Source organism: Ensifer sp. R-19, assembly GCF_049905105.1.
Lineage (GTDB): Bacteria > Pseudomonadota > Alphaproteobacteria > Rhizobiales > Rhizobiaceae > Ensifer.
In genome coordinates this window covers 112,067-226,105 of the sequence record NZ_CP184569.1, presented here as the reverse complement: position 1 = coordinate 226,105, position 114,039 = coordinate 112,067, and the positions used below count along the sequence as shown (strand labels likewise).

At 62.9% G+C, this 114,039-nt stretch carries 100 protein-coding genes, 2 tRNA genes, 2 pseudogenes and 1 riboswitch (2 of these 105 only partly in view); of the genes and pseudogenes, 46 read left to right on the top strand and 58 right to left on the bottom strand.

The annotated features are described in order from the left end of the window. The 3 genes from ACN9MO_RS01060 to ACN9MO_RS01050 form a co-directional block, all read left to right on the top strand. On the top strand, nt 1–798 hold the 3' portion of the coding sequence (locus tag ACN9MO_RS01060; RefSeq protein ID WP_110877956.1) for an SDR family oxidoreductase. The gene continues 42 nt to the left of window position 1, outside the view; the window shows 798 of its 840 coding nt (coding positions 43–840); the start codon falls outside the window, past its left edge; its stop codon occupies nt 796–798. 97 nt (nt 799–895) lie between these two features. Next, on the top strand, nt 896–2,488 hold the full coding sequence (locus ACN9MO_RS01055; protein ID WP_093231877.1) for an LTA synthase family protein: 1,593 nt from the start codon (nt 896–898) through the stop codon (nt 2,486–2,488). Between the two features lie 28 nt (nt 2,489–2,516). Then, on the top strand, nt 2,517–3,827 hold the full coding sequence (locus tag ACN9MO_RS01050; RefSeq protein ID WP_113132113.1) for a capsule biosynthesis protein: 1,311 nt from the start codon (nt 2,517–2,519) through the stop codon (nt 3,825–3,827). Between the two features lie 36 nt (nt 3,828–3,863). On the opposite strand, the gene ACN9MO_RS01045 is transcribed toward ACN9MO_RS01050, so the two are convergent. After that, nucleotides 3,864–5,036 carry an MFS transporter gene (locus ACN9MO_RS01045; protein ID WP_113132112.1) on the bottom strand — a complete coding sequence of 391 codons (1,173 nt, stop codon included), beginning with the start codon at nt 5,034–5,036 and terminating at the stop codon, nt 3,864–3,866. Nucleotides 5,037–5,084: 48 nt separating this feature from the next. Here ACN9MO_RS01045 and ACN9MO_RS01040 point away from each other — a divergent pair, with 48 nt between their 5' ends. Beyond that, nucleotides 5,085–5,609: an Lrp/AsnC family transcriptional regulator gene (locus ACN9MO_RS01040; RefSeq protein ID WP_113132111.1), complete on the top strand. Its 525-nt coding sequence runs from the start codon at nt 5,085–5,087 to the stop codon at nt 5,607–5,609. A 32-nt stretch (nt 5,610–5,641) separates the two neighbouring features. Here the strand turns inward: ACN9MO_RS01040 and ACN9MO_RS01035 are convergent, their stop codons facing one another. From ACN9MO_RS01035 to ACN9MO_RS01000, 8 genes are all read right to left on the bottom strand, one after another. Next, the gene (locus ACN9MO_RS01035) at nt 5,642–6,652 is read right to left on the bottom strand and encodes a KpsF/GutQ family sugar-phosphate isomerase (protein WP_057248155.1); all 1,011 of its coding nucleotides are present in this window, start codon (nt 6,650–6,652) and stop codon (nt 5,642–5,644) included. Between the two features lie 145 nt (nt 6,653–6,797). Next, nucleotides 6,798–7,253, bottom strand: coding sequence for an RrF2 family transcriptional regulator (locus ACN9MO_RS01030; protein WP_057248154.1), 456 nt, complete (start codon nt 7,251–7,253; stop codon nt 6,798–6,800). Nucleotides 7,254–7,465: 212 nt separating this feature from the next. After that, nucleotides 7,466–7,678: a hypothetical protein gene (locus ACN9MO_RS01025; protein WP_057248153.1), complete on the bottom strand. Its 213-nt coding sequence runs from the start codon at nt 7,676–7,678 to the stop codon at nt 7,466–7,468. A 510-nt stretch (nt 7,679–8,188) separates the two neighbouring features. Next, the gene (gene secD / locus ACN9MO_RS01020; protein ID WP_057248152.1) at nt 8,189–10,726 is read right to left on the bottom strand and encodes a protein translocase subunit SecD; all 2,538 of its coding nucleotides are present in this window, start codon (nt 10,724–10,726) and stop codon (nt 8,189–8,191) included. A 112-nt stretch (nt 10,727–10,838) separates the two neighbouring features. Next, nucleotides 10,839–11,246 carry a hypothetical protein gene (locus tag ACN9MO_RS01015; protein ID WP_245299219.1) on the bottom strand — a complete coding sequence of 136 codons (408 nt, stop codon included), beginning with the start codon at nt 11,244–11,246 and terminating at the stop codon, nt 10,839–10,841. Nucleotides 11,247–11,429: 183 nt separating this feature from the next. After that, on the bottom strand, nt 11,430–13,037 hold the full coding sequence (locus ACN9MO_RS01010) for a 5-guanidino-2-oxopentanoate decarboxylase (RefSeq protein ID WP_058323574.1): 1,608 nt from the start codon (nt 13,035–13,037) through the stop codon (nt 11,430–11,432). Next, a complete protein-coding gene (locus tag ACN9MO_RS01005; RefSeq protein ID WP_113132110.1) occupies nt 13,034–14,224 on the bottom strand; it encodes a pyridoxal phosphate-dependent aminotransferase in 1,191 nt (396 codons plus the stop codon). Before ACN9MO_RS01005 ends, ACN9MO_RS01010 begins: the two co-directional genes overlap by 4 nt. A 17-nt stretch (nt 14,225–14,241) precedes the next feature. Then, a complete protein-coding gene (locus ACN9MO_RS01000; RefSeq protein ID WP_057248148.1) occupies nt 14,242–14,865 on the bottom strand; it encodes a TetR/AcrR family transcriptional regulator in 624 nt (207 codons plus the stop codon). Nucleotides 14,866–15,137: 272 nt separating this feature from the next. Here ACN9MO_RS01000 and ACN9MO_RS00995 point away from each other — a divergent pair, with 272 nt between their 5' ends. The 8 genes from ACN9MO_RS00995 to ACN9MO_RS00960 all read left to right on the top strand — a co-directional run bounded on the left by ACN9MO_RS00995 (nt 15,138) and on the right by ACN9MO_RS00960 (nt 23,062). Further along, nucleotides 15,138–15,911 carry an ABC transporter ATP-binding protein gene (locus ACN9MO_RS00995; RefSeq protein ID WP_057248147.1) on the top strand — a complete coding sequence of 258 codons (774 nt, stop codon included), beginning with the start codon at nt 15,138–15,140 and terminating at the stop codon, nt 15,909–15,911. A 36-nt stretch (nt 15,912–15,947) separates the two neighbouring features. Next, complete coding sequence (locus tag ACN9MO_RS00990) at nt 15,948–16,730, top strand: transporter substrate-binding domain-containing protein (RefSeq protein WP_057248146.1); 783 nt, start codon at nt 15,948–15,950, stop codon at nt 16,728–16,730. A gap of 101 nt (nt 16,731–16,831) precedes the next feature. Next, complete coding sequence (locus ACN9MO_RS00985) at nt 16,832–17,557, top strand: ABC transporter permease (protein ID WP_057248145.1); 726 nt, start codon at nt 16,832–16,834, stop codon at nt 17,555–17,557. Continuing rightward, nucleotides 17,554–18,378 (top strand): ABC transporter permease, encoded by an 825-nt coding sequence (locus ACN9MO_RS00980; protein ID WP_057248144.1) that lies wholly within the window; start codon nt 17,554–17,556, stop codon nt 18,376–18,378. The genes ACN9MO_RS00985 and ACN9MO_RS00980 overlap by 4 nt, the downstream gene beginning before the upstream one ends. Nucleotide 18,379: 1 nt before the next feature. Beyond that, nucleotides 18,380–19,549, top strand: coding sequence for a M20 aminoacylase family protein (locus ACN9MO_RS00975; RefSeq protein ID WP_113132109.1), 1,170 nt, complete (start codon nt 18,380–18,382; stop codon nt 19,547–19,549). A gap of 321 nt (nt 19,550–19,870) precedes the next feature. Next, the gene (locus ACN9MO_RS00970) at nt 19,871–21,292 is read left to right on the top strand and encodes a cytochrome ubiquinol oxidase subunit I (RefSeq protein ID WP_113132108.1); all 1,422 of its coding nucleotides are present in this window, start codon (nt 19,871–19,873) and stop codon (nt 21,290–21,292) included. Next, nucleotides 21,282–22,286, top strand: a complete 1,005-nt coding sequence (cydB, locus tag ACN9MO_RS00965) for a cytochrome d ubiquinol oxidase subunit II (RefSeq protein ID WP_058323579.1) — start codon at nt 21,282–21,284, stop codon at nt 22,284–22,286. The genes ACN9MO_RS00970 and cydB overlap by 11 nt, the downstream gene beginning before the upstream one ends. Nucleotides 22,287–22,753: 467 nt before the next feature. Continuing rightward, nucleotides 22,754–23,062, top strand: a complete 309-nt coding sequence (locus ACN9MO_RS00960) for a chorismate mutase family protein (RefSeq protein WP_057248140.1) — start codon at nt 22,754–22,756, stop codon at nt 23,060–23,062. 34 nt (nt 23,063–23,096) lie between these two features. Here ACN9MO_RS00960 and ACN9MO_RS00955 read toward each other — a convergent pair whose 3' ends face one another. Both ACN9MO_RS00955 and mscL read right to left on the bottom strand, forming a co-directional pair. Continuing rightward, entirely contained in the window at nt 23,097–24,263 is a 1,167-nt protein-coding gene (locus ACN9MO_RS00955) for a pyridoxal phosphate-dependent aminotransferase (protein ID WP_058323581.1), read from the bottom strand. A gap of 207 nt (nt 24,264–24,470) precedes the next feature. Next, complete coding sequence (mscL, locus tag ACN9MO_RS00950) at nt 24,471–24,899, bottom strand: large conductance mechanosensitive channel protein MscL (RefSeq protein WP_057248138.1); 429 nt, start codon at nt 24,897–24,899, stop codon at nt 24,471–24,473. Between the two features lie 262 nt (nt 24,900–25,161). Between mscL and ACN9MO_RS00945 the strand changes: the two genes are divergently transcribed. After that, entirely contained in the window at nt 25,162–28,665 is a 3,504-nt protein-coding gene (locus ACN9MO_RS00945) for a PAS domain-containing hybrid sensor histidine kinase/response regulator (protein WP_113132107.1), read from the top strand. A 67-nt stretch (nt 28,666–28,732) separates the two neighbouring features. Here the strand turns inward: ACN9MO_RS00945 and ACN9MO_RS00940 are convergent, their stop codons facing one another. Together ACN9MO_RS00940 and ACN9MO_RS00935 are read right to left on the bottom strand one after the other, a co-directional pair. Next, nucleotides 28,733–29,383: a response regulator gene (locus ACN9MO_RS00940; protein WP_058323583.1), complete on the bottom strand. Its 651-nt coding sequence runs from the start codon at nt 29,381–29,383 to the stop codon at nt 28,733–28,735. Between the two features lie 81 nt (nt 29,384–29,464). Next, nucleotides 29,465–29,884 (bottom strand): hypothetical protein, encoded by a 420-nt coding sequence (locus tag ACN9MO_RS00935; RefSeq protein ID WP_057248135.1) that lies wholly within the window; start codon nt 29,882–29,884, stop codon nt 29,465–29,467. A gap of 169 nt (nt 29,885–30,053) precedes the next feature. Here ACN9MO_RS00935 and ACN9MO_RS00930 point away from each other — a divergent pair, with 169 nt between their 5' ends. After that, complete coding sequence (locus tag ACN9MO_RS00930) at nt 30,054–30,401, top strand: DUF952 domain-containing protein (RefSeq protein ID WP_058323584.1); 348 nt, start codon at nt 30,054–30,056, stop codon at nt 30,399–30,401. Then, entirely contained in the window at nt 30,398–31,483 is a 1,086-nt protein-coding gene (locus ACN9MO_RS00925; protein ID WP_113132106.1) for a quinone-dependent dihydroorotate dehydrogenase, read from the top strand. The genes ACN9MO_RS00930 and ACN9MO_RS00925 overlap by 4 nt, the downstream gene beginning before the upstream one ends. Here the strand turns inward: ACN9MO_RS00925 and ACN9MO_RS00920 are convergent. From ACN9MO_RS00920 to ACN9MO_RS00910, 3 genes are all read right to left on the bottom strand, one after another. Continuing rightward, nucleotides 31,459–32,814, bottom strand: coding sequence for an MATE family efflux transporter (locus ACN9MO_RS00920; RefSeq protein WP_113132105.1), 1,356 nt, complete (start codon nt 32,812–32,814; stop codon nt 31,459–31,461). The two genes, ACN9MO_RS00925 and ACN9MO_RS00920, sit on opposite strands and share 25 nt — an antisense overlap. A gap of 214 nt (nt 32,815–33,028) precedes the next feature. Continuing rightward, complete coding sequence (locus ACN9MO_RS00915; protein ID WP_113132104.1) at nt 33,029–33,535, bottom strand: CAP domain-containing protein; 507 nt, start codon at nt 33,533–33,535, stop codon at nt 33,029–33,031. Next, complete coding sequence (locus tag ACN9MO_RS00910; RefSeq protein ID WP_113132103.1) at nt 33,535–33,801, bottom strand: DUF6460 domain-containing protein; 267 nt, start codon at nt 33,799–33,801, stop codon at nt 33,535–33,537. The genes ACN9MO_RS00915 and ACN9MO_RS00910 overlap by 1 nt, the downstream gene beginning before the upstream one ends. Nucleotides 33,802–33,963: 162 nt before the next feature. Between ACN9MO_RS00910 and ACN9MO_RS00905 the strand changes: the two genes are divergently transcribed. The 4 genes from ACN9MO_RS00905 (at nt 33,964) to pdeM (ending at nt 39,179) form a co-directional block, all read left to right on the top strand. After that, nucleotides 33,964–34,902 (top strand): methyltransferase, encoded by a 939-nt coding sequence (locus ACN9MO_RS00905; RefSeq protein WP_058329040.1) that lies wholly within the window; start codon nt 33,964–33,966, stop codon nt 34,900–34,902. Nucleotides 34,903–35,008: 106 nt separating this feature from the next. Further along, nucleotides 35,009–35,644, top strand: a complete 636-nt coding sequence (locus ACN9MO_RS00900; RefSeq protein ID WP_113132102.1) for a YitT family protein — start codon at nt 35,009–35,011, stop codon at nt 35,642–35,644. A gap of 175 nt (nt 35,645–35,819) precedes the next feature. Continuing rightward, on the top strand, nt 35,820–38,366 hold the full coding sequence (locus tag ACN9MO_RS00895) for a ligase-associated DNA damage response DEXH box helicase (protein WP_425986190.1): 2,547 nt from the start codon (nt 35,820–35,822) through the stop codon (nt 38,364–38,366). A gap of 87 nt (nt 38,367–38,453) precedes the next feature. Next, nucleotides 38,454–39,179, top strand: coding sequence for a ligase-associated DNA damage response endonuclease PdeM (pdeM, locus tag ACN9MO_RS00890; protein ID WP_162733563.1), 726 nt, complete (start codon nt 38,454–38,456; stop codon nt 39,177–39,179). 48 nt (nt 39,180–39,227) lie between these two features. Here pdeM and ACN9MO_RS00885 read toward each other — a convergent pair whose 3' ends face one another. The 4 genes from ACN9MO_RS00885 to ACN9MO_RS00870 all read right to left on the bottom strand — a co-directional run bounded on the left by ACN9MO_RS00885 (nt 39,228) and on the right by ACN9MO_RS00870 (nt 45,551). Beyond that, nucleotides 39,228–39,464, bottom strand: coding sequence for an Lrp/AsnC ligand binding domain-containing protein (locus ACN9MO_RS00885; protein ID WP_034797129.1), 237 nt, complete (start codon nt 39,462–39,464; stop codon nt 39,228–39,230). A 199-nt stretch (nt 39,465–39,663) separates the two neighbouring features. Continuing rightward, entirely contained in the window at nt 39,664–40,464 is an 801-nt protein-coding gene (locus ACN9MO_RS00880; protein ID WP_057248127.1) for a TIGR02186 family protein, read from the bottom strand. Continuing rightward, nucleotides 40,464–41,390, bottom strand: coding sequence for a sulfite exporter TauE/SafE family protein (locus tag ACN9MO_RS00875; RefSeq protein ID WP_057248126.1), 927 nt, complete (start codon nt 41,388–41,390; stop codon nt 40,464–40,466). The genes ACN9MO_RS00880 and ACN9MO_RS00875 overlap by 1 nt, the downstream gene beginning before the upstream one ends. A 339-nt stretch (nt 41,391–41,729) precedes the next feature. Then, nucleotides 41,730–45,551 carry a peptidoglycan-binding protein gene (locus ACN9MO_RS00870; protein WP_113132099.1) on the bottom strand — a complete coding sequence of 1,274 codons (3,822 nt, stop codon included), beginning with the start codon at nt 45,549–45,551 and terminating at the stop codon, nt 41,730–41,732. Nucleotides 45,552–46,024: 473 nt separating this feature from the next. Between ACN9MO_RS00870 and ACN9MO_RS00865 the strand changes: the two genes are divergently transcribed. The 6 genes from ACN9MO_RS00865 to ACN9MO_RS00840 all read left to right on the top strand — a co-directional run bounded on the left by ACN9MO_RS00865 (nt 46,025) and on the right by ACN9MO_RS00840 (nt 53,240). Beyond that, nucleotides 46,025–47,821, top strand: a complete 1,797-nt coding sequence (locus ACN9MO_RS00865; protein WP_093231860.1) for an acyl-CoA dehydrogenase C-terminal domain-containing protein — start codon at nt 46,025–46,027, stop codon at nt 47,819–47,821. Nucleotides 47,822–47,886: 65 nt separating this feature from the next. After that, nucleotides 47,887–49,095: an acetyl-CoA C-acetyltransferase gene (locus tag ACN9MO_RS00860; protein ID WP_057248123.1), complete on the top strand. Its 1,209-nt coding sequence runs from the start codon at nt 47,887–47,889 to the stop codon at nt 49,093–49,095. A gap of 2 nt (nt 49,096–49,097) precedes the next feature. Further along, a complete protein-coding gene (locus tag ACN9MO_RS00855; RefSeq protein WP_113132098.1) occupies nt 49,098–49,508 on the top strand; it encodes a YbaY family lipoprotein in 411 nt (136 codons plus the stop codon). 11 nt (nt 49,509–49,519) lie between these two features. Next, nucleotides 49,520–51,736 (top strand): FAD-dependent oxidoreductase, encoded by a 2,217-nt coding sequence (locus ACN9MO_RS00850; RefSeq protein ID WP_113132097.1) that lies wholly within the window; start codon nt 49,520–49,522, stop codon nt 51,734–51,736. A 168-nt stretch (nt 51,737–51,904) separates the two neighbouring features. Further along, the gene (locus ACN9MO_RS00845) at nt 51,905–52,333 is read left to right on the top strand and encodes a GNAT family N-acetyltransferase (protein WP_113132096.1); all 429 of its coding nucleotides are present in this window, start codon (nt 51,905–51,907) and stop codon (nt 52,331–52,333) included. A gap of 73 nt (nt 52,334–52,406) precedes the next feature. Next, a complete protein-coding gene (locus ACN9MO_RS00840) occupies nt 52,407–53,240 on the top strand; it encodes a methyltransferase domain-containing protein (protein WP_113132095.1) in 834 nt (277 codons plus the stop codon). 27 nt (nt 53,241–53,267) lie between these two features. Here ACN9MO_RS00840 and ACN9MO_RS00835 read toward each other — a convergent pair whose 3' ends face one another. Then, nucleotides 53,268–54,152, bottom strand: coding sequence for a DMT family transporter (locus tag ACN9MO_RS00835; protein WP_113132094.1), 885 nt, complete (start codon nt 54,150–54,152; stop codon nt 53,268–53,270). Nucleotides 54,153–54,371: 219 nt separating this feature from the next. On the opposite strand from ACN9MO_RS00835, the gene ACN9MO_RS00830 reads away from it, so the two are divergent. Further along, nucleotides 54,372–54,953, top strand: coding sequence for a threonine transporter RhtB (locus ACN9MO_RS00830; protein WP_113132093.1), 582 nt, complete (start codon nt 54,372–54,374; stop codon nt 54,951–54,953). 60 nt (nt 54,954–55,013) lie between these two features. Here ACN9MO_RS00830 and ACN9MO_RS00825 read toward each other — a convergent pair whose 3' ends face one another. Further along, nucleotides 55,014–55,487: an SRPBCC family protein gene (locus ACN9MO_RS00825; RefSeq protein ID WP_057248116.1), complete on the bottom strand. Its 474-nt coding sequence runs from the start codon at nt 55,485–55,487 to the stop codon at nt 55,014–55,016. A 135-nt stretch (nt 55,488–55,622) separates the two neighbouring features. Between ACN9MO_RS00825 and ACN9MO_RS00820 the strand changes: the two genes are divergently transcribed. Next, a complete protein-coding gene (locus ACN9MO_RS00820; protein WP_093231853.1) occupies nt 55,623–56,132 on the top strand; it encodes a winged helix-turn-helix transcriptional regulator in 510 nt (169 codons plus the stop codon). A 27-nt stretch (nt 56,133–56,159) separates the two neighbouring features. On the opposite strand, the gene ACN9MO_RS00815 is transcribed toward ACN9MO_RS00820, so the two are convergent. Then, a complete protein-coding gene (locus ACN9MO_RS00815) occupies nt 56,160–57,248 on the bottom strand; it encodes a calcium:proton antiporter (RefSeq protein WP_113132092.1) in 1,089 nt (362 codons plus the stop codon). 182 nt (nt 57,249–57,430) lie between these two features. Between ACN9MO_RS00815 and ACN9MO_RS00810 the strand changes: the two genes are divergently transcribed. The 3 genes from ACN9MO_RS00810 (at nt 57,431) to ACN9MO_RS00800 (ending at nt 59,497) form a co-directional block, all read left to right on the top strand. Continuing rightward, entirely contained in the window at nt 57,431–58,081 is a 651-nt protein-coding gene (locus ACN9MO_RS00810) for a S24 family peptidase (RefSeq protein ID WP_113132147.1), read from the top strand. Between the two features lie 13 nt (nt 58,082–58,094). Then, entirely contained in the window at nt 58,095–58,940 is an 846-nt protein-coding gene (locus ACN9MO_RS00805; protein WP_113132091.1) for a thermonuclease family protein, read from the top strand. 146 nt (nt 58,941–59,086) lie between these two features. After that, nucleotides 59,087–59,497: a tellurite resistance TerB family protein gene (locus ACN9MO_RS00800; RefSeq protein ID WP_057248111.1), complete on the top strand. Its 411-nt coding sequence runs from the start codon at nt 59,087–59,089 to the stop codon at nt 59,495–59,497. 143 nt (nt 59,498–59,640) lie between these two features. Here the strand turns inward: ACN9MO_RS00800 and ACN9MO_RS00795 are convergent, their stop codons facing one another. The 3 genes from ACN9MO_RS00795 to ACN9MO_RS00785 form a co-directional block, all read right to left on the bottom strand. Further along, nucleotides 59,641–60,474: a transporter substrate-binding domain-containing protein gene (locus ACN9MO_RS00795; RefSeq protein WP_113132090.1), complete on the bottom strand. Its 834-nt coding sequence runs from the start codon at nt 60,472–60,474 to the stop codon at nt 59,641–59,643. 141 nt (nt 60,475–60,615) lie between these two features. Next, nucleotides 60,616–60,690: transfer RNA gene (locus tag ACN9MO_RS00790), tRNA-Gly, on the bottom strand. An 81-nt stretch (nt 60,691–60,771) separates the two neighbouring features. After that, nucleotides 60,772–61,869 carry a 2'-deoxycytidine 5'-triphosphate deaminase gene (locus ACN9MO_RS00785; RefSeq protein ID WP_057248109.1) on the bottom strand — a complete coding sequence of 366 codons (1,098 nt, stop codon included), beginning with the start codon at nt 61,867–61,869 and terminating at the stop codon, nt 60,772–60,774. A gap of 74 nt (nt 61,870–61,943) precedes the next feature. Continuing rightward, nucleotides 61,944–62,022, top strand: a riboswitch (SAM riboswitch). 45 nt (nt 62,023–62,067) lie between these two features. Between ACN9MO_RS00785 and ACN9MO_RS00780 the strand changes: the two genes are divergently transcribed. Beyond that, entirely contained in the window at nt 62,068–63,252 is a 1,185-nt protein-coding gene (locus ACN9MO_RS00780) for an O-succinylhomoserine sulfhydrylase (RefSeq protein WP_113132089.1), read from the top strand. A gap of 236 nt (nt 63,253–63,488) precedes the next feature. Beyond that, nucleotides 63,489–63,881, top strand: a complete 393-nt coding sequence (gene apaG / locus ACN9MO_RS00775) for a Co2+/Mg2+ efflux protein ApaG (RefSeq protein ID WP_113132088.1) — start codon at nt 63,489–63,491, stop codon at nt 63,879–63,881. Nucleotides 63,882–63,900: 19 nt separating this feature from the next. Here the strand turns inward: apaG and ACN9MO_RS00770 are convergent, their stop codons facing one another. From ACN9MO_RS00770 to ACN9MO_RS00760, 3 genes are all read right to left on the bottom strand, one after another. After that, nucleotides 63,901–64,890: an Hsp33 family molecular chaperone gene (locus tag ACN9MO_RS00770; RefSeq protein WP_113132087.1), complete on the bottom strand. Its 990-nt coding sequence runs from the start codon at nt 64,888–64,890 to the stop codon at nt 63,901–63,903. 280 nt (nt 64,891–65,170) lie between these two features. After that, nucleotides 65,171–66,088 carry an ornithine carbamoyltransferase gene (argF, locus tag ACN9MO_RS00765; RefSeq protein WP_057248105.1) on the bottom strand — a complete coding sequence of 306 codons (918 nt, stop codon included), beginning with the start codon at nt 66,086–66,088 and terminating at the stop codon, nt 65,171–65,173. Between the two features lie 100 nt (nt 66,089–66,188). Continuing rightward, nucleotides 66,189–67,388, bottom strand: a complete 1,200-nt coding sequence (locus ACN9MO_RS00760) for an aspartate aminotransferase family protein (protein ID WP_058323605.1) — start codon at nt 67,386–67,388, stop codon at nt 66,189–66,191. Between the two features lie 421 nt (nt 67,389–67,809). On the opposite strand from ACN9MO_RS00760, the gene ACN9MO_RS00755 reads away from it, so the two are divergent. Next, the gene (locus tag ACN9MO_RS00755) at nt 67,810–68,331 is read left to right on the top strand and encodes a GcrA family cell cycle regulator (protein ID WP_113132086.1); all 522 of its coding nucleotides are present in this window, start codon (nt 67,810–67,812) and stop codon (nt 68,329–68,331) included. A gap of 68 nt (nt 68,332–68,399) precedes the next feature. On the opposite strand, the gene phoB is transcribed toward ACN9MO_RS00755, so the two are convergent. The 7 genes from phoB to phoR all read right to left on the bottom strand — a co-directional run bounded on the left by phoB (nt 68,400) and on the right by phoR (nt 76,334). Further along, a complete protein-coding gene (phoB, locus tag ACN9MO_RS00750) occupies nt 68,400–69,083 on the bottom strand; it encodes a phosphate regulon transcriptional regulator PhoB (RefSeq protein ID WP_057248102.1) in 684 nt (227 codons plus the stop codon). A 259-nt stretch (nt 69,084–69,342) separates the two neighbouring features. Further along, nucleotides 69,343–70,056: a phosphate signaling complex protein PhoU gene (gene phoU, locus ACN9MO_RS00745; protein ID WP_093231848.1), complete on the bottom strand. Its 714-nt coding sequence runs from the start codon at nt 70,054–70,056 to the stop codon at nt 69,343–69,345. 50 nt (nt 70,057–70,106) lie between these two features. Next, nucleotides 70,107–70,922 carry a phosphate ABC transporter ATP-binding protein PstB gene (gene pstB, locus ACN9MO_RS00740; RefSeq protein ID WP_113132085.1) on the bottom strand — a complete coding sequence of 272 codons (816 nt, stop codon included), beginning with the start codon at nt 70,920–70,922 and terminating at the stop codon, nt 70,107–70,109. 13 nt (nt 70,923–70,935) lie between these two features. After that, a complete protein-coding gene (pstA, locus tag ACN9MO_RS00735; protein ID WP_112994409.1) occupies nt 70,936–72,258 on the bottom strand; it encodes a phosphate ABC transporter permease PstA in 1,323 nt (440 codons plus the stop codon). Then, nucleotides 72,255–73,739: a phosphate ABC transporter permease subunit PstC gene (pstC, locus tag ACN9MO_RS00730; RefSeq protein ID WP_113132084.1), complete on the bottom strand. Its 1,485-nt coding sequence runs from the start codon at nt 73,737–73,739 to the stop codon at nt 72,255–72,257. The genes pstA and pstC overlap by 4 nt, the downstream gene beginning before the upstream one ends. Nucleotides 73,740–73,835: 96 nt before the next feature. Continuing rightward, entirely contained in the window at nt 73,836–74,870 is a 1,035-nt protein-coding gene (locus tag ACN9MO_RS00725; RefSeq protein WP_058323607.1) for a substrate-binding domain-containing protein, read from the bottom strand. Between the two features lie 195 nt (nt 74,871–75,065). Then, on the bottom strand, nt 75,066–76,334 hold the full coding sequence (gene phoR, locus ACN9MO_RS00720) for a phosphate regulon sensor histidine kinase PhoR (protein WP_093232296.1): 1,269 nt from the start codon (nt 76,332–76,334) through the stop codon (nt 75,066–75,068). A 232-nt stretch (nt 76,335–76,566) separates the two neighbouring features. Here phoR and ppk2 point away from each other — a divergent pair, with 232 nt between their 5' ends. After that, nucleotides 76,567–77,463, top strand: coding sequence for a polyphosphate kinase 2 (gene ppk2, locus ACN9MO_RS00715; RefSeq protein WP_058329129.1), 897 nt, complete (start codon nt 76,567–76,569; stop codon nt 77,461–77,463). A gap of 101 nt (nt 77,464–77,564) precedes the next feature. Here the strand turns inward: ppk2 and ACN9MO_RS00710 are convergent, their stop codons facing one another. Beyond that, the gene (locus ACN9MO_RS00710; protein ID WP_110877929.1) at nt 77,565–78,776 is read right to left on the bottom strand and encodes a biotin transporter BioY; all 1,212 of its coding nucleotides are present in this window, start codon (nt 78,774–78,776) and stop codon (nt 77,565–77,567) included. A 341-nt stretch (nt 78,777–79,117) separates the two neighbouring features. On the opposite strand from ACN9MO_RS00710, the gene ACN9MO_RS00705 reads away from it, so the two are divergent. Together ACN9MO_RS00705 and ACN9MO_RS00700 are read left to right on the top strand one after the other, a co-directional pair. Continuing rightward, complete coding sequence (locus ACN9MO_RS00705) at nt 79,118–80,128, top strand: NAD(P)H-dependent flavin oxidoreductase (protein ID WP_057248095.1); 1,011 nt, start codon at nt 79,118–79,120, stop codon at nt 80,126–80,128. A 76-nt stretch (nt 80,129–80,204) separates the two neighbouring features. Continuing rightward, nucleotides 80,205–80,280 (top strand) — tRNA-Thr (locus ACN9MO_RS00700). A 122-nt stretch (nt 80,281–80,402) separates the two neighbouring features. On the opposite strand, the gene ACN9MO_RS00695 is transcribed toward ACN9MO_RS00700, so the two are convergent. From ACN9MO_RS00695 to ACN9MO_RS00685, 3 genes are all read right to left on the bottom strand, one after another. Continuing rightward, the gene (locus ACN9MO_RS00695) at nt 80,403–81,074 is read right to left on the bottom strand and encodes a VOC family protein (RefSeq protein WP_113479949.1); all 672 of its coding nucleotides are present in this window, start codon (nt 81,072–81,074) and stop codon (nt 80,403–80,405) included. Nucleotides 81,075–81,271: 197 nt separating this feature from the next. Continuing rightward, the gene (locus ACN9MO_RS00690; protein ID WP_113132082.1) at nt 81,272–82,705 is read right to left on the bottom strand and encodes a DUF1254 domain-containing protein; all 1,434 of its coding nucleotides are present in this window, start codon (nt 82,703–82,705) and stop codon (nt 81,272–81,274) included. A gap of 164 nt (nt 82,706–82,869) precedes the next feature. Further along, nucleotides 82,870–83,331, bottom strand: a complete 462-nt coding sequence (locus tag ACN9MO_RS00685; protein ID WP_425987132.1) for a hypothetical protein — start codon at nt 83,329–83,331, stop codon at nt 82,870–82,872. A gap of 203 nt (nt 83,332–83,534) precedes the next feature. Between ACN9MO_RS00685 and ACN9MO_RS00680 the strand changes: the two genes are divergently transcribed. After that, nucleotides 83,535–84,545, top strand: coding sequence for an AraC family transcriptional regulator (locus ACN9MO_RS00680; protein WP_113132080.1), 1,011 nt, complete (start codon nt 83,535–83,537; stop codon nt 84,543–84,545). Between the two features lie 64 nt (nt 84,546–84,609). Here the strand turns inward: ACN9MO_RS00680 and ACN9MO_RS00675 are convergent. Continuing rightward, nucleotides 84,610–84,816: pseudogene (locus tag ACN9MO_RS00675) on the bottom strand (DUF2721 domain-containing protein); the annotation flags it as partial. 2 nt (nt 84,817–84,818) lie between these two features. Between ACN9MO_RS00675 and ACN9MO_RS00670 the strand changes: the two are divergent. Next, nucleotides 84,819–85,424: pseudogene (locus tag ACN9MO_RS00670) on the top strand (enoyl-CoA hydratase/isomerase family protein); the annotation flags it as partial. Between the two features lie 57 nt (nt 85,425–85,481). Then, on the top strand, nt 85,482–86,156 hold the full coding sequence (locus tag ACN9MO_RS00665; protein WP_057248091.1) for a type 1 glutamine amidotransferase domain-containing protein: 675 nt from the start codon (nt 85,482–85,484) through the stop codon (nt 86,154–86,156). 83 nt (nt 86,157–86,239) lie between these two features. On the opposite strand, the gene ACN9MO_RS00660 is transcribed toward ACN9MO_RS00665, so the two are convergent. Together ACN9MO_RS00660 and ACN9MO_RS00655 are read right to left on the bottom strand one after the other, a co-directional pair. Then, nucleotides 86,240–86,590, bottom strand: coding sequence for an EF-hand domain-containing protein (locus ACN9MO_RS00660; RefSeq protein WP_057248090.1), 351 nt, complete (start codon nt 86,588–86,590; stop codon nt 86,240–86,242). Nucleotides 86,591–86,607: 17 nt separating this feature from the next. After that, a complete protein-coding gene (locus ACN9MO_RS00655) occupies nt 86,608–86,859 on the bottom strand; it encodes a glycine zipper 2TM domain-containing protein (protein ID WP_057248089.1) in 252 nt (83 codons plus the stop codon). Between the two features lie 535 nt (nt 86,860–87,394). On the opposite strand from ACN9MO_RS00655, the gene ampC reads away from it, so the two are divergent. Both ampC and ACN9MO_RS00645 read left to right on the top strand, forming a co-directional pair. Continuing rightward, on the top strand, nt 87,395–88,558 hold the full coding sequence (gene ampC, locus ACN9MO_RS00650) for a class C beta-lactamase (protein ID WP_200964154.1): 1,164 nt from the start codon (nt 87,395–87,397) through the stop codon (nt 88,556–88,558). Between the two features lie 194 nt (nt 88,559–88,752). Continuing rightward, entirely contained in the window at nt 88,753–90,030 is a 1,278-nt protein-coding gene (locus ACN9MO_RS00645; RefSeq protein ID WP_082615711.1) for an alpha/beta hydrolase, read from the top strand. Between the two features lie 38 nt (nt 90,031–90,068). Here ACN9MO_RS00645 and ACN9MO_RS00640 read toward each other — a convergent pair whose 3' ends face one another. From ACN9MO_RS00640 to ACN9MO_RS00605, 8 genes are all read right to left on the bottom strand, one after another. Continuing rightward, nucleotides 90,069–90,761: a response regulator gene (locus ACN9MO_RS00640; RefSeq protein ID WP_057248087.1), complete on the bottom strand. Its 693-nt coding sequence runs from the start codon at nt 90,759–90,761 to the stop codon at nt 90,069–90,071. Continuing rightward, complete coding sequence (locus ACN9MO_RS00635; RefSeq protein WP_113132079.1) at nt 90,758–93,454, bottom strand: sensor histidine kinase; 2,697 nt, start codon at nt 93,452–93,454, stop codon at nt 90,758–90,760. The genes ACN9MO_RS00640 and ACN9MO_RS00635 overlap by 4 nt, the downstream gene beginning before the upstream one ends. A gap of 22 nt (nt 93,455–93,476) precedes the next feature. Next, nucleotides 93,477–94,046: a potassium-transporting ATPase subunit KdpC gene (gene kdpC, locus ACN9MO_RS00630; RefSeq protein WP_058329061.1), complete on the bottom strand. Its 570-nt coding sequence runs from the start codon at nt 94,044–94,046 to the stop codon at nt 93,477–93,479. Nucleotides 94,047–94,048: 2 nt separating this feature from the next. Then, on the bottom strand, nt 94,049–96,166 hold the full coding sequence (gene kdpB / locus ACN9MO_RS00625) for a potassium-transporting ATPase subunit B (protein ID WP_113132078.1): 2,118 nt from the start codon (nt 96,164–96,166) through the stop codon (nt 94,049–94,051). A 13-nt stretch (nt 96,167–96,179) separates the two neighbouring features. Next, nucleotides 96,180–97,889: a potassium-transporting ATPase subunit KdpA gene (gene kdpA / locus ACN9MO_RS00620; protein ID WP_113132077.1), complete on the bottom strand. Its 1,710-nt coding sequence runs from the start codon at nt 97,887–97,889 to the stop codon at nt 96,180–96,182. 21 nt (nt 97,890–97,910) lie between these two features. Further along, nucleotides 97,911–97,997 (bottom strand): K(+)-transporting ATPase subunit F, encoded by an 87-nt coding sequence (gene kdpF / locus ACN9MO_RS00615; protein ID WP_057248082.1) that lies wholly within the window; start codon nt 97,995–97,997, stop codon nt 97,911–97,913. Nucleotides 97,998–98,323: 326 nt separating this feature from the next. Beyond that, complete coding sequence (locus ACN9MO_RS00610; RefSeq protein WP_112994437.1) at nt 98,324–99,484, bottom strand: AI-2E family transporter; 1,161 nt, start codon at nt 99,482–99,484, stop codon at nt 98,324–98,326. Between the two features lie 187 nt (nt 99,485–99,671). Beyond that, nucleotides 99,672–100,895 (bottom strand): MFS transporter, encoded by a 1,224-nt coding sequence (locus ACN9MO_RS00605; RefSeq protein WP_425986155.1) that lies wholly within the window; start codon nt 100,893–100,895, stop codon nt 99,672–99,674. Nucleotides 100,896–101,233: 338 nt separating this feature from the next. On the opposite strand from ACN9MO_RS00605, the gene ACN9MO_RS00600 reads away from it, so the two are divergent. The 4 genes from ACN9MO_RS00600 (at nt 101,234) to ACN9MO_RS00585 (ending at nt 105,773) form a co-directional block, all read left to right on the top strand. Beyond that, the gene (locus ACN9MO_RS00600) at nt 101,234–102,934 is read left to right on the top strand and encodes a long-chain fatty acid--CoA ligase (protein WP_113132075.1); all 1,701 of its coding nucleotides are present in this window, start codon (nt 101,234–101,236) and stop codon (nt 102,932–102,934) included. A gap of 140 nt (nt 102,935–103,074) precedes the next feature. Continuing rightward, on the top strand, nt 103,075–104,700 hold the full coding sequence (gene pgi / locus ACN9MO_RS00595; protein WP_113132074.1) for a glucose-6-phosphate isomerase: 1,626 nt from the start codon (nt 103,075–103,077) through the stop codon (nt 104,698–104,700). 299 nt (nt 104,701–104,999) lie between these two features. Then, nucleotides 105,000–105,554, top strand: a complete 555-nt coding sequence (locus ACN9MO_RS00590; RefSeq protein ID WP_057248077.1) for a DUF2975 domain-containing protein — start codon at nt 105,000–105,002, stop codon at nt 105,552–105,554. Nucleotides 105,555–105,557: 3 nt separating this feature from the next. Next, on the top strand, nt 105,558–105,773 hold the full coding sequence (locus ACN9MO_RS00585) for a helix-turn-helix domain-containing protein (protein ID WP_057248076.1): 216 nt from the start codon (nt 105,558–105,560) through the stop codon (nt 105,771–105,773). A 15-nt stretch (nt 105,774–105,788) separates the two neighbouring features. On the opposite strand, the gene ACN9MO_RS00580 is transcribed toward ACN9MO_RS00585, so the two are convergent. From ACN9MO_RS00580 to ACN9MO_RS00550, 7 genes are all read right to left on the bottom strand, one after another. Then, on the bottom strand, nt 105,789–106,715 hold the full coding sequence (locus ACN9MO_RS00580) for a carbohydrate kinase family protein (RefSeq protein WP_113132073.1): 927 nt from the start codon (nt 106,713–106,715) through the stop codon (nt 105,789–105,791). An 89-nt stretch (nt 106,716–106,804) separates the two neighbouring features. Beyond that, the gene (locus ACN9MO_RS00575; RefSeq protein WP_113132072.1) at nt 106,805–107,497 is read right to left on the bottom strand and encodes an orotate phosphoribosyltransferase; all 693 of its coding nucleotides are present in this window, start codon (nt 107,495–107,497) and stop codon (nt 106,805–106,807) included. A gap of 125 nt (nt 107,498–107,622) precedes the next feature. Next, nucleotides 107,623–108,660 (bottom strand): dihydroorotase, encoded by a 1,038-nt coding sequence (gene pyrC, locus ACN9MO_RS00570; protein ID WP_113132071.1) that lies wholly within the window; start codon nt 108,658–108,660, stop codon nt 107,623–107,625. A 193-nt stretch (nt 108,661–108,853) separates the two neighbouring features. Then, on the bottom strand, nt 108,854–109,474 hold the full coding sequence (locus ACN9MO_RS00565; protein WP_057248072.1) for a nucleoside triphosphate hydrolase: 621 nt from the start codon (nt 109,472–109,474) through the stop codon (nt 108,854–108,856). Then, nucleotides 109,471–110,253 carry an ATP-binding cassette domain-containing protein gene (locus tag ACN9MO_RS00560; protein ID WP_057248071.1) on the bottom strand — a complete coding sequence of 261 codons (783 nt, stop codon included), beginning with the start codon at nt 110,251–110,253 and terminating at the stop codon, nt 109,471–109,473. The genes ACN9MO_RS00565 and ACN9MO_RS00560 overlap by 4 nt, the downstream gene beginning before the upstream one ends. Continuing rightward, nucleotides 110,253–111,338: an ABC transporter permease gene (locus ACN9MO_RS00555; RefSeq protein WP_113132070.1), complete on the bottom strand. Its 1,086-nt coding sequence runs from the start codon at nt 111,336–111,338 to the stop codon at nt 110,253–110,255. Before ACN9MO_RS00555 ends, ACN9MO_RS00560 begins: the two co-directional genes overlap by 1 nt. A 197-nt stretch (nt 111,339–111,535) precedes the next feature. Further along, nucleotides 111,536–112,561, bottom strand: a complete 1,026-nt coding sequence (locus tag ACN9MO_RS00550; RefSeq protein ID WP_113132146.1) for a sugar ABC transporter substrate-binding protein — start codon at nt 112,559–112,561, stop codon at nt 111,536–111,538. Between the two features lie 397 nt (nt 112,562–112,958). Between ACN9MO_RS00550 and ACN9MO_RS00545 the strand changes: the two genes are divergently transcribed. Then, on the top strand, nt 112,959–114,039 hold the 5' portion of the coding sequence (locus ACN9MO_RS00545) for an ROK family transcriptional regulator (protein WP_057248069.1). The gene runs 152 nt beyond the window's last position; only the first 1,081 of its 1,233 coding nucleotides appear in the window; it begins with the start codon at nt 112,959–112,961; its stop codon lies beyond the right edge, outside the window.

Here is a 114,039-nt window from a genome sequence, read left to right as displayed (position 1 = left end):
TTTGCGGTTGCGTCCATCTACGCGGCTCGTGGCGCCCGCGTCTCGCTCATCGCGCGCTCCCGGGACCTCTTGGAACGGGCGCAAGCAGACCTGGCCCGCTCAGGCGCTAGCGGCGCCGACAACATCAGGATCGAGGCTGCCGATGTTGCTGCGGAAAGCGATGTCGAGGCGGCGATCCTACGGTGCGAACAAGCCTTCGGTCCTTGCGACATCCTGGTGACATCGGCAGGTATCGTCGAGCCCGGCCGTTTCGAGGAACTCGACAGCGCTTCATTCCGACGCCAGATGGAAACCAACTTCTCCGGCACGGTGCACGCGGTCCGTGCTGTCTATGACGGCATGAAGCGGCGTGGCCATGGCCGGATCATGATGATCTCCTCCGGCGCCGGCCTCATCGGCATCTACGGCTATTCCGCCTATTGCGCGTCGAAGTTCGCGCTGCACGGCTTCGCCCAGGCGCTGCGCTCGGAAGCCTGCGCCCACGGCGTCAGCGTCTCCGTGTGTTTTCCGCCGGATACGGAGACACCCCAGTTTCAGCGCGAACTCGCAAGCCGTCCTCCGGAAGCGGCCAAAATTATGGGCACGGTCCGTCCCTGGCCTGCCGACGCCGTGGCGAAGACAATCGCCAAGGGCATCGACCGCGGGCGGTTCGAAATCTACTTCGGCACCACGCTCTTTCTCCTCGGCCGCTTCGCGCCGGCCATTCGTCCCTTGCTCAACTGGTGGTTCGACAGGGTGATTGCGCGCGGCGGCAACACCGCGACGCATAATAGTGGAGTGTCGGAGCGCCGGACCTGACGGCGCTTGTACGTCCAAGCGATAAGATCTAAGTGTCGGGCGGACGCTGTGCCGCATCAAGCGGCGTCGGCCGGCATGAAGACATGAAGGTTTCCGCTTGGCGTTGCTTCCCTTTCAGCTGCACGACTACCCAAGAACACTGACGCTCTGTTGTTACGTGCTCTCCTGTGCGGTGATCTTCTTTACCGATCGCTTTGCCCTGCCGAAGCGGGAGCGGCGCGCCCATCCCTCGCCCTTCGGGCGGACGCAGGATGTCGTCGATGCGGTTGCCCGCCTGCCGGTCATCGCGCTGGTCTTTGCAGGATTCTTCGCCGGCTCCTGGCGGCCGCTGTATGCCGCAGCCGGCACGATGAGCTTCTTCATCATCTTCACCGGCATTTCCCGCGCCAAGTTCAAGTTCATCCGCGAGCCGCTGATCTTTTCGGATATCGCGCTCGTCGTCGACGTCTTCAAGTACAAGACGATTTTCTATGCGAGTTCTTTAAACGTCGTCTTCTGGACCGTCGCCTTCCTCTATGTCTTCGGCGTGTCCGGCCTTTACATGTATTTCGAGCCGGCCATCCTGCCCGATCGCGGCAAGGCGTTCTGGATCCTGTTGATGCTCGGGATCGCCTACGGACCCTGGCTTCTGCTCTTCTACGGCCCGGTGAACCGCCCGACGGCGGCGCTGGTGCAAAGGCTGCTGAAAACACTCGACGTCAAGGTGAACACGGTGCGCTTCGGCACCTTCGGCTCGGTCGTGTTCCGCTTCATCGTCTGGCTCGGCGTGCGGCGTGAAAAGATCGTCGCGGAACTCTCCGAGATCGTCCGGGCCGCCGTGCATGATCTGATCGGCGACGACGGCTCGCCGCTGATCGTCGTCTGGCAATCGGAATCCTTCATCGACATGCGGCACTTCGGCGTCGATACGCTTGACATGCCGACCTTGGATCGGCTGCGGCGCGAGGCGGTGCAATGGGGTCGCCTCAGCAGCGTCTTCGAAGGCGGCTATACGCTGCGCACGGAATTCGCGGTCATCAGCGGCCTGGTGCCTGACGACATCCACGTCGACGCCAGCTACCCCTATCTCAGGGCCTCGCACTATGCCGACGTGGTCTGGCCGGGAAAGATGAAGCGCGCCGGCTGGAACACGCATTTCATCCATCCCTATGACCGCACCTTCTTTCTCCGGCACAAGGCGATGCCGCAACTCGGCTTTTCCAAGCTGACCATGCTCGACGGCTTCGACCATCGCCCCGAAAGAGACGGCCCCTACGTCTCCGACGAGAAGCTTGCGGCAAAAGTGATCGACGCATGCGAGAAGCTGCCGGAGGATGAAAACGGCTTCATCTTCGTTGCCTCCATGGCCAATCACGGCCCGTGGGAGCCGGGTCGCGTCGGTGATCTCACCAATCCCGTCGACATCTATCTGGCCATTCTCGAACAATCCGATGCGGCGCTGAACATGCTGAGCGAACGACTCGACAAGCTGGACCGCCCGGTCTGGCTCGTCTTCTACGGCGACCATGCGCCGCTGCTCAAATCCTTTGCCGATCCCTTCCCCGACCCGCGAACCGACTACCTGATCGTACCGCTTGCCAAGGCCAAGTCGTCTTCCCACAAGCCGGTGGAACCGAGTAATGTCGAAGCCTGGAACTTGATCGAGGCCCTGCTCAACCACGCCAACCTCAGAAAGGATACGCTGCGGTAGCAGCAGTGGACGGATGGAGAACGCTTCGATGACATCGACCGGGGCGGTCGATCGGCCAAGGCGACGGGTGTTCCTGTTCCTGCAAGGCCCTTCGTCGCCGATCTTCCGCAAGATCGCCGATCGGCTCGAAGCCATTGGCCACACCTGCCTGAGGATCAACCTCAATGTCGGCGACCAGATCATCTGGGGCCGCAAGGGTGCCTATAATTATCGCGGCACGGCAGCCGATTGGCCAGCCTATATCGAGGCCTTCATCGCGCGCCATGGCGTCACCGACATGCTGCTGCTCGGCGAGGAACGCGCCTACCACCAGGCAGCCACCACGGTCGCGCGGCGCAAGGGTGTCGCAGTCGCCATCGTCGAGATGGGGTATCTTCGGCCGGACTGGCTGACGCTCGAGCGCAACGGCATGTCCTCGAACTCACATTTCCCGTCCGATCCCGCGCAAATCCTTGCGGCGGCAGCGGGCGTCCCGGAACCGGACTGGCGCAAGCACTACAGCCAGACGTTCCTCGCCGATGCGAGCTATGACCTGCTCTACAATCTGCCGAACGTCTTTCTCTGGTTCCTCTTCCCACACTATCAGCGCCACGCGATCTTTCATCCGCTCGCCGAATATGCGGGCTGGGTCCGCCGGCTCCTGTCCGAAAAGCGGCGCAACTCGGAAGCCGAGGCGACCATTGCCAAACTGCTTTCGCAGGACGCGCCCTATTTCGTCTATCCGCTGCAGCTCGAAACTGATTTCCAGCTCAGGGCCCACTCGCCTTTCCATAGCCAGAGGCAAGCGATTGCCGAAGTGCTGGCTTCCTTCGCCGCCTTTGCGGCGCGCGACGCGCGCCTCGTCTTCAAGGTGCATCCGCTCGACAATGATCTGATCCCCTGGCGCAGAATCATCGACGAACGAGCGGCAGCGCTGGGGCTTCGCGGGCGCGTCTTCTATCTCGATGGCGGCAACCTCGATACGCTTGGAGAGGCAAGCGCAGGCATAGTCACGGTCAACTCGACGGCCGGTCTGCATGCATTGAAGCAGGGGCGACCGGTGAAGGTGCTTGGCACGGCCTTGTTCGACATCGCCGGACTGACCGACCAGCAGCCGCTCGACGATTTCTGGCGTGCGCCGCAGGCGCCAGATCCGGATCTGGCGAACGCAATGTTCCGCTTGCTCGCCGCCTCGATCCAGGTACGCGGAAATCTTTATTCGCGCGCCGGAAGCGATGCCGGCGCCGAGGCGATCGCCAAGCGGCTGAGTGAGAACAGCCTCAACCAGCCAGGCGCCTTCGTGGACCCGCCACCACGCCGCAAGCCGCAAAAGCGGCCGGGGATCGCCTCCTCCGCGTGACGACGACTGACGTAACAGCGGGTCTGTTAAGCCAGACTACCGCCGCGCCGTCGCGACGGCGAAGGCCGCCAGGAGCATCAGGCCTGCCGCTGCCAAAGGCAGCACAAAGAAGGCTGCCCGGGCATAGGCTGCACCGAACCCGATCGTGCCGACAAAGAGCGCGATATAGGTGACGCCGCTGTTCAGCCCCATGATCGCGCCGCGCTTGGCGGGGTCGAGGCCGGTGAGCCGCATGATCAGCACATTCAGCCCGAAATGGTTGGCAAGCCCCCAATGGAAGACGACGGCCAGCATGGCAGCGTAGGAGCCGCTCGCCACAGCCATGGCAACGTAGACGCCCGCGACCGCCAGGAAGATCAGCGGCAACAACCGGGCGGCGCCGAAACGATCGATCAGGCGGTCAAGAAAAGCGGCGGCGCCGAAACCGAATCCATAGGAAACGGCGATGAGACCGTTGGCGGTGACAGGCAGGCCGAGTGCGGCATGCAGGTGCTCGCCGATATAGGCATAGACGCCGTAGAAGGCGGCCATGAAGGCGGCGCAGGCGATCAAGAGCGGTGCGACGCCCGGAACACTCAATGCCGCCAGCGGTGATGTCGCTGTACCGGTGGCGCCTTCCTGCGCCGGCGCAAACTTGATCGCAGTGCAGGCGATCAACGTGGCGGCGGCGACAATGACATAGACCGTGCGCCAACCGGCAAAATCAGCGATCGCTGCCGATAGCGGCACGCCCGCCACCATGCTGAGCGTCCAGCCGGTCAGCACCAGGCCGATCGTCTCGCTCTCGCGTCCGGTCGGCGCAATGACCGAGGCCAGCGTATAGATCGAGGGAAGCGCAATGCCCGCGGCCAGACCGACGACGAGCTGGGCGGCAACCAGGAACGCAAGCGATGGCGCGAGCGCACTGCCGCCGAGCCCTGCAGCCAGAAGCAAGAGAGCCGCAGCCAACATGCGGCGCGGACCATGGCGATCGATGAAGCGGCCAAGGAAAACGGCGCTGACGGCCGTGCCCAGGCCAAAGACGGCAGAGGCCGTCATGACGGCGGGAACGTTGGCGCCAAGGCTTCGCGCCACCTCCGGCGCGATCGGCCCGAGGGCGAGGGAGTTGGAGCCGATGACGCCGATGCAGATGGTGAGCAGGTAGGCGAAGGGCGGGATACGTGCCCTGTCGACTGAACCGCTGGAAATGGATTGATTGATGTTCGTCATTGTCTCATGTTTGCAGAATGAAATTCAGCAGCAAGAGGAAACATCGGAATGGATCAAAATACAGATGACGTTCGGCGGAAGCGTCCACCGGAGCGCGACCTCGACGCGATGGACCGAAAACTATTAGGCGTGCTGGTCGAGGATGCGTCGACGAGCTATGTCGAACTCGGTGAACGGGTCGGGCTTTCGCCACCGGCGGCGCATGAGCGTGTGAAGCGGCTCAGGCGATCAGGGGCGATCCGCCGCGTGGCAGCGCTGATCGATCCCGAGGCCGTCGGCAAGACGTTGCTCGCCTTCGTCCATGTCGACACGACCGGCTGGGGAAAGACACAGGCGCTGCTTGCCATCGAGGAATGCCCCGAGGTGGAGGAGATCCACTCGGTCGCGGGCGATACCTGCATGCTGCTCAAAGTCCGCACGGAAAGCACCCATGCGCTGGAAGGCCTGCTGGCGCGGCTCTACGACACGCCCGGCGTCAAGGCGACGCGCAGCTATGTGGTGCTTTCAACCTATCTGGAACGGCCGGTGCAGCCGGGCACGACGGGCGACTGGCCCGCCGTGGTCAAGGGCTAGGCAGCTTTCGCGAGGTGTACTACCCCCAGCCCTCAGACGACGCCGGCGCGCAGCAGGTCGTGAATGTGCAGGATGCTGACCGGTGCTCCGCCATCGCCGACGACGAACAGCACCGTTACCTTGTGCTGCTGCATGAATTCCATGGCGCCACTCGCGAGCACGTCGCCACGGATCACCCGCGGATTGCGCGACATCACCGCCTCGACCGGTTGCTGGAGCAGATCGCCCGACATGTGGCGGCGCAGGTCGCCATCGGTGATCACACCGACAAGCTTGCCGGTGTCATCGACGATGCCGACGACGCCGAAACCCTTCGACGACATTTCGATGAGGGCCTCGCTCATCGGCCGCCCCGTCTGGAGCAGCGGCATCTGGGCGCCCTCATGCGCCAGCTCGCGGACCAGCCGCAACTGCGCACCGAGCTTGCCACCGGGGTGGAATGTCTTGAAATCTTCGGCCGAAAAGCCGCGCCGTTCCAGAAGCGCGATCGCCACCGCGTCGCCGACGGCGAGCTGCAGCATTGCGGATGTCGTCGGCGCGAGGCCGTGCGGGCAGGCTTCCTGCACCTTGGGCAGTACGATCGGCACTTCGGAATTCCGCGCCAGCACGCTGTCGCGGTTGGCACAGATCGAGACGATCGGCACGTTGAAGCGCTTGGCATAGGTGAGCATGTTGGCGAGCTCGGCCGTCTCCCCCGACCACGAGAGCAGGATCAGCACGTCCTGCGAGGTGACCATGCCAAGGTCGCCGTGGCTCGCTTCGGTCGGATGCACGAAATAGGCCGAGGTGCCGGTCGATGCCAGGGTCGCAGCGATCTTGCGGCCGATATGGCCGCTCTTGCCGACGCCGGAGACGACGACACGCCCCTGGCTCTCGCCGATCAACTCGACTGCATCGACGACACTGCGGGCAAAAGCTTCGTCGGAGCCAAGGTGGTCAGTCAGCGCCTTGATGCCGACCATTGCAGTCGTCAGCGTCCGGCCGATCGACTCCAAAGCCGCAACCGCGGTGCGCTCATGCGCAGATGCTTGTCTCAAACCCATGATGACCCCGATCTTACGAAGACTTAAGTGGCAGGCTGCAACGCTGCCCGCCAGACCATTGACGGCAGATATGCGCTTTTTCTTGGCAAACCAAGCCTTGGAAGCAGACTTCGGGGGAAAACTGGCGCGATCGGCGGCGTTTTCGTCAGCCGGCCCGCATTTCTTCGACAGTTTCGAGCGGCATCGACTTGTCGGCGGCGAACTCCTCAAGCGTCATCGAGTCGAGGATCGCAGCAACGGCGTCGCGCACCGTGGTCATCGATACCCGCACCTGACAGGTCTCGGGATCGTTGCAGTCCTCGCAGACCTCATAGGCCGTGCGGCTGGCACAGCGGATCGGCGCCAACGGCCCATCCAGCGTGCGGATCACATGGCCGATGCGAATTTCGGCAGCGGGCCGCGATAGCGAATAACCGCCGCCCGGGCCCTTCTTCGAGCGCAGCATGCCGGCGTTGCGCAGTTCGAGCAGGATCGTGTCCAGGAACTTCTTCGGGATATTGTTGCGCTGGGCGATTTCGGTGATGAAGGCGGTCTCCCCCGGCTCCAGCCGTGCAAGATCGACCAAAGCCTTCAGACCGTATTTTCCCTTCTTCGTCAGCATTCCGGCACGCTTTCCCTGCGGCTCCCGATACGGGAATCATCCGCGCAAATGCAAATACGTCTTGGCATAGCACAAGAAACGTACTGCCAACATATAATTATAGTGGGGAATTGGCCGAAGTCGCGGCCACGCTTGCAGCGGAAGCAACGACGATTTTCAGAAGTATCGGGCGGATGCGGGAGAAAAGCCGAAAACGACCTTTCTCACCCGCTTCATGCGGCTGCGCTGTGACCCCGCCGCTTCGCCGACACGGCCTGGTGGGCCAGCAGTTGGCGGATCGCGGCACGTGCTTCCTCGGCCGAGCCGAAGCGCTTCGCGTCCAGATCCCAGACGTGATACTTCACCGCCACGAACTTGAAGCGATCTTCATCCGGGACGACCACACCGACGGCTTCGCCGCCAAATTCGATAACTTGCTTGCTCATACAAATAACGCTCCTTCCACGCCGGAGGCGCGGAGACTTTCAATTTCGGCAAAAGATAAAGTTCGAGGGGTTCGACGGTCACATTCGGCAGAGATTGCGAATGTGACGTTTCTCTGTTGCGCGACAAAGGAGACGCGTGCCGAAGAAGGCGGCGGTCGAGACGTTTCCGAACATGTCACTCTCCTTTGGCTGGCCCGGCATCAGCATGCCGGTGCGTTTGATGAACAACCGTGAGGCGGACTCCCCGCGTCACGTATTGGCAAACTAGAATAATCTACCAATTCCGTCAATTAAAAAGATGAAGATGCGAAAAATAATTCTCACCCTTCAAATCTTAGGGGGACGCGGACGCAAAATCCGTTCTCCCGCCCCGGAACCGGAGACCCTCGCTATCTAGGTAGCGAAGAATCAGTCTGCAAGGCACGAGGGGGATAAAGACAGCACATTCGGACAAAAAAGGGGCGGCCCGCCAGGCCGCCCCTTCACGTTTTGTATCCCGGGACCGCCGGATCACGCCGCCGGCGTGCCCGCCTGAGGCGTGGTGCTCGAACGAGACGCTTCGCGATCTTTCCACCAACGGTTCAGGAAGAGCAGGATCGGTCCGCCGATATAGATCGACGACGTGGTCGCAACGATCACGCCGAAAATCATCGGCCAGGCGAAGCTCTTGACCGCGTCGCCACCCCAGATCGCCATCGGCACCAGCGACAGGGCCGTCGCCATCGAGGTGAAGATGCATCGCGCGATCACCTGGTTGATGCTCATGTCGATCAGGTCGGAGAACGGCATCGACTTATACTTGCGGAGGTTCTCGCGCATGCGGTCATAAACCACGACCTTGTCGTTGACCGAGTAGCCGATCATCGTCAGCAGCGCGGCGATGGCCGTCAGGTTGAAGTCGATGCCCGTGAGCGCGAAGAAGCCGATCGTCTTGGTGATGTCCAGCAATAGAACTGCGATCGCGCCGACGGCGAAGTGCCATTCGAAGCGGAACCAGATGTAGAGCAGGATCGCCACCATCGCGAGACCGACGGCGAGGAAGCCCGAACGGGCAAGTTCGGTGCTGACGGTCGGTCCGACGACCTCGGTACGCTCGAAGGTCGCATCGGAGATTGTCTGGACTACGGTGTCCTTGATGCGGTTCAGTGCCGCCGTCTGCTCCTGCTCGCCGCCCGGCTGACGCTGAACGCGGATCAGAACCGACTTGTCCTGGCCGAACTCCTGCAGCGCCACTTCGCCGATGTTGAGCGCTTCGAGGTTGTGGCGCAGCGTCGGAAGGTCGAGCGTGTTCTTCGAGGTGGTTTCGACCTGAATACCGCCGACGAAGTCGATGCCGTAGTTGAGGCCAGGTGTGAAGAACAGCACCACGGAGCTTATCGACAGGAACGCAGACATGCCGATGGCGACGAAGCGGCCCTTCATGAAGGAGAAGGACGGAAGCTTCGGAACCTTGCCGAAGAGCGACGGAATTTCGAGCTTCTTCATCTTCCGGCGAACGACGACCTCACGCATCATCAGGCGTACGACGGTGATCGACGTGAACATCGAGATGATGATGCCGAGCATCATGGTGACCGCGAAGCCCTTCACCGGGCCGGAGCCGAAGGCGAACAGCAGCACCGTGCCCGAAAGCGTCGTGACGTTGGAGTCGATGATGGTTGCGTAGGCCTTGTTGAAGCCGATATCGAGCGCCTTCATCGCGCCGGCGCCGCCTTCCGTCTCTTCGCGAATACGCGCGTTGATCAGGATGTTGGCGTCCACAGCCATGCCGATGCCGAGAATGATACCGGCGATGCCGGGCAAAGTCAGCGTCGAGCCGAGCATGGCCAACAGCGCGATCGTCAGGATCGTGTGCAGCACCAGGCCGACATTGGCGATCATGCCCCATGCGCCGTAGAGCACGACCATGAGGGTAACCACGAGGGCGAAGCCGGCAAGGCCGGTATAGATGCCCATGCGGATGGAATCCGAGCCGAGGTTCGGGCCGACCGAGCGTTCTTCGATGACAGTCAGCGGTGCAGGCAGCGCGCCCGAGCGCAGGAGCGCTGACAGAACGGTTGCTTCCTGCGCGGTGAAATTGCCGCTGATCTGGCCATTGCCACCGATGATCGGCTCGCGGATGACCGGTGCCGTCAGAACCTTGCCGTCAAGCACGATCGCAAAGGGCCGGCCGACAGCGGCCTGGGTAATTTCCGCGAACTGGCGGGCACCCAGGGAGTCGAAGGTGAAGGAAACGATCGGCTCGTTGGTGCGCTGATCGAAGCCGGCCTTGGCATCGGCCAGCCGCTCGCCCGAAATCGCAACGCGACTTTCGACCGCATATTTGTTGTTGTCGTGCGCACCCGGCAGGATGTCGACGCCACGTGGTGCCGGCTGATTGGGATCCACAGTCTGGTCGACCATGTGGAAGCTCATCTGGGCTGTGGAGCCGAGAAGCTGGCGCAGTGCCGTCGGATCCTCGAGGCCTGGAAGCTGGACGAGGATGCGGTCGGAGCCGACGCGCTGGATCAGCGGCTCGGCAACACCGACGGTATCGACGCGCTGACGAATGATTTCCAGGCTCTGCTCAACCGCCTTGGTGGTGCGGTCGGCGAGGCCGGCCTCGGTCATGGCGACCGTGATGGTGTCGCCATCCTCGGTGACCGCGATATCGGAAGCCGAGCCGCCAAAGCCGAGCGTGCCAACCGGGGCAGCCAACTCTTTAAGCTTCGGCAGAACCTTCTCGCGGTCGGCAGCGTCTTCGATCTTGACCGTCACGGTGTCGCCGGCGATGCGGGCCGACGAAGCCGGAACGCGTTCGGCGCGCAGCGCCCGACGCGTATCGTCGAGTAAGGTTTCGAGGCGGGCCTTGCGCAGGCCGGCGGCGTCGACTTCGAGGACGAGGTGCGAACCGCCCTTGAGGTCGAGGCCGAGCGTCACCGGCTTGACCGGCAGCCAGGCGGCGAATTGTTCACGCTGTGCTGGCGTCAGCACGTTGGGAAGCGCCGCGACGCATCCGAAGATGATCACGGCGACATAGACGAGAATCGCCCATTTCGATGTACGCATGTTGTGGTTCCAGAAGAGCCTGCACGGGCACGGGGCGCGTCGTCAGGACTTTGTTTCATCAATGGCGGCGTAGCGGTCCAAGCCGCAAACGAGCCAGAATATGCTTGATGGATCAGGCGCGCGGGGGTGCGCGAATATGGGGCCCATAGCTCGAAGCCCCGCCGATCTGCTCTGCGACACGGCGCAGGAACCGACCGTCCGACGATTGGGGAAATTCCAGCTCCGCGGATACCGGCAGCAGCGCCGGTAACCCATCGTCGGTCGCGGACTTCGCGTCCTTGCGCTCGGCCGTGAACCGAAGGTCTGAAAGCGGTGTCGCCCGCGAGATCTGCCGGGCTGCAGGGCGATCGGTCGAGCCGGTATCGGTGACATTACCGGCCTGGGCGCCAGAGGACGAGCGGGACGGAATGCTCTGCCCAACCGAGATGACCTGCATTGCGAAGGAGGCGCAGAACAGCCACAGCACGGCGAGAAGCCGGCCGGCCTGCATATTCTTGCTGCCACCACCCAAGCGGTCCATCGAGGACGCGGTCCCTTTCCTTGGCGCCTACAAGACGCGCGGCGCTGCAGCGCCAGCGAGACGAAACTCAGCCCGAATGCCCGACCTTAACGAAAGAACGTGGCCGGATTCGAGCATGGGCGCCCTTAACACCATTGCGGGCCGGAAAAGTCAAATCCGGCCCGTTGTGCGACTGAGGCGCGGTCAGGCCGAGAGACCCGCCGTCCGCCTCTCGTGGATCTCGATGAGCGACGGGCCTTTGCGCTCTGCGGCTGCGGCAAGCGCCTGCGCCAGATCGGCAACCGCGGTGAGCCGCTGCCCCTCGACCCCATAGGCCTTGGCCGCCATCAGGAAGTCCGGCGCCGAGGGCCTGACCCCTTCAGGGGTAACGCCGGCGTCGACCATGTAGGACTCGATCTCCTGGTAGCCGTCATTGTTCCAGACGAGGAAGATCACCTTCGCCTGCGCATCCACCGCGGACCCGATCTCGGCCAGCGAGAACTGGAAGCCGCCGTCGCCGACAAGGCACACGACCGGACGCGACGGATCGGCAACCGCAGCGCCCACGGCCGCCGGCGGAGCGTAGCCGAGCGAGCCGTAGCCGGTCGCGGAATTGAACCAGCTGCGCTGGCGCGGCGCATCGCAATAAAGATTGCCGGCATAGACGGCCTGGGTCGAGTCACCGACAACGGTGCAGTCCGGCAATGTCCTGTAGACCGTGTCGATGATGCCGATCTCGGCCTTCATCTTCGGCGTCAGTTCCTTCAGCGCTGCCCGTCTCGCGGTTTCGGCGCGCCCGACGCCATCCTTCGCGGTGTGGCCGGGCAGGAAGGCGAGGATGCCTGCCGTGGCCGCCTTGGCGCCGGAGAGAATGGAAAGGGCTGCATGCGGCCCGCGCGCGAGCTGTGCTGAGTCAATGTCGGTGCGGATGAGATTGCGCAAGGCCGGGAAACCGCCATCGGCATACATGTCGTAGTCCGTCTGGCCCATTTCGGTGCCGAGCGCCAGGACAAGGTCCGCTTCCTTGAGGAGCGACCGCACCGCCTTCAGGCTGGGGCTTGCGGGAACGCGCAAGGGGTTGCCGGCGAGCATGCCGCGGGCGTTGACCGTGGTGACGACAGGCGCGCCGATCTTCTCGGCAAGCGCCGTCACTTCGGCTTCCGCCGTCAACGCGCCGCCGCCGCAGATGATCACCGGCCGCGAGGCGTCGGCGCAGAGGATCGCTGCACGCTGCAGCGTCTCGCTGTCGGAGCGCGGGCGCGTCGCCGTCGCCGGGCGCACCGCCTGCGGCGCGATCTTCGCCGCCATCACGTCGGTCGGGATCTCGATGTGCACCGGCCCCGGCCGGCCGGAGACCAGCACCGAGAAGGCGCGGTCGACGACGAAAGGCAGGTCTTCCGGATTGAGCAGCGTGTGCGAATAGAGCGCCAGCGTCTTCATCATGCCGTGCTGGTCGGGCAGCTCATGCAAGAGCCCGCGACCGTGACCGAGCGAATCGCGGCGATTGACGCCCGAGATCACCAGCATCGGGATGGAATCCTGCCGGGCCTGCGCCATCGCCGTGATGGTGTTTGTGAGCCCCGGACCGGTGATGACGAGGGCGACGCCCGGCTTGCCGCTGACCCGGGCATATCCATCGGCCATGAAGCCCGCACCCTGTTCATGGCGCGGGGTCACGTGGCGGATCTTCGATGCCGCCAGCCCGCGATAAAGCTCGACCGTGTGCACCCCGGGAATGCCGAAAACCACCTCGACGCCATTGGCCTCGAGCAGATCGACCAGCACTTCTCCAACTGTCTTTTCGATCGTCATGCGCAGCGCTCCTTACGCAGGCTGGACCGCTCGGCGAGCGCAGCGATGCGACGGCAGGCCTCGTCGATGTCCCGATCAGGCACGGTCAGGCTGACGCGCAGATAGTTCTGCGCCTGATCGCCAAAGGATGATCCAGGCATGACGGCAACCCCCTCTTCTTCGAGCAGCGCCCAGGCAAACGCATCACCGTCAAGGCCGGTTCCGGAAACGTCGATCACAATGAACATGCCGGCTTCCGGCGCGAACACCTCGATGCCGGGTGCCGCGGCAAGACCGGCTACGATCTGTGCGGCACGGGACTTATAGGACTCGCGCATCCGCCGCGCGGTATCGATGTCATGGGTCAGGGCATAGGCGGTCATGTCGGCGATGAAAGGCTGGGTGCCGAAGAGCATCGTTTCCGAAACCGGCAGCAGCCGGTTGGCAAACTCGACCGGGCCGACCGCCCAGCCGCTGCGGAAGCCGGGCGCGGCGTGGGACTTGGAGATCGACGAGACGACGACCGTGCGTTCGGCGAGGTCCGGATTGTCGAAGGGTGAGGCGAAGACGGCGTCGAAGACAAGTTCCTCGTAGACCTCATCGCAGACGATCCAGAGATCGTGACGGCGCGCGACCTCGCCGATCGCGGCGATCTCGGCCGCGGTCAGCACGGCCCCGGTCGGATTGTGCGGCGTGTTGAGCAGCAGCACCCGGCTCTCCGGTGTGATCGCCTTTTCGAGATCTTCGGCCTGCATGTGGAAGCCGAATTCCGGCTTCAGCGGCACCAGCACCGGATGGGCGCCGGTGGAGCGGATCACGCCCTCATAGGTCGCATAGAGCGGGTCGCCGACGAGCACCGCGTCGCCGGTTTCGACGAGGGCCAGCATCACGGAGAAGAGCGCCGTCTGGGTGCCGGGGAAGCACAAGACGTTCGCCGCGGTGACGTCGGCGCAGCGCCGGCGATATTTTTCCGCGAGCGCAGCCACGACCGGCGGCTCGCCGCGGCCATTGGAGTAGCGGTAGCGCCCGGCATTCATCGCGCGCTGGCATTCATCGAGAAGGGCGCGGTCCGGCGGAAGGTCCGGTTCGCCAATCGTCAGCTCGATGATGTCGGCACCACTTGCCTTCAGCTGGCGGGCGCGAATATGCAGCGACCATTTTCCCGAACCAAGCTCGGCAAGACGTTCGGTGATGGACGCGTAGCGCATGGTGTTTTCTCCCGTTGTCATTGTTTTGCAGTTCCGATCGACGTGCCGAGCAGTGCCTCGGCCGACGACATGGCGATGGCGACCAGTTCACCCTCGCGAAAGAGGTCGCCCGCCAGGCACCCCTCCACCCAAAGACCGTCGACCAGCCCGTTGATGGCAATGGCGAACGCCCGGCAGGTTTCGGCGTCCGCCGGCTTGCCCTTCGCCGCAAGAAAATCGGCGAGCAGTTCCTGCAGTGTGTTGCGGAAGGCGAGGTAGCCTTCGCGATGGATCTCGGCGAGCACCGGATCGACACGCACCTGGCTGATGAAGGCAGCCCACAGCGAGATGCTCCGGCTGTCGGCCACCGGTTCGGTGAGGTTGATCGCGATGAAATCCCTGAGGCGGGTTTCCGGATCGCCCTCCACCTGGCTCGCCTTGTCCGTCAAGGATGCGATGACGGCGCGATAGGCCTCGGCAACCATCTGATCCTTCGATTCGAAATAGTGGCGCACGAGCCCGGCCGTCACGCCTGCGCGGATCGCGATCTGCCGCACCGTCGCGCCCTTGAGCCCAAATTCGGAGATGCAATCGAGCGTCGCCTCGATCAGCTCCTGGCGACGCTCGCCTTCCGGAGCGCGGTGAAAGCTGCGCCGATTCATGCGGCGACCCGCTGGAACAAGTGCCCTGGCGCGGTCGACGATGGCTTCGGCCGGAACGGGGACATGGGCGGCTCCTTCGGGAAATCAAGGCTGGGGGCGGGCGTCGAAAAATCGACGATGCGTATTATTATACGCTTGAATAATAGCGGCACAAGTGCAACCATGCCAATCAACAAAACCGTGACAGGCCAAAGATGCCGCGCGTAAAACGACAGGGGAACTGTTCTCATGCTGACAGAAAAAGCGCGCAGAGCCGTTGGAGCGGCGTGCCGATGACGGATGCGGCCCAGGCAATCGCGGTCACTGACCTGCACAAGCGTTTCGGGCCATTGGAAGTGCTGAAGGGTGTTTCGCTGACGGCGAAACAGGGCGACGTGATCGCCATCATCGGCGGCAGCGGCTCCGGCAAATCCACCTTCCTGCGCTGTATCAACCTTCTGGAACTCCCCTCCGCCGGCAGCGTCAGCGTGCATGGCGAGAAGATCCGGATGAAACCCGACGGCCGCGGCGGCCTCGTGCCGGAGGACCGCCGCCAAGTCCAGCGCATCCGCAGCCAGCTCGGCATGGTCTTCCAAAGCTTCAATCTCTGGCAGCACATGACCATCCTCGAAAACGTCATCGAGGCGCCGATCCACGTGCTCGGCAAGCCGAAGGCCGAAGCGGTCGCCACCGCCGAAACGCTGCTCAAGCGCGTCGGCCTTTATGAGAAGCGCGACGCTTACCCGGCCTTTCTTTCCGGCGGCCAGCAGCAGCGCGCGGCGATCGCGCGGGCGCTCGCCATCCAACCGCTGGTCATGCTCTTCGACGAGCCGACCTCGGCGCTCGATCCTGAACTCGTCGGCGAAGTGCTTTCGGTCATCGGCGATCTCGCGCGCGAGAAGCGCACGATGATCCTGGTTACCCACGAGATGAAGTTCGCGCGCGACGTCGCCAACCACATCGTCTTCCTCCACAACGGCGTGATCGAGGAACAGGGCCCGCCAGAGGCCATCTTTGGTTCGCCGCGGTCGGAAAGGCTCAAGAAGTTCATCAGTTCCATTCACTGAATTCCGGAATGCTAAACAACCAAAAAGGGGAACAGCATGAAGAAGGCATTGAAAGTCCTGGCCGTTGCGACGGCAATCGCCGTCAGTGGCGGCGTCGCCGCTTCGGCCGAAGCGCTTAAGGTCGGCGTCGCCGCCGAGCCCTATCCGCCGTTCACGGCGCCCGACGCCAGCGGCAAATGGGAAGGCTGGGAAGTCGAGTTCATGAATGCGATGTGTGCCGAGGCGAAGCTCGAATGCGTGCTGACGCCGGTCGCCTGGGACGGCATCATCCCGGCGCTGACCTCGAAGAAGATCGACATGATCATCAGCTCGATGTCGATCACCGACGAACGACTGAAGACGATCGATTTCTCGGACAAATACTACAACACCCCGACCGGCATCATCGGCACCAAGGGCGTCGACATCAAGCCGACGCCGGAAGGTCTCAACGGCAAGGCGCTCGGCGTCCAGGTCTCGACGGTCCACCAAGCCTATGCCGCCAAGCACTTCGCGCCAGCAGGCGTCGACGTCAAGGAATACCAGACGCAGGACGAAGCCAACAACGACCTCGCCGCCGGCCGCCTCGATGCCGTCCAGGCGGACGCCATCGCGCTGAAGGCTTTCCTTGCGACCGACCAGGGCAAGGAATGCTGCGACTACAAGGGCGACGTTGCCGAAGACGTTGCCGTGATCGGCCCGGGTGTGGGCGTCGGCCTGCGCAAGGGCGAAACCGAGCTCAAGGACAAGGTCAACACTGCGATCAAGGCGATCCGTGACAACGGAACCTATGATACGTTCTCGAAGAAGTACTTCGACTTCGACATCTACGGCGATTAAGGCGCGATCGGCCGGCGGCCCAGAGGTGCTGTGCCTTGTGTGCCTGAAAGGGGACGCGGGCGCAGCAGCCGCCGCCGGCTGGCGCCATCGGAGTACGACGCATGGCTGCGGATTCCCTCATCAATTGGGGCCTGCTCTCGCTCAACGCGCCCGGATGGGGCGGCGTGTTGCTGCAGGGCTTTTTCAACTCCATCCAGATCGCCGTCGGCGGCTTCACGCTCGGCCTGGCACTCGGCATCGGCGGCGCCTTCGGCAAGCTCTATGGCGGTCCGGTGCTGCGGGATCTGCTTGAATGCTACACCACGGTGGTGCGTGCGGTGCCGGAACTGGTGCTGATCCTGCTGCTCTATTACGCCGGCACCGATCTTCTCAATCAGGTGCTGGCGCTCTTTGCGATCGGCCCGGTCGACATCAGCGGCCTGATGGCCGGCATCTTCGTCATCGGCGTCGTCCAGGGGGCTTACTCGACCGAAGTCTTGCGTGGCGCGATCAAGGCGGTGCCCGCCGGACAGATCGAAGCGGCGCGGGCCTATGGCATGTCGCCGACCAAGGTCTTGCGGCGCATCACCCTGCCGGCGATGCTACCCTATGCCATTCCCGGTCTTTCCAATCTCTGGTTGATCGCCACCAAGGACACCGCCCTTCTCGCTGTCGTTGGCTTCAGCGAGCTGACGCTGGTCACGCGCCAGGCGGCCGGCACGACCAAGGCATACCTGCTGTTCTTCCTTGCCGCCGGCGCGCTCTATCTGGCGCTGACACTCGTCTCCAACGTCTTCATCGGCATGCTCGAACGCCATGCCCGACGCGGCTTTGCGGTGCAGCGATGACCAACGAAACCACCCACGCCGTTGCCTTCACGCCCGAGGACCTGCCGACGGCCCGGAGCTTCTTCGTACCGCATCGCATCGTGATGATGCTGGTCTTCGCCGCCTTCGTCGTCGCCGTCGCCGTCTTCATGCGCTGGGACTGGCTGCCGCGTTATCTGCCTCGGCTTGGCTGGGGCATTCTCGTCAGCCTCGTGATGCTGTTCAGCACCGCGATCCTCGGTTTCCTGCTGGCGGTGCCGATCGGCCTCGTGCAGGTGACTGGGCCCTGGTTCCTGAAATTGCCGGCCAAGGTCTTCTGCACCGTCATTCGCGGCACGCCGTTGCTCCTGCAACTCTGGCTGCTCTATTACGGGCTCGGCTCGCTGTTTCCGCAGTTTCCGGCGATCCGCCAGTCCTTCCTCTGGCCTTATCTGCGCGAGGCCTGGCCCTATGGCGTGGCGGCACTCACCGTCTCGTTTGCCGCCTATGAGGGCGAGGTCATGCGCGGCGCCTTTGCCGGCGTGCCGCCGGGCGAGCTGGAGGCAGCCAAAGCCTATGGCATGGGCCGCTGGACGATGTTCCGCCGCATCTGGTTGCCGCGCGCCATCCACCGGGCGCTGCCGACGCTGAACGGCGAAACCGTGCTGCAGCTCAAATCGACACCGCTCGTTGCCACCGTGACGGTGGTCGATGTCTATGCCGTCATCTCCAAGGTCAGGCAGGAAACCTTCCTCACCTATGAGCCGCTGCTTTTGCTGGCGCTCATCTACATGTGCCTCACCGGCATTCTGGTGGTGGCCTTCCGCACATTCGAAAATCGCATCCCAACCCGTGGCGCCTGACATGAAGCTTTCCTCCTCGATCACCAACGCCATGCCGGAACTCGTTGCCATCCGCCACGACCTGCATGCCCATCCGGAACTTGGATTGGAGGAGAAGCGCACCTCCGCCTTCATCGCCAAGCATCTCGAAAGCCTCGGCTATGAAGTGACGACGGGTCTCGCCCAAACCGGCGTCGTCGGCACGCTCCGGAACGGCACGAGCAGCCGCTCGATCGGCATTCGCGCCGATATCGATGCGCTGCCGATCCTGGAAGAGACCGGGCTCGACTATGCCAGCAAGACCGCAGGATTGATGCACGCCTGCGGCCACGACGGGCATACGACGATGCTGCTCGGTGCGGCGCGGGCGCTCGCCGAGCGCCGCAACTTCGACGGAACGATCCACCTGATCTTCCAGCCGGCCGAGGAGAATTTCGGCGGCGCCAAGATCATGGTGGACGAAGGGCTGTTTGAACAATTCCCCTGCGACGCGGTGTTCGCACTCCACAACGAACCGGGCCTGCCCTTCGGCCAGTTTGCCCTCCGGGAAGGCCCGATCATGGCGGCCGTCGACGAAGCGCGCATCACCGTGCACGGCCGCGGCGGGCATGGCGCGGAACCGCAGGAGACGGCCGATCCGATCGTCTGCGGCGCCTCGATCATCATGGCGCTGCAGTCGATCGTCTCGCGCAACATCCACCCGATGGACCCCACTGTTGTCACCGTCGGCGCCTTCCATGCCGGTTCCGCCAGCAACATCATTCCTGAGCGTGCCGAGATCGTCGTCGGCATCCGCTCCTTCGAGCCTGATGTCCGCGACGAACTGGAACGGCGCATCCGCATGATCGCCGAAGCGCAGGCCGTGAGCTTCGGCATGCGCGCGACGGTCGACTACCAGCGCAGCTACGATGCGACGATCAACCACAAAGCCGAGACCGACTTCGTGCGCGATCTCGCAGTACGCTTTGCCGGCGCCGACAAGGTCGTCGATCTCGCCCGTCCCTTCATGGGCAGCGAGGATTTCGCCTATATGCTGCAGGAAAAGCCGGGGACCTATTTCTTCCTCGGCTCGAAAGTCAGCGACGACGACAAGCCGCTGCATCACCCGGCCTACAACTTCAACGACGACCTGCTGCCGATCGGCGCCGCCTTCTGGACGGAGCTTGCCGAAGCCTATCTGCCGGTCCGCTGAACTTCCGCTGTCGGCCGATCGAACAATCGGCCGAGCGCCCTGCCTTTGCCCTTTGCGAAGCTCCGCTCCCATATGCCGCAGCGCAACATTGCCGCAGTGTGACAACGTGGCGGACGCGCCGTCATTGACGTTTGGCAAATTTGGCGCAGATTCAAGCGCATGCTGAGAAGCCGGGGCCAACACCGAAAACGCCCCGACGGACGGCCAAGAAAAGTCCCCTGATCGACGATCAATCACGGGACGAATGATGCAGCAGCCAGAGCGATACGACCTCGCGTTCCGAATGACGCGCGTTGCCGTATGTCTGAAAGGATTGCGCCCGTGTTTGAGAGTTTCGATGCGACCCTGCTCGCTCGCTTCCAGTTCGCCTTCACCGTCTCCTTCCACATCATCTTCCCTGCTTTTTCCATCGGGCTTGCGAGCTACCTCGCGGTACTGGAAGGGTTGTGGCTCCTAAAGAAGGACGAGGTCTACCTCGAACTCTTCCACTTCTGGAAAACGATCTTCGCGGTCGCCTTCGGCATGGGCGTCGTCTCCGGCATCGTCATGTCCTACCAGTTCGGCACCAACTGGAGCGTCTTTTCCGACAAGGCCGGACCGATTATCGGGCCGCTGATGGGATACGAGGTGCTGACCGCCTTCTTCCTCGAAGCGGGCTTCCTCGGCGTCATGCTCTTCGGGCTCAACCGCGTCGGGCCAAAACTGCATTTCTTGGCCACTGTCATGGTCGCCATCGGCACGCTGATCTCCGCCACCTGGATCCTCTCGGCGAACTCCTGGATGCAGACGCCGGCCGGTTTCGCCATGAACGAGGCGGGCCAGTTCGTCCCGGTCGACTGGTGGGCGATCGTCTTCAACCCGTCCTTCCCCTATCGCCTCACCCATATGGTGCTTGCCGCCTACCTCACGACCGCTTTCGTCGTCGGCGCCTGCGGCGCCTGGCACCTCATCCGCAAGACGGCGCCGCGCCGCGCGCGAAAAATGTTCTCGATGGCGATGTGGATGGCGGCGATCGTCGCGCCCATTCAGATCTTCGCCGGCGACATGCACGGCCTCAACACGCTGGAGCACCAGCCGGCCAAGGTGATGGCGATGGAAGGCCACTACCAGAGCCATCCGGACGGCGCGCCGCTCATCCTCTTCGGCATTCCGAACTCGCCCGAAAAGCGCGTCGACTATGCCATCGAGGTTCCAAAACTCTCCAGCCTGATCCTGAAGCACGATCTCAACGCGCCGCTCGCCGGCCTCGATACGATCCCGGAAGAGCTACATCCGCCCGTCGGCATCGTCTTCTGGTCCTTCCGGGTGATGGTCGGTCTCGGCTTTGCCATGCTCGGCATCGGCCTCTGGTCGCTCTTGTGTCGTTATCGCGGCACACTCGACAGCAATGTCTGGCTGCATCGCGCGGCGGTCGTGATGGGCCCGGCCGGCTTCGTCGCCGTGCTCGCCGGCTGGGTCACCACCGAAGTCGGTCGCCAGCCCTACACCGTGTACGGCCACCTGCTGACGGCGAACTCGGTGGCGCCGATCGCAGCCCCTGCCGTCGCCGCCTCGCTGATCGCCTTCATCATCGTCTACTTCTTCGTCTTCGGCGCCGGTACCTTCTACATCCTGAGGCTGATGGCGCGATTGCCGCGCGATCCAATGCCGGATCTCGACGAAGGGCCGCTGCGCAGCTCCGGCATCATGCCCGGCCCCGCCATCGCCAGCACCAGCACTCATGGAGGTCGTCATGGAGTTTGATCTGCCGTTCATCTGGGCCGCCATCATCGCCTTTGCGGTGCTCGCCTATGTCATTCTCGACGGCTTCGACCTCGGCGTCGGCATCCTCTTCCCGTTCTTCCCGGAGAAGCACGACCGAGACGTGATGATGAATTCCGTCGCGCCGGTCTGGGACGGCAACGAAACCTGGCTGGTGCTCGGCGGCGGCGGTCTGATGGCGGTGTTTCCGCTCGCCTATGCGACGATCCTGCCGGCACTCTACGCCCCTGTTATCGCCATGGTCATCGGCCTCATCTTCCGCGGCGTCGCCTTCGAATATCGCTGGCGCACCAGGCGCGCCGAATATCTCTGGAACTGGGCTTTCTCGGGCGGTTCGATGCTCGCCGCCTTCGCGCAAGGCATCACGCTCGGCGCGCTCGTCCAGGGCATCCCCGTCGAGAACCGCGCCTATGTCGGCGGCTGGTGGGACTGGCTGACGCCCTTCTCGATCATGACCGGCGTCGCCGTCGTCGTCGGTTATGCCCTGCTCGGCTCCACCTGGCTGGTCATGAAGACCCATGGCGACCTCGCCGACCGCGCCCGCGACCTCGCGCTCAAGTGCTCGTTCGGCACCGTCGCCGCCATGGGCATCGTCAGTCTGTGGACTCCGTTCCTGGAGCCGCAATATCTGAAGCGCTGGTTCGGCTTTCCGACGGCGATCTTCAGCGTCATCGTGCCAGCCCTCGTTCTCGGTTGCCTGTATGCGCTGATCACAGGAATTCGCAACAGGCACGACAGCCGGCCGTTTCTTGCGGCGCTCGGCCTGTTCGTGCTCGGCTATGCCGGCATCGGCATCAGCTTCTACCCCTATATGGTGCCGCCATCGCTGACCATCTGGGATGCGGCGGCGCCTGAGGAGAGCCTGTCCTTCCTGCTCGCCGGCGCGCTGGTGCTGGTGCCGATCATCCTCGCCTATACCGGCTATTCCTATTGGGTGTTCCGCGGCAAGGTCGATCCGGAGGAGGGTTACCATTGACTGATGAAACCGGAACCGGCCGCAAGCTTCTCTGGTTCGTGGGCCTGTGGTGCGCCGGGGTGGCAGCCGTGACGATCGTCGGCCTCGCGATCAAGCTAATGATCGGAACATGATCGATTCTCTTAAGTTCGAGCGAGATGCGGGCGGAAAACCGCATACACTTTTCCTCATCCCGCTCTAAAAAGCCTCGCTCAAGCTTGGCCGGCTAACTTCCCTCAACACGTCAGCAGGCGATCGCCGCAGACGGAGACAGGACCGCACCCTCCTCCCCTGCCCAGCGATCGCCTGCTGAGGTGACCACTGTCACCGGTCGCATGCTGCGACCCTGTTGCCCCTTCTCATTGAGCTCATCGTTTGTTAGCAGTGCGCCGCAAGAGCGCTCCGCTTGCCCAGAGCCGAGGGACGCTCGAACACCTGGACCTGCGCTTGGCCACGACGGCCATGCACCAGGCAATCGGACGAGACAGATGCAAAAGACCCCCGCGCAATGCACCACCATGGCCGACGTGCGTGCCGAAATCGACCGGCTCGACCAGGCGCTGATGACGCTGTTTGCCGAACGCTGGGGCTATATCGACCGGGCGGCCGAGATCAAACGGCCGCTGAAGCTGAAGGCCGACATTCCGGCGCGGGTGATGGAAGTGCGTGAGAACGCCCGCAAGAACGCCGCGAGCTACAACCTCGATCCTGACTTCTACGAGGACATCTGGGCGCGGCTGATTGGCCACGCAATTGCCCATGAGCAGAAGCTGCTCGGCGAAACCGGCGACGAATAGCGTCGCCGTCTTCGATCGCCCTTCCTGGCAGAAGTCAGCGCCCGAGGATGTATCGCTGCAAGCGGGCCGCCGCTTCCTTCACCTGGGCCGGGTCGCGCAGGAAGCAGGCGCGCATGAACAGCGAACCACCATCGCCAAAGGCGGTGCCGGGCGCCAGGCCGACGCCCGTCTTGTCGACGATATCGATCGCGGCCGCGCGCGAATCCGTGACGCCATCGATCTTCAGGAACGCGTAGAGCGCTCCATCCGGCTTCAGCGTTTCCACCCGGTTGGTAGCGATCAGCGCGTCGCAGAAGACGTCACGGTTGCTGGTCGCCTTGGCGACATTCGCGTCCAGGAAGGCATCGCCCTCGTCAAGCGCCACGACGGCACCGCGCTGCATGAACTGGGCGACGCCTGACGTCGAATATTGCACCAGGTTCTCCAACACCTGCCCCATCTCCGGCGGGGCGACGATCCAACCCACCCGCCAGCCGGTCATCGACCAGTTCTTCGAGAAGGAATTGACGAAGAGGATCCGGTCGCCCTCTTCCATGACATCGAGGAAGGACGGCGCGCGGGCGCCGGCATAGTAATAGAGCGCGTAGATCTCGTCGGCGATGATCCACAGACCATGCTTGCGCGCCAGCGCCAGGATCGCGGCCAGTTCTTCCTTAGTCGCGGTCCATCCCGTCGGGTTCGACGGCGTGTTGATGAACAGTGCCCTGGTCTTCGGGCCGATCGCCGCTTCCAGTCGATCGAGATCGAGCTGCCACTTTCCGTGTTCAAAGCGCAGTTCGACGGAAACTGGACGGACGCCAGAGAGGTCAGCGGCAGCGGCAAAATTCGGCCAGGCCGGCGTCAGCAGCACCATCTCGTCTCCCGGCGAAGCGATCGCCTCGATCGAGAGCTTGATTGCCTGCATGCCGGAGCCGACGACGTAGAAATTTTCGGGCGAAAGGGCTTTCTGGAAACGCCGCTGATAGTAGCGCGACAGCGCCTCGCGCAGCGGCGGGATGCCGCGCTGCCAAGTGTAGAAGGTCTCGCCGGCGGAAAGCGCCTCGCGTGCCGCATCGCTGATAAAGGCCGGCGTCGGCAGGTCGCCTTCGCCGACCCAGAGCGGGATCAGGCCGTCGCGCCCGCGGGCATAGTTCACCACCTCGACGATGCCGCTTTCGGGCGCCGCAAGTGCGCGGGGGCTGATGGTGCTGAGGATGGTCATCGGCGGGCTCCGGAGGCACGACGGTCCCGCGCCGGATCGCCCGGGAGCATCGTGAAAGATTCCAATGGATTAGAGCGGAAATGGACCGCTCCAGACTGCCCATCGCTTCTAGCCGCTTTCGCTTCTGCGATCACGCGACTTTATCTGACCGGTTTATCGATTTCTGTGATGTTTCGCGGCCCCGCCAGAACGGGGCCGCGAGAAGCCTCAGGCGCGCTGTTTCAACAGGTCGCGGATTTCCGAGAGCAGAAGGATATCTTCCGGCGGTGGCGCGGCCGGTGCCTCGTCCTTCTTCTTCTCGATCGACGCGCGCATGCGGTTCACGGCCTTGATCATCAGGAAGATGATCCAAGCGAGGATCAGGAAGTTGATGAGCACGGTGATGAAGTTGCCATAGGCAAAGACGGCGCCCTGCTGACGGGCAGCGGCGAGAGACGTCGCCGTGACGTTGGCCGACAGCGGTAGGAAGTAGTTGGAGAAGTCGAAACCACCACCGGTCAGCGCACCGACGATGGGCATCACGAGGTCTTCGACGACCGACGTCACGATCTTGCTGAAGGCGGCGCCGATGATGACACCGACCGCGAGGTCCATCACGTTCCCGCGGGCAATAAACTCCTTGAACTCATTCAGCATACGTCTCTCCGTATTATCCCCGTTTAAAACGACCGCCGGCGCTGTCCCGCGCTGCAACCGTTTACGGAAACTAAACCAAAGCGGGCAGCGAGAAAACCTTTCTTTGCCTTTGGTCAAACCACGCCTGCCAAAAGAAGGATCAAACTCTCTTCCGCATCCGGCAGACCATTTTCTCTTGCAGCACCTTGGACTTAAGACTCATATGCCGGGCAATTCTCAACCTGGCGGACTTGTCCTATGCTTCGCGTCGGAGGAGTGAGGCATGCTTTCGGGTTCGGTCATCTTTGCCTCGGCCTTCGCCTATCTGCTGCTGCTGTTTGCAGTCGCGAGTTATGGCGACCGGCGGGCCAGGAGGAAAAGCGCTGCGCTGAAAGGCAGACCGCTCGTCTATGCGCTCAGCCTTGCGATCTATTGCACGTCCTGGACCTATTTCGGCGGCATCGGGCTTGCCGCCGAGCGCGGGCTCGAATTCACCGGCATCTACATCGGACCCATCCTGATGTTCACGCTGGGCATGCCGCTGATCCGCAAGATCATCCGCCTTGCCAAGACCGAGAAGCTGACCTCCGTCGCCGACTTCATCGCCGCGCGCTACGGCAAGAACCCGGCTGTGGCGGCGATCGTCGCACTGATCTCGCTGGTCGGTGCCATCCCCTATATCGCATTGCAGCTCAAGGCGATTTCGAGCTCCGTCGCGGCGATGATCAACACCAGCGACTATGGCATCGGCGCGGGGCAGAGTTTCATCGACCTGCCCCTGCTCGTGACCCTGTTCCTCGCCTGCTTCGCCATCGTCTTCGGCACGCGCCATACGGACGCGACAGAACATCAGGACGGACTGATCCTCGCGATCGCAATGGAATCGCTGGTCAAGCTCGTCGCCCTCGTCACCGCCGGCTTCTACATCGTCTTCGTCATCTTCAACGGCCCGGCCCATCTCTGGTCACTGGCGACCGAGAGCCCGGCGGTGCAATCCGCACTTTCCTATGAAACGCCGACGGCGCGGTGGATCCTGCTGATCGTCACCTCCGCCTTCGCGATCATCATGCTGCCCAGGCAGTTCCATGTGACCGTCGTCGAGAACCGCACCGAAGGGGAGTTGCGTACCGCCGGCATTCTCTTTCCGCTCTATCTGATCGGCATCAATCTCTTCGTGCTGCCGATCGCGATTGCCGGCCTCCTCACCTTCTCGGGCTCCGGCGATGCGGATCTTTATCTGCTGACTCTGCCACTCGCCAACGGCCTGCCGCTGCTGACGCTGATTACTTTCATTGGCGGCTTCTCGGCAGCAACGGCCATGGTAATCGTCGCCTCCGTGGCGCTGTCGATCATGATCTCCAACGACATCGTCATGCCGGTGTTCCTGCGCCGCAATCTCAGCCAGCGCGGCGGGCTTCAGGAAAACCTCGCGGGGACGCTGCTCAACATCCGCCGTTCGGCGATCTTCGTCGTCCTCCTGCTCGGCTATGGCTACTACCGCTCCGCCGATATCAGTGCCGGCCTTGCTTCGCTCGGGCTCCTCTCCTTCGTCGCCATCTCCCAGATGGCGCCGGCCATGCTCGGTGGTCTCATCTGGCGCCAGGCGAATGCGCGCGGCGCGATCACCGGCATGGTCTCCGGCTTTTTCGTCTGGGCCTATCTCCTGTTCCTGCCGAGCCTCGGCGGACCGGACAATTCCCAGGTCGCGGCAACGGTGCTGAGCTTCCTGCTGCCATTTACGGACCTCTTTTCGGGTCCCCGCGCCGACCCGTTGGTGAATGCCACGATGCTGAGCCTGCTCGTGAACTGCAGCGCCTATGTGCTCGGCTCGCTGACCCGGACGCCCAAGCCGATCGAGCGCTTTCAGGCCGGCATCTTCATCACCCGGCGGTCGCGCACCGAAGGCACGTTCCGCGGCCGCAAGACCAAGGTCACGGTGCGCGATCTCAAGGCGACGATCGGCCGCTACATGGGCACCGAGCGCATGCAGCGCTCGTTCCACACCTATGAGCGCCAGTCCGGCCGCTGGCTGGACGACAATGCGCCGGCGGACATGGCCGTCGTGCATTTTTCCGAGCAGCTGCTCGGCAGTGCCATCGGCTCGTCCTCGGCGCGGCTCGTGCTTTCGCTCGTCCTGCAGCGCGGCGACGACACGTCGTCGGACACGGCCTGGCTGCTCGACCAGGCGAGCGAGGCGCTGCAATACAATCAGGATATGCTGCAGACCGCGCTCTCGCAGATGGACCAAGGCATTGCCGTCTTCGACAACGCCAACAACCTGATCATCTGGAACCGGCGCTTCCGCCAGCTTCTCGATCTGCCGGAGGCGGCCGGCCAAGTGGGCTTCCCGCTCGCCGATATCGTTTCGATCCTCACCAAGCGCGGCGATATCCGCAAGGATCAGGAAAAGGGATTGATCGCCAACTTCCTGACGCTGGACAAGCCCTTCCTGCTCGAACTTGGCAATGGCGAGCGCATCATCGAAGTGCGCACCAATGCCATGCCCGACAAGGGTATCGTCACCACCTACACCGACATCACCCAGCGCGTTGCCGCCGACATGGCGCTGAAACAGGCGAACGAGACGCTGGAACTGCGCGTCGAGGAACGCACCGGCGAACTGACCCGCGTGAACCGGGAACTCGCCGAAGCACGGGCGGCCGCGGAAGAGGCCAATATCGGCAAGACGCGGTTTTTCGCCGCCGCCGGCCACGATATTCTGCAGCCGCTCAATGCCGCCCGTCTCTACTCGTCCTCGCTGGTCGAGCGGCTTGGCGATTCCGACAACAGCACGCTCGTCGAGAACATCGATTCCTCGCTGGAATCGGTCGAGGCCATTCTCGGCGCCGTACTCGATATTTCGCGCCTCGACACCGGCGCAATGAAGCCGCGGCTGCAATCCGTGCCGCTCAACGACCTGCTCCGCCGCGTCGAGACCGACTTCGCGCCGATCGCGCGCGCCAAGGATCTGGAACTGGTGATCATGCCGACCTCGCTGGTCGTGCGTAGCGATCCGAACCTTTTGCGCCGCGTGGTGCAGAACCTCGTTTCCAACGCGATCAAATATACGCTCACCGGCAAGGTGCTGGTCGGCGTGCGCAGGCATGGCGCGATGGCGACGATCGAGGTGCTCGATTCCGGCATCGGCATTCCGTCGTCGAAGTTCCGGACGGTCTTCAAGGAATTCGCACGGCTCGACGAGGGCGCGCGCACCGCTTCCGGGCTCGGCCTCGGCCTATCGATCGTCGATCGCATCTCGCGCGTGCTCAGCCATCCGGTCAGCCTGCAATCGACACCGGGCAAGGGCACCGGATTCAAGGTGACGCTGCCGCTGGACGTAGGCGCCGGCGAACCTGTCGCGGTCCGCCCTGTCGTTCCCAACAAGGCAAGCGAGGCGCTCAACGGTCTCCGCGTACTCTGCATCGACAACGAACCGCGCATCCTCGAGGGCATGAAAGTGCTGCTTTCGGGCTGGGGCTGCGTCGTCAGCACGGCGGAATCGGTTGCCGCCTGTGCCGAGATGACGGGAGAGCCGGCCGAGAAACCGCACGCGATCATCGCCGACTATCATCTCGACGACGGCACTGGCATCGAGGCAATTGCGAAGATCCGGCTTTCCGCCGCCGAGGCGATCCCAGCCCTGCTGGTGACGGCGGACCGCTCGCCGGAAGTGCGCGCCGCGGCCGAGCGAGATGGCGTTTCGATCCAGAACAAGCCGGTGCGGCCGGCAGCGATGCGGGCGTGGCTGACGCAGCTTTCGACGGCGGCGCGAACGGCTGCGGAGTGAGCGGCTTCGGCGTTGCGGCAACGCGCCTGCGATAGACGAATGCTGCTGCAGTGCTCGATTGACCGCCTCAGGCGGCGGCGACGGTGCCGATCTTCGAAAGCTGGATCACTGCCTGGGTGCGGCTGTCGACATTGAGCTTCAACAGGATCGCCGAGACATGCGCCTTGATGGTCGCCTCGGAGACGCCGAGCTCATAGGCGATCTGCTTGTTGAGCAGGCCTTCGCCCAGCATGCTGAGGACGCGTGATTGTTGCGGCGTCAGCGTCTGGAGCCGCTGGAGCAGATCGGCGACTTCCGGTTCGTATTCCTGCGCCTGGTCATAACCCGCCGGCACGAAGACCTCGCCAGCCATGACCTTCTCGATGCCCTCGCGGATCTCTTCGATACCGGCCGACTTTGAGAGGAAGCCGGACGCGCCGAGGTCGAGCGCGCGGTGGATCGTCGCCGGATCGTCATGGGCGGAAACCACCATGACCGGCAGGCTCGGAAACTCGGCCCGAAGTGCAATCAGGCCGGAAAGGCCGCTGACGCCAGGCATGGTCAGGTCCAGAAGAAGGAGATCGGCATCCGGGTAATCGGCTGCAGTCTTGCGCGCGGCGGCGAAATCAGCTGCCTCGACGATGGCGGGCGCGCCGTCCATCCCGCTCAGGGCCTGGCGCATGGCGCCACGAAACAGCGGGTGATCGTCCGCGATGATGATGGTCATGTCCGGCGTCATGTCGCTCCCTCCCAAGAGCCCGGTCTGCGACCTGCGCGCCTCCACGCGCCGATCCGCATCCCGCATGGCCGTTCCGGCGTCTCAGGTCTTCTGCGGCTCCGTCGCGGGGTCGCTGCCTTCGAGATCCTTCACGATATCCATGAACTTACGCATCATTCTTTCCATGATGCCCATTGTCCGGTCAATCTCTTCGTCGGTCGGAAGGTTCGGTTTCGCGACGCTTTCACCGGATTTAACGGCCTTTTCCAAGGTCTCTACCCGTTTGGTCAAAAGCTCGATCTCCAGCTCGAGCGCGGAGCGTTCGTCGGCTGCCATGCGGCAGACGAGCTCGCCGCTCCTTTCCTGGCAGAGCGACACTTCGCCGGTTTGCGTGTCGAGCCGGGCAATGCCGGTCTCGGATTTCTGCATGCTGTAGCGGCCGGGCGCCGGATCCTGCGCCGAGGCGATGCCGGCGAATGCCAGGCCGGCTCCGATCAGAAGTGCGACTGTAGCTTTTCTCATGACGTCCTCTCCGTTGCGGTCCTTGCCAGATGACGCCCGGCACATGAACGGGAAGAGCGAAATCGATCTTCACCAAGGATTATGCGCGAATCGACGTCCTTCTGCGATGGACAATCGCTGATATTTGCGGCAAGGCCACGACAGAAGATTACGGGGGCAGACGGGCACAATGGGTTCCATCATCTACAAGATCGTTCCGGCCTCGCTGTGGCAGGAAGCCAAGCGCAGCGGACGCTTCGACGGCGCACCCGTCGACCTTGCTGACGGCTTCATCCATTTCTCCACCGCCGAACAGGCCGTGGAGACGGCAGCGCGGCATTTCGAGGGACAGGAAGGCCTGCTTTTGGTCGCCGTCGACGGCGACGCGCTCGGCGTGGAACTGGTCTACGAACCCTCGCGCGGCGGCGCCCTCTTCCCGCATCTCTATGCACCCCTCTTCCTCTCCGCCGTGGTCTGGGAAAAGCCCCTGCCGCTTGGCGCCGATGGCTCGCATATCTTCCCGGAACTTGACGCATGAATCCGCTTACCAATCTCGCCCGCCGCGGCCTCTTCCTGTTCGATCCTGAGGCCGCGCACGGCCTGTCGATCAAGGCGCTGAAGACCGGGCTCGTGCCCAGCTGTCCTTCCAAGGCCGACAAGCGGCTTTCCCAGACGGTCGCCGGCATCGAGTTCCCAAACCCGATCGGCATGGCGGCCGGCTATGACAAGAACGCCGAGGTGCCGGAAGCGCTCCTGAAGATCGGTTTTGGTTTCACCGAAATCGGCACCGTCACGCCGAAACCGCAGTCCGGCAACGACAAGCCGCGCATTTTCCGGCTGGTCGAGGACGAGGCCGTCATCAACCGCCTCGGCTTCAACAACGAGGGTCATGGCGCGGCGCTGGCGCGGCTCAAGGCCTGCTCGCGCGCTGCGCTGATCGGCGTCAATATCGGCGCCAACAAGGACAGTGCCGACCGCGTTGCCGACTATGTGAACGGCATTCACGCCTTCTATTCGGTCGCCCGTTATTTCACCGCCAACATCTCCTCGCCGAACACGCCGGGCCTGCGCGACCTGCAGGCGCGCGAGAGCCTCGCCGCCCTGCTGTCCGCCGTGCTCGCCGCTCGCGACGAGGAAGCCCGCCGTAGCAACCGGTACGTTCCGGTGTTCCTCAAGATCGCGCCCGATCTGACGGAAGAGGGCATGGACGACATCGCAGCCGAAGTTCTCGCCCACAATCTCGACGGCCTGATCGTCTCCAACACGACGCTTTCGCGCGAAGGCTTGAAGGACCAGAACCAGGCGAAGGAAGCTGGCGGCCTCTCCGGCAAGCCGCTCTTCGAGAAGTCGACGGCGGTACTTGCCCGCATGCGCAAGCGCGTCGGACCAAATCTGCCGATCATCGGTGTCGGTGGCGTCAGTTCGGCCGAGACCGCGGCAGAAAAAATCCGCGCCGGCGCCGATCTGGTCCAGCTCTATTCCTGCATGGTCTATGAGGGCCCTGCGCTCCCCGGCCGCATCGTGCGTGGCCTTTCCGATCTCTGCGACCGTGAGCGGCTCAGCTCGATCCGCGATATCAGAGACAGCCGCCTCGACTACTGGGCCGGCCGGAAGGTCTGACGCGCCTTCGAGGGAATTCTCGAAAGCAGGAACAGGCCGCGCAGCAGCAGGAAAAGATTGAGGCCGGCCCAAAGCCCGTGATTGCCGAAGACGGGCACGAGCACAGCCAGCACCGCCGCGTAGCCGACAAAGGCCGCGACCATCATGTTGCGCATCTCGCGCGACCAGGTGGCGCCGATGAAGACGCCATCCATCAGAAAGGCGAGAGCGCCGGTGGTCGCGGTGACAGCCGCCCAGGGCAGATACTCGTAAGCGGCCGCGCGGACATCGGCGGCCGTCGTCAACAGATTGATGAGCCGATCGCCGAAGAGCAGAAGGACGACGGTGGTGACCAAGGCGAGCCCCAGCGACCAGGCGGCCGTCAGGCGTAGCGCGCGATCGAAGGCTGGCTGGTAGCGGGCACCGATCGAACGGCCGATCAATTGCTCGGCGGCGTTGGCGAGGCCGTCGAGATAGTAGCCGGCGACCAGGAAGATTGTCATCAACACCGCGTTTGCCGCAAGCGTCACCGGCCCAAAGGCCGTGCCGATGCGCGTCATCAGCGTGAAGGCAGCGAGCAGCACGAAGGAGCGGATCATGATGTCGCGGTTGAGGCCGAAGAGCGGCTTCAATCGCTCGCGATCGAAGATCAGCGACCAGCCCGGCGCATCCTTGCGGTCGAAACGGCCATAGACGATCGCAAAGCCGGCAAGCGCCCCGATCACCTCGCCGGTGACGGTGGCAAGCGCGACCCCCATCACGCCCCAGCCAAGGACGAGACCGAGCAGGATCGACAGCACGATGTTGATGCCATTGATCAGCGTCTGCAGCATCAGACCGATGGTGCCTTCGCCGCGGCCAAGCACGAAGCCGAGGATGGCGTAGTTCGCAAGGGCTGCCGGTGCCGAAATGATACGACAGAGAAAGTAGGTGCTGGTGACGGCCGCCACCTCCGGCTCAGGTCCCATCAGCCAGAGGCCGCCGGATAACAGAAGAGGCGAAATGAGAACGCTGACCGTGCCGCAGACAAGCGCGATCGTAAGCGACCGCCAGAACACCGCCTGCTGCTCACGTCTGTCACCACGGCCGTAGGCCTGAGCAACGAGGCCGGTCGTGGCGGCGCGCAGGAAATTGAAGGTGGTAAAGATCAGGTCGAACATGATGGCGCCGATCGCGAGCCCCGCGAGCAGCGTCGCCTGCCCCATGCGGCCGATAACAGCCGTATCGACCAGACCCAGCAAGGGCGTCGTCAGGAAGCCGAGCGTCATCGGCAGCGCAATCGCCAGGATCAGCCGATGGGTGACGTGAAAGGCGCCGGCGGGATCGTTCGGCGAGGCGGGAGAGGCGGTCATCGAACGGTCCGGGCGTTATGGGTGAGTGACGACCGTTTTAGGGAAAGTGCATGGGAGGATGCAAGGGACCATGCGCTGTTCAGCGGCGATGAGTGCGTATCTAAGTCTGTGCCTGCCAAAGCCCCTCACCCTAGCCCTCTCCCCGCAGGCGGGGAGAGGGTCCCGGCAGGGGGATGAGGGGCAAAGGTCTAAAGGGATCGGCTGCTAAGCCGGATCAGGCCGACAGCACCATCGCCCAGAACGGGCGATTGTTGGAGGCGGCGTTCTGGGCGACGGCAACGCCGAGACCGCGATAGTTGCCGAGCATGTTTTCCAGATGCTTGGGTGACTTGTACCAGGCATCATAGGCGCGTTCGGCGTCGTCCTGGCCCATGGCGATGTTTTCGGCTGCCGGAAGCGTCACGCCCTGGCCCTTCATCCGGTCGTAGAAACTGTCGTTCCAACCGATCAGATGCTGCATCTTGCCGACCTTGGCCATGCGGGCGGCCTGGTTCATCGCGGCGACCGAGGCCGCGTGGTCCGCCACGAGCTCCGTCAGCCCCTTGCCCTTGCGCAGCTTGTTGACGTAGCCGAGGCTCGCCTCGGTCTGGTCGCTGCCAGTGCCACTATCGGGCGTCAGCAGTTGGGACGTCGTGCAACCGGCAAGCGCGCCGAGCGAGAGGATGGCGGTTGCACGCAGCAGGCCGCGGCGTTCGATCAAGAGAAACCGGTCCTGCAACATCAGCGCCGGTAGCTCAGAACACGCAGGATCACGAAGGCCGGAACGACGATCGCCGCACCGAGCAGCAGATAGTCGCCCACCCGGCCAAGTGCGGCAAAGCCGGTGTACCAGAGGTCGAGCAGGAAGTTGCGGACCGCGAAATAGATATCGGTCGGATACCAGCCGAAGACGGTCATGACGAAGCCGACGAGGATCGACACCACGACGAGCTTGACCAGCACGCGCAGCGGCGAGTCACCCAAAAATCTGTTCATTCCGTCCGACATCCGCGAACTTCTCCTGTTTGTCTTCACATAAGCCGCGATCGGCAGCGTCGCAAGTCGGCCAGACCTTGCACAGCGCCCAAGCTCTCGGTTTCAGCCAGATTCCGCTTGTGTTTTGCAGCATCCGGCGTCAGAAGCGCTGATCGCAACCGATATCTCACATTGATGACGCTCAACCAGCTCTCCTCCGGCGACCTGATCGCCGACCGCCGCGCCGACTACGCAAAAATGCTTGCCGAAGGCGGCGAGCCCGGAAGTGCTGCCGAACTCATGGCACAGGCGCTGGAACGGGCGCCGGACTGGGCAGCCGGCTGGTTTCGGCTCGCGGACTATGAGGAAAAATCGGGCCGGAAAGAGGCGGCGATCGACGCGCTCAGAAAAACCCTGGCGCTGAGCCCTCAGGACATCTTCGGCGCCGGCCTGAAGCTGGCGCTTCTCGGTGCCGCCGCGGTGCCCGAACAGCCGCCGAGCCTCTATGTCGAGCGCCTGTTCGACGACTATGCCGATCGCTTCGACCAGGCGCTGGTGGAAAAGCTCGGCTACACGGTGCCGCAAAAGCTCGCCGCGCTGATCCAAAGCCACACCGGGGGCCTCATCTTCGAGCATGTGACGGATCTCGGCTGCGGCACCGGCCTCTTCGGCGAACGCATCCGGGATCAGGCGCAATTCCTTGAAGGTTTCGACATCTCCATCAACATGCTCGCCAAGGCCGAGGCGAAATCCACCTACGATCGGCTGGCACGCGCCGATCTTTCGCTCCCGCCGGAAGCTTCCGGCATCTTCGGCAACTTCGCGTCCGCCCGCGCCGATCTCGTCAGCGCCGCCGATGTGCTCATGTATCTCGGCAATCTCGACAGTGTCTTCGACATCGCGCTCCGTCTGCTGGCCGCCGATGGCTACTTCGCCTTTTCCGTCGAGGATGCGGGCGATGGCGTGGAATTTCTGCTGCGCCCCTCGCTGCGCTACGCCCATAGCGAAGCCTATATTCGCGGTCTCTGCACCGCGCACGGGCTGAAGCTGCTGGCCATCGAGCGTACCGTCATACGCATGGATGCCGGCGAACCGGTTTTCGGCATCCTGTTCCTGGCGCGCAAGCCTGCATAAAACGCAAGGCAGAGTCGCAAAAATAAGTCAGCAATACTGACATATTTTTCTTGAATATTGTTGTGCGTTGCAGCATTGCTGCGGCCATCGCAATCGAGGTTTTGCCATGGCTCAGATCAGCAGCGTTTTCGGTATCTGGAACACCAGCCCGACCCGGCATACGGCGGTCGAGGACCTGCAGGGCATCTTCACCGGCAGCCTGATCGCCGCGCTCGGCCTCTATTTTCTCGCAAGTGCCGGCCTGCTCACCGGCAGCACGGCGGGCGTCGCCTTCCTGCTGCACTATGCGTTCGGCATCAATTTCGGTCTTGCCTTCTTCCTGCTCAACCTGCCGTTCTTCTATCTGTCGCTGAAGCGGCTCGGCCCGGCCTTCACCGTCAAGACCTTCATCGCCATCGGCGTGACCTCGTTCCTGACCGACATCCAATCGCGCCTCTTCCAGATCGGCACGATCCAGCCGGCCTGGGCAGCGCTGCTTGGCGGCCTGCTGCTCGGTTATGGCTTGCTCGCGCTCTATCGCCACCGCGCCAGCCTTGGCGGCGTCGGCATTCTCGGCATCTACCTGCAGGAGCGCTTCGGCATTCGCGCCGGCCTCGTGCAGCTTGCGATCGACATGGTCGTGCTCGTCGCCGCCTTTGGGGTGACGACGCCCACGGTGGTCACCTGGTCGGTGCTCGGCGCGGTCGTGCTCAACCTGTTTGTGGCCATCAACCACCGCGCCGATCGTTACATCGCACTCTAGATCAGTCCAGTCGTCACGCGGAAACGATTGCTGGGCTGTCTCAGGCGACCCTTTCCCGGTGCGTCGACCGGATGCGGAGAGCAGAAGCCGACGGCGATCCAATTTCGAACAGGAGTCAATGTGCCGCCCGGCGGCAGGTCTTCCGGGCTTCTCTTTTGGCAGATTTGATCTACCTTTGTTCTCCGTGAACAGGATCGATTCCAGAGAACCGCAAGGTGATGCCTTGACCTTGCCCGCCCCCTTTCTGCGCTGGTTCGGCGAGAAGGGCTGGCGGCCGCGCGCCCACCAGCTTGAGCTCCTGGCACGCGCCGAGGCGGGGGACAGCACGCTGCTGATCGCACCGACAGGTGCCGGCAAGACGCTTGCCGGCTTCCTGCCTTCGCTGGTCGATCTCACCCGCCGCGGCAAGATCCCGCCCGGCTCCGCCTTCGTCGGCATCCATACGCTCTACATTTCGCCTTTGAAGGCGCTTGCCGTCGATATCGAGCGCAACCTGATGAAACCGGTCGGCGAAATGGGCCTGCCGGTTCGCATCGAAAACCGCACCGGCGACACGCCCACCGCCAAGCGGCAGCGACAGAAGCTCAATCCACCCGACATATTGCTGACGACGCCGGAACAGCTGGCGCTGCTGCTTGCCAATGGCGAGGCGACGCGCTTCTTCAAAGACCTGCGCTACGTCGTCTTCGACGAGCTGCACTCGCTCGTCACCTCGAAGCGCGGCCATCTGCTCTCCCTCGGCCTCGCGCGGCTTCGCCGGTTGGCGCCGCGGCTGCAGACGATCGGGCTCTCGGCAACGGTTTCCGATCCCATGGACCTGCAGCGCTGGCTGGCGCCACAGGAGCCGGACATGAACAACCATGCAGGGCTCGTGCTTGTCGAAGGCGGCGCCAAGCCGCAGATCTCCATCCTCAAGACGGAAGAGCACGTGCCCTGGGCCGGGCACTCGGCGCGCTACGCCATTGCCGATGTCTACGCCGCGATCAAGGAGCACGGCACCACCCTGCTCTTCGTCAACACCCGCAGCCAGGCGGAGTTGCTCTTCCAAGAACTCTGGACGATCAACGACGACAATCTGCCGATCGCGCTGCATCACGGTTCGCTCGATGTCACCCAGCGCCGCAAGGTCGAGGCGGCGATGGCCGAGAACCGGCTGCGCGCCGTCGTCGCCACATCGACGCTCGACCTCGGCATCGACTGGGGCGACGTCGATCTCGTCGTGCATGTCGGTGCGCCGAAAGGCGCGAGCCGCCTCGCCCAGCGCATCGGCCGCGCCAACCACCGCATGGATGAACCCTCGAAGGCGATCCTTGTGCCGGCCAACCGCTTCGAGGTGATGGAATGCCAGGCGGCGCTCGACGCCAACTATATCGGCGAGCAGGACACGCCGCCGGTCGGCAAGGGCGCGCTCGACGTGCTCGCCCAGCACGTGCTCGGCATGGCCTGTGCCGCGCCTTTCGACCCGCTGTCGCTTTACGACGAGATCACCAGTGCCTCGCCCTATAGGACGCTCGCCTGGGAGACCTTCGAGCGGGTGATCGATTTCGTCGCGACCGGCGGTTATGCGCTGAAGACCTATGAGCGCTACGCCCGGATCCGCAAGACCAAGGACGGGCTCTACCGCGTCTCCAATCCGCTGGTGGCGCAACAATACCGCCTGAATGTCGGCACCATCGTCGAGTCGCCGATGCTGAACGTGCGCATGGTCAAACGCAACCAGCGCGGCTCGCTCGGTCGCGGCGGCATGTCACTCGGCAAGGTCGAGGAGTATTTCCTCGAAATGCTGTCCCAGGGCGACACCTTCATGTTCTCCGGCAAGGTGCTGCGCTTCGAGGGCATTCGCGAGAACGAATGCCTCGTCAGCCAGGCCTTTACCTTTGACCCGAAGGTGCCGAGCTATGCCGGCGGCAAGTTTCCGCTCTCGACCTATCTGGCACAGCAGGTTCGCAGGATGCTCGCCGATCCGGCGCGCAGGGCGGCACTACCGGAACAGGTGCGCGACTGGCTCTCGCTACAGAAAGACGTCTCGATGTTGCCGCGCGAGGACGAGCTTCTGATCGAGACCTTCCCGCGCGGCAGCCGCCACTACATGGTCATCTATGCCTTCGAGGGACGACTGGCGCACCAGACGCTCGGCATGCTGCTCACCCGCAGGCTCGACCGCGCCGGCTTGAAGCCGCTCGGCTTCGCCGCGACGGATTACTCGCTGGCGGTCTGGGCGCTCGACGACCTCGGCGCCACCTTCAAGCTCAAGCGCGGCGCGCTTGCCGAGCTGTTCGACGAAGACATGCTCGGCGATGACCTCGAAGCCTGGCTGAACGAGTCCTTTCTTCTGAAACGCACCTTCCGCAACTGCGCCGTCATCGCCGGCCTCATCGACCAGCGTCACCCCGGCAAGGAGAAGACCGGTCGGCAGGTGACGGTCTCGGCCGACCTCATATACGACGTATTGCACGCGCACGAGCCGGATCACCTGCTGCTCGAAGCGACCCGCAACGATGCGGCAACGGGGCTTTTGGACATCGCTCGGCTCGGGGATATGCTGAAGCGAATCAAGGGCCACATCACCCACAGGCGTCTCGACCGGATCTCGCCGCTGGCGGTGCCTGTGATGCTGGAGATCGGCAAGGAAATGATCCAGGGCGAAGCGCAGGACTTCCTGCTTTCGGAGGCCGCCGACGACCTGATCAACGAGGCGATGGGCGGTCTGGATGTGGATTGATAGGAAAATGGCTTTGAGAACGAGCAGTCTAACGAATTGGGCCGGTCACTTCCGTCTCGACAGTCAGTCGCGTGCGGGATCGTGACCATGCACCGCCTCGCCCACGCCCTATCAGCTCAGACGACTGCCCCCCTCCTCCACGCCCAGACGATCGTGAACGGCGTCGTCGCGATCTGCGATCCGCTCGGCAGTCTCTACCTGCCCGAGACCGGCACGCTCGTGGTTTCCGACCTGCATCTGGAAAAGGGTTCGGCGTTCGCCCGCCGCGGCATGCTTTTGCCGCCCTATGACACGCTTGCGACGCTGCGCGTGCTGGAGGCGGCGATCGTGCGCCACGACCCGAAACTCGTCATCAGCCTCGGCGACAATTTTCACGATCGTGTCGGTTCGGCCGTGATGCCGGACGCCTTCCGGCACATGATCGCGGCGATGGCGCTCGGGCGCGAGTGGGTCTGGATCAACGGCAATCACGATCCGGATGGCGCGTTCGGGCTCCCGGGCGCCTCGATGGACGAGCTCAACCATGCGGGTCTTGCCTTCCGGCACGAGCCCAAGCGCGGCGATGCCGTTGGCGAAATCGCCGGGCATCTGCATCCGGCGGCAACGGTGGTGAGACGCGAAAGGGCCGTGCGCCGCGCCTGCTTTGCGACGGATGGCACGCGCATGCTGATGCCCGCCTTCGGGGTCACGACCGGCGGGCTCGATCTCCGGCACCGCGCCATGACCGGGCTCTTCGACCGCAGCAAGCTGGTCGCCCACATGCTTGGTCGCGACCGGATCTATTCGGTCCGGTTTGCCAATCTGATTGCCTGACGCTTGGGGAAGGCGTGCGGTTCCGTCCGCACACCGCCGACCCCGTGATCAGAACGCGTTGAAGGTCAGCGTCGTCAACGAGCGCGAGATGCCCGGCACCGTGGCAATGTTGTCGTTGATGAACTTGCCGATGTCCTGGCCTTCCTCGATGTAGACCTTGATGATCAGGTCGTAGTCGCCGCTGGTCGAGTACATTTCCGAAACGATTTCCTTGCGGTAGATCTCGTCAGCGACCTCGTAGGTCTTGCCGGGAGCGCACTGCAACTGGACAAAAATCGGTTTCATCGAGCTTCCTCTGTCTGTGTGGCGTCGCTTGCCGCTACCAGCGCAAGCATCGCCTTCTCGAACTTCAGCGCGCGTTCGGCGCGGCGTGTTCAGATCAACATGTTCGAGATGCCTGGGTATTTTATCCCTACAGCATCCTGCTGCCCTTTCTTTAAACGCACACCGGGCAAAAGAAAACGCAGGGTAGCTCCTAGCCCAACTATTCCTTGCGGAAGATCACGCTGGCACCCCAGCCGGTGATGACTGCGAGCAGCACGGCGACGAGACCGTAGAAGAGCGGTTGCTGATGCGCTGCCTGGGTAATGAACTGTTCCAGGCCAGTCTTGACGACACGCAACGGCAGCGCCTTGGCGGCGACGAAGACACCGTCGCGAAATAGGTAGGCGCGTACCACGTGGACGCCGTTCGGCACGTTCGCCGGCAGGCGCACCGACGCCTTGAACAGGCTCGCGCTGATGAACTGCACGCCGCCGGGATCGCGCTCGTAGACGCCGCTCGTTTCGCGGATGCGGCGAAAGGCGTTGCGGAACTCGCCGAGATTGCTGCCATCGCCGACGAAGCCGAGCGGCACCAGCCGCATGTGGTCGACGCCGATGCCCATATTGCCCATCTCGCCGGGCGGCGCGATCGTTTCGATGTCGCGCGTGCTCGACAGCGAATAGGATTCCGGCACCAGCTCGAAGGTCATCGACCGCGTGTTTACCCAGATGCCGAAGACGCGCTCCTTCTTGCGCACCGTCGCATTGTCCTTGGGGCCTTCGAGGGACACGATGATGTTGTACCTGCCCTGGGCCAGCAGTCCCTGGTCGAAACCATCGACGGCGCCGAAGATCGTCAGATCCGCGCCGCGGAAATCCGAGGTGATGGCAATCTCGTCGGTGGAGATGCCGATCTCCAGCTTCTCGGTGAAATCGGCGTTCTCGTCCTGCAGTGCCGCATGGGTCGGAGCGGCGACGGCGAGTGCCAGAAGGGCGAGAGCTGTGCGCGCGAACCGGATCATCAGAAGCCGAGCCCCGCTGATACGACCGAATAGATATCCTTCGGCGGAATGACGAGCTCGATCGCCAGACGAATGCCGACGGCAAGGACGAGCAACGCCAAGAGCGCTCGCAATTGTTCGCCGCGCAGCTTCTGGCCGACGCGCACGCCGTATTGCGCGCCGATGACGCCGGCGATCATCAGGACGAAGGCGAGTACGATATCGACGGTATAGTTGGTCGACGCCTGGACGATGACCGTATAGGCCGAGACGAAGACGATCTGGAACAGCGACGTGCCGACGACGACGTTGGTCGGGATGCGCAGGAGATAGATCATTGCCGGCACCATGATGAAGCCGCCGCCGACGCCCATGATCGAGGTCAGGATACCGATGCAGAAGCCGAGGAAGGCAACCGGAATGACGCTGAGATAGATCTTCGACTTCTTGAAACGCATCTTCAACGGCAGGCCGTGCACCCAATTGTGCTGGCCGGGGCGACGCAGGGTCGTCGCCTCGTTCTTGGCGGCCTTGCGCATGGCGACGATGCTTTCCCAAAGCATCAGACCGCCGACAGTGCCGAGCAGCACGACGTAGAGCAGCGAGATCACCAGATCGAGCTGGCCGAGGCGGCGCAGCAGCGAAAACAGCCAGACGCCGACCGTCGCGCCCACGAGGCCACCGCAGAGCAACACCGTGCCGAGCTTGATATCGATGGTGCCGCGCCGAAAATGCGTGATCGCGCCGGATATCGACGAGGCAACCACCTGGTTGGCGCCGGTCGCCACCGCCACGACAGGCGGAATATTGTAGAAGATCAGGAGCGGCGTGATCAGGAAACCACCGCCAACGCCGAACATGCCGGAAAGAAAGCCGACGGCCGCGCCCATACCGAGAATGATGAGTATGTTCACCGACAACTCTGCGATGGGCAGATAGATCGTCACGCCGGGTCCTCGATATGCCAACGGCCCGCAATGCGGGCAAACCGGTTAGTGTGGCAAGCAATTCACCACGAATGAGGGATTATTCGAAAGGCCGGCACCTCTCGCGAGGGCGAGGCGGCTTCCGTCATGCACTCCTGCAGCGTTGCGCTTCCGCCAGGACATGCCAAGGTCACAACCGGACCTTGATTGCTGCATCAGTTCTTCCCTAGCCTGATTCCGATTAAGGAATTATGCAGCAGGCCCGACATTTCAACCTTTTCAGCCACATGGCAGACGGCTTCGCCACCCGCAACCCGTGTCGCCCGGCTCTGCGGCTTTATTACGGCGCAAGCCCAAGGGTCAGGAATTGCGCTTCAGCAATTCCTTGACCAGCTGCTCGGTGATTTCGCCCGTCGGCTCCTGGCCGACCGACTTCTGGAAGGCCTTGATGGCAGCCACGGTCTTCTTGCCCATCTGGCCGTCGGGCTTGCCGGCGTCGAAGCCGTTGTTGTTCAGGATCGCCTGGATATTGCGGACCGCCTTGGTCATGTCGACGCTGGCGGTCTTGTTGGCCGGGCCGACCCAGGCATCCGGAACGTCGACCGTGTTCGCCTTGGCGTCGACCGGCTGCACCTTCCAGGCATCGGCCTTCGCCTTGGCGCTTTCGAGCTGCTCAGGCTTCATCGCCTTGGCAACTTCGTCACGCTTGGCGGCGGCATCCATGTCGCCTTCGCGGGCGGCGGCGGAGAACCATTTGTAGGATTCGGTCAGGTCCTGCGGCACGCCGTTGCCACGCGCATAGAGGACGGCGAGGTTGAACTGGCTATCGCGAATGCCGAGTTCGGCAGCCTTCGCGAACCACTTCGTTGCCTCGGCAAAGTCAGGCGAAGCATCGCGGCCACTCGCCAGCATGACCGCGAGGTTGTGCATGGCGCTGGCATTGCCCTGGCCGGCGGCGGCGAGATAGAGCGCCTTCGCCTTGGAGGCGTCACGCGTTAGGCCCATGCCTTTTTCATACATGCTCGCGAGGCGATACTGCGCCGGAACGACGCCGGCGTCGGCGGCGCGCTGATACCACTTGGCGGCTTCCGCCATGTTTTCAGGAACGCTGCGGCCTTCGCTAAAGCGGGCGCCGATTTCGTAGAAGGCAAGCGGGTCGCCGCCCTTGGCGGCCGTCACCAGGGCTGCCGGGCCGAAGCCTTCCGGCAGCACGATCTCGCTCGGTGCGGCCACCGGCGCCAGCGCGGTCGTTGCCGCGCCCTCGGCCGGAGAACTGATAAGGGCCGCACCACTGGCGGGTGCGTTGCCAGCGGGCGTCGCCTGGAACTCGGAGGCCGCCGAAGCGGTTTTCGTTTCTGCGACCGGCGCGAGCATCGGTGCCTTCTCTTCGGCCGGTGTCGCAATGGTGGTCGTCGGCACGGCCGTCGCCGGTACCGAGATCGAAGCTTCGGATACCTTCGCCGGGGCTTCAACGGAATCGACCGGTGCTGCGACTGCGATTTCGGATGCCGTGACCGGCGTTTCAGCTGGGGCTACGGCCGCGGTCTGCGGCAGAAGGCCTTCGACGATCTTGTTTTCGCGCGATTCCGGCACCGCCTGCTGCTCGATGATCGCGGCCGGCTCCACCGGTGCGGTCTCCTGCTTCTTCAGCATATTGCTGACCAGCGGATAGGACATGATCGCCAGCAGGACCGCGCCGACGGCCATGAGGATCGGCCGGCGGTGACGGGCAAAAGCGCCGCCGATGCCGGAGGTCTTTCCGCTTTGACCAACCTTGTTCAGGGTGTCGGCCTCTTCAACGGCGAGCTGGGCAGCACGGCGGGCGGCAGCGATGAAGTCCGACTTGTCGCCATCGCCAGGCTGAATACCTGCCTTGTTCATCTGCCCGGCGCGCACCCGTTCCAGGATCTTCTTGACATCGGGAACGCCGGAACCCGGCTCCAGCAGCTGGTTGGCTTCCTCGGGCGCAAGCATTTCGGAGGGATCGATCGACGGAGTCGGCTCGACGACCTGTCGGGACTGCTCCTGCTCGTGCACCGGCTCGGACCGCTTGCCGGAGAAGCGCCGGGTCAGGCCGGCGAGCAGGCCGGTGCGGGCTGCAGCGGCCGGTTCGCGCACATCTTCGACTTCAACGGTTGAGACCTGCTGGTCATGTGCAAAGGCCGTTGCCGGCTCGGCGGTCTGGGTGACCACAGCCTGATCTTCCGCCTGCAGCGCGCGGACGTTGCGCTGCAGGTCCTCGTAGCGGTCATCGAGGTCGTTGTCGCCGAAGGGATCGAGTTCCGGCTGCGCGGCCCTCGGCATCTGCGCGGGTTCGCGCAGCACCGGCGTCTCAGCCCGTGCCGGCATTGCCGGCTCGCGACTTTCGATGCGCTCCAGCTTGTCGGCGATATGCACGAGGGTCTCGTGCAGCGCCTCGAAGGTGCGCGCCGTGCGCTCCTCGCTGGAGCGGCTGAGGTCCTCGAGCGTGCGAAGGTCTTCGGCAAGCGCCGAGATTGCGGCCAGATCTCCGCCGGAACCCCGCGGAGAGCCGTTCTTGGCATAGGCTTCCATCACCGCTTCGGCCGCCTGGCGAGCGGCCTCGACGATGTATTCGTCGCTGGTCGAGAGGTAGTCCTCGAGCGCGCTCATGCGGTTTTCGAAATCGGCGGGCACCGCGCTCGCAGCGATGTCCGCGCGCGGCTGGCTGACCAGCGTCGACAGATTGGCGATCTGCGCTTCGAGGTTCTGCAGGGCGACACGATCATCGAACGGCGCAGCGTGGGTCTCTTCCAGACGCTGCGCGATGCCGACAAGGCGATCTTCCAGCCGGTCGAAGCGCGGATCGGAGGCCGGTTGAACGCCATGGGCGTCGAGTTCGTCGATCCGGCGTGCCAGATAGTCGAGCCGCTCGGCCAGTGTGTCGTTGACGCTGCCCTGGTCCAGGGCCTCGATCTTGCGCGAAATATCCGACAGATAATCGTTGAGATCCGACTGCGCGGTCCTGTTGCTGCGCTCCATCACCAGCGAAAGCTGGTCGAGACGCTCTTCGAGACGGGCGGCCGCCTTTTCGCCGGCGAGATCTTCGACCCGGGCGGTCAAGGCTTCCAGGCGGGCGCCGAGGCCGGAATCGTTCGGGCGCGACAGGCTGTCGATCTGACGGGACAGGTCGCCAAGCCGGCTTTCCAGCCGGTTGACGAAGCTACCGTCGAGACCCGTCGCCGTGCGACTGTTGGCAGCGATCGCGCGGCTGATTTCATCGAGCCGACCGTCGAGATCCGCAAACTGCGAAACGAGACGGCGGTCATCGGGTTGGATCTGGCGGCCCAGCATTTCGATGGCCTGGGCGACGGCGATCAGTTTGTCCTCAAGCGCGTCGACGGCCGAGCTGCCCTTCAGCGAGCCGATCTGCGACTTGATCTCGTCCAGGCGATAGGCCAGCGCCACCAGCTCGTCGTCGCGGTTCTGATCAAACGCGATCAGCCGATCCTCGACGCCGGTCCAGCGGTTTTCCATGCGGCGCATGCTGTCTTCACGCGCAAGGCCGTCGATCATCGCACGCAGTTCGTCGAAGTCGCCACGCAGCGCGTCGGCCTGGGCGGGCGAGGCCTGGCGGCCGAGCTGCTGGATGCTGTCGGCAAGACGCTGCATGTCGCCGCGCACGTCTTCGGCGAAGCTGTGATCCTGCGCCTGAGCCTTGATGCCGCGAATCTCGGACCTGAGCGAATTCATCTCGCGCGTGAGGCCATCGGTGATGTCGCGCTTCAGGTCCTGGCGCAGACCGACGAGCGCCTCGGCGATATCGTTGACGGCCAAAGACGGGCGCTGCGGCTGGCTGTGCAACGGTTGCAGGCGGGGCTCTTCGGTAAAACGGTCAGAGGTCGGACGTTCGGGAACATAGCGTTCCGGTTCGCGCGCCGACATCCGGTCGCGAAGCGGCGGGCGCTCGCGCGAAGCGCTGAGGCTGCGCTGGCGCTGCATGATTTCGGCGACGGCGTCACGGGGCGTTGCGGGTTCTTTGGCTGGTTCGCGGGCCGGAAGACGTTCGGGAGGCCTTGGCGCCACGTCGCGGGCAGCGCCGCTCATCAGGCCTTCGATCCGCGCCTCAAGTCCTTCGATGGTGCGGTTCAAAGCGTCGAGCGACGGCCGCTCGCTATAGGACTGGCTGCCTGCGCGCTGAGGATTTGATCGCGATCCATTCATGGTGTTCTTCGCCCCTGTCGTCGGCCATCCCGAAAGTCGTCACGGAAGAAAACAGCTTTCCTCACCCCTGTGGCGCTTCCGACGTGGGCAAAGCTACAGCGACACGACGCCAGGACCGGTTGCAGCTTTGACCATCTCAACACGCACCTTTCACGAAACGTGGTAAATAAGCCGTTAATCTGCCCAGGATTTTTAACGATTTGGCAGGATCGTACCGTGAGCGCGGGTTGCCGGCTCCCCTGGTGCCGCGACGAAACTTCGCAGCCCGCAATTTTTGACGTTTACGCAAACGTCAAAATTTTGTAGCATCCGGCCAACGATGCGAGACCGCCCTGGAGCATGCCGCTTTCCTGTGGAATCACTGGAAGGGAAAGATGCTCTAGAATCAAAGAGGATGGCGGCGCATCCGGCATCCTGCAACCGGGCGTCGACGACGAGGTACGGCGCCCGAAGCACCAAAAGGCGAGGAAAGCATGCCCATCTACAAGGCCCCGGTCGACGACACCCTCTTCATCCTGAACGACGTGCTCGGCATCGAGCGCTACAACAACCTACCCGGTTTTGCTGATGCTACGCCGGACATGATCGAAGCGATCGTCGGCGAAGCGGCCAAGCTTGCCGAGGAAGCCCTGTTCCCGGTCAATCTCTCCGGCGACCAGGAAGGCTGCAAGCGCCGCGACGACGGCTCGGTCAGCGTACCCAAGGGCTTCAAGGAAGCCTTCGACCTCTACCGCGAAGGCGGCTGGCTCGGCCTCGCCGTTCCGGAGGAATTCGGCGGCCAGGGCCTGCCCTACACGCTGCACACCGCCGTCGGCGAGTACATGTCGTCGGCCAACATGGCACTGACCATGTATCCCGGCCTCACCCAGGGCGCGATCGCCGCGATCCTGGTGCATGGAACCGACGAGCAGAAGCAGGCCTATCTGCCGAAGATGGTTGCCGGCACCTGGACCGGCACGATGAATCTCACCGAGCCCCATTGCGGCACCGATCTCGGCCTGCTGCGCACCAAGGCAGTGCCCACCGGCAACGGCGCCTACAAGATCTCCGGCCAGAAGATCTTCATCTCGGCCGGCGAACACGACATGTCGGATAACATCATCCATCTGGTGCTCGCCCGCATTGAGGGCGCGCCTGATGGTGTGAAGGGCATTTCGCTGTTCATCGTTCCGAAGTTCAAGCTCAATGCCGACGGCGAGCCTGGCGACCGCAACGGCGTTTCCTGCGGCGCGATCGAACACAAGATGGGCATCCACGGCAACTCGACCTGCGTCATGAACTATGACGAGGCCGAAGGTTACCTCATCGGTACGGAGAACAAGGGCCTCAACGCCATGTTCGTCATGATGAACGAGGCCCGCCTCGGCGTCGGCCTGCAGGGCCTGTCGATCGCCGAAATCGCCTACCAGAACGCCGCCAACTATGCGCGCGACCGCATCCAGGGCCGCTCGCTTTCCGGGCCGAAGGCGCCGGACAAGAAGGCCGACCCGATCATCGTGCATCCGGACGTGCGCCGAACGCTGATGACGATCCGCGCCTTCAACGAGGCCGGCCGCGCCTTCACGCTCTGGACGGCGCTGAAATCCGATATCGCCCACCGCTCCGACAATGACGCCGACCGCCAGACGGCCGACGACATTCTCGGCCTGATGACGCCGATCCTGAAGGGCGTGCTCACCGACAAGGGCTTCGACCACGCCGTCATGGCGCAGCAGATGTTCGGCGGCCACGGCTACATCGAAGAGCACGGCATGAGCCAGTATGTCCGCGATGCCCGCATCGCGATGATCTACGAAGGTGCCAACGGCATCCAGGCGCTCGACCTCGTCGGCCGCAAGCTGGGCTTGAACGGCGGCCGCGCCGTCATGGCGCTGTTCAAGGAAATCGGCGATTTCTGCGAGGAAAACCGCAGCAACGAGAAACTCTCCGCCTATACCAAGGCGCTGAAGAAGGGTCTCAACGACCTGCAGGCCGCGACCATGTGGTTCATGCAGAACGCCATGGCCAAGCCCGACAATGCCGGCGCCGGCTCGACCGACTACATGCACCTCTTCGGCCTTGTCGTGCTTGGCTACATGTGGGCAAAAATTGCCAAGACGGCTGAGGAAAAACTTGCCTCTGGCGAAACGACGCGCGCAGACTATCTGAAGAACAAGCTGATCACCGCGACCTTCTTCATGGAAAGGATCCTGCCGGAAACGGCCCTGCGCAAGGCCCGTATCGAGACCGGCGCCGACACGCTGATGGCGCTCGACGCGGCCGCGTTCTGAGCCGTTCGATTTCAAAATGTTTTGACGGGCAGCACCTGGCGGTGCTGCCGAAAGGGAGATGAGACATGACGAAAGTCTTCGTTTACGACCACGTGCGCACGCCGCGCGGCCGTGGCAAGAAGGACGGATCGCTGCACGAAGTGCCGTCCGTTCGCCTTGCCGCCAAGATGCTGGAAGCGGTCCGTGACCGCAACGACCTGGACACCTCGACCGTGGACGACATCATCATGGGCTGCGTCGATCCGGTGATGGACGCCGGTGCGGTGATCCCGAAGGCGGCCGCCTTCGAAGCCGGCTATTCCACCCGCGCGCCGGGCATGCAGATCTCGCGCTTCTGCGCCTCCGGCCTCGACGCCATCAACTTCGGCGCGGCCAAGATCGCCCAGGGTGCCGACGACATCGTCATTGCCGGCGGCGTCGAGAGCATGTCGCGCGTCGGCCTCGGCATGTCCGGCGGTTCCTGGTTCATGGACCCCTCGGTCAACCTGCCGGCCTTCTTCATGCCGCAGGGTGTTTCTGCCGACCTGATCGCCACGAAATACGGCTTCAGCCGCGACGACGTCGACGCCTATGCGGTGGAAAGCCAGAAGCGCGCGGCGCATTCCTGGGAGAAGGGCTATTTCAAGAAGTCCGTCGTGCCGGTCAAGGACGGGAACGGTCTGACCATCCTCGACCGTGACGAGCACATGCGTCCAGGCACCGACATGCAGGCGCTCGCCTCGCTCAACCCGTCCTTCCAGATGCCGGGCGAGATGGGCGGCTTCGAAGCCGTCGGCATCCAGGCGCATCCGGAAATCGAGAAGATCAACTACGTGCACCACGCCGGCAACTCGTCGGGCATTGTCGACGGCGCCGCAGCCGTGCTGCTCGGCTCCAAGGCCGGCGGCGAGAGCATGGGCCTGAAGCCGCGCGCCCGCATCCGCGCCTTCGCCAATATCGGCTCCGATCCGGCGCTGATGCTGACCGGCCCGGTCGACGTCACCGAAAAGCTTCTGAAGCGCGCCGACATGAAGCTGTCGGACATCGATCTCTTCGAGCTCAACGAAGCCTTTGCGGCCGTCGTGCTGCGCTACATGCAGGCCTTCGACATCCCGCACGACAAGATCAACGTCAACGGCGGCGCGATCGCCATGGGCCATCCGCTCGGAGCCACCGGCGCGATGATCCTCGGCACCGTGCTCGACGAACTGGAGCGTCGCGATCTCAACACCGCGCTCGTCACGCTCTGCATCGGCGCCGGCATGGGCACGGCCACGATCATCGAAAGGGTCTGACGATGGACGTGATGCGCCGCTCTCTTCTCGCGCTGATGGGCCTGGGGCTGCTTGCAGCCGCTGGCTGCGTCTCCGACGAGGAAGGCAGCGACAGCTTCACGCTCACCGGTGCGATCACCAATGTCGCGAGCGGCCCGGTTCCGGCCGGCACCGTCACCATCAGGCTCGAAGAGCAAGGCGTGATGGACGTCGCTGCCAAGCTGATCGCGGAAACGTCCGTCGTCAGCGATGGCAAGGCCACCCGCGTGCCCTTCGTGCTGCAGGTGCCGAAGCCTGAACTCAATAAGGCCACCGATGCGGGCTTCACCATCCGCGTCGAGCGCGACGGCCGGCTGATCGCCACCAATACCAGCAAACAACGTTACAGCGGCGGATCGAATATCTCGCTGCGCATCGAACCCATTCTCTACTGAGGGGGAGAACCATGACGAATTACACCAATTTCAAGATCGAGACCGATTCCGACGGCATTGCGCTCGTCACCTGGGACATGCCTGAGAAGTCGATGAACGTCTTCACCCAGGAGGTGATGGAGGAACTGAACGCCATTGTCGACGCAACGACTGCCGACGCAGCGGTCAAGGGCGTCGTCTTCACCTCCGGCAAGTCGACCTTCTCCGGCGGCGCCGACCTCTCGATGATCAAGTCGATGTTCACCTTCCAGCAGGAAGAGAAGAAGAAGGATCCGGATAACGCCGCCCAGAAGCTCTTCGACCTCGTCGGCCGCATGACCGGGCTCTTCCGCAAGCTCGAAACCTCGGGCAAGCCCTGGGTCTCGGCGATCAACGGCACCTGCATGGGCGGCGCTTTCGAGCTGTCGCTCGCCTGCCACGGCCGCGTTGCTTCCAATTCCAAGTCGGTGAAGATCGCCCTGCCGGAAGTCAAGGTCGGCATCTTCCCGGGCGCCGGCGGCACCCAGCGCGTGCCGCGCCTCACCAACGCGCAGGACGCGCTGCAGATGATGACGACGGGCTCGTCGCTGACTTCGGCTCGCGCCAAGGCCCTCGGCCTCGTGCACGAAGTCGTCGACGGGGACAAGCTGGTCGATGCCGCCAAGGCGATGATCAAGAACGGCCTGAAGCCGGTGCAGCCCTGGGACGAGAAGGGTTACAAGGTACCGGGCGGCGGCATCTGGACGCCGGCCTCGGCCCAGCTCTGGCCAGCCGCTTCCGGGATCCTGCGCCGCGAGACCTACGGCAACTATCCGGGCGCCGTTGCCATCCTGAAATGCGTCTATGAAGGCCTGCAGGTGCCGTTCGACACGGCGCTCAAGATCGAGCAGCGCTACTTCACCGAGATCCTTCAGACGACCGAAGCCTTCTCGATGATCCGCTCGCTGTTCGTCTCGATGCAGGAGCTCGGCAAGGGCGCCCGCCGCCCGGCCGGCGTGCCGAAGTCGGAGTTCAAGCATGTGGGCGTCGTCGGCGCCGGCTTCATGGGCGCCTCGATCGCCTATGTGACGGCTGCCGCCGGCATTGCCGTCACGCTGATCGACCGCGACATGGAAGCGGCCGAGAAGGGCAAGGCCCACTCGGAAGGCCTGGTCAAGGATTCGGTCGGCAAGGGTCGCCTGACCAAGGAAGAAGGCGAAGCGCTGCTCGCCCGCATCACGCCTTCGGCCGATTACAACGACCTGAAGGAAGTCGGCCTCGTGGTCGAAGCCGTCTTTGAAGACCGCCAGGTCAAGAAGGATGTCATCGAGAAGGTGGAGGCGGTGATCGGCGAAGACACGATCTTCGCCTCCAACACCTCGACACTTCCGATCACCGGCCTTGCCAAGAACTCGAAACGCCCCGGCCAGTTCATCGGCATCCACTTCTTCTCGCCGGTCGAGAAGATGATGCTGACCGAAGTGATCCTCGGCAAGGAGAGTGGCGACAAGGCGCTCGCTACGGCACTCGACTACGTCGCCGCGATCAAGAAGACGCCGATCGTCGTCAACGACACGCGCGGCTTCTATGTCAACCGCTGCGTCTTCCGCTATATCCACGAAGCCTATGACATGCTGATCGAAGGCGTGCCGCCGGCGATGATCGAGAATGCCGCCAAGATGGCCGGCATGCCGGTTGGACCGCTGTCGCTCAACGACGAAGTGGCGATCGACCTCAGCCAGAAGATCCTGAAGGCCACCGTCGCCGACCTCGGCGAAAGGGCCGTCGATCCCAAGCACATGGCGCTGATCAACAAGATGGTCGACGACCTTGATCGCCGCGGCCGCAAGAACGGCAAGGGCTTCTACGAGTATCCGGCGAAGCCCGCCAAGAAGTATCTTTGGCCGGAGCTGAAGACGCTCTACCCGCAGAAGAACGCCGACAAGATCGACGTCGAAGTGCTGAAGCAGCGCTTCCTGGCGACGATCGCGCTTGAAGCCGCCCGTACCATGGAAGAGGGCATCGTCACCGATCCGCGTGAGGCGGATGTCGGCTCGATCCTCGGCTTCGGCTTTGCCCCCTACACGGGCGGCACGCTCTCCTACATCGACGGCATGGGCGTAAAGGCCTTTGTCAAGATGTGCGACAAGCTTGCCAAGGACTACGGCAGCCACTTCAAGCCGACGGCGCTCTTGCAGGAAATGGCCGAGCGCGGCGAGACCTTCTACGGTCGCTTCGACCCCTACGGCGAGAAGAAGCAGGCGGCGTAAGTTCCGCGCATCGAATTGGAAGCAGGCCCCTCGGGGCCTGTTTTCGTTTGGGCGACGGCTCGTCCAAGGCTCATGGCCTAACGCAGCGCCCGCATTCGCGTGACCATCAAGTTGCTATGGTTGCGATGTTAGACCTATTCGGGTTGAAGCCGCGCAAGTGATGAAGCCATGAACAAAGTCCTGCTCCGCCCCGCGATCGCCGGCGACGAACCCTATCTGCACTGGCTGGAAGAGGCCTGCATGCGCGACTATGCCATGGCGCTCTGGGGCAACTGGCGGCCGCGTCCGGCGGATGCGCTTATCCTTGACGAACATCGCATCATCGTTGCGAACGGCGAGGATGTCGGCTGCGTCTCGGTCACCGTGCGCAACGACCATGTCTGGGTCAACAAGCTCTATGTGGCGCCCGGCCATCAGAAGCGCGGCAATGGCGCAGTCGCGCTTCGCCAGGTGCTCGGCGAAGCAAGGGCGGTTGGCCTGCCCTTGCGCCTCAGCGTCCTGGCCACCAACCCCGCCGTCGCCTTCTACCGACGCGAAGGTCTCAGCATCTACGAGGAGACCGCAGAACGGCGCTTCATGTCGTCGCAGGTGCGTTAAGGCTACTTGCACCTCCCGATTGACGGCCTCCCTGCGCGGGCGCATGCTCGCCGGGATCAGAGGGGGACACGCCATGAGCGAGCCTGATCTCTATCTGCTTGGGCGCGCCGGGCCCGAGGAAGAACGCCTGAAGCGACAGATCGCCAATCTCGCCCCAGATTCCGACCAGCAGCTCGAAAGGGTCGGCATCCAGCCAGGCGAACACGTCATCGATCTCGGTTGCGGTCCCGGTGGTGTGCTGCACCTGCTTGGCAAACGCGTGGGGCCCACGGGCTCCGTGCTCGGTATCGAGCGCGACCCGCACTTCGTCGAACTTGCGCGCCGTTTCGTCGCCAGCCACGCCCTGCCCCAGGTGGAGGTGCGCGAGGGCGACGCCTATGCGACCGGCCTGCCGCGCCGCTCCTTCGACGGTGCCCATATGCGGCTGGTGCTCGTCAACGTGCCGCGGCCGGAGCTCATCGTGCTCGAAATGGTGTCGCTGGTAAAACCCGGCGGCTGGATCGCGAGCTTCGAGGCCGATTTCCTGGCGCATGTCTGCGACCCGCCGCTTGCCGCCTGGGACCGGCTGCTTGCCGCCTATATCGCCTATTCGGCGGCCAGAGGCATCGACCTCCATATCGGCCGCCGCCTGCATCGGCTGTTCCGGCAAGCGGGCATCGAGGCGATTTCGGTCGATGCCGTTGCACATGTCTACCCGCCCGGTCACGACCGCCGGCCGATCCTCAGAGACTTCATCAACAATGTGCGTGACGGCCTGATCGGTGAAGGCTTCATCGACCGCGACGATCTCGACGCCGACCTCATGGCGCTGGATCGGCACCTCTCCGACCCCAACGTGCTCGTGACGTCACACCTGTTCTTCCGGTTGACCGGCCGAGTGCCCGAGGCGCTCGTCATCAAGGCATGAGACGGCGTGCCGGCCGGACCCCACCAATCAGGCCGTGGCACCGGCGCGACGGTGCGCCAGGCGTTCGCCGACGATGATCAGCAGACCGGCCGCGAAGATCAGGCCGGCGCCTGCAAAGACATTCATGGCCGGCACGTCGCCCCAGATCAGGAAACCGAGGCCGAAGGCCCAGACGAGCGAGGTGTATTCGAAAGGCGCGATGACGGAGATCGGTGCTCGGCGCATGCCCTCGAACAGCGCATACTGCCCCGCGCCGGCAATGACGCCCGTGCCGGCCATCAGTGCCACGTCGAAGAGCGCCGGCGGCGTCCAGAAGAAGCCGACCGCAAGCCCGGTCATGGCGATGAAGAAGACGTTGGAGATGGTCATCTGCACCAGGGTCGTTTCCTGCAGCGCGGTCTTGCGCAGCATGACGGTGCCGATCGCCCAGAAGACGGCGGCGGTGAGCGCCAGGAACACCGGCAGCGACAGCTTCATGCCGGTGCCGAGCGGGTCACAGGCGATGAGCACGCCGACGAAGCCGATGAAAACGGCGAACCAGCGGATCGGCGGCACGTCTTCCTTCAGGATCGGCACGGCAAGCAGCGTCACGATGATCGGCGCTGCATAGTAGAGCGTCGTCATCTCCGCGAGGCCAAGATCGCGCGCCGCGTTGAAATAGGAAAGCCAGGCCGCGAGCAGCAGCAGGTTGCGCACGAAGAGCGGCTTGATCACCGGAGATGAGATGGCGCTGCGCACCAGCTTGCCGCGGCCGATGACGAGGCAAAGCACGAGAATGGTGATGCTGCGGGTAAACAGGATCTGCCAGACCGAATAGCCGACGACGAGCCATTTGACCGACGCATCCTGCAACGAGAACAGGAAATAGGAAAACGTCGTCATGACGATGCCTGACAGTACGGTCTTGTTCATGGGAGGCCTCGATCGCGCCGGCGGGAGAGAAGCGGCAGCGTCCCGTCTGATAGCGCGGCCGCGACACACGCGGAAGAGGCATTCCCACGGACACGTGTGGCGATTTCTTGCGGGTAGATTCCGGTACTATCGGGCGCCACGCTTGATGGAGATCAAGAGCGGACGCTTGCGCGGCTGGTAGAAGACGGCGATAACGGCCACAAAACCAGGTTCAACGACATGCAGCCGCTCACCTTCGCCCTCGCCGCCCTGATCCTGCTCGCAACGCCGGGGCCGACAAACACGCTGCTCTGGCTGTCCGGCGCCTCTGCCGGTTTCCGCCGTTCGCTGCCGTTGCTCACCGGCGAGCTCGGCGGTTATCTCGCCGTCATCATCCCGGCCGTAGCACTATTGGCGCCATTCCTTGCCGCCCATCCGCAGCTCGGCCTTGCGCTCAGGCTCGTCGCCGCCTGCTGGGTTCTCTACCTCGCCTATGCGCTCTGGACCACCGATGCCGAGCGCAGCGAAGGTGTCGTCATCTCCATCCGCCAGGTCTTCGTTACGACGCTGCTCAATCCGAAGGCGCTGATCGTCGCCCTGGTGCTCTTGCCACAGACTGGACTGGCCGCCGTCTGGCCCTGGATCGCCGGCTTCTCGCTGCTGGTCGTCGCCGCCGGATCGACCTGGATCGGCGCCGGCGCCGTGCTGGTGCAGATGTCGAAGGGCTTGTCGGCCTCGCATCTGCCGCGACGGATTGCTGCCGTTTGTCTCACCCTTTTTTCGGTGGGCATCGCCGGCAGCGCGATCGCGGCCATGCACTGAGACCCCCCGGAGACAGAAAGGTCTCGGGGGTTCAATGCGCTCACGAGACCGATTGCTGCGTCACGCAGCAACAGCCGCTTCGCCGAGTTCCTCTGCCAGTGCCACACCGATCAATTGTTGCCAACCGTCGCGCCGGTATTCGAGCTTGTCGAGCCCGTCGAGGAAGGCAACCTGTTCGGTGAAGACGAGGCGCGTACCGTTGCCTTCCGGCTGAATGTCGACGGTCGCGACGGACGCCGAGATCCTCTTGTCGTTCTCAGCCATCGTGTAAGCAAAGATGATCCGGCGGTTCTCGACGATGTCGAGATAGATGGTGTCGTCATGATAGATCGTTTCGCCGTCCTGGCTGAAGCGACCGCTCTCGCGACCGCCGACGCGGAAGTCATGGCTGAATTCGGCCACCGGCCCGTCAGCACTGACGAACCAGCGTTCCTTCGCAGCCGGCTCGGAGAAAGCCCTGAACACCTGTCCCGGCGTCGCCTTGAAGCTGCGCTCGATGGTGAAGCTCGCATGTTCCACGGATCTGTCGGTCATGTTCTCTCTCCTCTGATGTTCGAATACCGCTGGCCTTTGCCTAACTGGTTTCATTTAAAAACTGCTCTAATTTTGAAAGCAGTTGCACGATAGCCTCACTGATGCGATAATGCAAGCGGTTTTGAAGAGGTGCCAATGAAGGACGACATTCGCTCGGGTTGCCCGATCAATCTTTCGCTCGAAGTGTTCGGCGACAAATGGAGCCTGCTGATCATTCGCGACATGATCTTCGGCGGTAAACGGCACTTCCGGGAATTGCTGCGTTCCCAGGAGGGCATCTCGTCCAACATCCTGGCGGATCGGCTGAAGATGCTGGTCGAGCAGGGCATGCTGACCAAGGCGGACGACCCCACGCACAAGCAGAAGGCGATCTACAGTCTCACGGAGATGACGATCGCGCTGGTGCCGATCATGGCCCAGCTCGGCGCCTGGGGGCGGCGCTATCTGCCGGTCAGCGAAGAGCTCAGTATTCGCGCCGAGCTGATGGAAAACGGCGGTCCGGAACTCTGGGACCGCTTCATGGACGAGTTGCGACACGATCATCTCGGCGCGCTGCTCGATGGCCCGCCGCGGGTGCGCGCTACACTGCAGGCAGCCTATGAAGAGGTGGTGGCAAGAAAGGCACGCGAAAAGGCGACGGCCTGAGGCTATACGAACAGGCACTTCATCCGCTCAGAGCCCGATCACAGACAGCATGACGAAGGTCGCGAACAGCACGAAATGAGTCATGCCCTCAATGGCGTTGGTCTGGCCGTCGTTGAGGTTGATCGCGGCCACGATCAAAGTGACCGCCACCATCACCGTCTGCACCGGCGACATGGCCATCAGGAAGGGCTGGCCGGTATAGAGCGCGATCGCCTCCATGACCGGCACCGTCAGGATGACCGTCGAAAGCGATGCCCCGAGCGCGATGTTGACGACCGCCTGCATGCGGTTGGCGAGTGCCGCCCGCATCGCGGTCATGACTTCCGGCGAGGCAGAGATCACGGCAACGACGATGGCGGTCACCGCCGGCGGGGCGCCGCTCCCCTTCAGGCCCGAGGTCAGCAGCGACGACATCACTTCCGCCAGCACGCCGATCAACACGATGCCAAGGATCAGTATCACGATCGACGGCAGCACCGGCTGATCCGGCCCACCCTGTATCGCGCTCCCCTCGCCCTTCGCCTTCGGATCGCTGTAGCTGAAGAAGTAGCTGTGCACCCCCACCTGCATGCGCAGGAACAGGGCATAGAGGGTGATCATCGCGCCGATGGTGAAGGCCGAATAGAGATGCCATCTCGCCGCCGGCACGAACTCCGGAACGACCATCGAGATGCCCATCGCCGTCAGAATCATGACGCTGTAGGTGCGGGCGGAATCGTCGTTATAGGGCTGCTCTCCATGTTTCAGGCCACCAAGCAGGGCGGCGAGGCCCAGGATGCCGTTGATATCGAGCATGACGGCCGCATAGATCGTGTCGCGCACGAGCGTCGGCGAGGTCTCGCTGGTCATCATGATCGCCAGCACGACGACCTCGACCAAGACCGCCGAGAGCGTCAGGATCATCGTGCCATAGGGATCGCCGACCTTGGACGCCAGCACCTCGGCATGGTGCGACACGCGCAGCGAGGCGAGCACGATCGCCACCACGAGACCGGCGGCACCGAGAAGCGTTGCCAGGCGCCCCATTTCCAGAAGCTCATGCTCCAGCGCGATCCCGGCAATCGCGGTAGCGAGGGCAGCGAACAGCAGACGCTCCGATCTCATCCGCGCCAACAAAACGTTCCCTCCGGTGAAAGCCTGCCTTGCCCGTCAAGCGAACTATAGGGGCCGCCGCCCCCAAAGCAAATGACGGAGAAAGGACTATTTTCCTTCGGATTCTTTACCGGTACCCCGCGTTTCGATAGTGTGGTGTCGAACAAACCCAGCAAGTGGCCGCCTGTTCGGCCCGGACCTTTCGCATGTTGTCTCACGGCACGATCTGGCACGCCATCGATGCATTGGCCGAGCGCAATCAGCTCTCGCCTTCCGGTCTCGCCCGCCGCGCCGGGCTCGACCCCACCTCCTTCAACAAGTCCAAGCGCCACTCTGCCGACGGGCGGGAACGCTGGCCTTCGACGGAATCGATCGCCAAGGTGCTCGAGGCGACCGGCGCAACGATGGACCAGTTCACCAGCCTGTTAAACCCGAATGACACTCAGGCCACCCCGACGACTGCAAGCGCCGCGATCCCGCTGATCGGCTTCGCCCAGGCGGGTGCCGGCGGCTTCTTCGACGACGGTGGTTTTCCCGCCGGCCAGGGGTGGGACGTGATCGACTTTCCAACAGCGGTGGAACGCCGGGCCGGCATCTACGCGCTCGAGGTGCAGGGCGACAGCATGCTGCCGCTGTACCGCGACGGCGACACCCTGATCGTCGATCCGGGGGCGCAGGTTCGGCGCGGCGACCGCGTCGTGGTCAAGACACGCGAAGGCGAGGTCATGGCGAAGGTCCTGACACGCCAGACGCCGCGCACGATCGAACTCCTTTCCCTCAACCCGGAGCACCCGAACCGGGGCTTCGAGATCAGCCAGATCGAATGGATCGCCCGGATCATCTGGGCCAGCCAATAGGACGTTCTTCCTGATGCGGCAGCATTTATACTCCCTTGCCGGCGGCATCGCCGCGATCGCGCTTTTCACCGGCATCCTCTACGCGGGTGCAGCCGCCATTCGCGACCGCGAGAGTGCCGCCACGCCGGACTTCGTCCTCGAAACGCCCGACATGACGGAAATCGAGCCGGCGCCGGATGACGCCGAAACGGATGATAACGTACCGCTCGACTTGGGAACACCGACCGACGGCGCCGGTGCGGTTACGACCGGCGATCAACCGCAGACGTCGACGACGGAAAACGCCGCACGCGCCATCGAGCCGCAACAATTCGGTCTGCCCGACACCGTCACCGGCGCGCCGCTCGAACGCGCGGAGCCGCGTGCCCCGCTGTCAGAGCCGGAGAAGCAAGCGAAGGCGACCGCCGGGCCGACCATCCTCTATCGCCCCGTGGCGATCGCCGCCGGTGTGATCCAGTTCGACAAGCTCACGCTGCAGATCGATGGCATCGAGCCCGAGCAGGCAGAGAGAACCTGCGAAACCGGGGGGAAGAGTTGGCCCTGCGGCATCGTCGCACGGACGGCCTTCAGAAACTTCCTGCGCGCACGTGCGGTCAGCTGCGACATGCCCGAGGGAAGCGCCGGCACATCGGCCACTGCTTCCTGCTCTCTCGGTGGACAGGATCTCGCAACCTGGCTCGTCGACAACGGCTGGGCGACGCCGGTACCCGGCTCGCCGCTGAAGAAGCGGGCCGACGCCGCGCACCAGGCGAAGCTCGGCTTCTATGGCGAAGATCCGCGCGACCTCAGTCACACGCCGATGACGTTTGACGACCCAACGCTCGGCACCGGGATGGACGAGCCGCAGCCGGACTTGTAAACAGCCGCGGCAATTCCCAGCTCTCAACCGTCCAGATCATCTGATCGTTGAGACAGTGAGATGATCCAACTCTTTGAAACTATGCAATTCCGGATGAAAAACCGCTTCACGCCGTTCCCGGAATTGCGCTACCGCTGGAAAGACCCATGCTGCCAAGCCTCAGCCACCACGAAGCGCTCATCTATGTCATGGTGATGATGTCGGCGGTCGACCGCGAGATGAGCGACGACGAATTCACCCGCATCGGCCGGCTGGTGCAGTTCCTGCCGGTCTTCGAGGGGTTCAACGAGGATCAGCTCGTCCATATCGGCCACGAATGCTCCGCCCAGCTCGCGGCCCCCGAGGGGTTGGACATCGCTCTGGAAATCGTGCGCGAGGCGCTTCCGGAAAAGTTCCATGAGACGGCCTACGCACTTGCCGTCGAGATCGCCGCCGCGGACCAGCGCATTCGCAACGAAGAGATCCGGCTGTTGCAGTTGCTGCGCGACCGCCTCGGTCTCGACAAGCTCACCTGCGCCGCCATCGAACGAGGGGCGCTTGCCCGCTTCCGCCGGTAGCTCATCATTTCCTGGCGTTCACGCCAAGCTGTCTACAGCGCTGCGCGTCTTATCAGACGCGCAAAGGTCGCTGTAGCACTTTGAATTGCTGCATGTTTTTGACCTTTGATCGGGTACGATTAAAGGAAACATGCAGTGGGCGCTCAATAGATGCCGTTGGGGAAGTAGCGCAGGTAGATTTCCTCGAGCCGGCCGCTGCGCGAAAGCGCCAGCAGCGCGTGGTCGATCGCCTGGGTCAGCGCCGGTTCGGATTTGCGGTTCATGATCGTCAGGCCTTCACCGAGAAAGCGTTGCGAGAAATAGGCACCATCGACGAGTGCGCAGCAGCCCCCGGCAGTCGTGCCTGAGATCCAGAAGGAAAGCTGCAAACCGTCGGAAAAGACCGCCGGCACCTCACCCTTCTGCAGTGCCGTGAGCATGGCATCGCGATCTGGGAAGACCTTGGCCCCGATACTCGGGAAGAACGCCTTGAACATGGCCTCATGGGTGGTGCCCGCCACGACACCGACCGTTTTTTTCCTGAGGTCCTTCGGACCCGTCACGGCGCCGGCCGCCTTGGTGTTGACGGCTAAGCGGGCCGGAAGCCGCATGAAGGCGCGCGAGAAGCCGAAGCGCTGGCGCAGTTCCGGGCCGACGGCGATACCGGCGGCAACCGCTTCGCCCTGCCCCTGCTCCAGCGCCGGCAGCAGTTCCGCATAGGTCACTGCCTGGATCTGGCATTTGGCTTCGATGTCGAGCTCGCGGCAGATCTCGCGCACGAGATCGACGTGAAAACCGGAGAGCTTGCCGGACTGATCGATGAAGTTGAACGGCGGAAAGTCGACCGTCGTCAGGAAGCGCAAGCGCGCAAGGCCCGTGAGATCGGGCTTGGCGATGCGTTCGCGCGCATCGAACAGAATGGGCAGGTCCCTGGGCTGGGCCGCAAGCGGCGTTGCGATCAGGGACGCGCAGAGAGCGAACAGGGAAAGAAATCTCATGGGCAGCGGGCCGGCACGGTTCTTGTCTCAGGGGCGGCGCTTGGAACCGCGGGATGATTCATCGAGCGGTAAAGTAACCGTCCGCAAGGCAACTGGCCATAGGTCTCGCTCGAACGAGGCAAAAGAGGCTTCAGGAAGGATTGGAGCGGGTGATCGGGATCGAACCGACGACATCAAGCTTGGGAAGCTGGCGTTCTACCACTGAACTACACCCGCGATGCCTGCGAAATTTCCCGAACCGGGACGATCTGTCAAGGACCCTTGCGCGGTATCGCACGAGGGTCCCGTGCAAAATCCCTACTCGGCGCGGAAATGTTTCGAAAGCTTCAGGCCCTGGGCCTGGTAGTTGGAGCCGACGCCGAGGCCGTAGAGACCGTCAGGACGCTCCAACATGTGTTCATAGATCAGGCGGCCGACGATCTGGCCATGTTCGAGGATGAACGGCACCTCGTGGCTGCGCACTTCCAGAACGGCGCGGCTACCGCTGCCACCGGCAGAGGCATGGCCGAAGCCGGGATCGAAGAAGCCGGCATAGTGCACGCGAAACTCGCCCACCAGCGGATCGAACGGCGTCATCTCGGCCGCGTAAAGCGGCGGCACATGCACCGCTTCGCGCGAGACGAGGATGTAGAACTCGTCCGGATCGAGGATCAGCTCGTCGCGTCCGCGGCTGTAGAGCGGCTCCCAGAAATCGAAGATCTTGTGCTGCGCCTTCTTGTCGACGTCGATGACCGCGGTGTGGTGTTTGCCACGGTAGCCGATCAGACCCTCCGGACCGGTGCCCTTGAGGTCGATCGACAGCGCAATGCCGCCGCCGCTGACATTCGGGCGTTCGCTCGCCACCAGCACGTCGCTTTCATGCAGCGCCAGCAGCTCCTGTTCGGAGAGCAGCGACTGGCCCATGCGGAAGCGGATCTGCGACAGGCGCGAACCACGGCGCACGACGATCGGGAAGGTGCGCGGGCTGATTTCGAGATAGAGCGGACCGCTATAGCCGGCAGGAATCTTGTCGAACTCCTGGGCGCGGTCGGTGATCACGCGGGTGAAGATGTCGAGGCGGCCGGTCGAGCTTTTCGGATTGGCCGAGGCCGACATGCCCGCAGGCAGCGCCAGGCTCTCCATCAACGGCACGATGTACACGCAGCCGGTTTCAAGCACGGCACCGTCGGTGAGATCGACGACATGCAGCTTCAGCCGGTCGAGCTTGTCGGCGACGAGGTGGGACGGGCCGGGCATGAAGCTCGCGCGGACGCGGAAAGCCTTGGCGCCAAGGCGCAGGTCGAGGCTTGCCGGCTGGATCTGATCGTCATCCAGCGGCCTCTCGCTCTTCAGGCGCCCCGTTTCGAGCAGCGCGGCAATCGCGCGGTCGGCCAAAATCCCAGTATCGCGGGCCATTGCAGTCCTCTTTCCAGTTGCGAGACAAAACCAAACTCCGGGAATTGACGCAAGCGCACCCTAGCAGTATTGAAGCTTTATCCCGTGGTGATTTGGCCGGTCGGCTTGCAGCCACGTTAAACAAGTAGCTAAAAAGGCCGGGTGTCAAACCGGCCCGTTTTTGCGGCCGGTTTTTTTGTTTTTGAAGGTGATCGTCACATGAGCAAAAACTGGCGCCCGGCAACCCAACTCGTCCACGGCGGAACCACCCGCTCGCAGCATGGCGAGACGTCCGAGGCGATCTTCCTCACCCAGGGCTTCGTTTACGAGACATCCGAGGCGGCAGAAGCGCGTTTCAAAGGCGAGACCGAAGGCTTCATCTATGCCCGCTACGGCAGCCCGACCAACGACATGTTCGAAAAGCGCATGTGCATGCTGGAAGGCGCCGAAGACGCGCGGGCCACGGCTTCGGGCATGGCCGCCGTTTCTGCGGCAATCCTCTGCCAGCTGAAGGCTGGCGATCATATCGTTGCCGCCCGTGCGCTGTTCGGCTCCTGTCGCTGGGTGGTCGAGACGCTGGCGCCGAAATACGGCATCGAATGCACGCTGGTCGATGGACGCGATCTCGCCAACTGGGAAAAGGCGATCCAGAAGAACACCAAGGTCTTCTTCCTGGAAAGCCCGACCAACCCGACGCTCGAAGTCATCGACATCGCCGGTGTGGCCAAGCTCGCCAACCAGATCGGCGCCAAGGTCGTCGTCGACAACGTCTTTGCGACGCCACTCTTCCAGAAGCCGCTGGAACTCGGCGCCCATATCGTCGTCTATTCCGCCACCAAGCATATCGATGGCCAGGGCCGCTGCCTCGGCGGCGTCGTGCTTGCTGACAAGGAATGGATCAACGAGAACCTGCACGACTACTTCCGTCATACCGGCCCGGCCATGTCGCCGTTCAATGCCTGGACGCTGCTGAAGGGCATCGAAACCCTGCCGCTGCGCGTGCGCCAGCAGACGGAAACCGCGCGCCGCGTCGCCGACTTCCTGGCGGAGCAGCCGCAGGTGGCGAAGGTCATCTATCCCGGCCGCAAGGATCACCCGCAGGCCGACATCATCGCCAAGCAGATGACCGGCGGCTCCACCCTCGTCGCGTTTGAACTGAAGGGCGGCAAGGATGCGGCCTTTGCGCTGCAGAATGCGCTCGAGATCGTGCGCATCTCCAACAATCTCGGCGACTCCAAGAGCCTGATCACCCATCCGGCAACGACCACGCACAAGAACCTGACCGACGAGGCCCGCGAAGAGCTGGGCATTTCCGCCGGCACGGTGCGTTTCTCGGCCGGCATCGAAGACAGTGAGGATGTCGTCGAGGATTTTGCCCGCGCGCTTAAGGCCGTCAAAGCCTGAGGCAACGAAAAGATACGGCCGCCACGACAGACGGCGGCCGTCGATCCCCCGTGGCTCATGCAGCGGGCGCCCCGCCATCCAAAATGGCTTCACCAGCGGGATCGAGCGGGTTCGAACAGCCGATCCGGATACCCGCAAGCCATTGCCCCAGAATGGGTATGCACAATCTTGCCGTTATTCTTGACGAAACCATCTTGCTGTAGAATACCCTGAAAGACCGAAGCAAGGTGTTGCCCATGTATCGCGCTTTGACCCGCGACATAGAAGTTACGGTGGAGCCGTACTATCTCGAAGAGCAGTCGGACCCCGATGACGGCCGCTATGTCTGGGGCTATCGCATTGTCATCTCAAACCATTCGGGCGCAGCCGTGCGGTTGATGACCCGCTACTGGCATATCACCGATGAGAATGGGCAGGTCGACGAGGTCAGCGGTCCCGGCGTGATCGGCGAACAGCCGCTACTCAACCCCGGCGACACCTACGAGTATTCGTCCGGCTGCCCGCTGGATACGCCGTCGGGCGTGATGTTCGGCCACTACAGTATGGAAGCGGAAGGCGGAGAGACCTTCAACGTGGCCATCCCCGCCTTCTCGCTCGATTCACCCGGGCTCGTGCGTACCCTGAACTAGCTGACCCGGCGTGCACCCGCTACTGCGGACGCACTTCGCTTGCCTCGAAACGATAGGTCGTCGAGCAGAATTCGCAGGTGACCTTCACGGCCCCATCCTCGATGGTGCTTTCGATATCATCAGTGTCCAGATTGGCGAGCACCGAACGCAGCTTCTCGCGCGAGCAGCTGCAACGATCAAAGACCGCCTGCGGCTCATAGACGCGAACGCCGCGCTCGTGAAACAGCCGGTAGAGCAAGCGCTCGGTTCCGACCATCGGGTCGGTCAGCTCGTCGGTGTCGATCGTCTCGACCATCACCTTGGCTTCCGCCCAGAGATCGTCATCGTCGAAGACGCCTTCCCCGTCATCGCCATCGCCGCCGGAAAGATCAGGCTGGCGCATGCGCTCCGGCGCTTCCGGCAGGAACTGCGCGACCATGCCGCCGGCACGCCAGCGATGGCGCGGCTTTCCGCTTTCATCGCGGTCGAGCAGCTCGGCAACGCCGAGCCTGACCTTGGTCGGGATCTGCTCCGACTGGCGGAAATAGACGCCGGCGATTTCTTCCAGCGTGGCGCCGTCCAGCGCAACGATACCCTGATAGCGCTGAGTATGAGCGCCCTGGTCGATGGTGAAGGCGAGTACGCCCTTGCCAAGCAGTTCATGCGAAAGGGTGCGGCCATCCTTCTCGGCGTCGGCAAGCGCATCTGCATCGTAGCGGGCATAGGCGCGCACGCGATCCGGCGTCGAGAAGTCGGCGACGACGAGATCGACCGGACCATCGCCTTTCGTCTGGACGATCAGCTTGCCTTCGAACTTCAGCGAAGTGCCGAGCAGAACCGTCAGCACGACGGTTTCGGCAACGAGCCGCGCGACCGGAAGCGGATAGTTGTGGCGCTCCAGAATTGCGTCGAGCATCGGGCCGAGCTGCACGGCGCGGCCGCGCACGTCGAGGCCTTCCACCTGGAAAGGCACGACGTGATCGTCACCGGCGAAGTCGAATTCACCAAGCCCTGGCGTCATGTCAGTCATGTCTTGCTCCTTGCCTCAGCAACTGCGTTGCGCCGGGGACATTCCTGTCCCCCGGCGCAACGTGCCCGCTGTCTCAATCGATCCCGCGATAAACGGATTGTCCACCGGATATGTGCCATCAGCCATTGCGCCGCGCACCACCCGTGGCAGTCGGCGCTTCACTGTTGCCAGGAGCGCCCTGCAGCCGCCTAGATCGTGTCGCACGGCGGCAATGTCAATAGCCGGCCTCACAGCCGCCGAAGCCCTGCGCCATCGCGCTCACCGCGGTGCTCGCAGGGGCCTAGACGAGCCCCATGCACCAGGCGATGATCGACTTCTGCGCATGCAGGCGGTTTTCGGCCTCATCGAAGACCACCGACTGCGGGCCGTCGATCACCTCGTCGGTCACCTCCTCGCCGCGGTGCGCCGGCAGGCAATGCATGAACAGCGCATCGGATGCCGCTTGCTTCATCAGCGCCTCGTTGACCTGATAGGGCTGGAAGACGTTGTGGCCGCGGGCACGATGCTCCTGGTTCATCGACACCCAGGTGTCGGTGACAACGCAATTGGCGTTGGCGACCGCCTGCTCGGCATCGTGACACAGCAGGATCTCGCCGCCGTTGTTGCGGGCCCAGTTCAGGATCTTGTCCTGCGGCTCGGAGCCGAGCGGCACGGCCATGTTCATGCGATAGCCGAAGCGGGCGGAGCCTTCGATCAGCGAGTGCAGCACGTTGTTGCCGTCGCCGGTCCAGGCGATCGTCTTGCCCTTCACCGGTCCGCGATGCTCCTCGAAGGTCATGATGTCGGCCATGATCTGGCACGGATGGGTGTCATCGGTCAGGCCGTTGATGACGGGTACCGTCGCGTGTTCTGCCAATTCCAGCAGGCGGCGATGGTCGGTGGTGCGGATCATGATCGCGTCGACATAGCGCGACAGGACCTTCGCCGTATCGCCGATCGTCTCGGCGCGACCGAGCTGCATCTCCGTGCCCGAAAGGAACAGGGTTTCGCCGCCGAGCTGGCGCATGCCGACATCGAAGGACACACGGGTGCGGGTGGACGGCTTTTCGAAGATCATCGCCAGCATCTTGCCGGCGAGCGGCTTCTCGGCGGTTCCGGCCTTGGTCGTCGCCTTTCGGACGCGGGCATCATCGATGATCGTCCGAAGATCGGCGGCCGTCATGGCCGAAAGATCGAGAAAGTGTCTGGTGCCTGCCATCGTACTCGGTTCCTCAAAAAATCGAACCTATGTGCGCCACGCAGCGGCGTGAACGCACGAAGGTCATTCTACCATCCTGGGTCAGTCTTGGCCCTATCGGTCAGGCCGCAGCGTTACCACTTGCCTTCCGCACTGCTTCGGCGGCGCGCTCGATGCGTGCGAGGCCCTCGCGTGCTTCCTCCGCCGTCACCGTCAACGGCGGCAGCAGGCGCAACACGTTGTCGCCGGCCGGCACGGCCAGGAGCTTCTCGGCGCGGATCTCCTTCAGGAGATCCGCCGAGGGGCCCTTTACCTTGATGCCCAGCATCAGGCCATCGCCGCGGATATCTTCGATGATATCGGGATAGCGATCCTTCAGCGAAGCAAGACCCTGGCGGAAGACGAGCGCGACGTCGCGCACATGGGCGAGGAAGCCATCAGCGAGGATGACGTCGAGCACGGCGTTGCCGACGGCCATCGCCAGCGGATTGCCGCCATAGGTCGAGCCATGCGTGCCCGCCACCATGCCGGCGGCCGCCTCTTCCGTCGCCAGGCAAGCGCCGAGCGGGAAGCCGCCACCGATGCCCTTGGCAACGGCCATGATATCCGGGCGGATGCCCGTCCACTCATGGGCAAAAAGCTTGCCGGTGCGGCCGACGCCGGTCTGAACCTCGTCGAGGATCAGGAGCAGGCCGAATTCGTCGCAGAGGGCGCGCAGTTCCTGCATGAATTCCTTGGTCGCGGGACGGATGCCGCCCTCGCCCTGGATCGGCTCGATCAGGATCGCGGCGGTCTCCTCGGTGATCGCATTCTTGACGGCTGCGAGGTCGCCGAACGGAACCTGGTAAAACCCTGGGGCCTTTGGCCCGAAACCTTCAATGTACTTTTGCTGACCACCGGCGGCGATCGTCGCGATCGTGCGGCCGTGGAAGGCGCCCTCGAAGGTGATGATGTGAAACTTCTCCGGCTGGCCTTTGGCGAAGTGGTAGCGCCGCGCCGTCTTGATCGCGCATTCCAGCGCTTCCGCACCGGAATTGGTGAAGAAGACCCGATCAGCAAAGGTTACGGCGGCCAGGCGGCGTCCAAGACTTTCCTGACCGGGAACCTCGTAAAGGTTGGAAAGGTGCCAAACCTTCTCGGCCTGCGCCTTCAGCGCCTCGACGAGATGCGGATGCGCATGGCCGAGCGAGTTCACGGCAACGCCGGCAGCGAAGTCGAGATAGCGCGAGCCGTCTTCGGCGATTAGCCAGACGCCCTCTCCTCGCTCGAAACGCAACGGCGCGCGCATGTAGGTATCGTAAAGCGGCGTGGTTGCAGTCATGCGAGGCTCTCCTTCACTCCAATCGGCATCGGTCCCGCTGCTTCATGCGGCCCGATAAAAATCAAAAATGCCGCCTTTCGGCGGCGCAGGCACTATTCCTATTTCGCACTGCAATGTCAACAAAACCAAGCCTTGCAGCGCGGTAACGAGATCCATTTCCCTGCGACGAAAAAATCGGCCGGTAGGGCTTGCAAAAATGCAACGCCAGCCGAGCAAGTTGGGGAAAACTACGAAATCGATTCGGCGTGAATCCCGGGACTCTTGCCACGGAGTCCGGCGGTCAGTACGTTAACATTCAATTACTAGACGCATGCGGCGGACCTAGTCACCAAAAGAGTTATCGCGTTTGCAACCTCGAGATTCAACCGGGGTGCGGTGAGGGATTCTGCCATCCCCAACGCTGAGAACGGAGAGTGCAGAAATGAACTGGACTGACGAGCGGGTGGAGAAACTGAAGAAGCTTTGGTCCGAGGGCCTAAGCGCAAGCCAGATCGCGGCACAGCTCGGCGGCGTCAGCCGTAACGCTGTCATCGGCAAGGTTCATCGCCTGAGCCTTCCAGGCCGCGCCAAAGCCGGCGGCAGCGCCACTGCGGCGGCCCGCCCGAAGCGGCCGACCTCGGCGCCGCGCGCTCCGAACTACGCCTCGCGCGTTTCGACCCGCACCGTTGCCCGTCCGTCCGGCGCCACCGTTCTCAAGGAGGAGATCGAAGTCGATCTCGTTGCCGAGCAGGATTTCAGCATCCAGACCGACGTGGTCGTGCCAATGTCGCGCCGCCTCGAGCTGACCCAGCTCACCGAACGCACCTGCAAGTGGCCGATCGGCGACCCGCTGAAGGAAGAGTTCCATTTCTGCGGCAACGATTCCCCGGAAGCTTCGCCCTATTGCAGCTTCCATGCGCGGCTTGCCTACCAGCCGTCCGCCGAGCGCCGTCGGATGCGCTAAGGATCCGCACAGGACCAAAACGAAAGGGGCCGATCGGCCCCTTTTTTATTGACTTCTGTTTGCCCTTCTCAGCTTTCGAGCGAGTAGCCGGCGCCGCGCACGGTGCGGATGACATCAGGCATGGTCGAGAAGTTCAGCGCCTTGCGCAGGCGGCCGACATGCACGTCGACGGTCCGCTCGTCGACATAGATGTCGTGGCCCCAGACGCCGTCCAGCAACTGCGAGCGCGAGAAGACACGGCCCGGAGAGGACATCAGGAACTCCAGCAGGCGGAACTCCGTCGGCCCCAGGCGAACTTCGCGGCTGCGACGATGGACGCGATGGGTTTCCCGGTCGAGCTCGATGTCGCCGCAGCGCAGCAGCGTCGAGAGAACTTCGGGCTTCGCCCGGCGGAGCATCGCCTTGACGCGGGCCATCAGCTCCGGCGTGGAGAAGGGCTTGACCACATAGTCGTCGGCCCCGGTCGCGAGACCGCGAACGCGCTCGCTTTCCTCGCCGCGCGCCGTCAGCATGATGATCGGCAGCCGCTCCGTCTCCGGGCGCTGGCGCAACCTACGGCAAAGCTCGATGCCGGAGACGCCAGGCAACATCCAGTCGAGGATCAGAAGGTCGGGCAGGCGTTCCTGTAGCCGGATCTCCGCCTCGTCACCCCTGAGGATCGTATCGACGTCGAAGCCTTCAGCTTCCAGATTGTAACGCAGCAGGACGCTCAGCGCCTCTTCGTCTTCGACCACGGCGATTTTTGGCAACATCAGGTAACGTCTCCTTACCGCGAGCGCCGTGCGGGTCCAGCGGACCGGCCGGCACTCAGACACTCTAAATCTGGAGCACCCCCGCCAATTTCAAAGGCGGTGCGAAAAGCCGCATGCTTCAGATGCAGGAATTCGGGGCCGCGACCGAAGCCGCGACCGGATGATATTCATGGGGCATGCATTGCGAACGGCGCGTTTAACGCCAGAGCGGGATGGGGAAAAGTGTATGCGGTTGTCCCCCGCATCCCGCTCAAACCTTCTAGTCGTTGACCGAGCCCAACGTCGACGTGTTGTCATCCTTCGGGCGCTCACCTTCCGGCTGGGCACCCGTCGCCATGTAATAGATCGTCTCGGCGATGTTGGTCGCGTGGTCGCCGATACGCTCGATGTTCTTGGCACAGAACAGAAGATGCGTGCAGGGCGTGATGTTGCGCGGATCTTCCATCATGTAGGTGAGCAGCTCGCGGAACAGCGAGGTGTAGATCGCGTCGATCTCCTCGTCGCGTTCGCGAATGCTGTTGGCCTTTTCCGGCGAACGCGAGGCATAGACGTCGAGCACTTCCTTGAGCTGCACCAGAGCGAGCTCGGCGAGATGCTCGAGACCGCGGGCGAGCTTGCGCGGGATGCCGGAACCGGCAACCGCGATCACGCGCTTGGCAGTGTTCTTGCCGAGGTCGCCGACACGCTCCAGGTCGGAGGCGATGCGGATCGACCCCATGATCTCGCGAAGGTCGGCGGCGACCGGCTGGCGCTTGGCGATCGTGACAATCGCCTTCTCGCCGATCTGGCGCTCGGCATCATCGAGAACAGTGTCGTCCGAGATTACCTTCTGCGCCAGCGCCAGGTCGGAATTGACCAGGGCGCGGACGGATTCGGCGACCATCTGCTCGGCGAGACCGCCCATTTCCGAGATGCGGCGCGTCAGGTACTTCAGTTCTTCGTCATAGGCGGACATGATATGCATGGACATGATCGTCGATCCTTACAGGCGCTTTCCAGTGACTGTTGCAGCCGTGATTGGCCTCAGCCGAAGCGGCCCATGATGTAATCCTGGGTGCGCTGGTCATCCGGATTGGTGAACATCTTGTCGGTGTCGTTCTCCTCGACAAGATTGCCGAGGTGGAACATGGCGGTGCGCTGCGAAACGCGGGCGGCCTGCTGCATCGAGTGGGTCACGATGACGATCGTGAAGTTCGTGCGCAGTTCGTGGATGAGTTCCTCGACCTTGGCGGTCGCGATCGGGTCGAGTGCCGAGCAGGGCTCGTCCATGAGGATGACTTCCGGGCTGACGGCAACAGCGCGTGCGATGCAAAGGCGCTGCTGCTGACCACCGGAAAGGCCGGTACCCGGCTCCTGCAGGCGGTCCTTCACCTCGTTCCACAAACCTGCCTTCTGCAGGCTGGTCTCGACCACCTCGTCAAAGTCCGCCTTGGTGCGGGCAAGTCCGTGGATGCGCGGACCGTAGGCGACGTTGTCGTAGATCGACTTCGGGAACGGGTTCGGCTTCTGGAAGACCATGCCGACGCGGGCGCGCAGCTCGACCACGTCAATGGTCGGGTCGTAGATGTCGTCCTCATCGAGCGTGATCTTGCCGGTGACGCGGCAGTTCTCGATGGTGTCGTTCATGCGGTTCAGCGTGCGCAGGAAGGTCGACTTGCCGCAGCCCGACGGACCGATCAGCGCCGTTACCGTGTTCTCGCGGATGTTGAGGTTGACGTCTAAAAGCGCCCGCTTCTCGCCGTAGTAGACCGACACATCCTTGCCGATCATCTTGAAGGGAACCGTGTTCATTTTCTGATCCAAGGCTTTCTCGACCGCTGCTTCTGACATGATGTTCATAGTAATTACCTCACTACCAACGGCGCTCAAAGCGACGTCGCAACAGAATGGCGCCAAGGTTCATGACGACGAGGAAGATGAGAAGAATGATGATCGCGCCGGAGGTGCGCTCGACGAAGGCGCGTTCCGCCTCGTTGGCCCACATGTAGATCTGCACCGGCAGCGCTGTCGACGGCTCCATCGGCGAACCGGGATAGTCGACGACGAAGGCGACCATGCCGATCAACAGCAACGGCGCGGTTTCGCCAAGCGCATGGGCAAGGCCGATGATCGTACCGGTCAGAATGCCCGGCATCGCCAGCGGCAGAACGTGGTGGAAGATGGTCTGCATCTTCGAGGCACCGAGACCGAGCGCCGCCGAACGGATGGACGGCGGAACCGCCTTCAAGGCCGCGCGGGTGGCGATGATAATCGTCGGCAGCGTCATCAGCGTCAGCACGAAACCGCCGACGACGGCTGCCGAACGCGGCATGCCGGCAAAGTTGATGAAGACGGCGAGACCCAACAGACCGTAGACGATCGACGGAACGGCCGCGAGGTTGTTGATGTTAACCTCGATCAGGTCGGTGAGCCGGTTCTTCGGAGCGAACTCCTCAAGATAGATCGAGGCGGCAACGCCGATCGGCAACGACAGCACGAGCACGATCAGCATCATGTAGAACGAGCCGAGGGCGGCAACGCCGACGCCCGCCGCTTCAGGACGGCTGGAGGCGCCGAAGGTGAAGATGCCGGTGTTGAAGCTCTTCTTCAGGACGCCGGCGCTTGCGAGCTCGTTCATCCAGGTGACCTGCTGGTCCTTGACCTTGCGCTTGCTCTCTTCGACCTTGAGGTCGATCTGCCCCTTGTTGGCGGAGTCGATGTTGGCTTCGGCCAAAAGGGTGACCGGAATGGTCTTGCCGATGATGGACGGATCCGCCACGACCATGTCGCGCAAGAGCGTACGGGAGCTCGCAGAAACCATGTCGGTCGCCTGCTTGACCAGCGGCCGTTTGGTCGCATCGATGCCGAGCTGCTTGACGAGCGCATCACGCACCAGCAGCGGATAGTTGGCGGTCATCAGTACCTTGCTGTCGGTCGTGCGTTCGCCGTTGGGGTCGATGACCTTTTCGGTGAATTCGATCGGCAGCGTGATCGTCGTCTGCTGGAACGCGGTGTAGCCGTTGGAAATGACGGTCCACAGCAGCAGCGCCAGGAAGAAGAGACCGGTGCTGATTGCCGCAATGCCGTAGGCGCGGAAGCGGCGCTCGGCGGCATAGCGACGCTTGATGCCGATATCGCGTTTTGCGGATTCAGGACGGGCGGAGATCCGGACGGTCGGGGAAGCGATGTCGGTCATTCGTACTGTTCCCGGTATTTGCGCACGATGTAGAGCGCGTAAATGTTGAGGCCGAGCGTGATGACAAAGAGCGTGATGCCCAGCGCGAAGGCCACCAGCGTCTGCGGCGAGGTGAACTCGAGGTCGCCCGTCAACTGGTTGACGATCTTCACGGTCACCGTCGTCATCGGCTCGAAGGGATTGATCTGCATGCGGGCCGCGACACCGGCTGCCAGCACCACGATCATCGTTTCGCCAACGGCACGCGATGCGGTCAGAAGCAGCGCGCCGACGATGCCGGGAAGTGCTGCCGGGAGAATAACCTTCTTGACCGTTTCCGAGCGGGTGGCACCGAGACCGAGCGAGCCGTCACGCAATGCGCGCGGCACCTGGGTGATGATGTCGTCCGAGAGCGACGACACGAACGGGATCAGCATGATGCCCATGACGATGCCTGCGGTGACCACGCTCTGCGCCTGGATGAAGTTCTGGTAATTGCCGGTGGCAAGACCGTTCAGCTGCGCCGAGATATCACGCAGGAACGGACCAACGGTCACGAGAGCGAAGAAACCGTAGACGATGGTCGGGATGCCGGCGAGGACTTCGAGCAGCGGCTTTGCGGTCGAACGCAAGCGCGGGCTTGCATACTCCGCCATGTAGATGGCTGCGAAGAGGCCGATCGGCACCGCAAAGAGCATGGCGACGAAGGCGATGTAGAGCGTGCCGGTGAGAAGCGGGATCAGGCCGAACTGGCCGGAGGCGCCGCCGCTGCCGGCAGCAGCGAAACGCGGATCCCAGACCGTGCCGAAGAAGAACTCGAACGGCGAGACCATGGTGAAGAAGCGGCCGGCTTCCGACAGCATCGAGGCGACGATGCCGACCGTCGTCAGGATGGCGATGGAAGACGCGACGATCAGCGCGCCGAGAATGACCCGCTCGACCTGGTTGCGTGCACGGAAGCGGGTGGCGATGTTGCGGATGGCGTAGATGCCGCCAGCAATCGCGATCAACAGTACGGCCGCGGTCATCAGCCAACGGTTGGTGGCGGTCATCGCGTTGAAATGCTGGGCGACGGTGACCATGTAGGGCTCGCCTTCGCCGGCCAGGGCGACGCCCTTGGCTGCGAGCGTCGAGCGGAGATTGGCGGCACCGCTTTCGAGTGCCGCGACCTCCTCGCCGCTCAGGCGCAGCAGACCACCGGCAACGGACTTGACCTGGCCGAGCGCGAGCTGAACCGCGGCGGTCCCCTGGCTCTGGACGGTGTCCGGCAGGGCCGAGCGCGTGCTCCCGTCAATATAGATAGGAGCGGTAATCAGCCAGGCGCCGAGAACGAGCGCCGCCGGCAGCATCGCCCAGATAGCGACGTAGCTACCGTGATAGCCCGGCAAGGAATGAAGGTTGGAGAGCTTGCCGCCAGCCTGCGCCAGCGAACGTGCGCGACCGGCAAAATAGGCAATGAAACCAATAACAATAATTAGCAAAAGAAGGAGCGAGGTACTCATCCGCACGTCTCCCCGGTATCGCCCGTCATGGGCCGCCGGCAAATCGAATGAAGGCATGCCCCGGCGCGAAGGATATCGCGCCGGGGCTTGTCGTTATCAGAGCATGTTGCCGGCTGCGAAAGCCTTGCGGATTTCTTCGCGTTCGGCGTCCGGAGCAGCAACCAGGCCGTACTCGGCGAGCGGGCTGTCCGGGCCGATCATCTGGTCGTTGATGAAGAACTCAACATATTCCTTGAGGCCCGGGATAACGCCGAGGTGTGCCTTCTTGACGTAGAAGAACAGCGGGCGGGAAACCGGGTACTCGCCGGAAGCGATCGTTTCGGTCGACGGTACGATGCCGTTGACGGTCGCGACCTTCAGCTTGTCGGCGTTGTTTTCGTAGAACGACAGGCCAAAGACGCCGATGCCGTTCTTGTTGGCAGCGATACGGGCGAGCGTCTCGGTGTAGTCGCCGTCGATGTCGACAGCCATGCCGTCCTTGCGGACCGCGACGCACTTGCTGTGCTGCTGCTTTTCATCGGCAACGGCAGCCTTGATGACGTCAACGGCGCCGGCGTTCTTGCAGCCTGCAGCCAGGATCTTCTCTTCGAAGACTTCGCGGGTGCCGTGCTTTTCGCCCGGGATGAAGGCGGCGATTTCAACTTCCGGAAGGGCGGAGTTGACTTCCGACCACTTCTTGTAAGGGTTGGCAACGAGCTTGCCGTCGACGACGACTTCAGCAGCGAGAGCCTTGTAGAGGTCTTCCGGCTTCAGGGCGAGGTCGGCATTGCCGGCGTCGGTCGCGAAGACGATACCGTCATAGCCGATCTTGACTTCCTGGATTTCGGTCACGCCAGCGGCCTTGCAGGCCTCGACTTCGCTGTCCTTGATCTTGCGCGAGGAGTTGGCGACGTCGATGGTGTCCGGGCCGACACCCTTGCAGAATTCCTTCAGGCCGGCCGAGGAGCCGCCAGATTCAACGACCGGGGTCTTGAAGTCGGGGAAGGTCTCGCCGAACGTCTCGGCTACGATCTTGGCGTAGGGAAGAACGGTCGAGGAGCCAGCGACCTGAACCTGGTCACGGGCGGCGGCTGCGCCGGCAAATGCGGCTGACGCTACCAGCGCCGCGACAGTGAGTTTAAGAGCTTTCATAAAAGTTCTCCCGGAATGGGCTTGTGTTGGTGTGCGCCAAGCGTTGCAGCGCTCTTCGCCGTCTTATCGGCTGCCCCTAGTTAGCTGCCGATGGCCACACCTTTTATGTCAGTTTGACGAAACATTTATGACAGCTCATGTCATTGAAAATGCTAAGGGAAAATGAACGGTCCCGGGTTTTCCCGCGCCAATATGTCAGAACCGGACCGTAAAAGTCGTACCTTTGCCGATCTCAGAATGGATCAGCAGCCGGGCACGGTGCCGAGTGAGGATGTGCTTGACGATGGCAAGGCCCAATCCGGTGCCCTTTTTCGAGCGGCTCGCCTCGACATTGACCCGATAAAAACGCTCGGTAATGCGCGGGACATGCTCGGCGGGGATGCCCGGCCCATAGTCCTTCACGATCACCTCGGCCTGTGCGCCTTCTTCGCCGCCACGCAAGGTTATGTCGACCTTCTTGCCCTCCTGGCCGTACTTGCAGGCATTCTCGATCAGGTTCTCGAAGACTTCGATGAGTTCGTCGCGATCGCCCTGTACGATGACGGGCTTGTCCGGCACCACGAGAGAGACAGTGACGTCGAGGTCCTTCGCCAGCGGCAGGAGGCTGTCGCGGACATGGCCGAGCAAGGGCGCAAGGTCCACCGGATCGTCTGGCGCGATATGCGAGCGCAACTCCAGCCGCGAGAGCGACAGGAGGTCGTCGACGAGGCGGCTCATGCGCGTGACTTGCTCATGCATGATACCGAAGAATTTTTCCTGCGCCTTCAAGTCGTTGCGCGCGGGCCCCTGGAGGGTCTCGATGAAACCGCGCAGCGATGCCAGCGGCGTGCGCAGCTCATGGCTGGCATTGGCCACGAAATCCGAACGCATGCGGTCGATACGGCGCGCCTGCGAGATATCGCGAAAGGTGATCAGGAAGATGCGGGGCGTTCGTCCCTCGCCGCCGATTTCGGCGGGTGCCACGCGCACGACATAGACGGCATCCGACGGCAGGCGCTCGGTATGCTCGATCTGGTTGGCCTTGCCGGTCGCCATCGTCTCGCGGATCATGTCGAGAACACCGGGCGAACGCACCCGGGCGGCCAGGTAAGTGTTCGGCGGAATGGTGCCGAAGGCTTTCTCCGCGGCGATGTTCTGGAAAACCACCGTCTCATCGGCGGCGACGACCAACACCGGCATGTCGAGCGCATTCAGCGCCGGCACCAGCGGATCGCTGGTCGGGCCATCGACGGCCACAGCCTTGGCCGGGCTCAAGATCACCGAGGCCGGCGCACTGCGGTTGAGCAGCGCCGCAACCAGAACGATCCAGAAGGGAAGCACGATAAGGAAATGGATGCCGGCAAAGGTCGCAAGGATCGCCAAAAGCAGGGTGAGGCCCAGCAGCCAGCGCTCAGCCTTCAGCCGCGGCACCAGGTCCCGCCAGAACGCTTTCGAACCGTCCACCTCGACATCCTCATGAATCACTTTGTCTTCCTCCCGGACCAAAATGATCGAGGAATAGCGATCCTTCATGACATGATTTTCACGACCGGCTTGAATCCGCAATGCAATTGTGGCCTCCTCCAAGGAAATCGGGCCTTGAGCACCGCGACTTTTCGGCGCTGCTTGGAGCTGCAGAAGTTTGAAAACGCGCATGATCCTGCCGATGATCGAAGCCGGTTTTCGGGCCCGTGCGCCAAGCCGAAAGGGCGAGCATATGGCGTTAGCGGAGACGACGGAAAAGGCGGAAAGCCGCGCAGTGGAGCTGCAGATCGACGGCAAGAGCCGCGTCTTCGACATCGACAATCCCGAGTTGCCGAAGTGGATCGACGACGCAGCGTTTTCGTCCGATGACTATCCCTACAAGAAGAAGCTCGACGAGGAAGAATATCTCGAGACGCTGGAGAAGCTTCAGATCGAGCTCGTCAAGGTTCAGCTCTGGCAGCAGAAAACCGGAAAACGCATCATCGCGCTGTTCGAGGGCCGCGACGCCGCCGGCAAGGGCGGCGCGATCCATGCGACCATGGGCAACCTGAACCCACGCTGGGCGCGCATCGTGGCGCTGACGAAGCCGACAGAGACCGAGCGCGGGCAATGGTATTTTCAGCGCTATGTCGCGACCATGCCGACGGCTGGGGAATTCGTGCTGTTCGACCGCTCCTGGTACAACCGCGCAGGCGTCGAGCCGGTCATGGGCTTCTGCACGCCCGAGCAGCACAAGCAGTTCCTGAAGCAGGCGCCTCGCTTCGAAAAAATGATCGTGCACGAGGATATCCAGTTCTTCAAATTCTGGATCAACATCGGCCGCGAGATGCAGCTCAAGCGCTTCCACGATCGCTGCCACGATCCGCTGAAGATCTGGAAGCTGTCGCCGATGGACATCGCCGCCCTCAACAAGTGGGACGACTACACGGCAAAGCGCAACGAGATGCTGAAGGCAACACACACGGAACACGCACCCTGGACCGTGGTGCGCGGCAACGACAAGCGACGCGCGCGCCTCAATCTCATCCGCCACATCCTCTCCACGCTCGACTATGACGGCAAGGACAAGAGCGCGATCGGTGAGGTCGACGACAAGATTGTCGGGTCCGGCCCGGGCTTTCTGAAGTAGCGCCCATACGACAGCGGCCGAAGGAGACGGCCGCGCCAGAGGGCGGCCAACGCGGTCAATTGGGGTCAGAGGCTCGAGGACGAAGAGGCCTCGTGCGGGACTTACTGGCCCGGAAGGACGCGTATGGCGTAGAGGGTGAGGCCCTTGCCCTCGCCGCTGATATCGCTGTTGATCACGATCCGGCCGGCGGAGTTCGGCGCAAGGCTGCGATCGAAGGTGATCTTGAACAGCATGTCGAGCCGCTCGTCATGCACCGTGAAGCGATGACGGCCGCATTCGCCGAGCGAAGAGAAATTGCACTCGACGGCAAACTCGGTCGTCTTGCCTGGCTGGGCCTGCACCGTCAGCGCCATGGTCGAGGTTTTGCCGGACAGCTGCGCCAGGACCGTTGCCGGGATTTCGATGGTGATGTCGCCTTCCGTTTCGGCAACCGAGGAAGTCAACTGGATGCGCTTGCCACCGTCGTCATCCACCGGCTCGGCCTTGGCGCGTGAGCCCGCCACGACCGCGGCAGTGTTTTCAGGCGCAAAGACTTCCACCCAGTCACCGGTGAAGCCCTGCTGGGCGCCGAGCGTTTGCAGACCGGCAGCGCCGTCGAAATCTTCCGATGCCACCGATGCCGGCGGGTTGGCGACGTTGGTGTCGCGTTCGGCCGCGGATTTCAGAAGATCATTGGTCTGCACCCACCAGGCGGCAGCACCTGCGGCTGCGGCAAGGGTGACGACCACCATGGTGAAGGACAGGAAGCGGCTGCGCTTGCGGCGGCGCTTTCGATCGGTATCTCCACGAACCTCGGGCGCGGCGGCGGCTTCCGCGCTCTTTGCAGCAGTATCCGCTGCCGCACGCGTCGAGACGACCGGACCATCACGGTCGGCCCGAAGGCCGCCGAGACTGCCGTCATTCGCCGCGGGACGGGACGCATCGGCGGCAAAGCCAGGCTCGCGGCGGTCCGCCGCCGGCGACTGCGCTTGGGCCTGAGGCCGGGATTGCGCTTGGGATTGCGGCTCGATACGCGCCTGCTCCGGGCCACGTGCGCGGACGTTATCATCGACACTGACGACGGGAGGTGTGGCAACGGGAGGCGCCGGTTGCCGAGCCCTGAGGGCGGCACGCTCCTCCGTTTCGATCGCATGGATCACCGCCTCCAGCCGATGGCGCTGCTGGGCGATGACGTTGACGTCCTCAATTCCCTGTTTCTGCAGCCCGGCTTCCAGCGCCTGGCGGGCCGACTGGTAGATGCGCGCGCGCGTTTCCGCGCTGGCGCGGTCGGAGCGCTCAAGCGCATTTCTGATCGCAGTCTCAAGTCCGCTCACATCAAGTCCTCTGTGTAGGCAGGGCTTTGGGCCTGCCGGCGCGCTCTAGCTGATCGGTACCCCTCGATCTTTCTCCAAGGGCCTAACGGTTAAATCTGGAGGCACGCCGTTGGTTTTGTTAACAATTGCGTAACCGCTGCTTTCGGAATCCGCAAGTCCGGCGGCCCGGTCGACCGGCCAAGCCCGGGGAAAACGCGACAACTTCGCAGGCACAATGCAGGATAAGCCGGCGTCGCCGGCGCGAAAACCACCTCTTTGCAAGCGATGAACTTGCTGCTATCTGTTTTGACGTTTACGCAAACGTCAAAGTTTAACGCGCCAATCGAGGGATGGAGAAACCGATGCCGCTTCCGCCAATTCTTTCCGGAACGACGAGACTGCCGGTCGTCGGCGCGCCCCTGTTCATCATCTCCAATCCGCAGTTGACGATTGCACAGTGCAAGGCCGGCGTGATCGGCGCCTTCCCAGCACTCAATGCTCGTCCGCATTCGCAGCTCGACGAATGGCTTGCCGAGATCACCGAGACGCTCGCCGATCACGACGCCAAGAACCCGGGCCGGCGCGCCGCGCCCTTCGCCGTCAACCAGATCGTGCACAAGTCCAACGCGCGCCTCGAACAGGACCTGATGCTCTGCATCAAATACAAGGTTCCGGTAGTCATTTCCTCGCTTGGCGCCGTGCCCGAGGTCAACGCCGCGATCCATTCCTACGGCGGCATCGTGCTGCATGACATCATCAACAACCGCCACGCCAATTCGGCGATCCGCAAGGGCGCCGATGGCCTGATCGCCGTTGCTGCCGGCGCTGGCGGTCATGCCGGCACGCTTTCGCCGTTTGCGCTCATCCAAGAAATCCGCTCCTGGTTCGATGGCCCGCTGCTTCTTTCCGGCGCGATCGCCACCGGCGGCGCCATCCTGGCCGCCCAGGCGATGGGTGCCGACATGGCCTATATCGGCTCGCCGTTCATCGCGACGGAAGAGGCGCGCGCCACCGACGCCTACAAGCAGATGATCGTCGACAGCAACGCTGCCGACATCGTCTATTCCAATTATTTCACCGGCATTCACGGCAACTACCTGAAGCCCTCGATCGCTGCTGCCGGCATGGATCCGGACAATCTGCCGGAAGCAGATCCGTCGAAGATGGACTTTGGCGCCGCAACCGACAGCGCCAAGGCCTGGAAGGACATCTGGGGCTGCGGCCAGGGCATCGGCGCGGTCAGGGAAGTGACCTCCGTCGCCCGTCTCGTCGACCGGCTCGAGCGCGAATACGATGCGGCACGTACCCGCCTTGGCCTGAACGCCATGCCCGTCGCGGCCACCAACAAGGAATTTTCAAGTTCTCGAAACTGATGGCTTGAAATCTTGGCGCTTTGCGTTTATCAGCGCCTCACATTCGTTCCGCGGTCTTCCGCGGAACCGCCTCCGGGCCGCTTTAGCTCAGTCGGTAGAGCACATCATTCGTAATGATGGGGTCACGTGTTCGAGTCACGTAAGCGGCACCATTCTTCTCCGGAAATCAAATCGAACTCCATTCAGCAGCCTGGTGCGGTGGCTCCCAAGTCTGCGTTTCGGCGCTTTCGCTTGCGGCAAGGCGACCGTTTGCAGGTCGCGACGGAGAACGGCGCTATGCCGCGTGGATCTTCCAACCATTAGCCAGGTCCGACATGGCTCCAGGCGCACACACGCCGCCCAACCAAATTTCCAAACCCTTGGCGCTCGGCAATTGGCGCTTTTCCGGGAACCATAACCGCTTTGTATCCACGGCAATAAGCACCCCTTCATCATTCCCTATGGCGGCAAAGCCGGGAGAGGCCGGTCCGAGCGTTGCGACCCCGAACGTCCGGGCGGCCTCGGCAACGACACTCCCGACGTCTTCGGTCGGAAGTCCGACCTCGCTGAGGCAGGATAAATCAGCGCCGCTGAACGGCCGCTTTCCAGTCGGGCGGATTAGCCTCCGGCGGCCGATCAATTCCAGCACCGAGCTATCGGGACCATCGAAGTAGATGGATTTTGACTGCCAATGCCCCTCAAGAACGAAGCACTCTCCGCTATCCGGTTCCCGTTGGAGAGGCGTACGTTCCTTCAGCCATTCTATTGCGGCATCGAACCGATCATAGGGCACATTGAAAGCCAGGTGCACGCCGTGTGGTGCATCTCCAACGGCCGAGACCAGCCGGATTTCGCTCCATCCCACTTGGATGGAATTCCCGGCTGTCGGCAGTTTCAGCACATCGCGAAAGAAGGCTACGCTCTTCGAGACATCCGATGCAGGGAGTGTCAGTTTATTTATGCGCATGAAATCCGATCCCGACGACGCAATTAGCTTTTCGAGCTCCTTGTTACGACCTCAACATAAGTTGAGGTCAAGAAGCTCGCGATACCAATTCACCGCTGCCGGCGCCGTGTGCGCAAATGCCGGCCGTCGCCAACTGTCCTCCGGGCACGATGGCCGCGAGGGGCACTGGCACCGGCCGCGCATCAGCTTGGTCGGGATTATTGCGCCACTTTGACGCCCGGCGGCTGCCAGGTGCCCTGGCCCGCCGGCAAGATCGAAGGTGGCGTAGGCTTCGGCCAATATAGGCGCATCACGAGATAGATTTTGTCGTCCGGCGCCGGAAGCCAATTGGACTCCTTGTCCGCACCGGGGCTGTCTTTTTGGATGTACAGCGTCAGCGAGCCGTCCGCCCCCTTTTTCATCGCCGGCAACATCGGAGAGTTGATGAGGTAGCGATTGATCGGATTCTTGACCAAGAGCTGGCTCTTGCCGTCGTACATCGTAACGGACCAAAACGCATTCACTGGCGGCAACTGATCGGGTGCGAAGGTGATCGTGTAGTTGTGCTTGCTGGCGTCGAGCGGCTCACCGGTAGCGTCCGTTCGGGTATAGGGATACATGGCTTCCACGGCATCGTTGCCATAGAGACCGCCCTTGGCGGCGCCTGCCCGCATCAACCAATCGCCGTTGTAGAAGGCCTCGTCGCCAAAGAACGAGCCGATGTTCCAGCCGTTGATGTCCTTGTTTCCGCTGGCCAGCCATTTGTCGACTTTGTCATTTCCTTGCTTCATGGCCACCAGGAATTCGGCTTTGTGTTCGAGCGATAGCTCCTTGAACTCGAAGGTCTTGCCGGGGCCGATACCAATCTTGGCAAGTTTCACACGAACCGCCTTGTCCCTTGGCGTCTCAGGGACGAACTGCAGGGCCGCGTCGAGATACTGGAAGAAGTTATCCTTGATCCCGGCAGTGGTGGCAGGAAGGAACTCGATCTTGGGCGCGGCAAGCGGGGCGGGTTGTCGAAGGAAAGCGGAAAGCGGCTGCGCCTTGTAGCCGGCCTGAATTTTCTCGACGTTCGGCATGTCGTCGGGGTGGAAGAGCTGGGTACGGAAAGCCGCGAACGTGAACGGCGTCGTCGATCGGAAGACCTGCTTGATTCCGGGGGGCGTTTCCCCTTTCCAATCGGGGCCGACCACCAGATAGTCGCCCGGCTCGGTCCCCGTGGCGCGCGTGCCGATGTAGCCGAAATTGTAGGTGTTGCCGTCGATCAGCTGGACCGAGTAGTAGCGGTCCTTTTCGACCGTCGGCACAGAGATGACCATCGGTTCGGCGCGCAAATCCAGCCAGAGAATCGAGTAAGGCGTGTCGCTGTTCGGCGTGATGATTGCCGTGTCCGCCGGGGTGGCGACATGGTGCATGTTGTAAATTTCGTTGAACGGTGCCTTGAACTGCCCCGAGTTTCTGTCTACGGCATACTCCTGCATGACAGCATAGTTCATCACGAGCGGCAGGCCATAGATGAAGCCTTCCTCGGCAATGTCCTTGGCCTCGATGATGCCGGGATAGCTCTGCGCCATCAGCAGGCTTGGCCTCGCAATCGCGGCGCTAGCGGCGATCACCGCGGTGGATCGAAGTAGATCTCTCTTCGTCAGCATTTACCGTACTCCTCTATTGTTCGATGAGTTATCGAAACGGCGCGAGCTGTGGGCAGCTGCGGAACCCTGGACGCAATTGTGCTGTTCGTTGGCTGTTGGTGAGGTATTCGCAAGAGCTGTGCGGGCTGCAGTCGGGATCGCACCGACGCGCAATCCGGCAGGTACTAATACAGAAATGCCCGCCGGTAGCCGCGCCTGGCCACGCCTGCATAAGAGAGCGGCGTGAACGGCATGCCGATGATGTCGATGAACAAAGAGACCTCGGAGCCCTTCTCCGGCATTTCGCCACCGACCACCTTGACCGTGTAAGTCAAGTTATTGTCGTTCAGCTCCGGATTCTCCAGGACGACGACAACCTGTCGGAGCTTGTTCCCTTCGAGGATCGACAGGTCGGCATTCGGCGGATCGGAAAGGAAGCTGTCCTTGCCCTTGCTCCAGAACGGCAAGAAAGCGGTCGTGGCCATGTTCCCGGCAATGCGCTCCGGACGGTCAGAGAAAAACAACGTGGCGCCGCCAATACCTTCGAGCGTCAGCTTGCTCGTCGCCTTGTCGAACTTCATAGCGCTTGCGGTTTGAACGAACAGGAAGTCGGCCGCTTCATCGGTCGCCTGCGCCAGTCGCGGCATGAACGGCACTGTCGTCGCCGCGACAGCTGTGGCTGCTAGCAGTAGGTTCCGTCTGGTTGTCATAGTCGTACCCCTCCCATAGGTCGCAAGACGTTCAGATCTCTACTTGTGCTACTCACACGTTTTACGGCACTAAACAGTATTCGCAATACAAAACCACTCATTTTGCGCCACGGCTGTCTTATTTCTGGAGTGTTGCACGCATGGCTGAGATCCCGGTCATCTCCAACCGCATCCTGTCTGGTATGCCGGCCTTCATACGCCGTGAAATGGGGCAAAAGGCGCTGCTGCAGGCCAATCGGGCTATCGGCTTCGATCTCGAATTGACCGAGGGAGAGAACTGCTTCATCCCGCACGCGGCGGTAATCGGCTTCGTCGAGGCGGCCGCGCGCACAGCCGGTGAGGCCAACTTCGGAACTCTGATCACGCCGATGATGAACATCGTCAACTATGGCAGCTTCGGACACTACGTGCTTGGCGCCGACACCTTGGGGCAGGCCATCGAGCACAGCATCGCTGGCCTTCGTTTTCACAGTACGGTTGATAGGATGTCAGTCGCAGTGGTTGGCGACGAGGTACGGTACAGCTATGTGTTCGCTTTGGCCGGCCACTCTGGATATGCCAGTATTGTCTGTGCCGCCGCGGGCGTCCTGCTCAGCCTCTTCAAGGCTTATCTGCCCTCTGACTGGCGACCGCTGCGCGTCGAGCTTGACACCGACAGGCCGCGCCAGACGGGCCTATTTGAAGACGTCTTCCAGTGTCCGGTTCTCTTCAACGCACCCGCGACAAGCATCGTCATGGATCGCCACCTTCTTTCCGCTGCTCCGAGGGCCGCTTCGTGGCCAATTGTCACCATCGAGGATGTGGCGCGAGACCGGCAAGGCGGCGCTCCACGGGATCTGCTCGAGGTCATCGTGGAGCAGGTGCGGGTCCAAGTTCTCACCGGCAGCGTGTCGATCGATAGTGCCGCGCAAACATTGGACACCAGCGTCCGGACGCTGCAACGTGAACTGAATCGGGCTGGCACCGATTTTCGCGGGTTGGCGAACGCGGCAAGGGTTCAGCGAGCCATTGAACTGCTGCGGCATACGAACGGCTCGATCACGCGCGTCTCGGCGGAGCTAGGATATTCCTCCCCAGCCAATTTTGCCCGGGCATTCCGAAAGGCAACCGGCAACGGACCGCGGGAATTTCGCTCGAATATCTCGCCGTGAAGGTACGGCCGTTGGCCGTTCGGCAGCGTGAACGGCTGCCAAGGTGAGAAGTATTTGGTCAGTCTTACTCCATGGGAACTCGGTCCATTCGTATCTGCCGCAACAGGTTTCGTCCCGCGATCAGCAATTCAAACAGGAATGCGACAAGCGATCCAATGAGCGAGACTATGGCACCACCGAAAAACCAGAAGAGATTCTCCTGGCGCAGCCCGATGGCAAGAGCGCCAGCAAGGAGATTTAGGATTGCGCCGCCCGTGCAAATGCCGGCCATCTTCCACCGGCGTGCCTCCCGGGCCGACGGGCATGCATCCCGTGCCCGATTTCATGACGCGCCTCAGCCGTCTGAAGGCCGTGACGATCGTTTCCATTCGCGGGCGGGCAAGCGGCATCGGCAGCGAACTGGCGCTTGCGGCCGACATGCGTTTCGCCAGCCGCGAGAAAGCGGTACTATCGCAGTTCGAAGTCGGTGCAGGCTTCGTCCCGGGCGGCGGGCCGATGGCCTACCTGCCTCGCCTCGTCGGCCGCGGCCGAGCGATCGAAATTCTGATCGGTGCGGATGATTTCAACGGTGAACTGGCCGAACGCTATGGCTACGTGAACAGAGCACTACCGGACGCGGAACTGGATGCCTTTGTCGATGCCCTGGCGAAACGCATCGCCTCGTTCGATCAATATGCCAATGTCGAGACCAAGAAGCTGATCGACAGAGCCAGCCTGCCACCGCAGGCGGAAATGCAACCCGGGTGGGATGCGTTCATCACTTCGGTCCAGCGCCCAGCGGCGCAATCCCGCGTCAAGGCGTTCGTCGAGCAGGGACTGCAGCAACCCGGCGACGTTGAAAGGAGCCTCGGCCACTACACCGCGAAGTACCGCGAGTAGCCGGTGCCATGCCAATCGGCGGCTCAACGGGAGCCGCCGCGTCAAAGGGAGCGAAAGATGAAGATACTGATGGTTCTGACCTCACATGACCAGCTTGGCAATACCGGCAAACCGACCGGATTCTGGCTCGAGGAATTCGCTGCGCCCTATTACGTTTTCCGGGATGCAGGCGTCGACATTACCCTGGCCTCGCCCAAGGGTGGGCAGCCGCCGATCGACCCGAAAAGCGACGATCCGGGCAACCAGACCGAAGCGATGGCCCGCTTCAAGGACGATCCCGCCGCGCAACGGGTCCTCGCCAACACCCACCGGCTTGCCGACGTCAAGGCCGATGATTTCGACGCGGTGTTCTATCCGGGCGGTCACGGACCGATGTGGGACCTCGCCAACGACGTGAACTCGATCGCGCTGATCGAGAGCTTCTACAATGCCGGCAAGCCGGTCGCTGCCGTCTGCCATGGGCCGGGGGTGCTCCGCAAGGTAACCTATCAGGGTGAGCCTATCGTCAAGGGAAAGCGCGTCACCGGCTTCACCAACTCGGAGGAGGAAGCCGTGCAACTGACGGATGTCGTCCCCTTCCTCGTCGAAGACGAATTGAAGCGTCTCGGCGGTCGCTTCGAGAAGGCAGCCGATTGGGCGGATTTCACGGTCGTCGATGGCCGTCTCGTCACCGGACAGAATCCGGCGTCCTCGACCTCCGGCGCCAAGGAATTGCTGAAGCTTCTGCGGTGAATGCGAGGTGGCGGCCGGCATTTCAGCCGGCCGCTACATTCACAACGGGACATCAAACCCAGACCAACCTGCCGTTTCAGCCGTCACTTCAGGTTGCCGTCGCCACTGCGATCCGCAGTCTTGAAGTCGGCCATCACCCTGTCCAGAAACTCCTTCTGGGTGACCTTGCCGTCGCTGTTGGCGTCGGTGGCAGCAAACTGCTGAGCGTTCAGCGCCTGCTTCGTCTCGTCGGGGCTGAGACTTCCGTCCTTGTTCTTGTCGAGGTTGGCAAAGGCGGCCGTCATGAAGCTCTCGTATTCGGAACGTTCGACCGCGCCGTCCTTGTTGCTGTCGAGCGCACTCATCTGGCCCTGGTTCATCGTTGCAGCCTGCTGCGCGACAGCGAGACCAGCCGGGTAGAACACAAGGACGCTGAAAAGAACGAGCTTTCTCATCCATCAACCTTCCGCGATCAATAGTAGCGGCACGTCAGCGCATTGCCGGCTGCAGCGCCAAGTGTCGCACCACCGCCAACCGCCCAGAGCTGACCAGTACCAGAGCCGATCGTCGAGCCGATCAGGCCGCCGACGATTGCGCCACCCACCGTTCCGGCAATGCAGCCGAATTCGTTGCCCGTCGGGCCGCTCTTCGACACGTAGGCAGATTGGCACCCGGACAAGGCTAGGGCGCCGGCAAGAATGATAGTTACGGTCTGTTTGCTCATTTTATCCTCCAATATGGCCGTCTGTTTGGAATAGAGATCGGGCGGAGGCGCCATTGAGTGGCGTCGGATGTAAATAAGCTTCCGAGTATGCTCCCAGGATAAGGGAGGCTCTTCTGTTTTTTCTGAAGCAGCTCACCAATAAAACACATAGTCCGGAGACAAGGGCCCCAAACTTGACGGGCGAATACTACCCTTTGCCGCCGGCAATGACAATGTTCCGCGTAGTATTAGCTTTCCCGCCGCAATAACCCACAGCCTTGGCCAGGGACGTGCGCCGACGGACGAAAAATCCCCTCGCCCTAGATTTATTTGGGTCTCCCGCGAGATATCATCGTTTGTGGCCTAGCGGCGAGCGGGCTAGGTCTGGCTTGCCCGGCACGGGCCTCTTGCTTTCACCTCGCGTATCCACCGCACGGACGAAACGCACATTCAGCGGAACCGACCCGATTATCCGCTGCTGTTTCGGGCAGATGCCCGATCCGGCCAAACCATGGGCATCCCCGCCTTGCAAGAAAGAGCAGACCGAATGGATAGAATGACGACAATCAAATTAGGGCTTACTACTGCAATCCTCTTTTCACTCACCGCGACCGTCTTTGCCGCGGACGGCGAGCAGGCCCGAATTGCCGCCACCGTGGACAAGGCAATCCGACCGATCATGGGCGAATACAAGGTGCCGGGCATGGCGATCGCGGTCACCGTTGACGGCCAGCACTACTTCGTCAACTACGGCGTCGCCTCCAAGGAAACGAAGGCGCCCGTCACCGAAAACACACTGTTCGAGCTGGGCTCGATCAGCAAGACCTTTGCCGGCACGCTCGCATCCTATGCGCAGGTGCTCGGCAAGCTGTCCTTCGACGACCATCCCGGCAAATACATGCCAGATCTCAGCGGCAGCGCGATCGACAAGGCGACCCTGCTCAATCTCGCCACCTATACCGCCGGCGGCCTGCCGTTGCAGTTCCCCGACGAGGTCAAGAGCAACGCTGACATGCTGACTTACTTCAGCAACTGGAAACCGGGCGCCGAACCAGGCAAGGAGCGTCGCTACTCCAACCCGAGCATCGGCCTCTTCGGCCATGCCGCGGGCCTGGCGATGGGCAGCAATTTCGCCACGGCGCTCGAGACCGAGTTGTTTCCGAAGCTCGGCCTCAAGCACAGCTATGTCACCGTGCCCAGAAGCGCGATGGGCAGCTACGCCTGGGGCTACGGCAAGGCAGACAAGCCGATCCGGGTCAACCCGGGCATGTTCGACGCCGAGGCCTACGGCGTGAAATCCTCCGCGGCAGACATGATCCGCTTCGTCGAAGCCAATATCCAGCCGGAGCAGTTCGACGGCCCCGTTCGCAAGGCCCTAGAGGGAACGCATATCGGCTACTTCGATACCGGCAAGATGATCCAGAGCCTCGGCTGGGAGCAGTATCCCTACCCGGTTTCGCTGGAGCGGCTGCTCGACGGCAACTCCGGGACGATGGCCATGGAAGCCAATCCGGCTACGGCATTGAACCCTCCGAAGCGGCCCGATGGCGCGACGCTTTACAACAAGACCGGATCCACCAGCGGCTTCGGCGGCTATGTCGCCTTCGTTCCGGAAAAGAAGATCGGTGTCGTCATGCTGGCGAACCGGAACTTCCCGAATCCGGAGCGCATCAAGGCAGTGCATGCAATTCTGAAGACGCTGGCAACTGCGGCGGAATAGGCGGCCAAGCGTCCATCAAAGGCACCCTCCCCGTGTTGCGGCAGCCCGCAGCACGGGAGAACCTGCGCTCATCAACAACCCAACGGCGAAACCGCAATCCCCAGCCGCTTGCATATTAGCGCCGAGTGTTGTCATCTTCGTTTCGCGAAAGCGCGATCAGATGCGGCCAAGTTCAGGCGTATATGGGGATGCCGATGTTCGAGCGGGTGGGGTTTCAGGGTTCGCTGCAGCACGGATGTGCAAGAGGAGGGCGGACAACCTTCGTCCTGGCGGCTTTGGCATTGCTTGCCGGATGCGGTGGTCATGCCAAGGGCGTGATGGCACCTGTCGCGGTCACCGCTCCCACCCCCGGTACATCGACCGTAGACATGCTTGTCGCAACCACGCGCCAACCGTCCGGCGATCCGGCGACGCTGTTTTCCGGCGAGCGAGACGCCAATACCTTCCTCACCGACGTCGCGGTCTCGATCCCGCCGGACACGGTGCGGAAATCTGGCACCGTGCAATGGCCGCGCAAGCTGCCCCCGGATCCCGCCAAGGAATTCGCCGTCACGCGTGTGCGTGAGCTCCAGACACTCGATGAAGCCAAGTCCTGGTTTCTACAACACGACGTCGGCGGCCACGCCTTCGTCTTCGTCCACGGCTTCAACAACCGCTACGAGGATTCCGTCTACCGCCTTGCCCAGATCGTCCACGACTCGGAGGTCCAGGCAACGCCAGTCCTGTTTACCTGGCCGTCCCGTGCCAATGTGTTCGACTACAATTACGACAAGGAAAGCACGAACTATTCGCGCACGGCACTCGAAGACATTCTGAAAAAGCTCTCGGACGCGCCGAAGGTGAAGGACATCACCATCCTCGCCCATTCGATGGGGACCTGGCTGACGATGGAATCGCTCCGGCAGATGGCCATCCGCGACGGCAACGTGCCGTCGAAGATCGAGAACGTCATTCTCGCCTCGCCGGATATCGATCTCGACGTCTTTGCCAAGCAATTCGTCGAGATGGGCAAGAAGCGGCCGAAGTTCACGATCTTCGTTTCGCAGGACGATCGTGCGCTGGCACTTTCGAGTTTCATTTCCGGTGACGTATCTCGCCTTGGCGCGATCGACCCATCGGCGGAGCCCTACCGTACCCAGCTGGAAAGGGCCGGCATCACCGCCATCGACCTGACCAAGGTCAAGACGGAGGACGGCCTGCATCACGGCAAGTTCGCAGAAAGCCCGCAGATCGTTCAGCTCATCGGCACGCGGCTTGCCACGGGGCAGACGCTCACCGACTCCGACATCTCGGTCGGAACCGGCATTGCCGCGGTTGTTGCCGGCACGGCGAGAAATGTCGGCAATGTCGCTGCGGTCACCGTCTCGGCGCCGGTATCGATCCTCGAAAATCCGCAGCCGACGAAGAAGAAGAGGGTGGTCGTCGGAGATACGCTGTCAAGCGACACGCCGCAGCCCGTGAAGATCAAGTGACGGATCAGCGGCTGCCGCTCTTTGACGGCAGCCCGCCATCAACCGTCATCGCCGACGAAGCGGTAGCCGACGCCCGGCTCCGTGCGGATGATCTTCGGGTCGGCCGGGTCACGCTCGATCTTGCCGCGCAACTGACCGATGAACACCCTGAGGTAGTGTAAGTCCTCGCCATGCGCGACGCCCCAGACCGAGGTCAGCAGCGTCTTGTGGGTGACGACACGGCCGGCATGGTGCGCCAGCATGACCAAGAGGTCATATTCCTTCGGCGTCAGCCGCACCGGCTCGCCATCCTTCGTCACCACGCGCTTGATGGTGTCGATCGATACGCCATCGGCAGAAAGCTGCGTCTGGCCGCCCTCCATCTGGATGCGGTGACGCAGTGCCGTGCGGATGCGGGCGGTCAGCTCGCCGATGCCGAAGGGTTTTTCAATGTAATCGTCGGCGCCAAGGTCGAGCGCGGCGATCTTTTCGCTTTCGCGGTCGCGGGCTGACAGGATGATGATCGGCACCTGGGACCAGCCACGCAGGTTTGCGATGACCTCCTTGCCGTCCATATCGGGCAGGCCAAGATCGAGGATGACGAGGTCCGGCGCCGTCGTTGCGGCCGCCTTCAATGCCTCGGCACCGGTCATGGCCTCCAGCACGTCATAGCCGGCAGCGCTCAATGCGGGCTTCAGGAAACGCTGGATCTGCGGTTCGTCGTCGACAACGAGGATACGCTCCACGCTCATGCACGGTCCTTTTCGGAGATTTCGGCCTTGGCGGCAGGAAAGCGCATGGAAATGCGCGTGCCGCGGCGGCGAAGCGCCGGGCTTTCCGCCTTGATCTGCCCGCCCATGGCCTCGACGAAGCCCTTGGCGATCGACAGCCCAAGGCCCGTCCCTGGCGTACGGCCATCCGCCTTGCCGCGGCGGAAGAATTTCTCGAAGACCTGCTCGAGATCCTTCGGCGCAATGCCCCTGCCGAGGTCGGTCACCGACAGCACGATCTCGTTGCCGTCCGAGCGGGCATAGATGCTGATCGGCTCGTCGCCGCCATATTTGTTGGCGTTGTCGAGCAGGTTGAAGAGCACCTGCCCGAGCAGCACGCTGTCACCGCGCATCAAGGGCAGATCCGGCGCGATGCTGGTTTCGATCTCGCGCTCGGGGAAGTATTTGCGGGCACGATCGACCGAGGCGCGCACAGCATCAGCGACATCGACCCAATCGCGCTTGGCATTAACTGTGCCCGCCTCGATGCGGGTCATGTCGAGCAGGTTCGCAACGAAGCGCGTCAGGCGCGCTCCCTCCTCCTCGATCGACTTCAACAAATCGTCGCGACTCTCCGGTGGCATGCGGTCGCCGAGTTGCCGCAGGCTTGTGACGGCGCCGGTGATGGTGGCAAGCGGCGTCCGGAGGTCATGGGAGATCGACGACAGGAGGGCCGCACGAAAGCGTTCGCCTTCAAGTTTCGCTGCGTGATCGAGGCTTTCGCGCGACAGACGCGCCCGGTCGACAGCGATCGCGGTCTGGTCGAGGATTGCCGCCAGCGCGCGCTCCTCGTTGATTTCAAGCGGCTTGTCCGCCTGAACGAAGCCGCAGACGCCGACGACGCCGTGTGGGCTCGTCAGCGGACGGAAGTGAAACGGGCTGTTCGGTAGCGTTCCCGTGCCATTTCCGGCCGGCTCCTTCTTGTCCATTGCCCAGCGCGCCGCCATCACGTCGGTGACGTCGAGCTCGGTGTCCGGTGGCCAGGCGGCCTTCAACTGCAGGTCCCCCTCCTCCGGCAAAAGCAGCGCCGAACTGCGCCTGAGTGTGGTCTGCATCTGCGTCACCGCCGCCCAAAGCACGTCGTCGGCCTTGGCGGTGCCGGAAAGCTTGCGGGAGAAATCGTAGAGCGCCTGGGTCGCTGCGGCGCGCCGGCGGGCGGTCTTCGCCTGTTCGCGCACCCGCGATGCGAGGCTGCCGGCAAGGGCAGCGGCGACCAGGAAGATGAAGAGCGCGAAGACCTCGTGCGGCTCGGCAATGGTGAACGTGCCGACCGGCTCGATGAAGAAGAAGTTATAGGCCAGAACCGAAAACAAAGCCGCCGCGATCGCCGAGATGTGGCCGGCATAGGTCGCCGAGGCCAAGACGGCGAGCAGATAGAGAAGCGAGATGTTGGGCAGGATAATGAAGCGCTCGATCAGCAGGCCGATCGCCGTGGCCACGCCCACCGAGCCGGCGGCAATGCCAACGGCGCGCCCGGTGCCGGGCGGCAGCGTCTTTTTCGCGGTGGACCGCCGCTTGGCAGGCACCGTCTCGCGATCGGTGACAAGGTGGATGCCGACCCCGGACACGCGCTCGGCCAGGGCGTCGGGAAGAGATTGACGCAGAAAGCGCATCGGAAAGGACTGGCGGCGCGCACCGATGACGATCTGCGTCGCATGTTCGCGACGCGCAAGCTTCAAGATCTCCTCGACGAAGTCGTTGCCGATGATGCGGCGCGTCTCGGCGCCAAGCTGTTCGGCAAGACGAAAGGTCTCGTCGAGCCGGCGCACATCCTCACCATCGCCGCTCTCACGGTCGGCGCGCTCAATGAAGACGACAATCCAGGGAGCGTTCAATCCCTCTGCCAGCCGGCTTGCGGTGCGGACCACCTTCTCGGAAAGCGCATCGGACCCGATGCAGACGAGCAGGCGCTCGCCGCTCGCCCAAACGCCTTCGATCGCATTCTGCTTGAGGTAGTCGACCATCTGGTCGTCGACCCGGTCGGCCGTGCGCCTGAGCGCCAGTTCGCGCAGTGCCGTCAAGTTGCCGAGGCGAAAGAAGCGATCGACAGCACGCTTGGCGCTGTCGGGCAGGTATACCTTGCCCTCCTTCAGCCGCTCGATCAGTTCGGCCGGCGGGAGATCGACGAGCAGCACCTCGTCGGCCCGCTTCAGTACCGTATCCGGCACCCGCTCGCGCACAGGCACGCCAGCGATCTGCGCAACGACATCGGAAAGACTTTCCAGGTGCTGGATGTTGAGCGCTGTCCAGACATCGATGCCGGCGGCGATCAGTTCCTCGATGTCCTGATAGCGCTTCGGATGCCGGCTTTCAGCCGGGTTGCTGTGAGCGAGCTCGTCAACGACGATGATCTTGGGACGTCGGGCAAGGGCCGCATCCAGGTCGAACTCGGACAGCACGCGGCCGCGATGGGGCACATCGCGGCGTGGCAAGATTTCTAGTCCCTCGACCAGCGCGGCGGTCTCGCTGCGCCCATGGGTTTCGACAAGCCCGATGACGATATCGACGCCGTCTTCCTTCAGACGACGGGCCCGGCTCAGCATCGCATAGGTCTTGCCGACGCCTGGGGCTGCGCCGAGGAAAACGGTCAGTTTTCCTCGGCGGTCCTGCGCGGCAAGGGCCAGCAGTGCGTCTGGATCCGGGCGACTTTTGGCGTCGCGTTCACTGTCGGGCATTCATCGTCTCAGGCGTGAGGTATCAGGTTCGGGGCGCATCAAGGGCCAGATTGAGTTCTAGCACATTGACGCGCGGCTCGCCTACGACCCCGAGCAGACGACCTTCCGTCGCCCTGTCGACCAGAGCTGTGACATCCGCCTCGCTGAGACCGCGCGCCTTGGCAATGCGGGCCACCTGCGCCTGGGCAAAAGCCGGCGTGATATGCGGATCGAGGCCGGAGCCTGACGTCGTCACCGCATCAGCAGGAATTTCGCCCGTAAAGCCGGCGGTCTTCAGTCGCTCGACGTCGGCGGCGACGCGATCCTTCAGCTTGACCGAGGTCGTGCCAAGGTTGGAGCCACTCGAGGCCCCGGCATTGTAGGCTTCCGGTCCGGTCGCCGATGGGCGCGGCCAGAAGTATTTGTCGGAGGTGAAGTTCTGGCCGATCAGCTCGGAACCGATCAGGGCACCGTCCTTCTCGATGAGGCTGCCGTTTGCCTGTGCCGGCATCAGCACCTGCGACATGCCGGTGATGGCGAAGGGATAGGCAAGCCCGGTGATGAGCGTCAGGAGCAATGTCATCACAATGGCAGGGCGAAGTTGGTTCAGCATGGTTACACCAGATTGAGTGCGTTGACGGCGAGATCGACGAGCTTGATGCCTGCGAAGGGCAGAAGGATGCCGCCGAGACCGTAGACGAGGAGGTTGCGACGCAAGAGCGCTGCGGCACCGACTGGCCGATACTTGACACCCTTCAGCGCTAGCGGGATCAGCGCGACGATGATCAGCGCGTTGAAGATGACCGCCGAGAGTATCGCCGATTGCGGCGAGCCGAGGTTCATGACGTTGAGTGCGGCGAGCGCCGGATAGGTGGTGATGAACAGCGCCGGGATGATGGCGAAGTACTTCGCCACGTCGTTGGCGATCGAAAAGGTCGTCAGCGAACCGCGGGTCATCAGGAGCTGCTTGCCGATTTCGACGATTTCGATGAGCTTGGTCGGGCTGGAATCGAGATCCACCATGTTGGCGGCCTCGCGAGCGGCCTGCGTGCCGGTCTGCATGGCAACGCCGACATCGGCCTGGGCAAGCGCCGGCGCGTCGTTGGTGCCGTCACCGCACATCGCGATGAGGCGGCCGCCGTGCTGTTCCTTGCGGATATAGGCAAGCTTGTCCTCTGGCGTTGCTTCGGCCAGGAAGTCGTCGACGCCTGCTTCGGATGCGATCGCTGCAGCGGTCACCGGGTTGTCGCCGGTCACCATGACGGTGCGGATGCCCATGGCGCGCAACGCTGCGAAGCGCTCCTTGATGCCCGGCTTGACGACGTCCTTCAAGTGGATGACGCCGAGCAGGCGCGGGCCGTCGGCGACGGCGAGCGGCGTGCCGCCGGTGCGCGCCACCTGGTCGACGGCGCGGCGGAATTCGTTCGGCACGTTTTCATCGCGGATGCCGGTGAACTTCAGGATCGAGTCGACGGCGCCCTTGCGTAGCCGGCGGCCGCCAAAGTCGACGCCCGAGAGCCTTGTCTCTGCAGCAAACGGAATGACGGCGTCGATCCTTGTCGCGCCAGCCGGGCTTGTGCCACCGCCAACGGCAAGCGCGACGACTTCACCCTTTCCGGACGCGGGAAGCGAAACGGCAGGCGCCTGGCGGCCGAATTCACCCGTCGCAAGCGCTGCAATCGAACGCCCCTCGGGCGTTTCGTCCGCAAGGCTCGCAAGCAGCGCTGCGTCGGCAAGCTCTGCCTCGGTGACGCCCGGCACCGGCATGAAGTCGGCGGCCATGCGGTTGCCGAAGGTGATCGTACCTGTCTTGTCGAGCAGCAGCGTGTCGACGTCGCCGGCGGCCTCGACCGCGCGGCCGGAGGTGGCAATCACGTTGAAGCGGACCAGGCGGTCCATGCCGGCGATACCGATGGCCGAGAGCAGGCCACCGATGGTGGTCGGGATCAGAGTGACGAGCAGCGCAGAAAGCACGGTGACCGACAGCAGAGTGCCGGAATAGCCGGCGAGCCCCCAGAGTGTGACGACGGCCACGAGGAAGATCAGCGTCAGGCCCGAGAGCAGGATCGACAGCGCGATCTCGTTCGGGGTCTTCTGGCGCTGGGCACCCTCGATCAGCGCGATCATGCGGTCGACGAAGGTATTGCCGGGCGCAACGCCGATGCGGACCTTGATCCAATCGGAAAGCACCTGCGTGCCGCCGGTGACGGCCGAACGGTCGCCGCCGGATTCACGAATGACAGGAGCCGATTCACCGGTAATCGCGCTTTCGTTGACGGAAGCGACACCCTCGACGACGTCGCCGTCACCGGGGATCAGTTCCCCAGCTTCGACCAGAACGACGTCGCCGACCTTCAGCGAAGTCGCCGGGATCGTCTGGGTTTCGCGACCCTCGGCCGATACGAGCTTGCGTGCCGTCAGTTCGGATTTGGTGCGACGCAGACTGTCGGCCTGAGCCTTGCCGCGGCCTTCGGCGACAGCCTCGGCAAAGGTGGCGAAGAGCACGGTGAACCACAGCCAGGCGGCGATCTGCCCGGAGAAGAGCGGGCTGCCGGTGCCGGTCATAAGATCGCGGACAAAGAGGCCAGTGACCACGGCCGCAACCACTTCGGTGACGAAGATCACCGGGTTGCGCACGAGTTGGCGCGGATCGAGCTTGACGAAGGCCGCCTTGATAGCCGGCAGGAGGATTGCCGGATCCAGAAGACTTGGAGCAACTGGTTTGGAAGACATGTGTCGAATTCCTTTAGAAGGTCTGGCCGGCAAGCATCGAGAAATGCTCGACGATGGGACCGAGAGCGAGCGCCGGGAAGAACTGCAGCCCGCCGAGAATGAGGATGATGCCAACGAGCAGGCCGACGAAGAGCGGCGTGTCGGTCGGGAAGGTGCCCTTGGAGGCCGGTACACGGGTCTTGACCGCGATCGAGCCGGCGATCGCCATGACGGGCACCGCATAGGCAAAGCGACCGAGCAGCATGGCGAGACCAAGCGTGGTGTTGTACCAGGGCGTATTGCCGGTAAGGCCACCAAAGGCCGAGCCGTTGTTGCCGGCAGCCGAAGTGAAGGCATAGAGGATTTCCGACAGGCCGTGCGGGCCTGCGGTACCGATGCTTGCGACGGCAAAAGGCAGCATGGCGGAGACGGCGGCAAAGCCGAGGATCGTCACCGGCAGGATGAGGACCGCGAACATCGCGTATTTCATCTCGCGAGATTCGATCTTCTTGCCGAGCAGTTCCGGCGTGCGGCCAACCATCAGGCCGGCGACGAAGACGGCGAGGATGGCAAAGACGACCATGCCGTAGAGACCGGACCCAACGCCACCAGGCAGAACTTCGCCGAGCTGCATCAGGAACATCGGTACAAGACCGCCGATACCGGTGAGCGAGCCGTGCATCCCGTTGACGCCGCCATCCGACAGGCCGGTGGTGACCGCGGCATAGAGCGCCGTCATCGCCTGGCCGAAACGGACTTCCTTGCCTTCCATGTTGCCCTGGGCAGCATCGAGACCGAGTGTCGTCAGGATCGGGTTGCCCTGCGCTTCCGCCCAGTAGACCACCGCGACGCCCGATATCAAAAGGATGCCGGTAACGGCGATGAAGGCCCAGCCCTGACGACGGTTACCGACCATCTGGCCGAAGGTGTAGACGAGGGCGGCCGAGATCGACAGCATCGCGAAGATGTTGAGGTAATTGGAGAGGGCCGTCGGGTTTTCGAACGGGTGGGCGGCGTTGACGTTGAAGAAGCCGCCACCATTGGTGCCGAGCTGCTTGATCGCCTCCTGGCTCGCGACCGGGCCGAGCGAGATCGTCTGCTTGGCGCCTTCGAGCGTCGTTGCGGTGAGGTCCGCGTGGAAGGTCTGCGGCAGGCCGGTCCAGACCATGGCAAGCGCCATGACGACGGCGATCGGCAACAGCACGTAGAGGGTCGAACGGGTGAGATCGACCCAGAAATTGCCGACGGTTGAGGCTTTCGAGCGGGCAAAGGCGCGGGTCACGGCGAGCGCCATGGCGATGCCGGTCGCCGCCGACACGAAGTTATGCACCGTCAGCCCCGCCATCTGGCTGAAATGGCTGAGCGTGGTTTCGCCGCCGTAGTTCTGCCAGTTGGTGTTGGTGACGAAGCTGACCGCCGTGTTGAAGGCGAGATCGGATGGCATGCCGGCAAAACCCTGCGGGTTCATCGGCAGGTAAGCCTGCAGCCGCAGAATCGCATAGAGAGAAACGAAGCCTGCAAGGCTGAAGGCGAGCATCGACATCGCGTAGGCGAGCCAGCCCTGCTCCTTGTTCGGATCGACGCCGGCGGCGAGATAAAGACCGCGCTCGACAGGACCGAGGACAGGTGAAAAGACGTTGCGTTCACCGGAGAAGACCCGCGCCATGTAAAGCCCCAGCGGCTTGATGACGATCAGGACGGCGATGAAGAGGAGGCTGATCTGCAGCCACCCGATGATAGACATGAGATTTCTCCGCGAAGGGCGTCAGAATCGTTCGGGGCGAACGAGGGTGACGACGAGATAGGCCGCAAGGGCGACGGCGACTGCGAGACCAATCAGGGCTTCGAACATGACGCCCTCCTCAAAGACGGCTCAGCGCGCGCGCATAAAGCGCAAACACGACAAAGCCGCCGATGCCGGCGGCAAGGAAAAGAACATCGGACATGCAAAAATACTCCGGACTATTGAAGTCCGGATCTTGCGTCCGCTCAGGGTCAATTATCGATTGCGATGGTTGGGAGGGGGTATAAGGAAAAGATAAAGACGCCCGCCGACGACATTCCGAGAGAGGCGGAAAGCGCAGATACGAGGCATCGGATCATCTCGCGTTTCCAATGAAACAGGGAGACGGTTTCACCGGCCGCGCCCAGGCAACCGGCGGCTCAGCCATGGGTGGCTCAGCCCTTGATGATGTGGTTGACGGTCGTGTCGGTGGGGGCGGTGACTTCACGCATCCACTCGCGCCAGATGGCAACCAGCAGCGCCATCAGCACCGGGCCAACAAAGAGGCCGAGGAAACCCATGGTCTTCACGCCGCCGACGAGACCGAAGAAGGTCGGCAGGAAGGGAAGCTTGATCGGCCCGCCGACGAGGCGCGGACGCAGCGTCTTGTCGACGATGAAGAGCTCGGTCGTGCCCCAGGCAAACAGCGCGATGCCGTGAACCGGCGAACCGCTGGCGACGAGATAGACCGAGACCAGCGAGAAGCACAGCGGCGCGCCGCCGGGGATCAGCGCCATCAGGCCGGTGATGATGCCGAGGGTGACCGGCGACGGAACGCCTGCCAGCCAGTAGGCAACGCCGAGCACGATGCCTTCGCCGATGGCGATGATGCCCATGCCCGTGACTGTGGAACTGATCGTCATCGGCACGACGCGCGACAAGCGCTCCCAGCGCATCGGGAAGATGCGTTCGCCGAGACGGTCGAGCTGGCCGGAGAAGGACTGGCCATCACGATAGACGAAGAACAGCGTGATCAGCATGAAGAGCAGCGTCAGGAAGGCGTGAAAGGTCGAAGCACCGACGACCAGAACGCCACGGTAGATGTTGCCGATGTTGGAACCGCTGACCAACTGGACCAGTTCCCCGAGCGCACCCGGATGACCGACATGCTTGACCCATTGTTCGCCAAGCCAAACGCCGGCAATCGGAATGCTGGTCAGCCAGGCGGGAACCACGGCACCGTTGGCATTGGTCTCGACGGCCCAGACGACCCAGTCGCGCACTTCGTCCACCGCATAGACGGCAGCAAGAGAAATCGGCACGACGATGAAGGAGATGACGCAGACGATGGCGATGGTGGCCGCAAGCGTGCGGTTGCCGTTCACGGCGGCAAGCAGCCGGCGATAGATCGGCCAGCTGGCAAAGCCGATGACGACGGCGGCCAGAACCGGGACGAGGAAACCGTGGAAAAAGTAAACGCCGGCAAGAAGAACGAAGACCAGCATCCAGCGGGCAGCCGTCATCGGTCCAACGAGGGCATGGCGCGAAATCGCGGTGTGCCCGAGAAGCCGTGGCTCCACGGCGAAGTTTTCTCGTTCGCGATTGCCCAATTGCACCAATGATCCTCCGTCTTTCGACGAGCTTACAACAATCCAGAGGCCTTGCCAGCCTTTGCAGCGCCAAGCGCGGCCCTTTGCCCCTGCTTTACGGTAGTTTGAGGGCGATAACTGACGCTAGCGGCGGGACATGACAGAAAAATTTAGGAGGGTTCAAGATCCCCAGGCTTTCTTTCGGCCTGATCGGTCATTCCGCCGCAGGCTTGGCACGCATGCCGGCCGGTTGAGCGCGATCGACAAAGACGGATGCGAGGAAGATGCCGAAGCCGGCAACGCCGAGAACGGCGCCGACGAGGCCTGTGGAGGTCCAGCCATAGCCTGCGGCGATCGAGGCACCGCCGAGCCAGGCGCCAAGCGCGTTGGCGAGATTGAAGGCGGAATGGCTAAGGGCGGCGGCAAGCGTCTGTGCCTCGCCGGCGACATCCATCAGCCGCGTCTGCACGCCCGGCACGACGGCGAAACCGCCGCCAATGAAGAGCACGTTGACGATCGCGATCCACGGATTGCCCATAGTGAAATAGAAGAGCACATAGGCGAAGATGTTGAAGACGATGGCGATGCCGATTGCCGGCAGCAGCGCCCAATCGGCAAGCCGCGCGCCGACGATGTTGCCGAGGATCATGCCGGCGCCGAAGACCGAGAGCATGACCGGCACGTTGGCAAGCGACACGCCTGCGACGTCGGTGAGTGCCGGCGTGATGTAGCTGAAGACGGCAAACATGCCGCCGCAGCCGATGGCGCAGATGCCGAGCATCAGCCAGACCTGCAGCTTGCCAAGCGCGCCGAGCTCGCGAAGCGGCGTTGCCTTCGGATTGCCTTTGTCGCGTGGCACGTGGACGAAGGTCAGCGCCACGGTCAAAAGGCTGATGCCGCCGACGATGGCGAAAGCGGACCGCCAGCCGAGCGCCTGGCCGAACCACGCGACGAGCGGCGTGCCGAAGAGGGTGGCGACCGTCAGCCCCATCATCACCCGGCCGACTGCGCGCGCCCGCTGGTTCGGTGCCGCGAGGCCGGCGGCCACCAAGGCGGCCACACCGAAATACGCACCATGTGGCAGGCCGGCGAAGAAGCGCGCGGCGATCAGCGTGTAGAAATCCGGTGCGATCGCGCTCGCAAAATTGCCGACGGCGAAAATCAGCATCAGCGCGAGCAGCACGCGGAAGCGGGAAAAGCGGGCAGCAAGCACCGCGATCAGCGGCGCGCCGACGACGACGCCGAGAGCATAGGCGCTGATCACTGCCCCTGCACGCGGCACCGAAACGGCGACGTCCTCAGCGACTTGCGGCAAGAGACCCATGATCGCGAATTCGCCGGTGCCGATCCCGAAGCCGCCGACAGCGAGCGCTACTTCGGCAGCAGAAACACGGGCACGGCGCGGTTCGACGGCGGAAGAATAAGCTTCGTCACACATGAGCATTGGCCTGCGTCGTCCGGCCCGAGCGGACCGGAGAAGAATCTGGGGGATATGTCGGCGGACGTTGGATCGGACCAACAGGGATATGCTGCAATGCAATACAGTGTTTTGCCCTGGCAGGCAAAGGTTTTGCGGCTCTCGTCATACTTTTCGAGGGCGCAATCCGCGCCCGTTAACCGTAAGCTCAGTTGACGTTTACGTCAAAGTTATATAATCCCGAATCTCAGCTTGAAGAGGTGTCTCAAAAGCATCATCTTCATCGGCATGAGAAGGTCAGGAGGGATTTTCTCAGGCCGCGAGCAGGCCAGCCTGTGGCGACCAGAGGGAGAGAGGTCATGTCGGAAGTCAGCGCACAACAAACGGGTACCAGCCCAGGCAAGATCTGGCTGAAATCCTATCCACCCGGCATAGCCGCCGAAATCGGCCCCCTGCCCTATAAATCGATCGGCGAATTTTTCGACCACGCCGTCGCCCGCTATTCGACCCGCCCAGCCTTCACCTGCATGGGCAAGACGCTGAGTTTTGCGGACCTCAATGCCGAATCCGCCAAGATCGGTGCCTGGCTGCAATCCCTCGGCCTCGCCAAGGGCGACCGTGTCGCCGTGATGATGCCGAACATCCTGCAGAACCCCGTCATCGTCTACGGCATTCTTAGAGCCGGCTTTACCGTCGTAAACGTCAACCCGCTCTATACGCCGCGCGAGTTGCAGCACCAGCTCGTCGATTCCGGCGCCAAGGCAATCTTCGTTCTGGAAAACTTCGCGCATACGGTGCAGCAGGTGGCCGACAAGACCTCGGTCAAGCACGTCGTCGTCGCAACGATGGGCGACATGCTGGGCCTCAAGGGCGCGATCGTCAATCTCGTGGTCCGTCGCGTCAAGAAGCTGGTTCCCGCCTGGTCGATCCCCGGTCACCTCTCCTTCAAAAACGTGCTCGCCAAGGGCGGCCGAGCCAAGTTGACGAAGCCGAACGTTGTTCCCAGCGACGTCGCCTTCCTGCAGTATACTGGCGGCACCACGGGTGTTTCGAAGGGCGCAACACTCACCCATTCGAACCTGCTCTCCAACATGGCGCAGATGGAGATCTGGTTCCATACGGCGTTCCGTTCGCGGCCGCGGCCGGACAATCTCGTCTTCATGTGCGCGCTGCCGCTCTACCACATCTTCGCGCTGACGGTGAATTCGCTGATGGGCCTTGCCACCGGCGGCAACAACATCCTGATCCCGAACCCGCGCGACATTCCGGGCTTCGTCAAGGAACTCGGCAAGCACAAGACCAATATCTTCCCGGGTCTCAACACGCTGTTCAACGCACTGATGAACAATGCGGAGTTCCAGAAGCTCGATTTCTCGTCGCTGATGCTGACCTTCGGTGGCGGCATGGCGATCCAGCGCCCGGTCGCCGAACGCTGGAAGCAGATGACCGGTTGCTCGATTGCCGAAGGCTATGGCCTGTCGGAGACTTCGCCGGTGGCAACAGCCAACATTCTCGACGCGACCGAGTTCACCGGCACGATCGGCATGCCGATTCCTTCGACCGACGTCGAGATCCGCGACGACCTGGGCAACACGCTGCCGATCGGCGAAGTCGGCGAGATCTGCATTCGCGGCCCGCAGGTGATGGCCGGTTACTGGCAGCGGCCGGATGAAACAACCAAGGCGATCTCGCCGGACGGTTTCTTCCGCTCGGGCGATATCGGCTTCATGAACGCGGACGGCCTGGTCAAGATCGTCGACCGCAAGAAGGACATGATCCTGGTTTCCGGCTTCAACGTCTTCCCGAACGAGATCGAGGAAGTGGCGATGACCCATCCGGGCATTCTCGAATGCGCGGCGATCGGCGTTCCGGACGAGCATTCCGGTGAGGCCGTCAAGCTCTTCGTGGTCAAGAAGGATCCGGCGCTGACGGAGGACGACGTGAAGCGCCACTGCGCCGCCAACCTCACCAACTACAAGCGCCCGCGTTACGTCGAATTCCGCACCGAGCTGCCGAAAACCAATGTCGGCAAGATCCTGCGTAAAGACCTGCGTGGCTGAATTAGTCCAAAATTCAAACGATTTAATAAATCCTGAAAACCGCCACTTCGGCGGTTTTGCGGGCTTGATTTGAACGGCTTAAAGCGAATAGCTACGCAGGCGATTGTCCGACACCCCTGTCCGACACAAGGAGCCCTGCGATGAAAGCGCTTGTCGACCAACTCAAAGCAACCGCCTCTGAGACCAACGCAACCGATATCCGCGCTGCCTTCGCCAGCGACGCCGAACGCTTCCAGCGCTTCAGCACCACGCTCGGCGACCTGCTGCTCGACTATTCGAAATGCGCCGTCAACGACAGGGTGCTTGACGGCCTCGAAGCGCTCGCCAAGGCGGCCAAGGTCGAGGAGAAGCGGGACGCCATGTTCCGCGGCGACATCATCAACATCACCGAGGAGCGTGCCGTTCTGCACACGGCGCTGCGCAATCGCGGCAACCGACCGATCCTTATCGACGGCAAGGACGTGATGCCCGACGTCAACGGCGTGCTCGACGCCATGGGCGCCTTTGCCGACGGCATCCGCTCGGGCGCGCTGAAAGGCGCGACGGGCAAGAAGATCACCGATGTCATCAACATCGGCATCGGCGGCTCCGACCTTGGCCCGGTCATGGCGACGCTGGCTCTCGCGCCCTTCCATGACGGCCCGCGCCTTCACTTTGTCTCCAACATCGACGGCGCCCACATCGCCGACACGCTGAAGCTCGTCGATCCGGAAACCTCGCTCTTTATCGTCGCCTCGAAGACCTTCACGACGATCGAGACGATGACCAATGCCGCGACGGCCCGCGCCTTCATCGCCGACAAGCTCGGAGAGGCCGCCGTCGGCCATCACTTCGCTGCCGTCTCGACGGCGCTCGACAAGGTCGCCGCCTTCGGCATCGACCAGGCCCGCGTCTTCGGCTTCTGGGATTGGGTCGGCGGCCGCTACTCGATCTGGTCGGCGATCGGCTTGCCGCTGATGATCGCCATCGGCAAGGAGAATTTCGGGCGCTTCCTCGATGGCGGCCATGCCATCGACGAACATTTCCGCACTGCCCCGATCCGCAAGAACATTCCCGTCCTGCTCGGCCTTCTCGGCTTCTATAACCGCAACGTGCTCGGCTACCCGTCGCGCGCGATCCTGCCCTATGACCAGCGTCTGTCGCGCTTCCCTGCCTATCTGCAACAGCTCGACATGGAATCGAACGGCAAGGCGGTAACGCTCGACAGCACCCCTGTGGAGTATTCAACCGGCCCGGTCGTCTGGGGCGAACCCGGCACCAATGGCCAGCACGCCTTCTACCAGCTCATCCACCAGGGCACGGACATCATCCCGGCCGAGTTCATGATCGCGGCAAACGGCCATGAAAAGAACCTGCGCCACCAGCACGAACTGCTGATTGCCAATTGCCTGGCGCAATCCGAGGCGCTGATGAAGGGGCGTACCCTGGCTGAGGCCAAGGCGCAGCTCACCGCCAAGGGCATGGCCGACGTCAAGGCTGACAAGATCGCGCCGCACCGCGTCTTTGCCGGCAACCGCCCGTCGCTGACGATCGTTTACGACCAGCTCGACCCGTTCGCGCTCGGCCGTCTGATCGCGCTCTACGAGCACCGCGTCTTTGTCGAAGGCGCGCTCTTCAACATCAACTCCTTCGACCAGTGGGGCGTCGAACTCGGCAAGGAGCTGGCAACCGGCCTGCTTCCTGTTGTCGAAGGTAAGGAAAGCGCTGGCGGCCACGATTCTTCAACCGCAGGTCTGGTCGCAGCGTTGCTGAAGGCCGCTCGCTGAGGAGCATCCCCAAGCGGTTCCATCCTGAACCGCATCGCGTCAAACGATAAGGCCCGAAGCGCAGATCGCGCCTCGGGCCTTATCATATAGCGCAGGCCGGCAGCACCATGGCGCCCGCCGTTTTCAGCACCTGCATCAGATCGAGATTCTGATAGGACCGGAAGATAGTATTCAACAGCAGGAAAAGACAGGGATTTTTGAGAAATCGAAGAGGCATGGCACGACACCAAAATCACAATTGACGAGAATTACTTATTGTTTTACGATAAAAACACAAGCCAAACGATAAGGGAATTTTTATGACGGAAACCGCCGAGAGGCTGCGCAAGCTCAGTCGCTTCATGAAGCTCATGGTGGTGTTGAGCGGCGCACTGTTTTGCTCGGCAGTCGTCTATGCGCATTGGCAGATTTTCTTTGACAGGCAGGGCTTCGAGCAGGGCATTCGCGACGTCGTCTTTCCCCGCGTGGAGGTAATCACCCTTTCCTACCGCGCCATCGCCACCGTCATTTTCCTGACCGCGATCAACAATGCGCTCGTCATCGCCGGCCTCGCCTTCGCGTGGCAGCTGTTCGACGGCTTCCAGCGCGGCGAGATTCTCACCAGCCGCAATGGCGTGCTGTTGCGGCGCGTGGGGCTGACGGCGCTTGCGGGAGCACTATGCATGACGATCAGCAATGGCATCGGCATCCTGGCTGTCACCTACGACAACCCGGGCACCACGGGACATGCGGTGGTCTTCGATATCAGTGGCGGCGCTATCATCGTGCTGCTGATGGCGGGGCTCGTCGTCGGTCTCGGCCACGTCCTGGTCATCGCGTCGGGGGTCGAGGCGGAGAACAGGAGCTTCGTCTAGCGGATGCCGATCGTCGTCAATCTCGATGTGATGCTGGCGAAGCGCAAGGTCCGCTCACGCGATCTCGCCGAGCAGGTGGGGATCACCGAGCAGAACATCTCGCTATTGAAATCGGGAAAAGTGAAAGGCGTGCGCTTCGATACGCTGGAGAAGATCTGCGCCGTGCTGGAATGCCAGCCGGGCGATATCCTGGAATACCGCCCGGAACAGGAAGAGTAGGCCAGAGAAAATGACTCAGAGGCCGATTTCGTGCTTCCACGGCGGGTTCGCGCCGGCGCGCGAGACGGTGACCGCGGCGGCCTTGGCGGCGAGCGCCAGCGCGTTGCGAACGGCAGTTTCGCTGAGATCGGCGACATCGGCCTTGGTCAGGAGACCGCCGAGCTTGAGGGATGCCAGCACGCCGGCATCGAAGGTGTCGCCGGCGCCGACAGTGTCGACCACCGTGACCTTCTCGCCCGCAACTTCGACCTTGTGGCGCGCCGTGTAGCCGACGGCGCCATCGGCGCCCTTGGTGATCAGCACCAGCTTCGGTCCGCGCTTCAGCCATTCGGCGGCAAGGTCGTCGTGGCTGCCTTCCATGCCGAACCAGGCGAGATCTTCGTCGGAGAACTTGATGATATCCGACATCGCCGCCATGCGGTTCATGCGGGCGAGATGTGCCTCGCGGTCGCGGATGAAGCCGGGCCGGATGTTCGGATCGAAGGAGATGACCCGCTTCTCGTGCTCGCGCGTCATCAAGGCTTCATAGGTCGAGCCGCAGGGCTCGGGGATCAGGCTGATCGCACCGAAATGCAGCGCCTCGCAGAAATCGCCAAGCGCCGGCAGGTGCTCTGACGTGATCATCCGGCCTGCCGTGTTTTCATCAAAGAAGGCGTAGCTTGCATGGCCATTGACGAGCTTAACGAAGGCAAGCGTCGTGTGCAGCGAGAGCGTCGCGCAGGGGCCGAAATCAACATTCGCCGCCTTCAGCGTCTCGCGCAGGATATCACCGAACATGTCGTCGGAAAGGCCGGTGAAGAAGCCGGTCTGGATGCCAAGGCGCCCGAGCGCAATTGCCGTGTTGAAGATCGCTCCGCCGGCATAGGGCGCAAACGCGCTCTCGCCCGCGGTCGTGTCCCGCGGCAGCATGTCGATCAGCGCTTCTCCGCAACATACGATCATCGGCTCTTCCTCCTCGATGGACTTCAATCGATTTAAAAACGAAAACTCAGCAGTTGCGAGGCCCCGGCTGACCGGGGCCTCTTCAATCGTTAGGCCAGAGCGCTCACGCCGCCGTTGCGGCCGGACCAGGCGAGCGGCGCGTTGAGGAAGGCTTCGACTTCGCTCAGCGTCTTCTCGTCGAAGAGCGCCTGCTCGCGGGCAACCGCAAGGACGTTCCGCCAGGTGGCGATCCAGTGCAGATCGACACCTTTGCCCTTCATCTCGCCGACCGCTTCCGGGAAGATGTCGTAGTAGAAGAGCGCGATGCCGTGGTCGACGATGCCGCCGGCCGCACGAATGGCGTCGATGAACTTGAACATCGAACCGCCGGCGGTCGTCAGGTCCTCGATGACGAGGACTCGCGCCCCTTCCGGCATGTGGCCTTCGATCTGGGCGTTGCGGCCGTGGCCCTTGGGCGCCTTGCGGACATAGATCATCGGCAAGCCCAAGCGCTCGGCCAGCATGGCGGCAAAGGGAATGCCGGCCGTTTCGCCGCCGGCGACGACGTCGAACTTCTCGAAGCCGGCGTCGCGCAGGATGGTGGCTGCGGCGAAATCCATCACCGCCGAACGGATGCGCGGATAGGAAATCAGCTTGCGGCAGTCGATATAGACGGGGCTCGCCATGCCGGACGACAGCTTGTAGGGCTCATCGGCGCGGAAGTGTACGGCCTTGATTTCCCAGAGCATCTTGGCGACCAGCTCGGCCATCACGGCCTTGTCGGTGAACGCGTTGGAAAACATCAAACTCTCCTTCAAAACTCTACAGCGCCGCGCGTCTGTTCAGACGCGCAAAGGTCGCTGTAACATTTTTAACTGCTGCATAATTTTGTCCTTGGATCCATCCGATCCAAGGAATTATGCAGTGATCAGACGACGGCCCAGTGCAGCGGGAACATCGGATCGAAAACGGTGACCAGACCGGCGCCGGTCTCGATCTTCTTGGGATAGGTGACCGCTTCAGCCTGCTTGCGCAGCGTGATCGTTTCCTCGTTGACCGGCAGACCGTACCAGGTGGGGCCGTTCAGCGAGGCGAAGGCTTCGAGCTTGTCGAGTGCACCCTCCTCCTCGAACACATGCGCCAGGCAGCTCATGGTGTTGATCGAGGTGTAGATGCCGGCGCAGCCGCAGGCGCATTCCTTCAGCGGATCGACATGGGGGGCGGAGTCGGTGCCGAGGAAGAAGCGCTTGTCGCCGGAGACGGCGGCCGCGCGCAGCGCCAGACGGTGGTTCTCACGCTTGGCGACCGGCAGGCAGTAGTAGTGCGGCTTGATCCCGCCGACCAGGATCGCATTGCGGTTGATGATCAGGTGATGGGTGGTGATCGAGCCGGCAAGGTTTGCCTTCGACGCCTTGATGTAATCGATGCCGTCCTTGGTGGTGACGTGTTCCATCGTCACCTTCAGTTCCGGCAGCCGCTTGCGCAACGGATCGAGCACGGTCTCGATGAACACGGCTTCGCGGTCGAAGATGTCGACATCCGAGCTCGTGACCTCGCCATGGACGCAGAGCGGTAGGCCGACCTTCGCCATGCGCTCCAGCACCGGCATCGCTTCATCGATGTTGCGCACGCCGCTGTGCGAATTGGTCGTCGCGCCCGCCGGGTAAAGCTTGACCGCCTTGACGAGGCCGCTCCTGTGGCCGGCCTCGACGTCGTCAGGATTGGTGCCTGCGGTGAGATAGAGCGTCATCAGCGGCTCGAACCGGTAGCCCGCGGGAAGCGCGGCGAGGATGCGCTCGCGATAGGCGCTGGCGTCGGCGGTCGTCACGACCGGCGGCACCAGGTTGGGCATGATGATCGCGCGGGCGAAATGGCGGCTGGTATCGGCGATAACGCCTTTCAGCATGTCGCCGTCGCGCAGGTGAAGGTGCCAATCATCCGGCCGGCGGATAACGAGGTCTTGCATGGTCAGCGTTCTCCTAGCTCAGAACGGAATGCAGGCGGAAACCGCTTACACTCATCCCGCTCTGCTCGCGCCCGATCCGCGCGCGCGGCTTTGCAGCCGGCAGGTGCGGGTGGCGGGCGGTTACTCATGTGGTGGAACCGCGTCTCGATAACACCAATGCGCCAGGAAACACAATCCGCAATCCGACCATCGATCAGAAATCCGCAAGCACGAGATCTGCGCGTCGCTGGTGCTCGACGACGCGATGCGCGTTGGGGATGTCGTTGCCGTGGGCTTTCCGCTTCGCCGCCTCCTCCTCGTAACCGTGATCGTACCAGCGTTTCAAAAGACGCCGCTCCAGCTCCTCGATCCCCGGGTTGATAAAGATGGAGAAATCGAAGGCACCCGCGAGCTTGTTCCAGGGGGCCTCGTCGAGAAGCAGATAGTTGCCCTCCACGAGAACCATGCGTGTTTCGGGCGCAACGATCCGGGCCGAGGCGATCGCCAATTCCCGCGACCGGTCGAAAACCGGAACAAGCACCTCGCCGTCATTGGCGCGGACCGCCTGAACCGTCGACAGGAACGCCCTAACGTCAAACGTTTCCGGCGCGCCCTTGCGAGGGAGCAGGCCCTTTTCTTCCAGGACGGCATTGTCCATGTGGAAGCCGTCCATTGGCAGCACCGCCGCCTTTTCGCCGCGGGCGACCAGGGCCTCGGCGAGCGCGTCCGACAGCGTCGACTTGCCGGCACCCGGAGGGCCGGCAATGGCGACGACGAAACGGGCAGCACCAGCCGCCCGTTTCAGGATTTCGTTGGCGATCGGCTCGACGTTCATGCCGCGAGCGCTTCGCGCGGCGGCTCCTTCGCCCCGGTCATGAAGGCGACAGCATCCGACATCGTGTGCTCCTTCGGATTGATGACGCATAGCCGTTTGCCGAGACGATGGACATGGATTCTGTCAGCCACCTCGAACACATGCGGCATGTTGTGCGAGATCAGCACGATCGGCAGACCGCGGGAACGCACGTCGAGGATCAGCTCCAGCACCCGCCGGCTTTCCTTGACACCAAGTGCTGCCGTCGGCTCGTCCATGATCACCACCTTGGAGCCGAAGGCTGCGGCGCGCGCCACGGCCACACCCTGGCGCTGGCCGCCCGAAAGCGTTTCCACCGCCTGGTTGATGTTCTGGATGGTCATCAGACCGAGCTCGGACAGCTTTGCCCGTGCCCGCTTCTCCATCTCCCCACGGTCGAGCGTGCGGAAGAGCTTGCCCATGATGCCCGGTTTGCGGATCTCGCGGCCGAGAAACATGTTGTCGGCGATCGACAGCGCCGGCGACAGCGCCAGGTTCTGGTAGACCGTCTCGATGCCGGCCGAGCGTGCATCCATCGGCGAGCGGAAGTGGACTGGCTGGCCCTCGAGCATGATCTCACCCTCATCGGGCGTGACGGCGCCCGATATCGCCTTGATCATCGAGGACTTGCCGGCACCGTTGTCGCCGATCACGGCGAGGATCTCGCCGGGATAGAGGTCGAAGTCGGCATAGTCGAGGGCGGTCACGCGACCGTAGCGCTTGACGAGGCCGCGGGCTGTGAGAATGGGTTCCTGTGTCATCAGGCAGCTACCTTTCTGATCCACTGGTCGATGGCGACGGCGGTGATGATCAGCACGCCGGTGAGGAAGACCTTCCATTGCGGGTCAGCGCCCAGCATGTTGAGGCCCATGGAGACGACGCCGACGATCATCGCGCCGATCAGGGTTCCAAGAATCGACCCACGTCCGCCGAAGAGCGAGATGCCGCCGATCACGGCTGCTGTGATGGCCTGCAGATTGTAGTCGGTGACGGCTGCCGACGGCGAGATCGAACCATTGCGGCCGATCGAAACCCAGGCGGCGAGTGCGGCGATCAGCCCGGCCAGCGTATAGGCGCTGAGCAGGACGCGGCTGGTGCGGATACCGGAGAGCTTGGCCGCTTCCGGATCGTCGCCGACAGCGTAAAGATGACGCCCCCAGGCCGTGTGATTGAGCGCATACCAGAGGCCGAAGACCAGCAAGACCATCATCACCACACCGAGCGTGAACACAGCGGAGCCCACCTTGAAGCTGACACCGAAGACGTGGAGCATCTGGGTGACGGCCGTCACATCGGCCTCGCGGATCGTCGCATTGGCCGAATAGATGAAGTTCGTCGACATGATCACGTACCAAGTGCCGAGCGTCACGATGAACGGCGGAAGCTTGACCCTGGAAACGAGGAAACCATTGAGAAAGCCGCAGGCGCCGCCGACGACGAACCCGAGGAAGATCGAGACCGGCGCCGGAAGCCCATAGGTCACGGCGCAGTTGCCCATGATGACCGCCGAAAGCACCATGATCACCCCGATCGAAAGATCGATGCCGGCCGTCAGGATCACCAGGGTCTGCGCGGCGCCGAGGATACCGACGATGGCGATCTGCTGGAGGATGAGGGTCAGCGTGTAGGACGAGAAGAACTTCCCGCCGATGGCAATGCCGAAGATCAGAATTGCTGCGACAAGCACGATGAACGGCACGGCCGCCGGCGTCGAGTGCAGGAAATGCTGGATCTTCTGGATCGCGGTCTTGTCATGCGTATCGAACGACGCGACCTGCGTCGAACTGTTGACCAGGACTTTTTCGAATTCCTGGGATGGTTGTGCGGCTGTGTTGGGCTCGCCCATGGACCTTCCTCCCGTGAACCCCGCTCCCAAGGGGTTGCGATGCAGTCGTGCACAGCCCGCCCACAAAGACGCGGGCATAAGCACTCTTAAGAAGCTGCGCGGTTTTCATCGCCGTGTCAAAGACATCGGCACTTACGCGAAGGGCGGCCGGGGCCGCCCTTCCGTTAATGGCTCATGCGTTCGAAGAGCAAAGGCGATCAGCCCCAGCACTTCTCCGTACCGACCTTGGTGTCGATCGACTCGACGCCGGCAGCCGGCTTGTCGGTGACGAGCGAAACGCCGGTGTCGAAGAAGTCCTTGCCTTCCGTCGGCTTCGGCTTTTCACCGGTATCGGCGAACTTCTTGATCGCCTCGATGCCGAGGGCCGCCATCATCAGCGGATATTGCTGCGAGGTGGCGCCGATGACACCTTCAGCGACCGACTTGACGCCCGGGCAACCGCCGTCGACCGAGACGATCAGCACGTCCTTCTCCTTGCCGACGGCCTTCAGCGCCTGATAGGCGCCAACGGCGGCCGGCTCGTTGATGGTGTGGATCACGTTGATGTCGGGATCCTTCTGCAGAAGGTTTTCCATCGCCTTGCGGCCACCTTCTTCGTTGCCGTTGGTGACGTCGTGGCCGACGATGCGCGGATCATCTTCGTCGCCGATCTTGTTCGGATCCTTCGTGTCGATGCCGAAGCCCATCATGAAGCCCTGGTCGCGCAGGACGTCGACGGTCGGCTGCGACGGCGTCAGATCGAGGAAGCCGATCTTGGCGGTCTTGGCACCGTCACCCATGGTGGCAGCGGCCCACTGGCCGATGAGCTTGCCGGCAACCAGGTTGTCAGTGGCGAAGGTCGCATCGGCAGCCGTTGCCGGATCGAGCGGCGTATCGAGCGCGATCACCAGAAGACCGGCTTCCTGCGCCTTCTTGACCTGATCGACGATCGCCTTGGTGTCGGAGGCGGCGATCAGGATGCCCTTGGCGCCATCGGCGATGCAGGATTCGATTGCAGCCACCTGGCTGTCGTGGTCGCCGTCGATCTTGCCGGCATAGGCCTTCAGCGTCACGCCGAGTTCCTGCGCCTTGGCGGTAGCACCCTCCTTCATCTTGACGAAGAAGGGGTTGGTGTCGGTCTTGGTAATGAGGCAGGCGCCGACATCAGCAGCCTGTGCCGGCGCGGCGAAAACGACGCCAAGGGACAGCGCGCCGAAAGCAGCGGAAAGAACAGTCTTCTTCATGAAATCCTCCCAAGGATTGAAAATCGGGTCGGCGGACCGCCCCAGGCCACGCGACAGCAACATTTTCCTCCGTTGCAATCGACGCTTCCGAGACGAAAACAAACACTAAAATTCCGGGGTGTCAATAAATAAATCAAATTGAATTATTATTTCGATGTGGCATTCTTGGGATGACGACGCTCCGTCCGAGAAGCGGAGCGTCAGACAAATTGACAGAGTCACAGCAAGCGGAAACAACAGACCTGCGCCAAGCGGGCACCAGAGCGGAATGAGGAGAAGTGCATGCGGTTTTCCGCCTGATCCCGCTCCAGCTTTTGAGAAGCGATCACGTCTATGGTTTTGGGTCGATCCGACCCTGAACCATCGTGATCTAATGCCAACGGGAGGAGACGGTGGCATGTCACTGACAGACGGTCCTGATCGGGGACCGATGCAACCTGAGGTCATTGACCCTAGCGGCGGGGCCAACCAGACGCGCGTGCGCGCCTATAACGAGCGCCTGGTCATGTCGCTGGTCAGGCGTCACGGCGGCCTCTCCAAAGCCGATATCGCCCGGCGTTCCGGCCTTTCGGCGCAGACCGTATCGGTGATCATGCGGGCGCTGGAAAGCGACGGCCTGCTGGTCAAGGGCGATCCCGTTCGCGGCAAGGTTGGACAACCATCGACACCGATGCGGCTCAATCCGGACGCGGTCTTTTCCTTCGGCGTGAAAATCGGCCGGCGCAGCGCCGATCTCGTGCTGATGGATTTCGTCGGCACCATCCGGCTGCATCTGCATCATGTGCATGCCTATCCGCTGCCCGGCGATCTCGTCGATTTCATCATTTCCGGCATGGCGAAGCTCGAACAGCAACTCAACCCCGATCAGCGCAAGCGGATCGCCGGCATCGGCATCGCCACGCCCTTCGAACTGTGGAACTGGGCGGAGGAAGTGGGCGCGCCGCGGGAAGAAATGAACAAGTGGCGCGACATCGATCTGCAGGCGGCAATCTCGGCCCGCACCACCTATCCGGTCTTCCTGCAGAACGACGGCACCAGCGCCTGCGGCGCCGAGCTCGCCTTCGGCGTCGGCGCCATCTACCCGGACTTCGTCTATTTCTATATCGGCTCGTTCATCGGCGGCGGCGTCGTCCTGAACTCGGCGCTCTTCTCCGGGCGTACCGGAACGGCTGGCGCCATCGGCCCCCTGCCGGTCTCGGGCAAGGACGGCAGGACCATCCAGCTCCTCAAGATCGCCTCGGTCTTCGTGCTCGAAAATCTGCTGCGCGAACGCGGCATCGACCCGCGGCCGCTCTGGTACTCGGCTGACGACTGGATCGACTTCGGCGAACCGCTCGACATCTGGATCGACGACTGTGGCGCGGCGCTTGCCCAGGCTGTCGTGTCGGCCGTCTCGATCGTCGACTTCTCGGCCGTTGTCATCGACGGCGGCTTCCCACCCTGGGTCCGGGCCCGGTTGCTCGCCGCCACCCGCAGGG

Coding starts and splice junctions, on each gene's coding strand:
- ACN9MO_RS01050 (WP_113132113.1), top strand. CDS start 2,517: ATGACATCGACCGGGGCGGTCGATCGGCCAAGGCGACGGGTGTTCCTG.
- ACN9MO_RS01045 (WP_113132112.1), bottom strand. CDS start 5,036: ATGACGAACATCAATCAATCCATTTCCAGCGGTTCAGTCGACAGGGCA.
- ACN9MO_RS01040 (WP_113132111.1), top strand. CDS start 5,085: ATGGATCAAAATACAGATGACGTTCGGCGGAAGCGTCCACCGGAGCGC.
- ACN9MO_RS01035 (WP_057248155.1), bottom strand. CDS start 6,652: ATGGGTTTGAGACAAGCATCTGCGCATGAGCGCACCGCGGTTGCGGCT.
- ACN9MO_RS01030 (WP_057248154.1), bottom strand. CDS start 7,253: ATGCTGACGAAGAAGGGAAAATACGGTCTGAAGGCTTTGGTCGATCTT.
- ACN9MO_RS01025 (WP_057248153.1), bottom strand. CDS start 7,678: ATGAGCAAGCAAGTTATCGAATTTGGCGGCGAAGCCGTCGGTGTGGTC.
- secD (WP_057248152.1), bottom strand. CDS start 10,726: ATGCGTACATCGAAATGGGCGATTCTCGTCTATGTCGCCGTGATCATC.
- ACN9MO_RS01015 (WP_245299219.1), bottom strand. CDS start 11,246: ATGGACCGCTTGGGTGGTGGCAGCAAGAATATGCAGGCCGGCCGGCTT.
- ACN9MO_RS01010 (WP_058323574.1), bottom strand. CDS start 13,037: ATGACGATCGAAAAGACAGTTGGAGAAGTGCTGGTCGATCTGCTCGAG.
- ACN9MO_RS01005 (WP_113132110.1), bottom strand. CDS start 14,224: ATGCGCTACGCGTCCATCACCGAACGTCTTGCCGAGCTTGGTTCGGGA.
- ACN9MO_RS01000 (WP_057248148.1), bottom strand. CDS start 14,865: ATGAATCGGCGCAGCTTTCACCGCGCTCCGGAAGGCGAGCGTCGCCAG.
- ACN9MO_RS00995 (WP_057248147.1), top strand. CDS start 15,138: ATGACGGATGCGGCCCAGGCAATCGCGGTCACTGACCTGCACAAGCGT.
- ACN9MO_RS00990 (WP_057248146.1), top strand. CDS start 15,948: ATGAAGAAGGCATTGAAAGTCCTGGCCGTTGCGACGGCAATCGCCGTC.
- ACN9MO_RS00985 (WP_057248145.1), top strand. CDS start 16,832: ATGGCTGCGGATTCCCTCATCAATTGGGGCCTGCTCTCGCTCAACGCG.
- ACN9MO_RS00980 (WP_057248144.1), top strand. CDS start 17,554: ATGACCAACGAAACCACCCACGCCGTTGCCTTCACGCCCGAGGACCTG.
- ACN9MO_RS00975 (WP_113132109.1), top strand. CDS start 18,380: ATGAAGCTTTCCTCCTCGATCACCAACGCCATGCCGGAACTCGTTGCC.
- cydB (WP_058323579.1), top strand. CDS start 21,282: ATGGAGTTTGATCTGCCGTTCATCTGGGCCGCCATCATCGCCTTTGCG.
- ACN9MO_RS00960 (WP_057248140.1), top strand. CDS start 22,754: ATGCAAAAGACCCCCGCGCAATGCACCACCATGGCCGACGTGCGTGCC.
- ACN9MO_RS00955 (WP_058323581.1), bottom strand. CDS start 24,263: ATGACCATCCTCAGCACCATCAGCCCCCGCGCACTTGCGGCGCCCGAA.
- mscL (WP_057248138.1), bottom strand. CDS start 24,899: ATGCTGAATGAGTTCAAGGAGTTTATTGCCCGCGGGAACGTGATGGAC.
- ACN9MO_RS00945 (WP_113132107.1), top strand. CDS start 25,162: ATGCTTTCGGGTTCGGTCATCTTTGCCTCGGCCTTCGCCTATCTGCTG.
- ACN9MO_RS00940 (WP_058323583.1), bottom strand. CDS start 29,383: ATGACGCCGGACATGACCATCATCATCGCGGACGATCACCCGCTGTTT.
- ACN9MO_RS00935 (WP_057248135.1), bottom strand. CDS start 29,884: ATGAGAAAAGCTACAGTCGCACTTCTGATCGGAGCCGGCCTGGCATTC.
- ACN9MO_RS00930 (WP_058323584.1), top strand. CDS start 30,054: ATGGGTTCCATCATCTACAAGATCGTTCCGGCCTCGCTGTGGCAGGAA.
- ACN9MO_RS00925 (WP_113132106.1), top strand. CDS start 30,398: ATGAATCCGCTTACCAATCTCGCCCGCCGCGGCCTCTTCCTGTTCGAT.
- ACN9MO_RS00920 (WP_113132105.1), bottom strand. CDS start 32,814: ATGACCGCCTCTCCCGCCTCGCCGAACGATCCCGCCGGCGCCTTTCAC.
- ACN9MO_RS00915 (WP_113132104.1), bottom strand. CDS start 33,535: ATGTTGCAGGACCGGTTTCTCTTGATCGAACGCCGCGGCCTGCTGCGT.
- ACN9MO_RS00910 (WP_113132103.1), bottom strand. CDS start 33,801: ATGTCGGACGGAATGAACAGATTTTTGGGTGACTCGCCGCTGCGCGTG.
- ACN9MO_RS00905 (WP_058329040.1), top strand. CDS start 33,964: ATGACGCTCAACCAGCTCTCCTCCGGCGACCTGATCGCCGACCGCCGC.
- ACN9MO_RS00900 (WP_113132102.1), top strand. CDS start 35,009: ATGGCTCAGATCAGCAGCGTTTTCGGTATCTGGAACACCAGCCCGACC.
- pdeM (WP_162733563.1), top strand. CDS start 38,454: ATGCACCGCCTCGCCCACGCCCTATCAGCTCAGACGACTGCCCCCCTC.
- ACN9MO_RS00885 (WP_034797129.1), bottom strand. CDS start 39,464: ATGAAACCGATTTTTGTCCAGTTGCAGTGCGCTCCCGGCAAGACCTAC.
- ACN9MO_RS00880 (WP_057248127.1), bottom strand. CDS start 40,464: ATGATCCGGTTCGCGCGCACAGCTCTCGCCCTTCTGGCACTCGCCGTC.
- ACN9MO_RS00870 (WP_113132099.1), bottom strand. CDS start 45,551: ATGAATGGATCGCGATCAAATCCTCAGCGCGCAGGCAGCCAGTCCTAT.
- ACN9MO_RS00865 (WP_093231860.1), top strand. CDS start 46,025: ATGCCCATCTACAAGGCCCCGGTCGACGACACCCTCTTCATCCTGAAC.
- ACN9MO_RS00860 (WP_057248123.1), top strand. CDS start 47,887: ATGACGAAAGTCTTCGTTTACGACCACGTGCGCACGCCGCGCGGCCGT.
- ACN9MO_RS00855 (WP_113132098.1), top strand. CDS start 49,098: ATGGACGTGATGCGCCGCTCTCTTCTCGCGCTGATGGGCCTGGGGCTG.
- ACN9MO_RS00850 (WP_113132097.1), top strand. CDS start 49,520: ATGACGAATTACACCAATTTCAAGATCGAGACCGATTCCGACGGCATT.
- ACN9MO_RS00845 (WP_113132096.1), top strand. CDS start 51,905: ATGAACAAAGTCCTGCTCCGCCCCGCGATCGCCGGCGACGAACCCTAT.
- ACN9MO_RS00840 (WP_113132095.1), top strand. CDS start 52,407: ATGAGCGAGCCTGATCTCTATCTGCTTGGGCGCGCCGGGCCCGAGGAA.
- ACN9MO_RS00835 (WP_113132094.1), bottom strand. CDS start 54,152: ATGAACAAGACCGTACTGTCAGGCATCGTCATGACGACGTTTTCCTAT.
- ACN9MO_RS00830 (WP_113132093.1), top strand. CDS start 54,372: ATGCAGCCGCTCACCTTCGCCCTCGCCGCCCTGATCCTGCTCGCAACG.
- ACN9MO_RS00825 (WP_057248116.1), bottom strand. CDS start 55,487: ATGACCGACAGATCCGTGGAACATGCGAGCTTCACCATCGAGCGCAGC.
- ACN9MO_RS00820 (WP_093231853.1), top strand. CDS start 55,623: ATGAAGGACGACATTCGCTCGGGTTGCCCGATCAATCTTTCGCTCGAA.
- ACN9MO_RS00810 (WP_113132147.1), top strand. CDS start 57,431: ATGTTGTCTCACGGCACGATCTGGCACGCCATCGATGCATTGGCCGAG.
- ACN9MO_RS00805 (WP_113132091.1), top strand. CDS start 58,095: ATGCGGCAGCATTTATACTCCCTTGCCGGCGGCATCGCCGCGATCGCG.
- ACN9MO_RS00800 (WP_057248111.1), top strand. CDS start 59,087: ATGCTGCCAAGCCTCAGCCACCACGAAGCGCTCATCTATGTCATGGTG.
- ACN9MO_RS00795 (WP_113132090.1), bottom strand. CDS start 60,474: ATGAGATTTCTTTCCCTGTTCGCTCTCTGCGCGTCCCTGATCGCAACG.
- ACN9MO_RS00785 (WP_057248109.1), bottom strand. CDS start 61,869: ATGGCCCGCGATACTGGGATTTTGGCCGACCGCGCGATTGCCGCGCTG.
- ACN9MO_RS00780 (WP_113132089.1), top strand. CDS start 62,068: ATGAGCAAAAACTGGCGCCCGGCAACCCAACTCGTCCACGGCGGAACC.
- apaG (WP_113132088.1), top strand. CDS start 63,489: ATGTATCGCGCTTTGACCCGCGACATAGAAGTTACGGTGGAGCCGTAC.
- ACN9MO_RS00770 (WP_113132087.1), bottom strand. CDS start 64,890: ATGACTGACATGACGCCAGGGCTTGGTGAATTCGACTTCGCCGGTGAC.
- argF (WP_057248105.1), bottom strand. CDS start 66,088: ATGGCAGGCACCAGACACTTTCTCGATCTTTCGGCCATGACGGCCGCC.
- ACN9MO_RS00760 (WP_058323605.1), bottom strand. CDS start 67,388: ATGACTGCAACCACGCCGCTTTACGATACCTACATGCGCGCGCCGTTG.
- ACN9MO_RS00755 (WP_113132086.1), top strand. CDS start 67,810: ATGAACTGGACTGACGAGCGGGTGGAGAAACTGAAGAAGCTTTGGTCC.
- phoB (WP_057248102.1), bottom strand. CDS start 69,083: ATGTTGCCAAAAATCGCCGTGGTCGAAGACGAAGAGGCGCTGAGCGTC.
- pstB (WP_113132085.1), bottom strand. CDS start 70,922: ATGAACATCATGTCAGAAGCAGCGGTCGAGAAAGCCTTGGATCAGAAA.
- pstA (WP_112994409.1), bottom strand. CDS start 72,258: ATGACCGACATCGCTTCCCCGACCGTCCGGATCTCCGCCCGTCCTGAA.
- pstC (WP_113132084.1), bottom strand. CDS start 73,739: ATGAGTACCTCGCTCCTTCTTTTGCTAATTATTGTTATTGGTTTCATT.
- ACN9MO_RS00725 (WP_058323607.1), bottom strand. CDS start 74,870: ATGAAAGCTCTTAAACTCACTGTCGCGGCGCTGGTAGCGTCAGCCGCA.
- ppk2 (WP_058329129.1), top strand. CDS start 76,567: ATGGCGTTAGCGGAGACGACGGAAAAGGCGGAAAGCCGCGCAGTGGAG.
- ACN9MO_RS00705 (WP_057248095.1), top strand. CDS start 79,118: ATGCCGCTTCCGCCAATTCTTTCCGGAACGACGAGACTGCCGGTCGTC.
- ACN9MO_RS00695 (WP_113479949.1), bottom strand. CDS start 81,074: ATGCGCATAAATAAACTGACACTCCCTGCATCGGATGTCTCGAAGAGC.
- ACN9MO_RS00690 (WP_113132082.1), bottom strand. CDS start 82,705: ATGCTGACGAAGAGAGATCTACTTCGATCCACCGCGGTGATCGCCGCT.
- ACN9MO_RS00685 (WP_425987132.1), bottom strand. CDS start 83,331: ATGCCGCGACTGGCGCAGGCGACCGATGAAGCGGCCGACTTCCTGTTC.
- ACN9MO_RS00680 (WP_113132080.1), top strand. CDS start 83,535: ATGGCTGAGATCCCGGTCATCTCCAACCGCATCCTGTCTGGTATGCCG.
- ACN9MO_RS00665 (WP_057248091.1), top strand. CDS start 85,482: ATGAAGATACTGATGGTTCTGACCTCACATGACCAGCTTGGCAATACC.
- ACN9MO_RS00660 (WP_057248090.1), bottom strand. CDS start 86,590: ATGAGAAAGCTCGTTCTTTTCAGCGTCCTTGTGTTCTACCCGGCTGGT.
- ACN9MO_RS00655 (WP_057248089.1), bottom strand. CDS start 86,859: ATGAGCAAACAGACCGTAACTATCATTCTTGCCGGCGCCCTAGCCTTG.
- ampC (WP_200964154.1), top strand. CDS start 87,395: ATGACGACAATCAAATTAGGGCTTACTACTGCAATCCTCTTTTCACTC.
- ACN9MO_RS00645 (WP_082615711.1), top strand. CDS start 88,753: ATGTTCGAGCGGGTGGGGTTTCAGGGTTCGCTGCAGCACGGATGTGCA.
- ACN9MO_RS00640 (WP_057248087.1), bottom strand. CDS start 90,761: ATGAGCGTGGAGCGTATCCTCGTTGTCGACGACGAACCGCAGATCCAG.
- ACN9MO_RS00635 (WP_113132079.1), bottom strand. CDS start 93,454: ATGCCCGACAGTGAACGCGACGCCAAAAGTCGCCCGGATCCAGACGCA.
- kdpC (WP_058329061.1), bottom strand. CDS start 94,046: ATGCTGAACCAACTTCGCCCTGCCATTGTGATGACATTGCTCCTGACG.
- kdpB (WP_113132078.1), bottom strand. CDS start 96,166: ATGTCTTCCAAACCAGTTGCTCCAAGTCTTCTGGATCCGGCAATCCTC.
- kdpA (WP_113132077.1), bottom strand. CDS start 97,889: ATGTCTATCATCGGGTGGCTGCAGATCAGCCTCCTCTTCATCGCCGTC.
- kdpF (WP_057248082.1), bottom strand. CDS start 97,997: ATGTTCGAAGCCCTGATTGGTCTCGCAGTCGCCGTCGCCCTTGCGGCC.
- ACN9MO_RS00605 (WP_425986155.1), bottom strand. CDS start 100,895: ATGTGTGACGAAGCTTATTCTTCCGCCGTCGAACCGCGCCGTGCCCGT.
- ACN9MO_RS00600 (WP_113132075.1), top strand. CDS start 101,234: ATGTCGGAAGTCAGCGCACAACAAACGGGTACCAGCCCAGGCAAGATC.
- pgi (WP_113132074.1), top strand. CDS start 103,075: ATGAAAGCGCTTGTCGACCAACTCAAAGCAACCGCCTCTGAGACCAAC.
- ACN9MO_RS00590 (WP_057248077.1), top strand. CDS start 105,000: ATGACGGAAACCGCCGAGAGGCTGCGCAAGCTCAGTCGCTTCATGAAG.
- ACN9MO_RS00585 (WP_057248076.1), top strand. CDS start 105,558: ATGCCGATCGTCGTCAATCTCGATGTGATGCTGGCGAAGCGCAAGGTC.
- ACN9MO_RS00580 (WP_113132073.1), bottom strand. CDS start 106,715: ATGATCGTATGTTGCGGAGAAGCGCTGATCGACATGCTGCCGCGGGAC.
- ACN9MO_RS00575 (WP_113132072.1), bottom strand. CDS start 107,497: ATGTTTTCCAACGCGTTCACCGACAAGGCCGTGATGGCCGAGCTGGTC.
- pyrC (WP_113132071.1), bottom strand. CDS start 108,660: ATGCAAGACCTCGTTATCCGCCGGCCGGATGATTGGCACCTTCACCTG.
- ACN9MO_RS00565 (WP_057248072.1), bottom strand. CDS start 109,474: ATGAACGTCGAGCCGATCGCCAACGAAATCCTGAAACGGGCGGCTGGT.
- ACN9MO_RS00560 (WP_057248071.1), bottom strand. CDS start 110,253: ATGACACAGGAACCCATTCTCACAGCCCGCGGCCTCGTCAAGCGCTAC.
- ACN9MO_RS00555 (WP_113132070.1), bottom strand. CDS start 111,338: ATGGGCGAGCCCAACACAGCCGCACAACCATCCCAGGAATTCGAAAAA.
- ACN9MO_RS00550 (WP_113132146.1), bottom strand. CDS start 112,561: ATGAAGAAGACTGTTCTTTCCGCTGCTTTCGGCGCGCTGTCCCTTGGC.